Source organism: Streptococcus mitis, from assembly GCF_023109105.1.
Classification (GTDB): Bacteria; Bacillota; Bacilli; order Lactobacillales; family Streptococcaceae; genus Streptococcus; species Streptococcus mitis_BW.
On sequence record NZ_JALDTZ010000006.1, the window covers coordinates 1 to 101,631 of the forward strand.

Here is a 101,631-nt window from a genome sequence, read left to right on the forward strand (position 1 = left end):
TTGCCACTGGTTTTTAGGGTTTTTATCAGACTAACTTCCACTTGAATTAGCGATGGAACTTAGTTTGGGAATTTAGCGTTTTCAGAAAACAAATTAAAGATCCGCATCCAAACTGATGACCTGCTCAAGGAACGAAAAAGGAGATCTTACGATCTCCTCTGTGAAGTCTTTTACTCTTCTTCACTCGTTTCAGCGTCATCGTCAGAAAACTCGTCGTCTTCTTCGTTAAGATCCACGTCTTCACCCAAGTCATCAGGAGCGATTTCGTTGATTTCTGCATCGTAAGCTTCCACTTCATTTTTCTCATCATCAGGATTTTCATCATCATATGAAAGAGCTGGATCTGCTTCGTATGCATCTTCGTCTTCTGGATCATCTGCATTGTAGTCAATCGCATCTGAGTCGCCATCCATAAAGGCATTGACGCGTTTTTTCTTAGCTTTTGGTGCTACTTCATCGTCGTCACTTTCTTCAAGAGCGATGATTTCTTCGTCGATTTCGTCCACACCATACCATGAACGAAGCCCCCATTTGTTGTCTCCAAGAGAGATGAAGCTACCGTCAAAGTTCAACTCTGTGTAGAACAAAGGCAAAGCTTCGCGGATATCGCTGTTTGATGTTCCAAGGTAGTTTTGAATTTCGTTTACAAGATCACTAAAATGCATCTCATGATCGCGACCACGAAGTTCCAAGATAGCACGCGCTACCTCAATCATAGATAGTTCACTTTTTTCTTGCCCAGCAAATACTTCTAATTCCAAAGCGTTTCTCCTCATTTTTACTACTATCGCCAGAGCGAATAGACTCTGACCTCATTTTATCATGTACTCTTTATTGTACGATAATTTTGCGGAATAGTCAAAGGTTAAAATAGATTTATCTATGATTTATTAAGTAAAAATCAATTGATTTTATCACATGGTAAATTTAAAAATATTTGTTAAAATATTACTTGGAGGTAGCTTATGTCAAAAAAAATAATAAATGTTATTGCAGCGGCAATCACCGTGTTGTCAAACTACTATTATGAATCCAATACAAAATAGATTTGAATCAAAATGAATGACCAGTATTAAAGATATTTTACTTTTAAAATATGATATACTATATTTAACAAAATATTAAACACAGGAGTCCGATATGTCTGAAGAATTTACACTTAACTACCATGCTGCAACGATTCAACATCTAGGTATTGGATTATATAAACAGTTACCACAGGCAATTGCCGAACTCATCAGCAATTCTTGGGATGCTGATAGCCATAATGTTAAAATTCATATTAATTATCGAGAAAAAATAATAACCGTATCAGACGACGGCAATGGTATGTCAGCACAAGAGCTAAATGAAAATTTTTTGACCATTGCTAGAAATAGACGATTGACAGATAAAATAAATGATGAAAAAAATGAAACCGGACTATCGAAAAACGGCAGAAAAGTTACAGGAAAAAAAGGACTTGGAAAACTAGCTTTATTTGGTATCGCTAATACAATTATTATTGATAGCATTCAAAATAAGAAACTAAACTCTTTTGAATTGAATTATAATGACATACAGGGCTCATCAAATAATACCTATCATCCAAAAACAATCCATTATAATGTTCAAACCGACGAACCAAATGGTACAAAAATAACCATTAAAGACATTACTTTAAAAAATCTGACTAAAATCGATACATTATATGATAGTCTTTCTAAAAGATTTAACAAGTATTCCCGTACAGATTTTTTAGTAACTTTAGCAAGCGATGACGGTGCCATTAAGGAATTAGATGAAGAGGTATTTATCAATAGTATACGACCCAAGGAAGTTGAAACTGAGTTTACTTTTTCTTTTCCAGATGATTTTGAAACTCTTACAAATAAACAATCTCAGATAGTCATTCATAAACTTAAAGAGTTTCATATAAACGGGATTATTTATACCAAGAAAACACCTTTACAAGCAAACCAACGTGGATTTTCAGTACTGTCTAGAGGGAAGCTAGCAAGTGAACAATCTGTTACACAATTTCAAGATAGAGCAAATGATAATTTCTATAGCTATGCAGCTGGGTATTTTAATATTGATTTTCTTGATGATGATAATAAAAAAGATTTTATTTCAACAGATAGACAATCGATTAGGTGGGAAGCTGATGAGGAGTTAATAGAAATCAAAGAAAATCTTAACAAACTAATTGGGATTATTCAAAGAGAATGGAGAAAGCGACGTTCTGAAGCAAAAGAAAAAAAAGCGCAAGAAAATATACAAAAAAATTCCTCCTTAGTAGAAACTACATTATCAACCGAAGATAAAGAAAGCATCAATGAAATCAGTAAAGCATTAGAAAATGATAATGTTGATATACCTGAACAAACAAAACAATCTATTTTAAAAACTGCAATAAAATCAACTACCTCATATAAAAAAGACCACAGTGTGTATAAAGAATTAGTCCCGACTAATTTTATTGTTCCAAAAACGATTGGTCCAAAAATTAGAATGCTCAGGGAAGAGATGTTAGAAGCGGCAGAAGATAAAAATATCGATCGTTTCATTTTAACCCAAGGCTTACTATTGCGTGCTATGATTGAAAGTACAACAACAACATTATTGAAAAGCTACTGGGTGGAAGCAAGTACTCATAATCTAATAATAGAAAATAACCGTCCAAAAACACTAACTGCCGAAAATGAAGTTGACAAACTTTCGTTTAAAGTTAAGTATGAAACCATGGTTCGACTGCTTTCTAGAAAAGGAAAAATAGCTTCAAATAGAGTTCAAAGCCTAATTGCCGAATTTTCAAGTATAAGAGCAACGGAGCATTTAAATACATTAATGCATGATGCTCATAATTTTCCTCAATTTGATACCTTAAAAACAATATGGAATGCTGTAGCTCCTCAACTTCTTGCTGCGTTCGATCTTTTGTAACTAAAAAATCAACATATGTTCAATTTCTAAATAATGATGAACATATGTTGATTTTTATTTAAATTCCAATGTTAAAATCGCATCAGCCATCTTTTTACTAAAAATTGGAGGAACTGCATTACCAATTTGAGTAAAAGCACTGGTTCTAGAATCTAAAAAATAGTAATTGTCTGGAAATCCCTGTAATCTAGCTGCTTCTCTCACAGTAATTGATCTATTTTGTTTTGTATCTGGATGAATATAATGATGACCATCTTTTGAAATATGTGCAACTACTGTATGTGATGGAGAATTCCATGAAAGAGCTTTGAATCTGTCCAAAAATTTATCCGTATGTTTATGGGTTTTTAGCTTTGAGTCAAGTTCACTATATTTAATATTTTTACCATTTTTCTTAGCTTCTGCTACAATTTTATAAATTGCTAAGTCGTTGCTATTATTTGGTCTTGCAATATTTTGAGTTAATGGCGTTTTAGAATCCTGTAAAAAATTTTGTTCAACATAATCATTTGATAAATTTGTATAAGAATTGTTTACTTCTCCCGCCTTCAAACTAGGTAATCCCTGAAAAGCTGTTTTAACATCCACCTCATTTTCTTCATATTTTTTAAGATTTTTAAAGAAGTCTTGAATGAGTTCTTTTTTCTCATTCATCACTCCAAAAATAATAAGTCTTTCTCTTGATTGTGGGACACCATAGTTTTTAGTATTTAAAACTTCATAACCTAAAGAATAGCCAGCCTCTTCAAATTCTTTTTTCATTCTAGGTAATAAAAACTCATCATCAGCATCTCTAAAGCTCAATAATCCTTTTACATTTTCAAAAATAAAAAATTTGGGTTGATACTTGTTTAAAAAATGTATATAAAATTTATATAAATAAATTCTTTCATCTGAAGACTTTTTACTTGCATTTCTAGCTCTTCCAATGGTTGAATAAGCTTGACATGGAGGACCACCTATAATTCCATCAACGTTTTCCCCTAAATCATCAAAAAAACTAAAAATACTGTGAATATTTTCTTGACTAATTTCAAAGTTAAGAATTTTATTCAATTTTTCTTGAGGTACATGTTTCAACAAATCCTCTATACTAGTCTTACTATTTAGAAAATCATTATAAAGTCCTAATTTATTTTTTTTCTTTAAATAATAATATACTTCCCTAAGTTTTAAAGTTTCACAAGCCGCTTTTTCTTTCTCTACATGTCCCAATATTTTATATTGCTGATTTCTGAATCCCTCAGTTAATCCGCCTGCACCACTAAATAAATCTATTATATTAATCATAATTAAGCCTTTTAAATAAATAAAATATATTACATCAAATACACACTATTATTCATTATACCAAAAACCCCAGCAAATTGCCGAGGTTTATAACTTATTTCACCAACTTCTTCATCTCATCAATACGTGCGACGGTCGCATCATATTTCGCTTGGTAGTCGGCTTGTTTGTCGCGTTCTTTTTGGACAACTTCTGGTTTGGCGTTGGCTACGAAGCGTTCGTTAGAGAGCTTCCTGCCGACCATATCCAGTTCTTTTTGCCATTTAGCCAGTTCCTTGTCGAGACGAGCCAGTTCTTCTTCGACATTGAGGAGGTCTGCAAGTGGCAGGTAGATTTCTGCTCCTGTGATGACGCTTGACATAGCAAGTTCAGGCGCAGGAATATTTGATGCGATTTCCAAATGCTCTGGATTTGTGAAGCGTTTGATGTAGTTCACATTGCTGTTAAAGAAGGCTTCTAAATCGCTATCGCTAGTCTTAACAAGAATGGTGATTGGCTTACTTGGAGCAACGTTTACTTCCGCACGCGCATTACGAACGGCACGGATCAAGTCTTTGAGACTTTCTACACCAGTGTGAGCTGCAAGGTCTTCAAAGGCTGGGTTGACAGTTGGGTATTCCGCTGTGACGATAGAGCCTTCTGAGATTTGTCCAAAGATTTCCTCTGTCACAAATGGCATGATTGGGTGGAGGAGACGAAGGATCTTGTCCAAAGTATAAAGGAGAACAGAACGTGTGATGACCTTCTCTTCTTCGTTATCGCTATAAAGGACTTCCTTGGTCAACTCAACGTACCAGTCCGCAAATTCATCCCAGATAAAGTTGTAGAGGATGTGTCCAGCCACACCAAACTCAAACTTGTCAAAGTTTTCAGTGACCTTGCCAATCGTTTCATTGAGGTTGTGGAGAATCCAGCGGTCTGTGACATTTCCAGCTTCCTTGTTAACAACTTTTTCCACATTAGTAGTTGCTTGCTCAAGGGTCAAGCCTTCATTGTTCATGAGGATGTAGCGAGAGATGTTCCAAATCTTGTTAATGAAGTTCCATGAAGCGTCCATTTTCTCGTAAGAGAAGCGGACGTCTTGCCCTGGTGCAGAACCATTTGAAAGGAACCAACGAAGGGCATCGGCACCGTATTTCTCGATAACATCCATTGGGTCAATCCCGTTACCGAGTGACTTAGACATCTTGCGTCCTTGCTCGTCACGAATGAGACCGTGGATAAGAACGTTTTGAAATGGTTGACGGCCAGTGAATTCCAATGATTGGAAAATCATACGAGACACCCAGAAGAAGATGATGTCGTAACCTGTTACCAAGGTTGACGTTGGGAAGTAACGTTTGAAGTCTTCTGAGTCGACATCAGGCCAGCCCATAGTTGAGAATGGCCAAAGGGCAGAACTGAACCACGTATCCAAGACGTCTTCGTCCTGAGTCCATCCGTCACCTTCTGGAGCTTCTTCGCCGACGTACATTTCACCCTCAGCATTGTACCAAGCAGGGATTTGGTGACCCCACCAGAGCTGACGAGAGATTACCCAGTCGTGGACATTTTCCATCCATTGGAGGAAGGTATCGTTGAAACGAGGCGGGTAAAATTCTACCTTGTCGTCTGTGTCTTGGTTGGCAATGGCATTCTTAGCCAATTGGTCCATCTTGACGAACCATTGTGTAGACAAGCGTGGCTCAACCACAACACCTGTACGCTCTGAGTGACCAACACTGTGGACACGTTTTTCGATTTTAACGAGGGCACCGATTTCTTCCAACTTAGCAACGACTGCCTTACGAGCTTCGAAACGGTCCATGCCAGCAAATTCGAAGGCCAAGTCATTCATGGTTCCGTCGTCGTTCATGACGTTGACTTGTGGTAAGTTGTGGCGTTGTCCAACCAAGAAGTCGTTTGGATCATGGGCAGGCGTGATTTTCACGACACCAGTACCAAACTCTGGATCTGCGTGCTCATCTCCAACGATTGGGATCAATTTATTCGCGATAGGAAGAACGACGTTTTTACCGATCAAGTCCTTGTAGCGTGGGTCTTCTGGATTGACCGCAACAGCAACGTCCCCAAACATAGTCTCAGGACGAGTAGTCGCCACTTCAAGGGCGCGTGAGCCATCTTCTAACATATAGTTCATGTGGTAGAAGGCGCCTTCGACGTCCTTGTGGATCACCTCGATATCAGAAAGAGCTGTACGAGCTGCTGGGTCCCAGTTGATGATAAACTCACCACGGTAGATCCATCCTTTCTTGTATAGGTCCACAAAGACCTTGCGAACCGCTTTTGACAAACCTTCGTCAAGGGTGAAACGCTCACGAGAATAGTCTACAGAGAGCCCCATCTTGCCCCATTGTTCCTTGATAGTAGTGGCATATTCGTCTTTCCATTCCCAGACTTTCTCAAGGAATTTCTCACGACCAAGGTCATAACGCGTAATGCCCTCACCACGCAAGCGCTCCTCAACCTTAGCCTGAGTTGCAATCCCAGCGTGGTCCATCCCTGGAAGCCAAAGCGTATCAAAGCCTTGCATGCGTTTTTGACGGATGATGATATCTTGCAAAGTCGTATCCCAAGCGTGACCAAGGTGGAGTTTCCCAGTTACGTTTGGTGGTGGAATGACGATTGAATAAGGCTTAGCCTTTTTATCGCCTGAAGGCTTGAAAACATCTTCGTCAAGCCATTTTTGGTAACGACCAGCCTCAACCTCGGCTGGATTGTATTTAGGTGAAAGTTCTTTAGACATGTGTGTGTCCTTTCTCTATTGTTTTCATTTTTTCTTGAATCTGCTTTGCAACTTTTTCTGCGGACAGATTCGTATTATCAATTTTAAGGTAGTGGTGAAGACCACTCGGTTGCTTTTGAGAATTAAGTTGATTCGTTTTATCAGTCTCTAAAATTTCTCTTTCAGATACTTCAAAATACCGTTTCAAGGGTTTGTATTTCAACCGATTCTCCGTCCGATTTCTACGTAAGCGCTCCTCAAGAGACGTTTCTAATTCGACAAAAAGAATCTCTTGATGATACTCATTTAACAAATCTTGAATATCCTTCAAATACATCAGATGGTATTGATTTGAAAAATCAGTTACACCTGTTAAAATCACCGACCGATGATATCTAGCACTCGTTTCAAGAAAAGAAAAGTTAATTCTACGAACAAGTTCCCACATTTCCTCTGAAAAATCTTGATAGATTTCGAGTGCAAAATCAATGGGTTGATGGTTGAAAAAGAGAGTCGCACCGGTGAGTTTCGAAAGTTCCTGACCAATGGTCATTTTCCCTGAGGCTGGTGCTCCAATAATGAAAACATACATCAATCCGCCTCCCACTCACTCTTCAGCAAACCATATATCAGACTGTCACAGCGGTTACCTTGAGCATCTTTACGGTCTCTTATACGAGCTTCAAGAGTGAAACCAAGTTTTTCAGCGACGCGTTGACTTTGGACATTGTATCCAAAACAGACCAGTTCTATCTTGTGAAGACCAAGTTCTTTAAAAGCTAGGTCAATCAAGGCACACGCTGCTTCTGGAACATAACCTAGACCCCAATAGTCTGGGTGCAAGGTGTAGCCAAGCTCTAGCACATCATCCGAATGGCGATGGTTGAAGTCAACAGAACCAATGACTTTATCGGTTCCTTTAACGACAATCCCATAGCCAGCTGGCAGATTTTCCTTTTGATTGCGCTCGGGAAGAATATGCTCTAGATAATAAATCTCATCTTCCACGGTCTTGACGGGTGGAAATCCTGCTGGGTAGGTAACCTCCGGCAAACTAGCGTAGGCATGGATATTCTCTGCATCAGCCACTGTACGAACTCGCAAGATGAGCCGTTCCGTTTCTAATCGTTCTGGTAACTCAGCTCTTCTCATTCTTCTTCCTCGCTTTCTTGATAAAGCTTCCCATGGAATCAACTCGGTCATCTAGATAACGATAAACACGTTGATGGCCGTCCCCCATAAAGTAAGTCGGCGCAAAACGGTCATTTTTAAAATGTCCCTTATCATCCAAAAGTTCAGGATTAGCTAGTCGGTTAAGAATCTTAGCAAAGATATGGCAAATACCATCTTCCTCAATAATCCTATCTACCTGACAATCTAAAACAAGTGGACAGGAATCTAAAATGGGAGATTGAGTTTGTTCAGAAATCTCGTAGTCTAGTCTCAGGTGTTTCAGTTTTTCCCGATGACTGATGAAGCCGGCCTGCTCCATCGCAAGCATAGAAGTTTCATCAGGAATGTTCACGGTGAATTGTTGATAATGCTTAATCTGATCTGCTGCATTTTCCTCAGAACCAACACCGATAACTAGCCAATCTCCCAGACTATAAGAGGAACTGCAGGTCGTTATATTGTGTCCAAAATTCTGGTCCTGATACCCCAAAATGAAGATAGGAAAGCCATAATATAGTTTACTTGTGTTAAAAGATTGCTTCATGACAACCTCCTTTGACCAAAACTCAAAAGAAAAGCCCTGCCATCTACATGACAGGGACGAATGTGTTATCCGCGGTACCACCCAAATTCGGGCAACGCCCGCAACTCTCGTCTTCTTGTTTCTCCTCTATGACGTCGTTAGCTCGCTTTGGTGTAATTGAATACAGCCTGCAACTCGCTACCTAGTCCTAAACAGAAACAAAAAGACATAAATTTATTTCATTTTCATCCATCAGCAACCAGTTTTGACACATTTGTGGACTTCTCAGCACCGCCACTTTCTGTAAAATGTGGGATTCAAAACACCTCTAATGGCTCTATTGTAGCAAGATTCTGACGGAAATGCAAGGCTCAAGAAAGATTACTTGAACTTGATGCCATTTTCTTTTAATTTCTTGATGGTAGCTGGGCCGATTCCTTTCAAGGCAAGGAGTTCTTTTTCAGTCCAATTTTTGAAATCTGACGCAGACTTGATTCCTTCATCATAGAAAGTTTTGGCACGGTCAAGTGGAAGTCCACCCAAGTTTGCTGCAAAATCTTCAACAGAATTGGCTACTTTTTGAGCTTGCTCTTTGGTAGCTTCTACTGCTTGCTCAATTTTTTTAGAAACAGCCTTACCAGCTTCGCTTGCTGACTTCTCGGCACGTTTCACGACTTTCTTTGTCTCTTCTACAACCTTAGTCACAGTGCTTGAAAAAGCACCTGCACGACGGAGGCTATTTCGTAATTGTTTTTTACGATTGAGTTTCTTTGACATGATAAAATCCTTTCAATAAAAAATCCCTGTTCTGACAAGGATTTAATATAAATATTCTATCAAGATTTTAGTAAAAAATCAAGAATCTATCTCGTTTAATAATTTCTCTCACCAAACAAGCCTTCTGGCAAGTCATGGAAGCCCTTGCCTGCCTTGAAGTTTTCAAACTTACCAAGCAAGAACTGATAAGCATCCAAGCGACTTTCGTAGCGAATCATGGCATCTTTGGCACGCTCGTCTTGGTCTTCTTCGTAGACCTTTTGACTTTCCTTGTGCGCCATGTCGTTAATCATAATCTGGGTATTGACCCAAGCTTCAAATTCCTTCATAAATTCTTGTTCGTAACTCATTTTTTCTCCTTATTCTAATCCACGGAAATAGTCCGTGTCAATCTCTCGGTAGGGCTGGATATCCTGAACATACTCCAACACTCCTTGGAATTCTCCATCTTCATCGTGTACTGCGGCATAGGTGATGTGGACAAACTTGCCTCGCGACTCAGACTTGAACCACATTTCATACTTGTCCTTGACTCCCTCACGAAGACCCTTCATGATAGTCTTGACCTTGTCCAAGTACTTAGGTGGATGGCAAAGTTCAACATTGCGCCCGACTTGAGATGGTGTCCGTTTGAAAATCATCTCATCAGCTGGCGTATTGTCATTGTAGTACTGAAAAATATCGTCTTTATTGACAAAGGTAATCTCCATAGGGAGGTGATTGAGGATGAGATTGGCCTGCTCGACTGAGAGATAGCCATTGCCAAAAGCCTGTTGACTATGGCGGTCCAGTACTGCTTCCTTTTCCTTAGGGGTAAAGGTAATGGTGAACTGGCCTTCGGGGGTATCGATAACTTGCTGAACTTGACCTTCTGCCGTATCTAGTTGCACGGGCTCCTCTGCAATCTTTTCCTCAACAAAACTCTGACGTTCTGGCACCCATTTCTCAGAAGGACGGATGATGGCATAGCCATAGGCATCGCTCTCCTCTGCAATCTGAAGCCAATCATCCTGGGTGAAAGACTCGAGGAGAATCATGAGAAGGATGGACTCTTCCTTGAAAATCATACTTTCAAACTCTGTCGCAAAGGCTTCAAAAGCTTCTTTTACACTGCTAATCGACACTTCTGGTAGTGACTTGGCTGTCGCTAGAGCTGTTTGAAAGAGTTCCCTAATCTGGTCATCCACTCCCCACATAACTTTGGGAGGTGAATCGTGTCCATAGCGCTCCATGATAGGAAAAAAGAGTTCTTCCTTACGCTGGTAGTGAATATCAAATTGACCCACAAGTCCCATCTGACGAACCAAGCCCTTGCGCATCTCTGCCAGCATTTCTTCATCTTCCATAGACTCATAGGTATCTAACAATCTCCGAATGCGAATCAAGGCCGCACGGAGGGCTAGATTTTCTTCCTTAAAGACACGAACTGGGTGACCTGGGTGCTCGGTATCTGCAACTTCGACACCTTTAATAGCATTTTTAAAAAGATTAGCATGAACATCGCAGAGTTCCATGACATCTTCAAAGGTGACACCTGAGTCTGAGTTCATCAGCTCATGCTCCATGAGGGAAATCTCGATGGCTGAAACACCTGTGAAGGTCGCATCAAAGCGCTCTTGAACCGATTCAGGAGAGGCGCCATTGTGCAATTCTAACAAAATATCCCGTAGGACATGAATCCGTTCATCTGCCATTAGTCTAATCCAATCACTTCGTAGCCATTTGCTTCCAGCGTGCGGACAATCTTGTCCATAGGAGTTCCTTCAAGCTTAGAACCCTGTTTGAGTGATACTTTACGCCCGACGGTGTTGCGCATCAAGGGATTGGCAAGAGGTTTAAACCCCAACTCCACTAGAATTTCCAAGACTTCTGGATGCTTATCCACCACTTCTGCAACAGGAATTGACACATCGATGATATTGTCCATGACGACCTCCATTGAATGTTCTAAAATGATTTTACTGCTTATATTATACCATAAGGAGGACTAGCAAATACCAAAAAAGAGGGCAACCCCTCTTCTTTAGTTCTTATCCAGATTGCGTAGCATCTCGTCAATCTTGTTTCCATATTCGATGGATTCGTCTTTGACGAAGGTCAAATCTGGGATTTTGTACAATTTCAAATTACGACCAAGTTCACGTTTGATGGTACCAGTTGCTTTTTCAAGCCCGATTTGGGCTTTTTGATTATCCGAAGCAAGGTTACTCAAAATGGTATAGTAAACCTTGGCAACAGACAAGTCACCTAGCATCTGAACATCTGTGATGGTCACGCCTTGGACACGCGGATCACGGACTTTCTTTTGCAAAATCTCATTGACTTCGCGCTTAATTTCCATGCCCACACGATCCGTACGGAAATGATTTGCCATGATATTCCTTTCTCTAATTTGAACCAAAAGCTAGGCCAGCAGACCTAGCTATTTTCTAATAGTATAGAGGAACTAGAGCCATTTGAATCTAGGAAACAAGCCTTTGATAGAACTGAAGTTCATCAAGGCGCTGTTGACAACGAGTCAAATGAGCTATCGTTTCTCTATTATCGTTTGATTTCTTCCATGACGTAAGCCTCAATCACATCATCAGTCTTGATATCATTGTAGCCATCGATCATCAATCCACCTTCGCGACCGTTTGTAACTTCTTTGACGTCGTCTTTGTAGTGTTTCAAGCTTGCAAGTTCGCCGTCATAGATAACGACACCGTCACGGATAACACGGACTTTAGAGTCACGGGTAACCTTACCGTTGATAACCATGAATCCACCGATAGTTCCCACTTTAGAGACTTTAAAGGTTTCACGGATAATCGCTTCACCGATAATTTTTTCTTCGAATTCTGGATCAAGCATACCCTTCATGGCTTCTTCCATCTCTTCGATAACCTTGTAGATAATGCTGTGAAGACGGATTTCTACATCGTCTGCTTCTGCTTGTTGACGAGCTTGTGGTGTAGGGCGTACGTTGAAACCAACGATAAAGGCATTTGAAGCTTCGGCAAGTGTCACGTCTGATTCGTTGATGGCACCGACCGCTGAGTGGACGATGGTAACTTTAACACCTTCCACATCGATTTTTTGAAGTGAGGCAGAAAGGGCTTCAACAGAACCTTGTACGTCGGCCTTGATGATAACGTTAACTGATTTGAGTTCACCAGCTTTAAGCGTATCAAATAGGTTTTCAAGGCTGACACGTTGGGTAGCTTGACGTTGTTTCATAAGGGCACGTTTGGCACGTTCTTCACCTGCTGCACGCGCAGATTTTTCATCTTCATAAACGGCAAAGTGGTCACCCGCCATCGGTGCTTCGTTCAAACCTGTGATTGACACTGGGGTTGATGGGCCTGCTACCTTCACACGACGTCCAAGGTCATTAGTCATAGCACGGACACGACCGAAGGTATTTCCAACAACGATTGGGTCTTGGACATTCAAGGTACCTTGTTGAACAAGAAGGGTTGCAACCGCACCTTTTCCTTTATCCAAGCGCGCTTCGATAACTGTACCGATAGCACGAACTGTTGGGTCTGCCTTGAGTTCTTGGATTTCAGCCACAAGAAGGACTGTTTCCAGCAATTCTTCGATATTTTGGTTGAATTTAGCCGAGATTTCAACAAATTCAGAATCTCCACCCCAGGCGGTTGACATAACCCCATGCTCTGCCAATTCACCAATAACGCGTTCTGGGTTGGCACCTGGTTTATCAATCTTGTTGATGGCTACGATGATTGGAACGTTGGCTGCTTTTGAGTGGTTGATGGCTTCAATTGTCTGAGGCATAACCCCGTCATCTGCCGCTACGACCAAGATAGTAATATCGGTAACAGAAGCACCACGCGCACGCATTGATGTAAAGGCCGCGTGTCCTGGTGTATCAAGGAAGGTAATCTTCTTGCCATTTTCAACGATTTGGTAGGCACCAATATGCTGGGTGATACCACCTGCTTCTCCTGTAGCGACACGAGAATTACGTAGGGTATCCAAAAGGGTTGTTTTACCATGGTCAACGTGTCCCATGATAGTTACAACTGGTGGACGTTCAACTAACTTGTCTTCATTCAGATATCCATCTTCTACGAAGAAACGTTCAATGTCCGCATTATCCACTTCAACCTTTTGTTTGGCTTCGATACCATAATCCACCATGAGGAGTTCGATTGTTTCCCCATCCAAGGATTGGTTTTGTGTGGCCATGACACCCATCATGAAAAGTTTCTTAACGATTTCAGCTGGTTCACGTTTGATACGTTTTGCGATTTCCGCAACAGTCATACCATCTGTATATTCAAATTCTGTTGGCAATTCATGGAATTTACGCTCTGTAACAGGTTTTGGAGCCTGATTACGGTTGTTCTTGTTATTGCCTTTTTTGTTCTTTTTGTTGTTATTCCAATTACTATTTTTTTGATTTCTCACTTGATTTTGACTACTTCGATTCTTTTGTTGTTTTCTAGGACCATCTTCTTCGTGATCGTAATCGTCACGATTTTTGTCTGGTCGAGCTTGTTTTTTACGACGTGTATCCACTGCAGCTTCTTTTTGCACAGGAGCTGTTTCAACCACTGCTTGAACTTGCTGTGCTTGTTGCGCTTGTTCAGCTAATTTAGCAGCTTCTTCAAAGATTTCCTCTGGTTCCTTGCGTTTGTTAGCTTGTGCCAAGGCTTCTTTAGCAGCCTGATACTGCTTGAAGCGTTCCTCACTTGAACGAGCGTACTCTGCATTTTGCTCTGCTTTTAGGGCTGCTGCACGGGCTTTAAAGTCAATACGTGGAGCCGCTTGATTTGGACGTTTGTCCTCTTGTTGACGGCGATCGTTTCCTCGATTTTGCTGACCTTGCTGTTTCTTAGCTTGGTCATTAAAGCGACGATTGTCGCGGTTGCCTTGACCTTGTTTTCCACCATTACGGCCATCGTTTTTCTGACGGTTTCCGTTTTGTTGTTGATCACGGTTATTGCCCTTATTTTGCTTGCGTCGTTCTGCCTGCTCTTTAGCACGGGCTTCACGCTCAGCCTTGAAATTACGGCTTTGCGGTTTAGCTACTACTTTTTCTGTTTTAGGAGCAACTGGCTCAGCTGGTTTTGCCTCTTCCTTAGGCACAGCTGGTTTTGCTGGCTCAGATTTCTCGGCTTTCTTTTCTGCACTTGCTTTTGGTACTGCAGGTTTTGCTTCTGCTTTCGGAGCAGCTGCAGACTTAAAGCTGGCAGCGATTTTTGCAGCGACAGCTTCTTCCACACTTGATGAGTGGCTTTTCACATCCAAGCCCAACTCTTTTGCACGCGCTACAACTTCTTTACTTTCTTTTCCAAGTTCTTTTGCGATTTCGTACAATCTTTTCTTAGACAAATCATGTCCTCCTCTTCTATTCCATAAGAGACCTCATTTTCTTTGTAAATCCAGCATCTGTTACAGCCAAAACCTTTCTTGATTTTCCGACTGCTATGCTTAATTCCAGTGTTGAAAACACGGTTACAATTTCTACTTGATAATACTGACTTTTATCTTGAATCTTCTTGGTCAAATTGGGGCCAGCATCATGGGCTAGAAAGACTAACTTGGCCTTGCCATCTTGAATGGCTTTGACCACTAATTCTTCACCCGATATAATCCGCCCTGCTCGCTGAGCGAGTCCCAAGAGATTGCTTATCTTTTGCTTATTCAAGTCCTAACTCTCTTCTTTTCACTTTGTGATCCACATAAGCGATCAACTCATCATAAAAGCTTTCTTCAACTTCCATATTAAAGCTGCGGTTAAAGACTTTCTTCTTTTTGGCCTCTAGGGCTTCTGCATTGTCTAGCTTGATATAAGCGCCACGGCCATTGGCCTTGCCTGTCGGATCAATAAAGACTTGTCCTTCCTTGTTTTTGACAATGCGGAGCAAATCACGCTTATCAATCACTTCGTTAGATACAACAGACTTGCGCAAAGGGATTTTTCTTGTTTTCATCTTTCCCTCCTCTAGCAACTTTTATTCTTCGATAGTATCGTTTTCTGCTTCCAACTCTACTGAAGCAGCTTCTTCCATGGCTTCAAATTCGCTAGCAGACTTGATATCAATACGGTAACCAGTCAAGTGAGCTGCCAAACGAACGTTTTGCCCACGACGACCGATGGCAAGAGAAAGCTTGTTATCAGGTACAACAACCAAGGCACGTTTGCTGTCGTTTTCGTCAAAGATAACTTGGTCAACCTCAGCAGGAGCGATGGCATTGTAGATAAATTCAGCTGGATCTGCTACCCACTCGATAACATCGATATTTTCTTCGATTGGCACCATACGGTCGCTCTTTGCATCATAGCGAGCGGGGTGGAATTTACTAGTAATCTTCTTGATATTAGCACCACCGCGTCCAACAATTGTACCGATAGCATCCACGTTTGGATTATGACTGCGAACGGCAACCTTAGTACGGTCACCTGCTTCACGAGCCACGCTCATGATTTCAACAGTTCCATCATAAACTTCTGGAATTTCTTGTTCCATCAAACGTTTGATCATTTCTGGATGGCTACGGCTAACAAAGACGTTGACACCACGAGGGTTGTCTTCAACCTTGTAGACATAAACTTCAATACGATCATGAGAAGCAAAGACTTCTCCAGGGATTTGGTCTTGTTTTGACAATTGGGCTTCGATGCTACCAAGGTTGACATAGATAAAGCGGTTGTCAAAGCGTTCTACTGTACCAGACATGATTTCTTGCTCATGCTCTTTGTAAGTATTGTAAGTGATGGCACGTGTTTGCTTGCGCATTTTTTCCATGATGGTTTGTTTGGCAGATTGGGCTGCTACACGACCAAACTCAGCAGGTGCTTCTTCAAACTTGATTTTATCACCAAGTTCATAGGCTGAATTGATGGCAAGAGCATCTTTCAAGCTGATTTCTAAACGGCTATCAAATACTTCATCAACCACTTCACGGACAGTATAAACTGTAAAATCACCTGTTTTTTCGTTAAAGTCAATAGCTACGCTATCAGATTGACCATAGCGTCTGCGATAAGCGGAACGAAGCGATTCTACGACTGCGTCGATGATGTCTTCTTTTTTGATTCCCTTGTCTTCTTCCAAAATGCGGAAGGCCTCTAGCATTTCTTTACTCATGTTTTCTTCACTTTTGAATCCTCAAAAGCTATCCTTTCTTTTTCTATAATTTAACTGCTAAACGTGCTTTTGATACTAAACTGTATGGAATTTGGACGGTTTTCTTACGTGTCTTGTCCATATATTCCATGGTCAACTCATCCTCTTCGAAGGCCAACAAGGTTCCTTCAAAGACCTTTTGCTTATCGATGGCTTGGTAGAGCCCGACATGGATGTATTTCCCAACCGCCCCAGCAACAGCATCCTTGGTTTTCAAAGGACGCTCCAAGCCTGGACTGGTGATTTCTAGGAAATATTGTTCTGGGAAGGGATCTGGCTTGATAGTGTCTAGGACAGGGCTGATAATTTCTGTCAAGTCTGCCGTGTCATTCAAGGTAATTCCTTCAGGTTTATCTACAAAAATACTGAGAATCATGTCACTGCCAATCTTTCCATACTCGATATCCACGAGTTCGAAAGGTGCTTGGATGACAGGTTCTACAACTTCTCTGACTAATTCTACGATTGTTGCGATTATATCCACCTCCTCATAAGCAAGAGGCGAAGATATTTCCCCGCCTCTCTTTCTCATATTCTTACTATTAGTATAGCACGTTTGCCAACTTATGTAAAGCAAAAGCACTTATACAGCCTGATTTCAGGCTATTTCTTAAAATTCTGCCTCAACTCGGTAGATAACTTGCCCCTTATTGGAAAATTTTTGCTCGTATTCTGTCATGACATTGCCTTCAAAATCACTGGCATGTAAGTCTAACCAGACACCATTGAGCTTCATGCCATACTGAGAAAAGCTCACTAGGCTGTACTCAAACAAGCCACGGTTATCCGTCTTGAAATGAATTTCTCCATTTTCAGGCAAGATACGCTTGAAGGTATCCAAGAAGGTCTTGTAGGTCAAACGACGCTTTTCATGGCGTTTTTTTGGCCATGGATCTGAAAAGTTCAGATACAAGCGATCAATCTCACCATCTTCAAAATAGTCAGTCAAGTCAGAACCATCTACCCACAAGAGCTTGATGTTAGGCACTCCAACTTCAAGCACCTTGTCCAAAGCGTAGCTCAAAACAGACTTTTGAATATCAATCCCGATATAGTTGATGTCAGGATTTTGTTTGGCCATACCTGAAACAAAGGCACCCTTTCCACTTCCAACTTCTACATGAATGGGATTGTCGTTTCCGAACAAGTTCCGCCATTTCCCCTTGGCTTCCAAGGGATTGAGGACCACATACTGGGGATTTGCCTCTAGTAATTCTGTCGCCCCTTTACGATTTCTAACTCTCATCTTCTCTTTCCATACTTGTCTCGGAAGTGACGCAGGCCATGAATCTCCCGATTAACATTTTCTAAATCTTGGTTCATATAATACTTGGAAATCTGGCTCAAGTAAGACAATTGACCGTACCAATACAATTTATTTAATACCGTTTGATTGTACTTGTAACCGTAGTAGGTCAACCATTCCTTCCACTGATGTTCTGGAATATAATGGCAGAGCATGTGAGCCACGTCAAACATGCGGTCGGTCAAGCGAACCGAATCCCAATCTACCAAATAAATCAAGCCACTATCTGTCTCAATCCAATTACTATGTCGTACATCTCCATGGACAATGGTCGCATAGTCCTCTCTAAATCCTGGAATAGTCTGACGTAAATCAGCCATCACTTCACTGATAAAATGATTTTTACGCAAAGCATCTGGAGCCGTTTCTTGCCAAGACTGCAGTAAATCTACAGGTGTTTCCATGGCATAGCCCAAGCGACTCAACTGTGTCATCAAAGGACGTGAGCGATGAAGACGGGTTAAAATATTGACGATTTGCTTACGATTCATATCATAGGGGGTCAATATCTTGCCTGTCAACCATTCTTGAGCACACATATCACGCCCATCTGCCAAACGGCGACTCCATAATAATTGTGGAGCAATTTGTTCTCTAGCTAGACCAGGTAGGATTGGAGAGGTGTTCATTTTTACAAAGATTCGCTTCCCATCAGGATAGCTACCCATATAAGCCTTGCCACTTTTCCCAGGTATGGGAGTCAGTGTTAGCTCATTATCACCCAAATCCATTTCTTTCCTCCGTATAAAGTTTCCTTACTATTCTACTAGTTTTTGGCCTATTCGTCAACCGGTCCACACCCGATTCTCAAAGAAAAGCATCTGGATTAGCTCGGGCTATCATTATAGCTTGAAAAAGGCAAGCACCGTCTTCTGCCCACCTTTTCATAATGTTTATAAATAAGCTAATAGTGGCAAACTGTTGTAAAACATATGGACTAGAGTAGAAACCCATAGGTTTTGACTCTTTTTATAAGCAAAACCCAACAACAAGCCCCCAAGTAGATAAAAAATAAACGAAGACACATTAGAAGGTCCATGCATGAAAGAAAAGAGAGAGGAAGTCAGTACAAGCCCTAACCAAGAATTTTCAAATATAGCCCCCTGAAGAAGTCCTCTGAAAATGAGTTCCTCCTGGATGGGGCCAAAAACTGAGGAAGTCAAAATCAAAGACAGGGAAATTCCTCTGCTGACTTCCGTCAAGTGTTGAACCCCTGCGCCAGAAGAAATAGCGAAGAAATGAATATAAACCAGCGTTTCAAGCACACTTAGAAGAAAGATTGCAATGAAAAGTAAAAGTTGTTTCCTGCTTAACATCCCAAAAGAAATCATTTCAAACTTTCTAGCATAAGCAACACTCAGCGAGGTTACTAGAAGACTTACAATAATCAATGCAGTTTCATTTTGAAAAAAATCCCCATGGTTAATCGTATAAGGAACTGTAATGACGATTATTAGTACTAAAAATCCAAAACAAAAGGCATGAAATTTATCAAAAAACTCCATAAAACAATCCTCCTCAACAAACAGACTTCCCTATAAGTCATCCTTTAACTCTAGCCTTTCCAAAACAAACCATTTTATACTCTTCGAAAATCTCTTCAAACCACGTCAACATCGCCTTACCGTAGGTATGGTTACTGACTTCGTCAGTTCTATCCACAACCTCAAAACACTGTTTTGAGCAACCTGCGGCTAGTTTCCTAGTTTGCTCTTTGATTTTCATTGAGTATTAGCATCCAAAATCCGACAACATAACCAGCTCCTAAGAAGATAGCCATAAAAGATAGCATAGGATTTAGGAAAGAAAAGACCACAAAGATACAAAGGTTTGCACAAAAACATTAAAAGCAATGGTGTCAGAAGCCAAGACTAGAATATAGGGTGTCAACCAGTCTATGGTTTTGGAATCTGATAATTTACAAATCCTCTTATCAAGAACTTTTCATGATGTTTATAAATAAGCTAATAGTGGCAAACTGTTGTAAAACATATGGACTAGAGTAGAAACCCATAGGTTTTGGCTCTTTTTATAAGCAAAACCCAGCAACAAGCCCCCAAGTAGATAATAGAAAAACGAAGGCACATCATAAGGATCATGCATGAACGAAAAGAGAGAGGAAGTCAACACAAGTCCTAACCACGAATTGTCAAAAACTGCACCCTGAAGAAGGCCTCTAAACAGGAGTTCCTCCTGGACAGGTGCCAAAATTGTGACACTGACAATAAAGGAAAGCGAGAGTCCTTTACTCGCTTCCTCAAGGTGTTGAACCGAAGCACCAGAAGCAACTGAGAAAAAGGCATGATAGCCTATATTTACAAGCACCATGAGAAGGAAGATTCCAATGATGAGCAAGACTTGTTTCTTACTTAAAATCTCAAAAGAAATCATATCAAACCATTTTGCATAACCAAAACTAAGGAAAAGCAAGAGACTCTTTATCATAATGAATGTGTACTGGTGTTGAAAATAATCTCCTTGATTGATGGAATAACCCGCTGCACCAATGATTGCAAATACTAAAAATCCCAAAAATAAGGCATGACACTTATTAAAAATAGCCATAAAATTATCCTCCTCACCAAACAAACCTCCCTACAAGTCATCCTTCAACTCTAGTCTTTCCAAAACAAACCATTTTAGTAACCAAAATCCGACAACATAACCAGCCCCTAAGAATATAGCCATAAGAGCTAGCATGGGATTTAGAAAAGAAAAGACCACAACAGATACAAAAGTTAGCACAAAAACATTAAAGGCAATGGTGTCAGAAGCCAAGACTAGAATATAGGGTGTCAACCAGTCTAATGTTTTAGAATCTAGAAAAAATAAGTGTTTATACATGATAACCTCCTCTATGACTGAAAAGATAGCCTTTTGATTTTTTACCCCAAGACCCTGTGTAAAAAAGTGAGCAAAAATGGTAAAGTCGCTACAATATTATTAATCACATGCACCGCATAGGATGGATAAATGCTCTTGGTATAGCGGGTCAAACCAGCAAAAATGATTCCAAATGTTGTAAAAACGAAAATATCTAACAGACTAGGCAGACTTAAAAAATGAGGAAGAGCAAACAGAATGGAAGGAAGAAGTAAATCAAGGCCAAATCGCGAATGTTTAAAGAAAGCATGTTGCAACAACCCCCTATAGATCAATTCTTCCATCAGTGGCACTAGAAAGAACAAGGTTATATAGATACCTAGCTCGGCAAAGTTGGTCCCACTATAACCAATAAATACGGCCCAACCTTCAGCAGTTGACTGAGCATGTTTAGCTGTCTGAACGTTAAAAGAGATAACGTTAAAAGAGATATGGAGCACTACTACTAATACTGTCAAAATCGAATACCAAAGCCATTTTTTTCTTGGAATTTGAAAGAGATAGCCATGGCCTGTCTTAACCAGAATCCAAATCATGACCCCGCTAAATAGCAAACTCAAGATATTTCGAATCCAGAAGAAATTGCCTATCTGAGAAGAAAATTGCCAATAATTTTGGACTATAAGCGTTAGCTGAGAAAGGCCAAATACGAAAAATAAGTAAGACAAGACTGCACTTATTTTGAAGATAAGCTGATACTTTTTCATAGAAATTCTTCCCACTATCTACAAGACAGTGACTAGCCTAATACCTCCTCTTGCTAGACCATAGACTAGTCGCATATAAAGCAACCTACTTTTTATAATACTTCAAACCCCAAATGAGCAGAAGCATAATAAGCAAGCAGAGAATGGCACCAATATAGGCTATTAATTGTTGATAGGATTCTCCTGCTGTGATACCTCTATACAAACAGATAATAGACATAAAGCCTGTCAAGCCGATGAACATGAGTTGATTGGTTCTAGGACTAACCAAATCATCATTTACGTATATTTAAGAGCATCTCTTTTATGTTAGTGTATATTAACACTAAAAAACAAGTTAGGCCAATAATATTTAAAATGAACAATAACGGGGTTAAGTCTCTAAAAAAATTATCCACTGACTCTACAAGAAATACTATACATACTATGGTCGAAACTATTTTTTTCTTATCCATAATAGCTAAATCAATCATTTTTTCTTCTTTTGTATTTCTTATAATTAACATGACACGATATAATGGAAGTAATAATTAACACACCTCCAATAATAAAGTTTAATAAATCCTGATGCTCTACAACTATGTACAAACCAAATAAACATAGGCCAAATTGCGAAATACAGTTTTGAAATTTCATCAAGCCCCCACCCCCATTTTACAAAATTGATATACACTCTAACTTGGTCCATACAATATACCTTATAAGTATTTACTATTAATAAAATCTATAAGATTAATACATTTCTTTTTTGTCTTGTTGCAACTTTGACAAGTTTGGTATATCATTGTTTTTTAAAATTTTTCATCCAAATCTTGAATAGTCATCGAAACGTCTTAAATTGCAAAATCTTCATTGGTCCCTACTTTTTATAATACTTCAAGCCCCAAATGAGCAAAAGCATGATAAGTAAGCAGAGAATAGCGCCAATATAGGCTATTAGTTGTTGGTAGGATTCTCCTGCTGTGATACCCCTATACAAACATATAATAGACATAAAACCTGTCAAGCCGATATACATAAGTTGATTGGTTCTAGGACTAACCAAATCATCATCTTCAAACTCTCTTATCCTCATCTCCCTAGTGAGGTAAACAGTGACCAAAATAGAAGCCAAGTTAATAACTACTAAAAGAAATTGGAAAACCAAGGAAAAATTTAAAAACTGACGAGATAAAAATAGATAAGTAGAGACAAGCAAGGGCAACTGACCTAGGAACAATCTTGCAAGGAAGATATTCCGTTTTTTAGCAAGAAAAGCTTTCATTTCTTTACTCCTTTCTTTTTAGTTAAAGCAACATAGATCATAACCGCAATCAAATAGGCTATGGTATAAAATAACTGATACCAAATACTCTCCCTAAGCGGATAAAGAAAGATGGACATAATCAGATACAAGATGAAAATGATAAGTATTTTTCTCTTCATAAGATTCCCTCCTAAATGTATGCTTTATCTTAGTTGAGCAAGAACCTCTACACTGCTAGTATAGCACTCATTTTGACCTTGGAACACTCAAATCATAAATGGTCATCAAAACATCTTGAATTGTAAAAAATTTAAAAAGCAAGTATGAAAAACATACTTGCCCTAAGGGAATTTAACAATAATCGAAAACTATTCACCCTCACTTTCGTCTGTTCTGATAGATTCTCATGATCGCAACAAGGATACAGGCTGTCCCACTTGCCAAAACGAGAAGGGTAATGATAATGTTGAGGATTTCAGGCGTACTCTCTATTCTGTTGACAAGACGGAGTAGAGATATAACTGCCAACTGAATCAGGAGTATTGATTCTACATTTACCAATGAAGTCTGTCGGTTCTTAACTGCATATAAAAAGGCTGGTAGCAAAACACAGGCTATAGCAATCACAAACAGGTTACTCCCTGTTTCTTCTCCCTTGTTCACCACGGAAATCATGAGAAGATTCGATGCTATAATCAACGTAGAACAGATGATAAAAAAGGATTTCTTATTCATATAGGATACCTCACAAACTAGAGTATATATTATTTTTGGTTTCTGAATGATATTCATTATTTTGGTAAGGAGAAAGTTCTTTGTTCAATTCAAGATGTTTCAATAACCATTCAAGATTTGGATGAAAATTTTTTAAAAATAGTACTATACTAAACTTGTCACATTTGCAACATAGCAAGAATCTATATTCGGAGGCAAGTAATCATGAAGAGTAAGATTTATTATATATCCAATATTTTTTATGGAATATTACTATTTTCTATTGGATTAACATCAAAAGTATTTATTTTTAGCAGTTTAATGTCCATAACTTTAATAACTCTATCTATAATAGGATTATTAAAAACTAAAAATAAAAAGTAGATATAGCAGAATTAGATTTCAAAAATTAGAACCCCCTCCCGATAGTTGATGATAGAGAAAATTATTTCATACAAGCAATTTACTGTAACTCAAAACTACTTTGATTAACTATTCAGCCATACAGACCGAGAAACAAGCACTCTCGGTCTTATTTTTTATCATTCTGTATGTATTATAGTAAACACCTGACGAAAGACTTGATCTTGACAGGTGGTATTGAGACTGGCATTGGGATAACTTTCCACAATCTTCATGACGGTATAGAGACCAACACCTCGGTCCTCCCCCTTAGAACTAACTCCAAAAGAGAAGATTTCAGAAACATCTATACTCTCTTCTTTGATGGAGTTTTCAATGATAAAGGTTTCCTGTACTCCATTTTTTATAAAGGCGATTGAGACATGAGGTTGACTAGCCTCTGCACTGGCTTCAATAGCATTGTCACAAAGGATAGACACAATGGTTAGAAAATCAAGTAGGCTCATCTCCTCGACCTGAATCTCCTCTGGAACTTCGACATTAAAGACAATGTTCTTATCTCTGGCTTTTAAAAATTTCCCTGCTAGGAGACTTTTGAGGGCTTTATCACGAATATTCACCAATCGGCCCAGGTCATATTTATTGTCCTGCAATTTTTCACTAGAATCCTTTAAGACCGAGTCATAGACCTCTTTTATCTGCTCCATATCCTCCTCTTCAATGCCCAGACGTAAGCTGGTCAAGAGGTTGGTGTAGTCATGGCGAAAACTCCGGACTTCCTTGTAAAGTTCCTCTATATGCCGACTATAGCGTTCCATATCTCTGTAGCGCAAGGCCTGCTCTTGGTCCAGTCTCTCATGGAGTTTGTTCTTCAAATAGGTATCCAATTTCTTGATAATCCCCATAAAAAAGAGTAGGTAAAAGACTAGGATGAGATGGCGAACAGTCTTTGATTGGATATTGTATGCATATTCAAAGTAAGACAGATTTTCCATGACTAGAAAGTAAGCCCCCATTATCCAGTTAATCTTAGTCAGGGACTGTTGAAAACCTTTATCTAGAATCTCCCTTCTCAAGTTAGTGAAATCATAGTCCAACCATTTCAAAAAGGCTAATACTATGGAGTAAACGAATATCATAATCAACAAAAAGAGAGGATTTCCATCTCCATCTACAATCCCTTGCCCCAAAAACGGAAACACAAAATAGGAAACACTTCTGTAAAAGATATCCATCAATACAATTGGAAAGAGACCATAAAAGAAAAGGAGTTTTTTAGGAAGCTCTCTTAACAATAAGAGAGATAAGCTGATGCCGAACAAGGGTTCTATAAAGTATGACAGATAGTCAGTCAAGACTAAAAATTTAAAAGTTGTAACAATTGCTGCTAGAAGAAATTTTAGAAGAAAGGCCTTAAAAATTCTATCGAAAGTGAGACTAATTCCATCTACCTTAAAGAACATGATAATTTCTAGCCCAATAATAGCTAGTGAATACAATATCATCCAAAAAATATACATAAATTCTCCTCACTCAGTGTAAGTTATTGATAGCCTCAGACACTTCCCTGACCTTATAACGCGCTATCATACAGCTTCCACCATTGGGAAAGAAAAGCAGTTTTTCTTTCTTATCCAAACGAACCACATTGGCAGGATTGATGAGAAAAGAGCGGTGGCACTGCAAGAGACGAGGCTCCTGCTTGAAAACCTCCTCTAGACTCGCTGTAAATTCCAACCTGTCTGTCTTGGTATAGAGGATAACACGATGGGCTCTGGGCGACGTTTCGAGATAGTAAACCTCTTTAAAAGGATATTGGAATTGGGCAAATTTTGATTTAAAATAAAAGCAATCTTCCGCCAGACTTTTACTGTCTTGACTATTTGCATAGAGGAGGGCTGTCTCGATACGAGATTCAAACTCCTCTGCTGACAAGGCCTTATCAATGTAGTCCAAAGCAGACACTTGGTAGCGAAAGGACAGGGGCATAAACTCCGAGTGAGTCGTCACAAAGACGATCAAGGCATAAGGATCCCGATCCCGAATCTTTCTAGCCACCTCTAGACCCTTCATCTCCTCATTTCGAATCTCAATATCCAAAAAGAATAGCTGATGGACTCCCTTCTCATGCACCTCTGCCAGCAGTTGATCTGACTTGCCAAAGACTTCAAAAGAGCTGGGAGTGATATGATGTACTTTCAAAAGTTTCTCAATCGTCGTTTCAATCCTAGCCTGTTGGGAAAAATCATCCTCTAAAACAAATATTCTCATCTTCTTACTCTCCTTGTTTCAATTTCTTCCTAAAAAGAGAATAGCAAAAATACTATGATACAAGCCCACCAAATCCTAAACAGGCCTTTAACGCTCCTGAAGGGTATCTTGTTCCTCAAATAAGCATGATAATCTTACAACTATTTTATCATAAAATCTTAACAGTACCATTCAGGAAATTTCAAGTACAATTAAAGATTTGAGGCTGAAAAAGGATATAAAAGTGATAGACTGACAGTATCAAAACACAGTTGCTAGAATCAAGACTGGCACCCAGATTAAAGGAGGAATTCTCATGACAGATACAGACCCCATCAAAAGAGCTCAGACTTTGATTACTGACTTAAACAAAGCCTATCAAGCATGCAAACAGGCAACCGCTGACGACGTCCGCTTTCAGGAGCAATTAAACTCTATTCTTGGCTTTCTAGCCAAGGCTGAGACAGTGGATAATCGAGTCTTGATTGAACTGGAAAAATTTTACCAGACTTCCAGCCTTCTCATGGGACTCAGTGCTCTCAATCCAGATGCTCCAACTCGCGCCGCTTGGCGGGCCTATGACCGCTTCCACTTTGACCAAGTCAAGACAAAGTTGAGTCTCTACGGACCAACCATTATCCTGTAGAAAATAAAAGAAGTTGAGACAAACTGCACTCAACTTCTTTTTTAGTTTCATATAGGCAATGTTAGTCCTGCATCTGACGTTTTACCTGATAAGGCAAATACAAGACTAGTAAAACCAAACCAGCGCCCAGCAAGGCTAGAAGGGGCAGTTTGTCTTGGAAGGTAATCAATCCGACAACTAATTCCACAAGTAAAACAAAACTGGTCAATCCTCGGACCACCGCCTGCAAGCCTTTTTCCTTTTGCCCCTTGTCCAGTGGAAAAAGTTGGGTCAAATACTGGTAGTCAAAGGCGTGATAGAGGGCCAGCAGCTGGAAGAGCAAGAGGTAGTTAAAGAGAACCACCACTGCTGTCGCAATCCAAGCTTGCTCGATAAAGACCTGCGCCAGTATGGAAAGCAAGAGCAGACGGAGACTGAGGGCAAAAAGGTCTCCATTTCGCAGATAAGAACGCAGATAGAGATTTTGCCAAATCTTTCCAGGCACCTTCTGAACAGACTTTAGGATAAAGTCTAGATAGGCACGACGCTTGACGCTGTTTGAAATTCCCTTGACCTGCGTAAAGAGGGCAAAGAAACGAAGTAAGACTTGCTTGCGCTTGCTTTCTTGGGAAATGACATAATCCCAGTCCAGTCCAGTTTCAGTAAAAAATTTGCTGGCCTTTTGACGAAAGAGGAAATATTTACCTACTCCCAATAAAAGCACATAAACCAGAAAAACTGGCAAGCCATACCCCATAGCTAAAAATAAGGGTGCAAATAACAGCAAGAAAAGTGTTTGGACAAAGAGCCAAAAGACTAGGGAAATGACCGTTTGACGCTTGAGATGGAGCTTGATTTCCTCTTCTCCAACCAAGAGAAAGAGCTTGTCTGGAGCCTCCATATAGGTGGCAATTCCACCCCAAAGCAAAAGTAAAACAGACGTAATTCCTACAAACAAAAGGATAGGCCAATGATTTTCAGGAAAATCTTGCAAGAGTTGACTGTACTGATAGGCTAGAAAGCCCAGCAGGACAAGCAGGAACAAGACAAAGTGGTCATTGAGAACATAGCGCAGATAACCAAGACACTCCTTACGAAAGGCCTGCTTTCTCTTTAAAAACAAGTCTTTCATAGCTCCTCCTCTTTGGTCAGAGCCAAGTAAATATCATTCAAACTAGCCTCAGGCATATCAAAGGCTTCACGCAGTTGCGAGAGATTTCCTTTGGCACGCACCTCACCCTTGTGGAGAATGACAAAGGCATCACACATCTTCTCCGCCGAATCCAGTACGTGGGTACTCATAAGAATGGACTTGCCCTTTTGCTTTTCCACTTCCAAAAGCTGAATCAAGTCCGCAATAGCCAGCGGATCGAGACCAAGGAAAGGCTCATCCACGATAAAGAGACTTGGATCCACCACAAAGGCACAGATAATCATGACCTTCTGCTTCATCCCTTTTGAAAAATGAACAGGGAACCAATCTAACTTCTGATCCAAACGAAACATTTTTAACAGAGGTTCTACACGTTCAAAAGCTAGATTTTGCTCAATACCATAAGCCATAGCGACTGTCTCGATATGTTCTCTGAGAGTCAATTCCTCGTACAAACTGGGAGTTTCAGGAATGTAGCCAATTTGCTTGCGGTAGCTAGTCGCATCTTCTTGCAGGGTCAGGCCATTGATATTGATGGAGCCACTATAAGGTGTCAACAGACCGATAATCTCATTGATCGTCGTCGATTTACCAGCACCATTGAGACCAATCAAACCGACCAACTGCCCACTTTCAACGGTAAAAGACACATCTTTCAAAACAGGGACATGGGCATAGCCACCTGTCAGGTTTTTAATTTCTAACATATTTTCTCCAAATCTGGTATAATGTAGCTATATTATATCAAAATTCAATACAGTAGAGGTAGATTTTATGTCAGATTGCATTTTTTGTAAAATCATCGCAGGAGAAATTCCTGCTTCAAAAGTATACGAAGATGAGCAGGTTCTTGCCTTCCTTGATATCTCTCAAGTGACACCAGGCCACACCTTGGTCGTACCTAAAGAACACTATCGCAATCTTTTGGAAATGGACGCTACTAGCGCCAGCCAACTCTTTGCCCAAGTACCAAAAGTGGCTCAAAAAGTCATGAAAGCTACCAAGGCTGCTGGTATGAATATCATTGCCAACTGTGAAGAAGTCGCTGGTCAAACAGTCTTTCATACCCACGTTCACCTTGTACCTCGCTACAGTGCGGACGATGACCTCAAGATTGATTTTATCGCCCACGAACCTGACTTTGACAAACTTGCCCAAGTCGCTGAAACCATCAAAAACGCCTAAGGAGTTGCCATGAAATTATCCAACCTACTGCTATTTGCAGGAGCTTCAGCCGGAAGTTATCTGGTCACAAAAAATCGTCAAGTCATCACAGATGAGGTCTTGAATACCACTGACCGCGTTCAAGCTATCAAAGACGATGTGGCCATTATCCAAAACAGCCTGCAAATCATCGAACAACAAAAAGAACTCATCAAGGAATACCAAGAAGACCTGACTTACAAGTTTAAGGTCTTAGAAAAAGATATCCATACTAGACTAGCTGTGATCAAAGAAACACAGGAAACTGAAGATAAGTAAAAAGAGCCCGACGGCTCTTTTTACTTTTATTCTCCTTCAAAGGCATCTTTAATATGGTCAAAGAATCCCTTTTTCTTTGGATTAACTTTTAAATCACCAGCAGCTGCGAATTCTTTAAGCGCTGCTTTTTGGCGGTCGTTCAAGCCTGTCGGTGTTACGACATTAACGGTAACATATTGGTCACCAACTGCACCACCACGAAGGCTCGGAGCTCCTTTTCCACGTAGACGGAACTTCTTACCAGTCTGAGTTCCCTCTGGGATTACCAATTCAACATCACCGTGAACCGTTGGGATATCAACTGTATCACCAAGAGCTGCTTGGACAAAGTTGAGGTTGAGATTGTAGAAGATAGTGGTTCCTTCACGTTCAAACTTGTCGCTAGCTTCCACAGAAACCACTACATACAAGTCACCATAAGGTCCACCATTAAAGCCAGCTTCACCTTGACCTGCTAAGCGAATTTGTTGACCGGTTTCCACACCAGCAGGGATTTTTACATGTACACTATGGGCTTGTTTTTCATGACCTGTTCCGTGACAAGTTGTACATGGATCTTTGATTTCTTTTCCGCGACCATGACAGACATCACAGGTTACTTGGCGACGCATCATACCAAGCGGAGTCTGCGTATCGACGTTAATGACACCAGCGCCATGACAGCGTCCACAAGTAACTGGACTTGTTCCTGGCTTAGCACCAGAGCCATTACATGTACTACAGCTAGCTTCGCGATTGTACTTAACCTCTTTTTCAGCTCCAAAAATAGCTTCTTCAAAGGTCAAATTCACACGATACTGGAGGTCATCCCCTTGACGAGGAGCATTTGGATTGCGTGAAGCACCGCCTCCGCCAAAGAAACTTGAGAAAATATCCTCAAAACCACCGAAGCCACCTGCCCCGTCGAAACCGCCGAAACCGCCAGCACCACCAAAACCGCCATTGGCACCCGCAGCACCATATTGGTCATAGGCCGCACGTTTTTGGTCGTCACTCAAAGTCTCATAGGCTTCCTGAACTTCCTTGTACTTTTCCTCAGCACCAGGCTCCTTGTTGATATCTGGGTGATATTTTTTCGAAAGCTTACGATAAGCCTTTTTGATCTCGTCTGCTGAAGCGTTTTTTGACACCCCCAGACGATCATAAAATTCAGTATTGTTCATACAAGATACCAAGACCGTAAAATTCGACTGAAAAATAGGAAATCTGACGCTGGAGCGATGCTCCTAGGCAGATTTATCTTTTTTCCGAGAATTTAGGTCGGGTTCAATTCCTTTCTTTTATATTGAGTAAGAAATTTGGGAACCCGTGTTCAATTCCCTGAACACTCTTTGTTCCTCTCTATAATTTTTATGTAAATCTTTAGAGGCTGTTTTCTATACTCTGCTTCACTTGATCAAACTCTTCATCTGATAGAGTAAATATCAAATCCTCTTCAGCATACTCGTTCTGTTCTTTAAAATAGTTGTCCGTATTCTCTGCCAACCCTAAACCGAAAATCACTTTTCTTGCAAACTCTTGATGTGCAAAACCGATAGCCGTAATGATTTGTTTATCTTGGACAAGAACTTTCGGTCGGAAATTCTCACGTGGAAGAAATTCAAAATAGTCAAAGAAGTTTTGCCAAATTCCACCTGTAAATTTCGTATCGTTCAACAAGCCTGCTTTCGCCAATAAAAGGGGCGCTGAAGAAATAGCTGCAATTAGGATATCTTGCTCATTAAGACTTCTCAAAAACGAGATCAATTTCTCATCTTGTAGAGCAGGACCTATATTTACCATTCCTGGCAAAATCACACAAGAATAATCTTCTATACGGATTTGATCCAATGTTTTCGTCGGTTGACAGGGCAAACCATCCTCAGAGACCACCATCAAATGATCTGAAGCTACATAATCAATCGTGATATCAAAAGACAGAGCTAAAGTACTCGTTAAAGCGGTTATTTCATAAAGAGAAAAATTAGGATAAATGATACAAAGTACTTTTTTCATACGCAACATCCTCTATTTTACCGAAAAACAGAGGCTGGGTTGCAACCTCTGGATTTCTTCTTATCATTGTTAACATTCTTAACGAGTTAGGCTTAACTGAGTTTCGGCTAAAAACTTCGGAAAAAAGATAAGCCATCTTTTGTGCATCGCACAAGGCGATGGCTTCCTATTTTTCTTTCGTTTTCTTAACGCCTCAACATCTTATTTTTCCGTAAACTCACCATCTACGACGTCATCGCCTGCGTTTCCTGTTGCTTGTGCGCCTTCTGCTCCTGCTTGAGCTTGTTGAGCTGCTGCGGCTTGTTCGTAGAGTTTGACAGCAAGTCCTTGAGCTTTTTCGTTCAATGCTTCAAGTTTCGCTTTCATTTCGTCCAAGTTGTTGTCTTCTTGGGCTTTCTTAAGCTCATCAAGGGCAGCTTGGGCAGCGTCACGTTCTGCATCGAAACCTTTACCTTCAGTTTCCTTGATTGTCTTTTCAGTCGCAAAGATAGCTTGGTCTACTTCGTTACGAAGGTCTACTTCTTCTTTACGTTTCTTATCTGCTTCAGCGTTTGCTTCTGCATCTTTCATCATGCGGTCGATTTCTTCGTCAGTCAAACCTGAGTTCGATTGGATAACGATTGTTTGTTCTTTTTGAGTTCCAAGGTCTTTGGCCTTAACAGACACGATACCGTTCTTGTCGATGTCAAATGTTACTTCGATTTGAGGAATTCCACGAGGTGCAGCTGGAATATCAGTCAATTGGAAACGTCCAAGAGTCTTGTTATCTGCTGCCATTGGGCGTTCACCTTGAAGAACGTGGATATCAACAGCTGGTTGGTTGTCTGCTGCTGTTGAGAAGACTTGTGATTTAGATGTTGGAATAGTTGTGTTACGGTCGATGAGTTTTGTGAAGACACCACCCATTGTTTCGATACCAAGTGACAATGGTGTTACGTCAAGAAGGACAACGTCTTTGACATCACCAGTAATGACACCACCTTGGATAGCAGCACCCATAGCAACAACTTCATCAGGATTTACTGATTTGTTTGGTTCTTTACCAGTTTCAGCCTTAACAGCTTCCACGACGGCAGGGATACGAGTTGAACCACCGACAAGGATCACTTCGTCGATATCTGACAAGCTCAAACCAGCATCTGAAAGGGCTTGACGAACTGGAACTTTTGTACGTTCTACAAGGTCACGAGTCAAATCATCGAATTTCGCACGAGTCAAAGTCACTTCCAAGTGAAGAGGTCCAGCCTCACCAGCAGTGATGAATGGCAAGCTGATTTGAGTTGAAGTTACACCAGAAAGATCTTTCTTAGCTTTTTCAGCTGCGTCTTTCAAACGTTGAAGAGCCATCTTGTCATTTGACAAGTCGATGCCGTTTTCTTTCTTGAATTCTGCTACTAAGTAGTCGATGATTTTTTGGTCAAAGTCGTCACCACCGAGTTTGTTATCCCCTGCAGTTGCCAATACATCAAAGACACCATCACCCAATTCAAGGATAGATACGTCAAATGTACCACCACCAAGGTCAAATACCAAGATTTTTTCTTCTTTGTCAGTCTTGTCCAAACCGTAAGCAAGAGCGGCTGCAGTTGGTTCGTTGACGATACGTTCTACTTCAAGACCAGCGATTTTACCAGCGTCTTTTGTTGCTTGACGTTGAGCATCGTTGAAGTAAGCTGGAACTGTGATAACTGCTTTAGTTACTTTTTCGCCAAGGTAGTCTTCAGCATAACCTTTCAAATATTGAAGAATCATAGCTGAGATTTCTTGTGGAGTGTATTCTTTTCCGATTGCAGAAACTTTTTCAGAAGTACCCATCTTAGATTTGATAGAGATAACTGTATCTGGATTTGTTACTGCTTGACGTTTTGCAGCATCACCAACGATGATTTCTCCGTTTTTGAATGAGACTACAGATGGAGTTGTACGGTTACCTTCTGGGTTTGCGATGATTTTGCTTTCAGTTCCTTCAAGAACTGCAACTGCTGAGTTTGTTGTACCTAAGTCAATACCGATAATTTTAGACATAATAATGATACCAAGAACGCCGAAAATGCGACTGAAAATTAGGAAACCAACGAAGCATTCGATGAATGCTAGGCGGTTTATCTATTTTCCGAGCATTTCGTTCGGGTTCAAATCCTTTCTTAATTCCTCTTTAATATTTTTTTCTATTTTTTATATTTCCCTTAAGTGGTGGGGACGTGAGCAACTCCCTTCGGGATTTCATCACTTATTTTTGAGCCTATTGTCTCAAAAATCCCCTGTTTCAGTAGATTTTGCTACTGAAACTTTCACCACGATGGGAAATATCTTCCTTGCAAGCCTCCGGCTTGCCTCTTATCTTTCTTCATAGTTTATTGTCGTTTCGGACAAGTTTTCTATTATGTAAATTGCGACACGAGGAGTCGAAATCGATTTTATTTCGACGACGAGTTAGTAAGGAGGCTAGGCAAACGCCATAGCGATTGCCGTTTTCTGACGAGTTGCTTTAGCCACCGTCAGAATTGCCTAATTATACACCACTACCATTGCTGGGCGTAGGATACGATCATGGAGTTTGTAGCCTTTTTGGAAGACTTGGGCGATGGTATCTGCTGGGTGTTCATCGTCTGCTGGGAGAGTTTGGATGGCCATATGGTAGTTATGGTCAAATTCTCCGTCCGCTACGATTTCTTCGATTCCTTCTTCTTTCAAAGCATGAATCAAACTTTCTTGCACCATTTCCAAGCCCTTTTTCACATCATCTGTCAATCCTTCAACTGCAAGGGCACGCTCAAGGTTATCCAAAGAAGGGAGAATCGCTTTTGCCAAGTCTTGGCTACGATAACGTTGCAAGTTTTGACGCTCTTCATTGGCACGGCGTTGGATATTTTGCATTTCCGCATGAGCGCGAAGGTATTTGTTTTCGAACTCATCTGCACGTTCATTTGCCAAGTTCAATTCAGATTTCTCAGGAGTTGTTTCTTCTACCGTTTCCACAACTTCCTCTTCTTGAACTTCTTCTACTTCTTCATTTTTTATATCTTGGGCCATTTTCGCCTCCTTTAATGATTTCAATCTTAATGTACTTCGTAATGATTACTGCTGAGGTAGCGGTAAAAATCTGTCAACTTCATCGTCAAAACACGGTTGACTACATTGACTTGGTTGATTAGCTGTTGGTAATCCAGATTGACCGGACCGATAATGGCTAGAATTCCAACTCCCCGATAAGGAATAAGAAACTTGCTACTAATCACAGCTAAGTCAGCCAGACAGGACTCTTGACTGTCTGCAACACGGACATTTTGCATCTGATCCTCATGCAGCCCCTCACGAATTTCCAAGGCCACCTTTTGCGGTTGGTCAAAGAACTGATAGGCTGCTAGATTAGCAAAATTCAAGAGATTGACCTTGCCCGCCACCACAATGTTTTCGTTAAACATTTCCTTAAAAATGTGTTCAAAGAGATCGATGACATTGTCCGTTGTTGTAAAGTAACGCTGGATAATCTGCGGAATCTCCGTCCGAATCTTGTAGTGAATATCTAGAACGGTGTGGCCGAGGAAACGTTCCTGAATGATGCTCTTCAGTTTCAGCAAATCCTCCTGCAAGAAGTTCCTTGGGATCAGAAACTGACTAGTAACCGTTCGCGACTCGTCTAGGGTGAATACTGCCAAGGCTGTATGTTGCCCCAAAACAACGATATCAAAGGCTGTCAGGCGTTGCCTGCTCGGCTCAACATCCAGTGCTACTACCGTACAGCCACTCAGATCTGTCAGTAGATTGGCAGCCTCTTGAAGAATATCCTCAAGCTTGAAGAACTCTTGATCAAAGGCTTTTACAATCTCATAAACTTGATTCTCAGCCAAACGGTCAAAATCCAGTGAATGTTTCACATAGTACTGAAAACCAGCAACACTTGGCATCCGACCACTTGAAGTATGAGCCTTCTCAAGCAAACCTTGCTTTTCTAGAGCTGCCATTTCATTACGAATAGTTGCACTGCTAGAGTTAATAGACTCTTGCAAGGCTTTGGATCCGACAGGTTCGTGCGTTTTGGTAAAGATGTCAATAATCAGATTTAAAATATCCTGCTGACGCTCTGTGACCATCCCATCACTCCTCTCTGTCTGATCAATTAGCACTCGATACACCCAAGTGCTAACTTATGATTCTATTATACACCCTTAAAAGAGAATGTCAAGACAAAAACTCAAAAAATTAGCACTCTTTTATCAAGAGTGCTAAAAATCAGTCTAAAGACCTAGAAGCTTACTGCTCATCTACTCGGTATTTCTTTTTTAGTCTGAAATAACCATAGATTAGATAAGAAAACAGTAAAGCATATAAAACAAAAATAATGAAGAAAGACATAGAAAGATCTTCTTTAAATAAACTCATACAAACAACGAGACCACCTAAGAAAGCCGCTGTACATAAACGAAGTCTATATTGTATAACTGCCCATCTGAACCCCTTACTTATATAGACTTGATCCTCCGGAAGTAAATCAGAAGATGATTTACGCAAAAGTGAACAGAAACCTATCTCTATCAATTCCCAACCTCTATTTCGAAAATCATGCAGTTCATGCTTATACTTTTTAAGAAATCTAGAATCATAGATACGGTAGATGATATCGTCCGGTTGACATTGGTCAAAATAGAAAAAACCAAAACGATTTCTACTATATTTCCAACCTTTTAAATGCATCTCATGTAAATATTCTTCTTTCTTGTCCAAATCAAGAATAGTGAAGATCCGAAATTGTAGTTTGCTTTTCATTGTTTGACCTCCAAACTAGAAAACATTCATGCTTTTATTTATCAGATAATTCTTTCCACTTTTGAAACAATCTCCAAAGAATATAAGAAATCTGAATCGCATGAATTATCAATAAAACAAAATCTATTAAGACAAGCAAAAACAATTCCCAACTGAAAGAACTACCTCCACTGACAAACTGTGAGAAAACCGGTAGCAGAGCCGAAAAGATAAGCAAAAAGAGAAGCAAAATAGGAAGCATCCGCGTTGTTAAAATCCGTTTGACCATATCCAACTTGCCGGTCGCATCATTATAAATTTCAAACTCTGCATCCGACTCAATTCCAGAATGAAGCTTTCTAAAGTAGGAAAACCCATTAAAGTCTGTAATATGCTCCCAGCCACAGTCTTTAAATAGTTGTAAATAGGAGGCCCTCTCTGATTTTTTCATGGGATAAATGTCCAACTGATAAGACACCTGCTCCGGTTTGCACTTTTCAAAAGTATACTTAACCGCAATTACTAAGCTAGAGTAGCTTGCTTTCTTAAGTTTCCATCCCTCGGCATGCATTTTTCTAAGATATAAAGCTTCTCTATCATAATCCGCAATTGTAAAAATTCGATAAACAATTTTCTTTTCCATCATCCTTCCTCCCGACTGTTTCTATAGAGCCGTTCAATACGTTTCAATTCAATATCTAATACTTTGCGTCCCAAGTCTGTAATCTGATAGATTTTCCGTTTTTCCTCCTCTCGGACAAAGGAAATCAAACCATCCTTTTCCATTTTTGACAAGGTTCCATACATAGTTCCAGGACTAATCAAGACTTGCGAATCTGTCATTTCCTTGACCTTTTGTGTAATACTATAACCATGACGTTCCTTTTGCAGACAGAACAAGATATAAAAGCCCGTTTCCGTCATCGGAAGATAAACTCGACGAATCTTATCCGTTAATTCCATTTATAACCATCTCCTATCTTAGTTCGATATATCGCACTTCGTTATATAGAATATATCACACCTCGATATAAAATGCAATAAAAAAGACCGCCCTCAGGCAATCTTTCTTCTATATTAGTAAAGATCTAAATAATTATCAATTTCCCATTGTGAAACAAAGGTTGCGTAGCTTGCCCATTCGATTCGTTTAGCTTCAAGGAAGCTTGTGTAGATGTGATCTCCTAGGGCAGCCTTAACCACCTCATCCTCAGTCAAAGCCTTCAAAGCGTTGTGAAGAGTTGATGGAAGGTCCGTAATACCAGCTTCCTTACGCTCTTCTGCTGTCATGATGTAGATATTTTCTTCGATAGGAGCTGGTGCTTCGATTTTGTTTTCAATACCATGCAAACCAACTTCCAAAAGAACTGCCATAGCGATGTACGGGTTAGCCATTGGATCCACTGAACGCAACTCAAGACGAGTTCCCATACCACGTGAAGCAGGCACGCGCACAAGTGGCGAACGGTTACGACCAGCCCATGCAATGTAAACAGGCGCTTCATAGCCTGGAACCAAACGTTTGTATGAGTTAACTGTTGGGTTGGTAATAGCTGTAAAGTTGTAAGCGTGCTTGATCAAACCGCCAAGGAAATGGTAAGCTGTTTCTGACAACTGCATTCCTTTTGGATCATTTGGATCAAAGAAGGCGTTATTGCCTTCTGCATCAAACAAGGACATATTACAGTGCATACCTGATCCAGCAATACCAAATTTTGGTTTGGCCATAAAGGTTGCGTAAAGCCCATGTTTGCGAGCAATGGTTTTAACAACAAGTTTAAAAATTTGAATCTTATCACAAGCACGGAGGACTTCATCGTACTTAAAGTCAATCTCATGTTGTCCAACCGCAACCTCGTGGTGACTCGCTTCTACTTCAAATCCCATTTTGGTCAAGACATTCACGATTTCACGACGTGTATTGTCCGCAAGGTCCGTAGGTGCCAAATCAAAGTAGCCACCCTTGTCATTCACTTCAAGTGTTGGGTCTCCATTTTCATCCAATTTAAATAGGAAGAATTCTGGCTCTGGTCCAAGGTTAAAGGATTTGAATCCTACTTCTTCCATGTGACGAAGAGCACGTTTGAGATTACCACGAGGGTCACCTGCAAATGGTTCACCTTCTGTTGTATAGACATCACAGATCAAACCTGCAACACTTCCATTTTCATCTCCCCAAGGGAAGACTGTCCATGTATCTAAGTCAGGGTACAAGTACATATCTGATTCATTGATACGTACAAAACCTTCAATGGAAGATCCATCAAACATAGCCTTATTTGACAAGACCTTATCTAACTGTTCATCTGTAGCAGGAATTTCGACGTTTTTCATGGTTCCCAAAATATCTGAGAACATGAGACGGATAAAGGTAACATTTTTTTCCTTGACTTCACGACGAATATCTGCAGCTGTGATTGGCATGAGTTTTCTCCTTAATGTATGACTACTTGCGGTTGCCTAACCGCGACCAAAAGGTGACCGTACTGAAGCAAAGCGACCTTGTTGGAGGAGTTCATTGTGAAGTGCACGACGCACCTCAGTCTGACTCACCGCTTTCTTGGATTTCGCTTCACGTTCAGCATATTTTTTCTTAATGGCAGCGATATTATAACCTTCAGAGATATAATCTTTGATTTCAAGTAGACGATCCATGTCATTCAAAGAATACATGCGACGGTTCCCTTCGTTTCGATCAGGCTTGATTAACTCTTGATCTTCATAATAACGAATCTGACGCGCCGATAGGTCGGTCAACTTCATAACACTGCCGATAGGAAAAACAGCCATATTTCGGCGAAATTCTTTTTCCTTCATTTACAATTTCCTTCTTTCTGTCTATTATAGTCTAAAAAAAGACAAACGTCAATTGATAATGTTATAAAATGTAACATTATTTTTCTTTTTTCTCTAAAAAGAGACGAATACGATCAATATCGTAATTTACGAGAATTGCGACAAAAACTCCCATGAAAGTTTCTGATACACGCGCAAACACGTACAAAATCGTTTCTCCACTCGGAATTGACAGGGTAATGATTAACATAGCCGCTACACCGCCAATAACACCTGCTTTGTTATTCATGGCTACATTTGTCATAATGGTTAACATGGTGCAGATTGGGACAACTACCAAGGTCACCCAAAAAGCCTCGTGGAAAAAGGTATTTAATAGGAAGAAGAGGAGGGCATAAAAGCCACCAATACTATTTCCTAGAATACGCGAAGTCCCAAAATGGACACTCTTATCAAAACTCTCCCTCAGGCTAAAAACAGCTGTCAAAGCACCTATTTGAAGACCTTTCCAGCCAAAAAAACCAAAAATCAAGAGAACTAGAAAAACAGCAATACCTGTTTTAAAGGTTCGCATACCAAGTTTGAACTGGGATTTATCGAATTTATATTTTTTAAAATAACTCATAATCTCAACTTTCTATTTCCATTTTATCATAAATTGGCTGATTTTATGATGAATAGTTGAGAGGAAACGTTTTTATTTCAAGCAAAAGAAAAGAGGAACTGTCGTCCCTCTCTCCTTTGATTCATTTATAATACTCTTCGAAAATCAAATTCAAACCACGTCAACATCGCCTTGCCGTACTCAAGTACAGCCTGCGGCTAGTTTCCTAGTTTTCTCTTTGATTTTCATTGAGTATAAAATCTTATTTTTCTGTCAAAGCTGCAAGTCCTAGAAGAACTTCACCTTCAAGAAGTTCCATTGATGCTCCACCACCGCGTCACAAATACCTACACTAACACAAAAAGGTGACATAGCCACCTTTTTGTTAACGTTTCAGTTTTGTTCCTTTTTCTACAAAATCAGGATTTTGTAGAGACTAACGGGCTGAATTTATTTTTCTGTAAGTGCAGCCAAACCTGGCAATACTTTACCTTCGAGAAGCTCCATTGAAGCGCCTCCGCCCGTACTGATCCATGAGAATTTGTCTGCACGTCCAAGGTTGATAGCTGCGGCAGCTGAGTCACCACCACCGATGATTGATTTAACGCCTGGTTGTTTCACGATAGCGTCCATCACACCGATTGTACCAGCTTGGAAGTCTGGGTTTTCAAATACACCCATAGGTCCGTTCCATACAACTGTTTTAGCACCAGTCAAAGCTTCGTCAAATTTAGCGATAGATTTTGGACCGATATCAAGACCAAGGAAGCCTTCAGAAACTGCTTCACCTTCAGTGTCACGCACTTCAGTGTAACCAGCAAATGCGTTTGCTTCTTTTGAGTCAACTGGCAAGATCAATTTACCGTTTGCTTTTTCAAGAAGAGCTTTCGCAACATCCAATTTGTCTTCTTCTACAAGTGAGTTACCGATTTCGATACCTTGTGCTTTGTAGAATGTGTAAGTCATACCACCACCGATAAGGACTTTGTCAGCTTTTTCAAGCAAGTTTTCGATAACACCGATCTTGTCTGAAACTTTTGAACCACCAAGGATCGCTACGAATGGACGTTCTGGAGTTTCAACTGCTTCTTGGATGTAGGCAATTTCGTTTTCAAGAAGGAAACCAGCAACTGCTTTTTCAACGTTTGCTGAGATACCAACGTTAGATGCGTGAGCACGGTGAGCTGTACCGAATGCATCGTTTACGAAGATACCATCTCCAAGTGATGCCCAGTATTTACCAAGTTCAGGATCGTTTTTAGATTCTTTCTTGCCGTCAACATCTTCGTAACGAGTGTTTTCAACCAAGAGAACTTGTCCATCTTCAAGAGCGTTGATAGCTGCTTCCAATTCAGCACCACGAGTGACACCTGGGAAAACAACGTCTTGACCAAGTTTTGCTGCCAAGTCTGCTGCTACAGGAGCAAGTGATTTACCAGCTTTATCAGCTTCTTCTTTCACACGTCCAAGGTGAGAGAAAAGAATTGCACGTCCACCTTGTTCGATGATGTACTTAATAGTTGGAAGAGCTGCTGTGATACGGTTGTCGTTAGTGATTACGCCATCTTTCAATGGTACGTTGAAGTCAACACGAACGAGGACTTTTTTACCTTTCAAGTCAACGTCTTTAACAGTAAGTTTTGCCATGTTACAAAAACCCCTTTATTTATTTTATTCGAAACTATTATATCACACTTTTGAAATATAAGGAAAGATTTCACAAGATTTTTCGATATTTAATCTTCATGTCATTTTAGAGTCTATTATTTTTGATTTTTATCACAAATTTTCTTTCTAAAATTTCATCTTAACACTTGTTAGATTTACTTTTATCCTTTAAAATAGAATAGGAGAAATTCCGTTATTATTTTTCGGAGGAAAAAGAAATGTCCATTAATTGGCAGGAAATTTTATTTCACTTTTTAGGTGGTCTGGGACTATTCTTATATAGTATCAAGACCATGGGAGACGGTTTGCAACAAGCTGCTGGAGATCGCCTTCGTTTTTACATTGACAAGTACACTAGCAATCCCTTTTTAGGCGTTCTAGTCGGAATCGTCGTGACTGCCCTGATTCAGTCAAGTACGGGGGTTACAGTTATCACGGTCGGACTGGTCAGCGCTAGTCTTCTCACTCTTAGACAGGCTATCGGAATTATCATGGGAGCCAACATCGGAACCACTGTTACTTCCTTTATCATCGGTTTCAAACTAGGAGAGTATGCTTTACCCTTGATTTTCCTTGGAACTATGTTCCTCTTCTTCACAAAAAACAGAACAGCAAACAATATCGGGCGCATCCTGTTTGGTGTCGGGGGAATCTTCTACGCCCTCAACCTCATCAGTGCCGGCATGAGCCCTCTTAAAGATTTACCACAATTCAAGGAATATATGGTAACCTTGGGACAAAATCCTATTTTAGGAGTTTTTGCCGGTGCAGTGATCACCGTTCTCATCCAGGCCTCTTCTGCGACAATCGGGATTTTGCAAGGTCTCTATGCAGGTGGATTTCTTGACCTTCAAGGTTCTCTACCAGTTCTCTTCGGGGATAATATCGGGACAACCCTAACAGTTATCATCGCGGCAGCTGGAGCCAATGTCTCTGCGAAACGCGTTGCTGCAACCCACGTCACCTTTAACGTGTTAGGAACTATCCTTTGCTTAATCTTATTAGGCCCCTTCACTGCTATGATTGAGTACTTCCAAGCACTCCTTCACCTCTCACCTGAGATGACTATTGCCTTCTCTCACGGTGCCTTTAACGTAAGTAACACCATTGTACAATTTCCATTCATCGGAGCCTTGGCTTTCTTTGTAACCAAACTCATCCCTGGTGAAGACGAAGTTGTCAAGTACGAGCCGCTTTACCTTGATGAGCATTTAATTAAACAAGCTCCATCAATCGCTCTCGGAAATGCGAAGAAAGAACTCCTTCACTTAGGAAATTATGCTTCTAAAGCCTTTGACCTTTCATACAACTACATCATTGACCTCAATGAAAAGGTTGCTGAAAAAGGTCACAAGACAGAAGAAGCCATCAATACCATCGATGAAAAATTGACTCGTTACCTTATTACTCTTTCAAGTGAAGCCCTTAGCCAGAAAGAAAGTGAAGTGCTGACCAACATCCTTGATTCATCCCGTGATTTGGAACGGATCGGGGATCATGCAGAAGCCCTAATCAACCTGACTGACTATCTTCAACGTAAAAATGTTGAGTTCTCTGAAGCTGCTTTGCAGGAATTGGCTGATATTTATCAAAAAACTACTGGCTTTATCAAGGATGCCCTTGATAGCGTGGAAAACAATGATATCGAAAAAGCTCAAAGTCTGATTGAACGCCATAAAGAAATCAACAATATGGAACGTGTTCTCAGAAAGACCCACATCAAACGCCTTAACAAGGGTGAGTGTTCAACACAAGCTGGGGTCAACTTTATCGACATTATTTCCCACTATACTCGTGTATCTGACCATGCCATGAACCTTGCTGAAAAGGTCATCGCTGAACAAATCTAAGAGACAAGAAGCTATCCTGATACTCAATGAAAATTAAAGAGCAAACTAGGAAGCTAGCCGCAGGTTGCTCAAAGCACTGCTTTGAGGTTGTAGATGAAACTGACGAAGTCAGTAACCATATATACGGCAAGGCGAAGCTGACGTAGTTTGAATTTGATTTTCTAAGAGTATGAACAGGATGGCTTTTTCTTCTCCAAACCAAGAATTACTTTTCTACCCTATAGAAAAATGCTTTGATTCACAATGGAATCAAAGCATTTTAAATAGCTCCCCATACATAATCGCAGAAGCTGCAGTTCCTCTGTACTTGGCTTCTTCTCTTTTGATAAAGCGAGCCAAGTTGAGCAACTCAGGTGCCGGATGTTTGGGGTTTAGGAGCAATTCACGATTGACCAGGCCTGAGAGACGAACTGCCAGCAATTGCTCATTTGTAGTAGGCAGTTTTTTAGCAGTCTCTAGGAGAGCAGCAACTAAATCTTCACTCAAATCATGTCGAGCATGATTATAAAGATCTTTTATAAGGCTTTCTAGGTTTGGTTCTACCATCCCTACCACCTCCCTTATGTTTAATAATTTTTAATCAAATCAACCGTTGAACGATCCAATTTCTTCACCAAGGCTTGTAAGAAAGCTTGCGCTTCTAAGAAGTCATCCATAGCGTAGAGGGTTTGGTGAGAATGGATATAACGAGCGCAGACACCGATAGTTGTAGAAGGAACACCTCCATTTTTCAGATGGGCTGCGCCAGCGTCCGTTCCGCCTTTACCACAGTAGTATTGGTACTTGATACCAGCTTCCTCAGCCGTTGTCAAAAGAAAATCCTTCATCCCTGGGAGAAGCAAATGACCTGGATCATAGAAGCGAATCAAAGTTCCATCCCCAATCTTGCCTTGACCACCATAAACGTCACCTGCTGGTGAACAGTCAACTGCCAGAAAGACCTCTGGGTCAAACTTAGTTGTAGAAGTATGAGCACCACGAAGACCAACTTCTTCTTGGACGTTAGAACCAAGATAGAGTTCATTGCCAAGTTTTTGACCTGACAGAGCTTCAGCTAGCTCGCTAACCATAAGAACCCCGTAGCGGTTGTCCCAAGCTTTTGAGATGATATTTTTTTCATTGGCTGTAAGGATTGCGCTACTATCAGGTACGATGGTATCGCCAGGACGGATGCCAAAACTTTCTGCCTCAGCCTTGTCCACAAACCCACCATCAAAGACAATATCCGCAACAGCAGGCATGGTTGGTCCACCCTTTCCACGAGTCAAATGTGGAGGGACAGAGCCTGAAATCACAGGAATTTCACGACCATTACGTGTTAAGAGTTTGAAACGTTGGCTACTGACCACCATAGGATTCCAGCCACCGATTTCTACAACACGGAAGGTACCATCTGGCTTGATTTCGCTGACCATAAAACCAACTTCATCCATGTGAGAAGCGACCAAGACGCGCGGTGCATCTGCAGCTTCTGAATGTTTAATTCCGAAAATACCACCCAAGCCATCTGTCACCACTTCATCCACATGCGGTGTCAACTTTTCACGAAGATAAGCACGAACAGGTGCTTCATGACCTGAGATTGCAGCAAGTTCTGTTACTTCTTTGATTTTTGAAAATAATGTTGTCATTTCAGTTCCTTCTTTCTTTCATCCATTTTACCACTTTTTATAGGAGAAGGACAGCGGAAAGGTGGATTTCTGAGTTAGGATCTTCGTCTTTCTCTATCTTAGAAAAAGATAGCATTCTCTTACATGTGGGGTGAAATCTAAGAAACTTTCCAAGATTAACTAAATCATTCATTCCCAAACAAAAAAACAATTTAATAATATATTCGTTCATTTTTTTCACGAAATTCGCAGAAAATAGTTGACTCTGCCTTCTTATTTCTTTAAAATAGTACAAAAATAGGAAAAGGAAAAAATCATGACCAAAACAATTCTTGTTACAGGTGGGGCTGGCTACATTGGCTCCCATACTGTTAAAGCTCTTTTAAATGCTGGCTATCAGGTTCATGTTCTAGATAACCTCTCTACAGGAAATCGTTCAGCTGTAGATAGTCGTGCTAGCTTTAAACAACTGGACGTTTATGATGCTAGTGCCTTAAAAACCTACTTGGAAGAAAACAAGATTGACGCTGTTCTCCATTGTGCAGGTGAGATTGTTGTGAGCGAAAGTATTGAAAATCCAAGTAAATACTTCACTGCCAATGTTGCTGGTATGAATCAAGTTCTCAAAGTTTTATCTGAAGTTGGTATTCAAAAAATCATGTTCTCTTCGACTGCTTCTCTTTATGGTAATAACTGTATTGACAAGCCAGCCACTGAAGATACTCTGCTCGACCCTGTCAACCCTTATGCAGAGACAAAACTGATGGGTGAACGAATGATTTACTGGATGGCTAATCGCTACGACTGGAAATATGTCATTTTCCGTTACTTTAATGTAGCTGGGGCTGAAATGGATGCTTCAAACGGTCTGCGCGTAAAAAATCCAACTCACATCATTCCAAATATCAACAAGACCGCATTGGGACAAAATGATAGCCTAAAAATATTTGGAGATGACTACGATACACGTGATGGTTCATGTATTCGAGATTACATTCATGTCTTGGACCTTGCACAGGCTCATGTTAAAGGATTGAACTACCTATTTCAAGAAGACAGTTCTTCTCAAATCTTTAACTTAGGAACTGAAAAAGGCTATACTGTCAAAGAAATCTTTAAAACTGCTGAAGAATTACTGGATCAAAAAATCCCACACGAAATTGTTGCTCGTCGTGCTGGTGACCCAGCTAGCGTCCTAGCAGACGCATCAAAAGCTAAACAATATCTTGACTGGCAGGCCAGCTACTCCCTCGAAGATATTATTTTATCAGATTATCGTTGGCGTGTTAAAGAAGGCAAAAACATTTTGGAATAAATAACAGAAACATCAATCATAAATAAAAACACAGATAGATGACACTTAGTAAATACCAAGTATCATCTATCTGTGTTTTATACATTAGAATACAATCTTACTTTGAATTTCTTTTCAAAGTAAAGTGGTCTGAGACGGGGTCCTTACCTGTTTTCGACCAGGGATGGCAACGTAATATCCTAGCCAAGCCCATCAAGACACCTTTGAAGCCATGTTTTTCAATAGCCTGAATCATATAGTTTGAACAGGTAGGCTCAAATCGACAAGAGGGTGGAAAGGCTGGTGAGATAAAACGTTGGTAAAAGCGCACAGATGCAATTAAAATTCTTTTCATTATTTCTTGGTTACAGCCATGGTGTGTAGTTGGCTGATTTCTTTTTTATTGAGACGGCGTGATTCCCCTGGACGAAGGCCTGTCAAATCTAGATGTCCAAAATGTGTCCGAGACAACTTATCAACTTGGAGTCCAACTGCTTCAAACATCTTTTTAACCTGATGGTTACGTCCTTCATGAATAGTCAGCTGTACTACAGAGCGGTTTTTAACAGGATCTACTTTGAGAATTTCGTAGACGGCTGGCTTCGTCTTCTTGCCATCAATCTCAAGACCACAAGTCAAGGGACGGAGGTTTTCTTTGTTAGCAATCCCTTTTACACGCGCCACATAGACCTTGTCGATTTCATTACGAGGGTGAATCATCTCATCGGTAAAGTCACCATCATTGGTCAAAATCAAGACACCTGATGTATCCCAGTCCAAACGTCCTACAGGATAGATACGCTCTTTCACATTAGGCAAAAGATCGACAACCGTCTTGCGACCCTTGTCATCTGTCACGCTTGAAATCACACCACGTGGTTTGTTGAGCAGATAGTAGACTTTTTCTTCGTTATAGATGGGTTGGCCTTCAACTTCGACCTTATCACCAGACTTGATAGTTGTCGCAAGTTCATGCACTACTTGACCGTTGACAGTCACCAAGCCCTGCTTGATCAACTCTTCTGCTTTTCTCCTACTGGCCACACCTGCGTGGGCAATATATTTATTGATTCTCATCTTCTTCTATCCTTTCACCAAATAATTGGCTTTCTTGTGCTTGAATTTCAAGCTCATCAATCACAGGCAATTCTTCCAAATGGTTAATACCCATGTAATCTAGAAAATAATCCGTCGTTACATAGAGATTAGGTCGTCCAAGAACTTCTTTCTTCCCATCTTCTCGTATCAAGTCAAAGGCCTGTAACTTTGCCAAAGCTCCACTCGAATTAACCCCACGAATAGCGTCGATTTCTATACGTGTGATAGGTTGCTTATAAGCAATGATGGACAAGGTTTCAAGCGCAGCCCGAGATAGACTCTGGTTGATTGGCGCCTTAGAATATTCTTTTAAAATATCAGCAAATTGAGGCTTGGTTACCAATCTGTAGGCACCTCCTGTCTCAATCAGGACCAAACTGGAATCTGGGTCGTTATTATACTTCTGGACTAATTTTTCTAAACTCTGTTGGATGCCTGTCGGTGGCAAAGAGAGGAGTTCAGCTAACTGGCGGACTCTAATCCCATCTTCACCCGCTACAAACAGGAGCGCTTCTATTTTTGCTAAAGTACTCATACTTCCTCTCTATCAAGCCTGACTTTGTTCTACTTGATTTTCCTCATTCTTTTTTATGAGATAAATATCTCCAAAACTCTCTTTTTGAATCAAGAGAATTTCTTGGGTTTTAATCAACTCCAAGGTTGCTAAAAAAAGTGTAATGACCTCTTGTAAATCCTTGGTTTCTTTAAACAAATCCTGCAGGCATAGTTGTTGCCCTTCTACCAAGGATTCCCGAACGATGACCATCATATCCTCAATCTTATACTCATCCCGTAAAATAGTTGTATGGTTTTTCGAGAATTCTTCCTTTTTCTTGGTCAGTAAGGTTGAAAAGGCTAAGAAAAGATCGATCGTGGTCTTATCATGCACAAGTTCAGCATCCTCATAAATCAACTCTGTCGGTGCTTTTGAGTAATATTGAGCTCGTTCTTGGTGCTTCACTTCCAACTGCTCTCCCAAAAGTTTAAACTTGCGGTATTCTTCAATCTGAGAAAGGAGATCCTGCTCTAGGTCATCCTCTAAATCTGACACTGCCGCAACCTTTGGCAAGAGCTTACGACTTTTGATCAGCATCAGTTGGCTAGCCATCACCATATATTCACCTGCCACTTCTAAACGCATGGCTTGTAAGGTTGATATGTAGGCTAGATACTGCTCAATAACTTCTGTAATCGGTACATCATAGATATCCATCTGATACTTTGAAACCAAGTGTAAGAGCAAGTCCAAAGGCCCTTCAAAATCTTTTAATTTAATATCCATTATCTATATTTTTCTAAGGTCATGACTGTTTTTAATCCCAATTTTTTGGCGATTTCATACAAGTCAACCTTTTCTTCAATTTGTCTCAGTATAAACTGTTCTCTCAATCCTTGAGCCGATAAATCTGCAAAACCTTTTTCCTTTAGAAAAGCTTCTAACTGACGAAAGGCCCATTGACGAGAATATGGCTTACCGGTTTTTTCAAAGAGGTAGGTCTGCCCCATCAAGGGGGCTAACTCTGCAAGTAATTTTGTGGGAAGACTCAAGATTCTTTGTTGAGAGGCTTTATTAATTCTCAATACTTGGAAATCTAGATTCACATCACTTATTTTTATGGCTAGAATTTCACTAGGTAAGAGGCCCAATTCAACTATCAATAAGGCTATTAAACGCCCTTCTGGATAGGTACTTTCTTGCCAGAAAGAACTCAAGTCTAAAAGCTCTGACTTGACTTGTTTTTTCTCAGCCTGTTTCGGTAATTCCAAACGATAAAAGGTACCAATCTTTCCTTTTTGGTACAAAAAGAAGAGAAATTGATTACAAGCAGAAAGTTTACGCTTTTGGGCACTAATTTTAAAATTTGACAGTTGAGCTTGGTAGATTTTTAAACTTGTCTCAGAAATTCGTTCTCCAATAAGATCTAAAAACTGCTCCAAGTCATATTTATAAGACTGTTTAGAATTACTAGATAGATTTTGCTTTTCTTCTAAAAATGTTAAAATCCATTCTCTCATTTGCTTTGAATCTCATATTCCTTACTAAAGTCATGTAAGAGGGCATTAACAGCCTTTAGTATAGACTTACGTGTGATAATTCCCTGGAAGACACCATCCTTATCTACGACAGGGAGGAAGGACTCATCCACTAGCTTGTGCAATACATCCGTTAGATGATAATCTGGCTCCACAACTGCAACATTCTTTTTAGTCATATGAACAATGTCTGTATCCGCCATGGCCTCTTGACTCAAGCCATTCTCCATTTGGTAGGCTAAAATATCTCTTAGGCCAATTGTTCCGACAAATTTTCTCTTATCTGTTACTACTGGAACCCTACTATAGGTCATCTGACTAAGTAAGAGGATTGCATGATCTGCATTGTGAGTATCAATGAGCACAGCCAAATTTTCAGCAGGAGTCAAAAAGGTTTCCTCTTGCTCCAGCAAAAAGAGTTCAAATTCTTTGGCAATCATCGAGCAAACTCCTTGGATAAGCCAAGATAAACCTCATGATCACGTGTCAAAAAGTCCACTTTGAAATAACTGTCATCAATCTCCACACGAGCATAGAGACATTCTCTGATAGACCCACGTGGTTGACTGATAGAACCTGGATTTAGAAAGAGGGTCTTGCCTTCCATCCAAGCGCTTGGCACATGTAAGTGACCATAAAGGCAGATAGCGGCCTCTTCCTCCTGAGCCCAGTAGTCCAACTTTTGAAAGTTGAAATTGATGTCAAACAAGTGACCATGGGTTTGGATAATCTTGGTCGAACCAAGCTCAGTCACCAAACGTTCTGGATAGCCGGCATAGAAGTCCATGTTCCCTTTAACAACGCGGATGCCCTCCCAAAGGGGAGAATCAGGACGCAGTTCAGAATCGCCATTATGAAAAACGGCATCAACTTTGCCCACATAGCGATCACGGATTTCTTCCACAATCAAGCTATCGCCATGAGAATCGCTCATTACAATGATGGTTTGCTTTGCCATGATGGAAATACCTCCAAAAGTTTCTTAACGGCTAAGGCACGGTGAGATTGACTATTTTTTTCTTCAAGGGTTAATTCAGCTGAGGACTTGCCTGTCTCTCCTACAAGGAAGAGAGGGTCATAGCCAAAGCCATTTTCACCCTTAGGTTCAAAGTTAATGTAACCTGGCCAGTCTGCTTCAACAACCAAGCTTTCCTTGTTTGGACTGGCTACGACTAGGGTTGTATGGAATTGAGCCGAGCGGTCCTTGAGTTCAAAGACCATGGCTAATTCGTGCAAGAGTTTAGCATTGTTTTCTTGGTCAGTGGCTCCCACTCCTGCAAATCGAGCTGACCAAACGCCTGGCAATCCACCGAGGACATCGACTTTAAGACCAGAATCATCTGCTAGAACCATCTTGCCTGTCAATTTGGAGATGGTTTCAGCCTTAAGGCGAGCATTTTCTTCAAAGGTCATACCAGTTTCAGCAACTTCAGGCAGATCTGGGTAATCATTGAGATTCTCCACATCATATCCAAGTTTGTCAAAGATAGCACGAAATTCCTTGGTCTTCCCTTCATTACGAGTCGCTATCAACAAGGTTTCTCTGACTTTGCTAGTTTCAAAGAAGGCTTCTACATCTACACCTTCTTTAGGTAATTCTACATGCAAGAGTTGCCCATTTTCAACCAAAAGCAAAGCTCCCTGACGTTGAATAACTTCCAAGTTACGTCCCATTTCTTGGTTAAGGATATCTACCACAAAGGACAATAAACGGTATAGAGAACCATAGCGTAAAACAGTAACAGAAATAGGAAAACCTCGATCCTCATCTCGAAATCTTTGGGCAAACTCTAATAGAGGAAAATCCAAGTCATCATCAGTCAACGTCCGGACGCCACCAAAAATACCATAGGACCCGACATACCAGTCCTGGTCATCCTTATATTCATAAATGTTATTTGTCATAATTCTACATGCTCCACATGAATCTCTTTTTCCAGCCATTCTTCACCAATTTGTGCAAAACTTTGGCTGCTGGCTGTTGTGTAAAAACGGTGATGGAGTGGTCCAGCATCGCGACCACGATTGATTTCAAAATAATTGAGTAAGACGGAAATATCTCGCACACATTCCGCACCACTATCGATGAGTTGAACCTTGGGCCCCATGACATTTTGAATAATAGGTCTGAGAAGCGGATAATGGGTACACCCCAAAATCAAGCTATCCACCTTTCCAACCAAGGGACGCAGAGTTTCATAGACCACTTTCTTGGTGACACTGGTTGACAGGGCCCCAGACTCCACCAAGGGGGCAAACTTGGGACAGGCCAAACTCTCTACCTGTAAGTCCGGATCCAGATCATGGATTTTCTGGCGGTAGATATCTGATTGTACCGTCATAGGCGTTCCAATGACTCCGATTTTCCCACCTTGGCTGGACTTGATGGCTGCCGAAGCTCCTGGCAAAATTACACCCAAGACAGGAATGTCTAGTTGAGACTTGATTTCTTCCCAGACGACCGCAGTCGCAGTATTACAAGCAATAACAATCATTTTGACATCCTTGGTCAAGAGAAAGTTGACCAACTGCCAAGTATATTCACGAATTTGCTCAGCAGGACGAGGCCCGTAAGGTGCCCGTGCCGAATCTCCAATATAGACGATTTCTTCATGAGGAAGCTGGCGCATGAGCTCACGTACAACGGTCAAGCCTCCAACGCCCGAATCCAAAAAACCAATTGGTCGATTATCCATACAGTCTTCTTTCTAGTCTTATTTTTCTGATTGATAGTTCATTATCATTATATTTCTCGCTGAAATTTCTGACAGACTGGTAAACTCCAGACTATCTCCCTCTTAATCATAATCAAATATCAATAGAATGCAAGGAAAAAGTCTTATCCTTAAATATCAGTTGAACATAGTGAGAAGTCTGGAATTTTCATCCCAGACTTTTCCTATTTATTTCTTTTTATTGTTAGCAAGGGCTGCTTTTTGTTGGCGAATGATTTGGTGGTACACTTGTTGCACCTTAGCTTCGCTTGGTTTTTGACCATTTGCACTCAACAGAGTACGAACTGCTTCTGCATTCAAACGTGGGTTATCAGCAAATTCTTTTTCAATTTGCTTGCGCACCAAGTACATTCCTCCAAGAGCTCCACCAAGAAAAGCTAAAACAATCAAGACAATTGGTAAAATAAGGTCCATAATATTTCTCCTGTTTCTTTTTGAGTCTTCTATATTATACCATAAAGTCCCCCGCCTGACTAGTTTGATTTACGCTTTCAAGGATGGAATAGACAGCAAAAAGAACCCTGCTTTTCTGCAAAAGAGGGCTCCTTACTGAGTTTAATTTAAACTGTTTTCTTCATAGGATCTCTCCTTTTATATTGGTTTATCACTTTTATTATACACTCTTTCTAGATTTTTGTTTGAAGTCAGGATGAGTGAGGCTATAAAACGTATTACTCTTGTGCTTTCAAATAGTCTTCTTCAGACACAGGTTCGTTCCATTCCGTACTAGTATTTTCACCAGGAATTTCAAAAGCTAAATGAGAGAACCAAGAATCCTTGCTAGCACCATGCCAGTGCTTTGTATTAGCTGGGATGGTAACGGTGTCGCCAGGTTGGAGTTTCACAGCATCTTTTCCCCATTCTTGGTAATATCCTTGACCACCCACACAGATGAGGACTTGTCCCCCACCTTTAGTAGCTCTATGGTTATGCCAATGATTGCGACAGCCTGGTTCGAAAGTAACATTAAAGATTGGGAAAGCTCCATCCGAGATTGGAGCTAGATAGGATTGACCCACAAAGTATTGTTCATAAGCACTATTGTCTTGTCCAATTGGAAAAAATATTGAAGCTTGATAAGCTTCTTTTGCACTAGCGTCTGACGGGACATCCTCCGTCCAGATTGTTTTAGCTAGATTGAAAACGGCCCATGCTTTTGGCCAGCCTGCATAAAAAGCCACATGAGTAATGATGGCAGCAATTTCTTTTTTGCTCACTCCATGCTTCTTGGCATTTGCAAGATGGTAAGACAAGGATTGATCTGTGATACCAGACGACATCAGTGCTACAACCGTGATAATACATCTTGTTTTCAGGTCAATATCTTGGTTATTCCAATTTTCTCCAAAGAGAATATCATCATTAAAATGGGCAAATTCTGGTGCAAAATCACCTAGGGCATCTCTCCCTGCTGTTTGTTTGATTTTTGACATAATTTTTCCTCCGTTGCTTAGATTTTAACTTCCCTAAAATTCAGTTCTACTTTTTTACCAATGTCATGAAAAATTCTGCTATTTCTGGAGCTTGGTGATCAAAGAAGAGGGATTTCCCCTGGTCTAAATCTTGAATGGTTGCCATCTCTTCTGCCGTCAATTCAAAGTCAAAGATATTGAAGTTTTCCTGCATGCGTTCTTTGCGAACAGACTTAGGAATCACCACAACGTCGCTTTGGAGGAGGAATCGCAATGCTACCTGAGCAACGGATTTCCCATATTTTTCCCCAATTTCTTTAAGAGTTGGCGTATTGAAGAAATCATTGCGCCCTTCTGCAAAAGGTCCCCAAGATTCGATTTGGCAGTTGTATTTATCTAAATAAGTCTTGGCTACTTTTTGTTGCTGGAAGATATGCGTTTCAATCTGATTCACAGCTGGCTTGATTTCTACAAAATGCTGCAAATCAATAAAACGATCTGGTGAGAAGTTTGAAACCCCAATAGCACGGAGCTTACCAGCCCTGTAGGCTTCCTCCATAGCTCTGTAAGTTCCATAGTAATCACCGAAAGGTTGGTGAATCAGCAAAAGATCGATATAATCTGTTTGCAATTTTTGCAAGGATTCTTCAATGGATGCCTTAGCCTTCTCATAACCGGCATTGCTAATCCAAATCTTGGTGGTGATAAAAAATTCTTCCCGCGGAAGGCCAGATTCCTTGATAGCTTCCCCCACACCTGCTTCATTGCCATAAGCTTGAGCGGTATCAAAGGCACGATAACCGACTTCGATAGCATCAAGGACTGCACGCTTGGTTTCATCTACCGGTGTTTGGTAAACTCCAAATCCTAATTGTGGCATTTTAACCTTGTTATTTAAAGTTTTGTAAAACATATTCTGTATCTCCTTATTTCTTTTGATGCTTCTAGTTTTCACCCACTTGAAAATTTTGTACACTATTAATAAAGCAAACTAGTTTTCATAAAACGAAAAGTAAAAAGGAGGTAAACATGCTTAACCTAGAAGAACTCGAACAACTCGTCGCTTTTAAAGAATTAGGGACACTCTCTAAAGTTGCAGAGAAATTACTCATTTCGACACCTTCCTTATCACGTTCCTGCAAGCACTTGGAAGAGGATTTTGGTGTTCCCCTTTTTGACCGCAGTGCTAATCGGATTTCGTTAAATAAAACAGGAGAACGTGCTGTCGAAGTTGCACGCAGAATTTTAAGTACTAGTCAGCAAGGCATCAAAGAAGTCAGACAGTTTGAGCAAAGCCTCAAGACCATTACGATTGCTTCAGTCGCTCCTGCACCACTTTGGTCTTTGCTACCGCAACTAGCATCCCTCTACCCTAACAAACAAATTAGCCATCAAATTTGCTCTATCCACAAGGTAATGGAAGCTATTGAGGAAGAAACCATTGATCTAGCTGTTCTCCCATTTGCATATGACCAGAATCAAACGACCTGTCTGCCCTATCTACAGGAGGAACTTGCCATTGCAGTCACTACGGGTCATGATTTGGCTCGTCTAGATGCCGTTAGCTTCGAGGCAATCAATGGTTATAACTTTCTCCTAATGCATCAAATTGGATTTTGGAATGAATTGGTTCAAGAAAAAATGCCAGCTTCAAAATTTCTCATTCAGTCCAACCGTTTTGAGTTTGAAGAATTAGCCTACAATTCTACACTTCCTCGGTTTGCGACCAATCTCAGCCAAGAAAGGGAAAAGATTCAGGACGACCGAGTAATGATACCTATTTCCGACCCTGAAGCACATGTCCACTATCATTTAGTGTCTCTTAATCCCGAAATCAACTTGACTGACTTAATAAATGTTTAAAATCGCCAGTAAAAGGAGTTTGGGACAAAAAGATTTCAATTTTTAAAAACCTTAATTATTAACCCCTTCAAATCTATAATTAAATGTGAAAAGCGAACAAATTAGAATTCTGATTACCAGAAAACTAGTTTTGTTCGCTTTTTATATTTTAGGTCGGACTTTTGTCCCAGCCTCCTCTTTTATATTTACATAAATAGCCAGTGTTTGAGAAGGTTTGAGTAGAATTTTTTCAGACACTTCTACATCTTCATAGTTTGAAAGCAAAATCTGTCCATTTTGGTAGACTAGAGGTAAATCGATTTCCACTTCTGTGGCATAAAAGTTATTGAGCACTATCTCAGCCTTTTTCTTTATCCCAAAACCAATTCATCACTAACTAGACTTTGCCCACTATTTTTCTGGAAGAGATGCATGAGATCTTCAACCGTCAAATGCTTTTTCTCCTCTCCTTTGACATCCACCACTATCTTGCCTTGATAGAGCATAATGAGACGATTTCCGTACTCAATCGCATGGTTCATATCATGGGTAATCATCAAAGTCGTCAACTGGTGCTCTTCCACAATCTTTTGTGTCAAGTCCATCACCATTTGACTGGTTTTTGGATCAAGTGCCGCAGTATGTTCATCCAAAAGCAAGAGTTTAGGTTTCACTAGAGCTGCCATTACTAGGGTCAAGGCCTGTCTTTGTCCTCCTGAGAGGTATTGGGTATCCACTTTCAAGCGGTTTTCAAGACCAATATTCAACTCTTTCAAGGCCTCTTGGAACCTGATTCTATCCTTCTCCTTCACGCCCCAACCAAGCCCTCTCTTCTGCCCGCGTCTCAAGGCAATAGCCATATTCTCCTTAATCGTCAAACGAGAAGCTGTTCCCATCTTAGGATCTTGAAAAACACGGGAGATATCCTTAGCCCTCTTTCTTACACTCAGATTTTTAATGGATTTCCCTTCCAATAAAAGGTCCCCTTCGTCCACCGATAGATTGCCAGCCAAGATATTCATCAAAGTGGATTTACCTGCTCCATTTCCACCAATCACAGAGATAAAATCTCCCTCATCAACCTCTAAATCTAATCCTTTGAGGACATGGTTCTCATTGACCGTCCCTGCTTCAAAAGTCTTGTGAATATTTTCAAGTGTTAACAAACTTACCATAACTTTCTCCTTCCTATTCATTTCTCAATTTCAGACCACGAATCTTTAATCTCTTTTGCAATTCTGGTGCAAATAAAACCAAGGCGAGCAAGATTGCATTAAAGAGACGAACCAGATTTTGATCTAGATTTGGAATTTCATAGATATTTAAAATAATCAAACGGTAAACAATAGCACCGATTCCGATGGATAATAAGCGGCCTCCAATGGTCAAGTCGTGAATCAAGACTTCCGCAATAATCACCGCACTCAAACCAACAACAATAGTTCCTGTCCCAGAAGTCACATCTGAAAATCCATCATTTTGAGCGAATAAAGAACCACATAGGGCAATCAAACCGTTTGAAATCATGTAACCAACAATCTTCATGGTGTCTACATTGACCCCGTTAGCCTCACTCATCGGAATATTGTCCCCAGTCGAACGCAAGACCAAACCAATCTCCGTTTTCATCAAAAGGGTCAAGACCAAACAAACAAGTAAGAGGCAGGCTAAACTGAGTGAGAAAACAGCTTCTTCATTTGTCATCCCTAAGCTCGCCAACTGTTTAAAGACCGTTGCAGAATCTCCTAAGGAAAGATTGGGTACGCTACCCATGATTTTAATATTGATCGAATAGAGCCCTGTCAAGGTCACAATCCCTGTCAAGAGAGCTGGAATTTTCATCTTAGTATGGAGCATTCCTGATACAAGACCTGCTACCATACCTGCCAGCAAAGCAAGTAAGGTTGCAATCCAAGGATTTGTCCCTGCCTGTATCTGTGATACGACGACAGCTGCGCCCAGAGGAAAGGCTCCTTCAGCAGTCATATCCGCAATATCCAAAATACGGAAAGTCAAGTAGACTCCAATGGCCATAATCGACCACAACAAACCTTCTGATAAACTAGATAATACAAAACTCATCTTAAACCTCCTATTCCTTGCCCTCTAACTTACTGATATCAATTCCTAGTGCATCTGCCATTTCTTTATTGGTATGCAATTCCAATTTTTCAGGCAACTCAACTGCTATATTTTCTGGCTTCTCACCTTTTAAAACCCTAATCAACATGCGGGCTGTCTGCCGTCCTAATTCTTCATAATTGGTTCCGTAGTTATACAAGCCACCAACAGCAATCATTTCTGTCGAACCACCAAATACTGGAACCTTGTGTTTAATAGAAACCTGCTTGACTGTTTCCATGGTTGACGAAATGATATTATCTGTTGGTACAAAAACCATATCCACTTCTGCCATCAAACTCTCTGCTGCCGCCTTGACATTGTTACTGTCCAAGATTGTTTTTTCAACAACGGTAAAGCCTTTTTCTTCCAGAAGTCGCTTAGCTTCATCCTTTTGGACAACTGAGTTTGGCTCGCTCTGAGTATAGAGAATTCCAATTGTTTTAGCCTTTGGCAACACTTTCTTTATCAAATTGATTTGGGTTGAAATGGCATCTGATGACTGGTCGCTTGTCCCCGTCACATTTCCCCCAGGATGTTCTCTTGACTCAACCAACTTGGCACTGACAGGGTCTGTTACAGCTGAAAAGATAACCGGTGTCGTTTGTGTTGTATTAGCCAAGCTCTGAGCAGAAGGCGTTGCAATGGCTAGAACGACATCACTAGATTCTGCTAGCTGCTGGGAAATGGTTTTTAGATTTCTTTGTTCTCCTTGTGCATTTTGCAAATCAATCTCAATATTTTCCCCCTCAACATAGCCTTGTTTGACCAGCTCATCCACAAATCCTTCTCTAGTAGCGTCCAAAGACTGGTGGGTAATAAACTGCGAAATACCGATACGAAATACATCTTTTTTCTTATCTGCCTTCAACTGATGCAAACTAATCAGAGAAGTCAAGAGAATCCCTACAACCAAGAGAGGTGCTAGTAATTTTCGAACAACTTTCATAATGAAACTCCTTCTCAGAAAAGATAATACTCAATGAAAATCAAAGAGCAAACTAGGAAACTAGCCGCAGGCTGTACTTGAGTACGGCAAGGCGACGTTGACGTGGTTTGAATTTGATTTTCGAAGAGTATAAAACAAAAAACCGCCTAGATAATACCTAAACGGATGCTTGAAATAATCTAACAAGTTATAACTTTGCTAGTCCATTTAGATATTCATCTATATGGACCACAATCAAAAATCTTAGCCACATAGATACAAACAAATTGCTTGAACTGTTTGCATCCATGGTGACATGTCTACAAACACTATCTAAAGTAGCTAAAGTAAAAGTTTTGATTCATAGTTACGGCTTGTCTCTTATTCATTTCTTTTTCTGCTTTCTTTTTTGATGTTTCCTATCTTACCACCTTTTTCATTAGCTGTCAAGAATATTTCAGAATTTTTTGAAATTTTTCGAAAATTCTTTCAGAAGGCTTTCAAAACATTTTCAAATCAGTCCAACAAAAAAAGGTTTATAATTTCCATAAAAATTGACATGGAAATTATAAAACCATTATTAGTTTAGTCCTTGTTGATAACGTGCCAATTCGGCTTGGTTCGCCCAAACATAGTGACCTGGACGGATTTCTACCATGGATGGCTTATCAGTCTCATAGTCGTGTTGACTTGGGTCGTAAACCTTCAAGACCTTCTTACGTTCCAAGATTGGATCTGGGATTGGTACCGCTGAAAGTAAAGCTTGAGTATATGGGTGAATTGGATTGTTAAACAATTCTTCTGTTTCTGCAACCTCTACAATAACACCCTTGTAAATAACTGCGATACGATCTGAAATAAAGCGAACGACCGACAAGTCATGGGCGATGAAGAGATAGGTCAAACCAAGTTCTTTTTGGAATTTTTTGAGCAAGTTCAAGACTTGGGCACGTACAGAAACGTCCAAGGCTGAAATTGGCTCATCTGCAATAACAAAATCTGGTTGCATGACCAAGGCACGGGCAATACCGATACGTTGACGTTGACCACCTGAAAATTCATGAGGATAACGAGTCAAGTGCTCAGCAAGAAGGCCCACTTCACGGATGATATTTTTAACTTTCTCTTTACGTTCTTCTTCATCCTTAAACAGACGGTGATTGTAAAGACCTTCAGAAATAATATAATCAACAGTCGCACGTTCATTTAAACTTGCTGCAGGGTCTTGGAAAATCATCTGGATACGACGAATCAATTCCGCAGCCTGTTCACGCGATTTCTTACCATTAATCTTTTGACCATCAAAAATGATATCCCCATTACTTGTATCATTTAAACCGATGATGGCACGACCAATAGTTGTTTTCCCACTTCCTGACTCACCTACAAGCGAGAAAGTTTCTCCCTTGTTGATAAAGAAGTTAGCATTTTTAACCGCGACAAACTTCTTACTTCCTTCACCGAAGGAAATTTCTAAATCTTTGATTTCTACTAATTTTTCAGACATTTCCTTCCTCCTAGTCTTCCAGATGGGCAAATCCCATTTTTTCACGGATCTTATCGTGGAGATTTGCAATCACAGCTGGTTTTTCTACTTTTGGAGCATCCTCATGAAGAAGCCAAGTTTTAGCCCAATGCGTCTCTGATACTGAGAATTGAGGAGCTTTTTGTTCGAAGTCAATCTGCATTGCGTAGTCTGAACGCAAGGCAAAGGCATCCCCTTTCAATTCAGTATAAAGTGACGGAGGTGTTCCTGGAATTGAGTAAAGATCCCCTTTATCATCAGCAAGCTGAGGCAAGCTTGACAAGAGACTCCATGTATATGGATGGCGAGGGTCATAGAAGACTTCCTCGACAGTTCCATACTCAACGATTTCTCCTGCATACATAACCGCTACCTTATCCGCAATACTTGCTACCACACCAAGGTCGTGGGTGATAAAGATTGTTGTGAAATGGTACTCGTTTTGTAAAGATTTTAGCAAATCAATAATCTGTGCTTGGATGGTTACATCCAAGGCAGTCGTTGGCTCATCACAGATCAAGACATCAGGTCGGCAGGCAAGGGCAATCGCAATAACGATACGTTGACGCATTCCTCCAGAATATTGGAATGGGTATTCATCAAAACGTCTATCTGCATCTGGAATCCCAACCTTATTCATGTAGTCAATTGCCAATTCTTTCGCTTCTTTAGCTGTTTTTCCTTGGTGTTTTACAATAACTTCTGTAATCTGACTACCAATTGTTTTAATTGGGTCCAAACTAGTCATTGGGTCCTGGAAGATAGTCGCAATCTTAGCACCACGAATTTGTTCCCAATCCTTGTGAGACGATAGAGCTGTCAAATCCTGACCACGGTAGTCAATACTTCCTTGGGCAATGCGACCATTTTCTTCAAGCATACCTGTGAAAGTCTTAGTCAATACAGATTTCCCTGATCCTGACTCACCTACCAAGGCTAATACTTCTCCCTCAACTAGTTCAAGAGAAACACCGCGAATGGCTGTCAATACTTTGTCACGAACGTCAAATTCCACGACAATATCGCGAGCAGTCAAAATTACATTTTTTTCTTTTGTCATTTCTACTCCTATCTATGTGTACGTGGATCACTAGCATCCGCTAAGTTTTGACCAACTACGAAAAGGGACAAGGATACCAAGACAAGAGTTGTCAATGGAATCCAGAACAAGTAAGCATTGGTTGTTACGTTTTGTGAATAATCTGAAATCAAACGCCCCAAACTTGGCACTGTAATCGGTAATCCAAGACCGAAGAAAGACAAGAAGGCTTCGTATGAGATAAAGCTTGGAAGCATTTGAGTCATGGTTGTCACAATAACAGATACCAATTGAGGCATGATATTTTTGGCAACAATCTTCAAGGTTGGTGTTCCCAAAGTACGTGACGCCAAGTTGTATTCCAAGTCACGATAACGTAAGATTTGCACACGGATCATAAAGGCAATCCCAATCCATGTCGTCACACTCATGGCAAAAATCAGATTCCAGAATCCAGCTCCAATTGAGTAAGTCAATACAATGACAATCAAAAGAGAGGGGATGTTTGAGATGACGTTATAAACTTCCATCATCACACGGTCGACTGATTTTGAAATCCCCCAAATACCACCGACAAAGACACCGATAACTAAGTTAATCGCTGTCGCAATCACAGAAATGAGGATAGAGTTACGAGCTCCGAACCAAACACCGTCAAAGAGAGATTTACCGTTACTGTCTGTACCGAACCAATGCTCAGCATTTGGTTTGATATAACGAGCACTAAAGTCGTTTACCTTGCTGACATCATTGAAATCAAACTTAGAAAACATTGGGTAGATGAAACTCATCAAAATGATGGCTACCAGGATTCCCAACATAACTACAGTTGATTTTTTCTTCATAAATTGTCTGAACACTGAACCCCAGTATGAATAAGCTGGTGTATCAATGGCTTCAGAGGCAAAATCGTCACGTTTTACGAACTGAAATTTTTCTTTATCGATTGTAGACATTATTTGCCTCCTTTCTCAGTCAATTTAATACGTGGGTCAATAATTGTCATCCAAATATCTCCCAAAAGAAGTGAGAAGATAGAAATACATGTAAAGATGAAGACAAGACCAACGACCATAGAGTTATTAGATGCTTTTACAGAGTCAATCAACATTTTACCCATACCTGGGAAGGCGAAGACTGTTTCAGTAAGGGTTGCACCACCGATAACCCCGATAACGGCACCAGGAATTCCTGAAACCAGCGGAACCATGGCATTTTTAAAGATGTGTTTGTTTGAAATTTCTTTTTCAGACAAACCTTTTGCACGAGCAAAACGAACAAAGTCTTGTGATTGCAAGTCAATCATGTAACGACGAATCCAAATCGCTGTACCAGGAGCACCCAACAAACCAAGGATAACTGCTGGTAAAACATACGAACGCCAATCACCAGCACCCAATATAGGGAATGAATCTGGCAAGCCGATTGAAGAACCAGCCAAACGGATGATATAAACCAAGGCAATGGTTGGGAGAGCCATCAAGAAGGTCAAAGCCCCTGTTGAGAAACTATCAATCCAAGTGTTCTTGAAGCGAGCCATAGCTGAACCAAGTGGCACGGCAATCGCATAAGAAATCACCAAACCAATCAATCCAACGACAGCAGAGCTGGCAATCATAGAAGGATATTGGTAGTTACTTTCAGTAGCTGTATAAGGATCATCTTTTCCGTAGTTGGCTACTTCACGAGAATCAGCCTGACTAGGTGATTTATAAGTTCTTGAGTAAATATTTACAGAAGAAGTTTTCTTACCTGTTGGGAACTGAACTTGAGAGGTTTTTGTTTGACCTTGTCCCTGAGTAATAACCTGTAAAACAGGGCTATTAGCATAGGTTGGATAAGAATCACCTAAATTAATGTTCACAAAGTTTTGATGTACAAACGGAAACTGACTGTTGAAGTACAAGAGATATTTGTGTTTTGTTCCTGAACCGACCAATGACCATCCGATAGCTGGATCGTTTTCGAAACGAAGGTAACGTTTCAAGTCTGGGTTTTCAGGGTCTTGAATTTTATTTGTATGGTCAATGTCAATCAAGTTAGCATAGAATTTGAAAACACGTTCAAAAATTGGGATTTCACGAGTCGCATAGAATTGGCCACTTTCAGTAAATTCTCCCAAGGTCCAACCATGACCGATTTGTTTGATGTATTTTTCATAGATAGCCTTGTTGGTATCATTAGCTTCAACGGTTACAGAGGCGTCCATCTGGCTAGCTTTTTCTTGCAACTCTTTGGTATCGTAGTACTCGATATAACCCATACGCTCATAAACAGTATTCTCATAGTTATCACGTTTATCAGCAGTTGTCGCAATCTTGTTATAGTTGGTATCCTGTTTGAAAATCAATTTTCGAGGAACCATTGTATAGATAATCGTGTAAGTCAAGGTTGTTACTAAGAAGATAGAAACCAATGACCGCAAAACACGCATAAAAATATATTTTTTCATATCATTTCCTTTAAAAATCCCAAAAGAACCTTCTCCTCATGGAGAGAAAGTTCTATTGAAAATTATTTACTTCACATGACTTGCCAATTCTTTTTGAGCTTTCTCGTTTGATTCAGCCTTTTCTTTCAACCATTTTTCACGAGCTTTTTCATACTCTTCTTTGGTGATTGCTTTTTCACCAACTTCAGTGTACTTCAAGTATCCTGAAGTTTCACCTTTAAGGCCGGCTACAGAATATGAAGAGCTAAATGGTAGAACTTTTGAAACATATGAAACGGCTGTTTCTTTAGGAGAAGCCATTACTGGAATTGTCAAAGCATTGTCAGTCAACCAAGCTTGTGCTACCGCATATTTTTCATAACGTTTTTGAACATCTTGGTTTTCGCTGTTTGCGTCATCAAGTAATTTTCCATAATCAGCTAAACCAAGTTTGCTTACTACTGATGCATCTGTATTTTTGTCAATACCAAGGTAAAGGCGAGTATTTCCTCCCTTAATGACGAACTGATCCAAGAAAGTAGACGGATCTTGATAATCAGGGTTCCATCCTGACAAGGTATGGATATCCCAGTCTTGCTCTTTAGCTGTCGGAGCACTAAATGAAATTGGTAAAGCTTCTGCTTGAGTCATTTGTTGCAAGTCTACAACAACATTATCTGAACCCAATACTTTTTCAATTGATTGTTTCAATGATTGAACACGGTTTACAACCGCTGTTGATTCTTGAATGACCAAGGCATCCAAGTGGATTGGGAATTCAACACCTTCAGCTTGCAAGCTTGATTTAGCTTTAGCAAAGACTTCTTTAGCTTTTTCTTCATTGTAAAGTCCATTTTGAGAATCTGCTAGAGACACGTTTGACCAAGTAGAAGAATTTGTCTTAGCCAAGCTATCTTGTACCAATTCACCAAATGTTTTCTTACCAACTTGAAGATTATAAGGTGCAAACGTATTACGGATGGCTACTGCAGCTCCATCAGTACCATTTGTTTGAGCTGAATAAGAATTGCGATCGACCGCAAAGTTCAAGGCTTGACGGAATTCCTTGTTTAGCAATGCTTTCTGAGTAGATGTCTTTTGAGCATCACTTGTTTTGGCAGTGTGGTTATAGGTTGTACGGCCATAGTTCAAGCTGACAGTTGCAACACCCGCACCTGGTTCATTAAAGTAAATGTTATCTTTGAAGTCAGCTGCATATTTTTCATATGTAGAACTTGTAGGGAAGATACGCGCCTTGCTATATTGACCATCGGCAAAACCTTTGGCAATCACATCTTGGTCCTTACCATCCCAGAAAGTGAACTTAACGTTCTCAATTTTTACATTTTCTTTATCCCAGTAAGCGTCATTTTTAGCCATCTCGATAGATGATTTAGGGGTTACAGCTTTCAAGACAAATGGACCGTTATAAAGAATAGAGTTAGCATCTGTTGGAGCACCAAACCCTTCACCTTTTGAAGCTAAAAACTCTTCATTAACTGGCATCATGACACCGCTAGTTGTCTTATCATTCCAAAAAGTTTCTGGTTGATTCAAGGTATATTCTAAAGTTTGATCATCAAGTGCTTTTACACCAACCGTTGAAAAGTCTTTTGTTTCACCCTTGATATATGCATCCAATCCCTTGATAGAAGAGCTAACGATTGAAAGTCCTTTTGATTTTCCATCTACAGCATGTTTCAAACCAGTAACGAAGTCTTTAGCAGTTACAGGAGCATATTCTTCTCCCTCTGCTGTCACCCATTTAGCATCCTGACGGATTTTATAGGTATACGTCAAACCATCTTTTGAAACTGTCCATGATTCGGCAATAGAAGGAACTAGATTACCATATTTATCATTAGCTAATAAACCATCTACAGCATTTGTTGTAATAAATGATGTAGAATCAATATTGCTAACAATATAATCCAAGGTTTCTGGATCTATTTGATAAACATATTGGTAATCTTTTGCTAATTTCGCATTATTTGAACTAGTGTTTGAACACGCAGCTAGAACTCCTGATACTAATAAGGTAGCTCCCGCTACAGCAAGCACTTGACTTTTTTTCATTTTTTACTCCTCTTATAAAATATAGGTTGTTATCAATTATATCATAGATTTCAAGAAAAGTAAACGAATTTTCAGAATATTTAGGCTTATTCATACAAAAAATCTGAAAAAACTATTGACTGAGAATGATTTTCAAGGTATAATAATAAACGTTAAGGCGGTATAGCCAAGTGGTAAGGCACGGCTCTGCAAAAGCTTGATCGTCGGTTCAAATCCGTCTACCGCCTTCTATAACTTGATTTATCAGGTTCCGTTTGAACAGAAAGCCCAATTTAAAGGGCTTTTTTCTTTTTTCTTCGGATAAATACGGATAGATTTAGAAAAGTTTTGGGGCGGATTGGGGCTGAGTTTTTCGAGGGTACAATTCTCTTTTGAAATCAACTGAAAAAAGCTTTGCCACACATTGTGACAAAAGCCTCTAGTTTACTCTGTTTCTTCTTCTATTTCGACTTCTGTGATTTGGACTTTTACCTTAGTAACACGTCCATTTTTCACTTTATCATTGGTTAGGATAAGCTGTTTGTTTTGACTGACCAATTCATAGCTGAGTTTCTCAGTCGTTGGAATGGTCCCAACTCCTGTCAAATAATAACCAGCGATGGTATCAACGTCATCACTTTCCAGTTCAACATCAAAGTAGTCATTAAAATCATTGAGATTCATGGTACCTTGAACAATATAAGTATCTTCTCCGATTTGATGAACTTCGATTTCTGCCTTATCTGTTTCGTCATCGATTTCCCCAACGATTTCCTCTAAGAGGTCTTCAAGGGTTACCAAACCAGCCATCCCACCGTATTCATCTAGCAAAATTGCCATTTGTCTTTGGGTATTGCGCAATTCTTTTAACAAGTCGTCCACAAAAATAGTTTCAGGAACAAAAAGTGGATCTTGTAAAATTCTCTTCCATACAATGTTATCAAAACCGTCTACAAAGGCTGCCTTAAGAAGACTCTTGGTGTGAATGATCCCAATCACGTTATCCTTGTCTCCATCATAGACAGGGATACGAGAATAATTTTGTTTTAAAATACTTTGGATAATGGTTTGACTATCATCCTGAATATCGACCATAAAGGCATCCGTTCGAGGAACCATGACTTCTCTGGCCATCAATTCGTCCAGTGAAAAAATCCCCTGTAACATCTCAATTTCGTCAGCATCAAGTGTTTCTTCACTATTTGTCAGCATGTACTCAATTTCATCACGGGTCATTTTTTCGTCAGCATCATCAAAGGTCATGGGAGTCAAACGACTCAAAAGATTGGTGGACGCAGACAAGAGCCAGACAAAAGGACTAACGAGTTTTCCTAACCCAATGATAATCGGTGCCGTTCGAATCGCCAAGGCATCTTTTAGATTAAGAGCGATTCTCTTAGGGTACAATTCCCCAAAAACGATGGAAATATAAGTCAAAAATGCTAAAGATAGAAAACTTGCAACGGCATAAGCTGTTTCGCCATTTCCAAGCCAAGATGCAATCACACGTCCTAGAGTATCAGCTAGACTCGCCCCTGATAAGATCGTAATCAGGGTAATCCCTACTTGAATGGTTGATAAAAAATGGTTAGGATTCTCTAATACCTTAAGCAAACGGATATAGCGTCTATCTCCTTCTTCTGCCTTTTGTTCAACCCGCGCTCGGTTAAGTGACACCATGGCCATTTCTGTAGCTGAGAAAAAGGCATTCAACACCGTCAAGATAAACAATAAAACAAATTGTAGCAACAAATTCTGACTACTTGGGTCTTCCATAGTTCTTCTCCTAAAATAGTATCTTATCCTTTATTATATCACAAAATCTAATCCAGTACATATTATTTTTTTCTCAGTGTCTATTGTAGTCCTGCTTATACTCAATGAAAATCAAAAAGCAAACTAGGAAGCTAGCCGCAGGCTGTACTTGAGTACGGCAAGGTGAAGCTGACGTGGTTTGAAGAGATTTTCGAAGAGTATTAAACTAGTAAAAAGAACTCCTACATCCACAAGTGACATAGGAGTTTATGTTATCTTTTACTGAGTAACAGTGACTTCTCCAGTTCGGTAATCCAGTTGAATCCCTTTTTGAACATTGGGAACTAGGACATTAAATTCCAATTCTCCGTCTGAAGACTTGGCTTCAATCTGTGAAGCTGAAGGAACTAAGTCCTCGTTTGAAGCGTAGTATAGGGTTACACGGTAACGGACACGCTTGTTTTGGTCCAAAGCTTTACGCACCATGCTTTCATAGTAGTTTTGACCAGTCGAATCCTCGGCCTGTGCCTGATTTGCCCAGGCTGTCTGAACAGCAATGTTTTTAGGATTACTTGTCGAGGCATCAAAACCATCCAAGCCGCCGATTAAGGCATAGCCTAACAAGTGACCTCTATCAACCGCATGAGTATAGGAACCCTTTAGATTCTTGACCTGATGCCAGCCTGGAGGAGTCCACGAAGTCGAACCATTCCCAGTTTCTTCACGATTCTTGTACTGGCGAGTAGCCTTAGACAAGAGGGCATTAGCCACGGTTGGCACTGTTTCCTTGCCCACTGTCTTTGTTTTGTTATCAGCGTAGGGCTTACTTGAAACCTTGGCATCTAGATTTGTTTTATTACCATTGACGATAAAAGCACCTGAGCCATTCCACTCCAGACTCCCTTTCATTTGACTCTTGACTGCATCTGTTAAGACACTTTCTGCCAATTCTTGACTAGGAGCTTCAGAAGCCTGTTTTTTCTGACTAAGCTTGGTTTTGGGACTATTAGCTGTCGACTGCAGCTGCTTGATATAATAGCTTCCCGCAGATAAGAGTAATAACACTAGCAGTCCGATCAGTGTCTGTCTTGTTTTTTTGTTCATATTTCTCCTTATCTTTAGAAAAAGGCTGGTTCTCCAGCCTAATTTCCTGTAAATTTATGAATCAATTCCTGCCATTTGGCTGGAGACAAGATAGCCCATGGATCTTGACCCTTGCCCAAGATTCCATAACCTACCATTAAGCCAATACCTAGGGCTAAAGCACCTAAAAATAGTACCAAAATGACTAGAAGTAAACGCTTGATTACGTAGCTTGATTTCCTATTCATCTTCATCATTTGCCTCAATCCGCTGAATCTTAGCACCTAGCTGCGCCAACTTCTCATGGAAGCGGTAGTAACCTCTATCTAAGTGAACCAATTTACCAACCACAGTTTCTCCTTGTGCTACCAAACCTGTCAAAATCAAGGCTGCACTGGCACGAAGGTCAGTTGAAAGAACTTCTGCCCCCTGCAAAGGTTGACCACCAACAATACGAGCTGTATCACGAATAATCTCAGAATGCAAGCCCATGCGACGCATTTCTTCTAAGTGTTGGAAACGATTTTCGAAAACTGTCTCCACCATAGTTGATTCCCCTTTTGCGACGGTCATCAAGGCTGTAAATTGAGCCTGCATATCTGTTGGAAATCCTGGGTGGGGCAAGGTTTTCACATGAACAGCTTTTAAATTTTCTAGTTGAGAGCGAACTCGAATTCCTTCAGTCTCCTCTGTCACTTCCACTCCCATTTCAAGCAATTTGGCAATCAAGGGACGGTTGTGCTCCCAAACAGCGTCTTTAATCAAGACATCACCACCAGTCATGGCAGCAGCTACCATAAAGGTTCCTGCTTCGATACGGTCTTGGACTACATTGTGAGTCGTACCATGAAGTTTCTCAACACCAGTAATGGTAATGGTCTCTGTACCAGCACCCTTAACCTTAGCTCCCATTTCATTGAGGAGAATGGCTAGGTCAACAATCTCAGGCTCACGCGCAGCATTTTCAATCACTGTTGCCCCATCAGCTAGAGTCGCTGCCATCATCAAGTTCTGCGTAGCACCAACACTTGGGAAGTCCATGTAGATATGAGCGCCATGCAAGCGATCAGCCTTGGCTTCGATGTAACCAGCTGTCTGACTAATCTTAGCTCCCATGGCTTCCAGACCTTTCAAATGAAGATCAATAGGGCGGCTACCAATCGTACAACCACCTGGCATGGATACCTTGGCATGACCTACACGAGCAAGAATTGGTCCCAAGACAACGATAGATGCACGCATCTTGCTGACATACTTGTAAGGAGCTTCCTCAGTGATATCGCCAGTCGCGTCCACCTCAACAAGATGAGCTTCTTCATTAAAATCCACCTTGGCATTCAAACCACGAACCACCTGATTCATAGTGAAAACATCTGACAAGATAGGAACATTCTGCAAGACTGTCTTTCCTTCACTTGCTAGAATAGTAGCTGCCAACAAAGGCAAGACTGCATTCTTTGCTCCTTCGATCGTAACACTTCCTACCAGACGATTATCGCCACCTTGAACCACAATTTTTTCCATACTTATTTCCTTTACTCTTGATTTTATAATAATCCTCTAAGCGCTTCTTGCCACAACTGATATAGGCTGATAAAGAAAGAACTCATGATGTAGCCCATTACAATGCTGAAAAAGGCTACTAGTAAACGAACTTTTCCTGTATTCTCAGCTGTCACTTTTAAAACCTTTTCCCATCTAACAAGATTCTTTAAAAGGTAAAAACTCACATAAATAAAGAGCATGTGACTGCTTAGAGTGAATAATAATTGAACCATTTGACTATTATACCATCTTCTCTGTCTGTACGCTAGTTTGGAAACTTCACTTAAAACTAGGGATTGTTTTTCAAGTAATCAATTGCATCTTGTAGGGTTTTAACAGGCACGATTTTCATATCTGTCTTGATTGTTTTAGCTGCTTCCAGGGCTGTTCGGTAGTTATTTTTCGCATCAGGATGTGCTTTTTGTTCTTCTTCGCTAATAGGGTTATCAGGGGCAAAGAAAATAGCAGCACCTTCTCTAGCCGAAGCTACAACTTTCTTATCGATACCTCCAATGTCTCCCACATTACCATCTCGGTCAATGGTCCCTGTACCGGCAACAATACGGCCATTACGAAGACCTGGGTCAGCTATTTGGGTATAGATGGCCAGACTAAACATGAGACCTGCACTTGGACCGCCGATACCAGCTGTTGAAAAGCGAATTGGGACATCACTGGTCACTTCTGTACGGTCAATCAAGCCGATTCCAATTCCATTTTTGCCATTTTCCAAGGTGATAATCTTACCTTCTGCAGACTTGGTTTGCCCATCCTCTTCATAAGTTACCTTGACTGAGTCCCCTAATTTTTGAGAATTGACGTAATCAATCAAGTCTTTGGAACTATCAAAGGTCTGATCATTGACTGCTGTGACCGTATCAGAGATGTTAAGAATCCCTTTAAAAGTCGAATCATCTGTCACAGTCAAAACATAAACCCCAAGATATTTGAGTTCGATATCTTTACCAGCTGTTTTTAGCCCTTGATATTTGGCCATATTTTGCGATGTTTGCATGTAGAATTGATTAATCCGCATAAATTCAACATCGGAAGAACCACCTGTAGTCTCTTGAGCACTACGAATATCTGTAAAAGGCGTCAACCATGCATAAATCATATGGGCTAAAGTAGCGTGCTGTACACCAACCGTAACGAATTGATAGGCCCCAGCTTCCTTATCTTCTGTGTCATTTACTTTAAGGACTTGGCGAATATCTTCCGAACCACCTGGAACTTCTATATAGTAGGGTAAGGGCACTACAAATGCCAAGAAAGTCACAATTAAGGCTGCAATGACATATAAGGGCCATCTAATCTTTTTTTTCATTTTTTATTTCCTCCAAAATACTCTCAGGAACATAGCAGGTAATATCCTGACCAAACTTCAAAAGTTCTCTAACACCTGATGAACTGATATAGAGATGTTCAGGTCGACTATGTAAATAAATGGTCTCCATATCAGGAGACAGCTGATGGTTGTAGTAATCAAAACTGGCTTCATATTGCAAATCCGCTGCATTCCTCAAACCACGCACTAGACAAGTAGCCCCCAGTCTTTTTGCGACATCAACCACCAATTCATCATGAGAAGACACAACTTCAACACTTTCCAAATGTTTCAAAGCCTTTTCTAGCCCTCGTTTACGATTTTCGATAGGGAGAAATCCCTGTTTGTGGGGATTGAAAAAAATACCGACATAGAGCTTATCAAAAAGTCTGCTAGCCCGTTCAATGATATCCAGATGCCCATTTGTCATCGGATCAAATGAGCCTGTGAATAAGCCAATCTTATCTGACATAGACTGTCACCTTACTAATTCCATAAATTTTTTCCTTCCAGATGCCTAGACAGGCAATTTCTTCTGGAAGCTCAACGGCCTTATCCGTCTCGCACACGACCATAACATCTTCAGAAAAAAGCTCCCTCTCAGCCATTTTTTCAATATCTGCTACGATTTGTTCCTTAGCATAAGGAGGGTCTAAGAAAATGAGGTCAAATTCCCCAGATACCTGTTCCAATGCCCTTTCTGCATCCATCTTGAGGAGTTGAAATTTTCCAACTTCCTTGGTCATCTGAATATTTTCAGCAATAATAGTCTGCGCCTTACGGTCTCGCTCCACCAAAACAGCGCTGGACATGCCACGCGATACTGCCTCGATAGATAAACCACCACTACCTGCATACAGGTCCAAGACTCGTCCACCTTCAAAGTAGGGACCAATCATGTTAAAAATGGCTCCCCTAACCTTATCCGAAGTAGGTCTTGTCGTCTTGCCTTCTAGTGTCTTGAGGGGGCGTCCCCCATAGATTCCTGATACGATTTTCATACCGTTTATTATACCAAATTATGGGCGAAAAGAGAAAGAAAACCGAACCTTGCGGTTCGATTCTCTATAAAATATTTTCGTAAGTATCGCGGACTTCTTGAGGCCAAACACTTGTTTGCACTTCTCCGATATGTTTCTTACGAAGTAGGAACATGGCCATACGAGATTGTCCAATTCCTCCACCGATTGTCAATGGGAATAGGCCATTCAACAAAGCCTTGTGCCATTCCAATTCTAAGCGGTCTTCATCACCTGTGATGGCAACCTGACGGCGAAGCGTTTCTTCATCTACACGAATCCCCATAGAAGACAACTCAAAGGCTCCACCTAAAGACTCATTCCAAACAAGAATATCACCATTTAGACCCTTGTAGCCATTTTCAGACTCGCTTGTCCAGTCATCGTAGTCTGGTGCACGTCCATCGTGCGGTTTACCGTCTGGTAATTCACCACCGATACCGATCAAGAAGACTGCTCCAAATTCTTTACAGATAGCATTTTCACGCTCTTTTGGTGTCAAGTCTGGGTAACGCTCGACCAACTCCTCTGTATGGATAAAAGTGATTTGTTTTGGCAAGATTGATTCGATGTCATAGCGGGCTTCAACAGCTAACTCAGTAAGACGAATAGCCTTGTAAATCTTCTCAACTGTTTCTTTTAGATAAGCGATATTCCGTTTACCATTTGGGATAACTTTCTCCCAGTCCCACTGGTCAACATAAACAGAGTGGGTCGCATCCAGCGAATCTTCGTCTGGACGAAGGGCCTTCATGTGGACAAAAAGGCCTTCTCCCTCACCGAAACCAAAACGGGCCAAGGTATGGCGTTTCCATTTGGCAAGTGAGTGCACAACTTCATAAGTAGCATCAGGGATTTGGAGAACCTTGACCGATACGGCATTCTCCACACCTGATAAATTATCCTGCATCCCGTCACCGACCCTACTCAAGATAGGGCCTTGAACTTCGACAACTTCTAGCTTGTCTTTCAAATACTGAGTAAAAGTGTTTTTAACAAAGGAAATTTCTTCTTGTTGGTGGATAAAACTTTTCTTCATAAGCTACTCCTCAAAAATTTAATTAAAAGCATTATACACCTATTTCCAAGAAAAGAAAAGAGAAATTTTAAAAAAATCAGTGTCACTCAAAACACTGATTTCATAGACCTTTTAGTCATTACGACCGAAGATACGTAGAATACTTAGGAAGAGATTGATAAAATCAAGATAGATACTGAGAGCCATTGACACAACCCAACCTGTCGCTACACGGCCTTGTGATTGTTCATAGGCAAGGCGAATTCTTTGGTTGTCCCAAGCAATCAGCCCAGAAAAGACCAAGACCATGGCTACACTGATCATATAGTCAAAGAAGCCACTAGCCAAGAAAACATTGACTATCATAGCAATAATCAAACCGATAAGAGCTGCCATCATAGCCCGACCAATCCCACTCAAGTCTTTCTTGGTGAATATTCCAACTGCCGCCATGACAAAGAAGAGAAGGGCGCTCGATACAAAGGCAGATAAAACTGTCCCTGGAGTATAGAAGGCCACCACAAAACTGAGGGTAAAGCCGTTTAAAACTGAGTAAAGTAAAAATACTGGAAGAGCCGCTGGACTATTTCTTGAAGCCATGCTACTAGCAACGAAAACCAAGGCCAACTCCGCAACAGTAGCAATGGTCAACCAGAGACGACCTTGCATCAAAAAGTAAACCAACTGTTGCTGAAATACAGTTAACATAAGACCTGATACCAAAGCGGATAGTCCGATCCCCAGACCAACAAAGGCATAGACCTTAGCGTAAAATTGATTGAGACCTGCGCGGTCGTGAATAATAGTATGATTCATCTTTTCTCCTTTTCTATGAATGTCTTTCCTTGATTATAACAAAGAAAGTTAAAATTAGCTTAAATGGAAAATCAAAATACCAGCTGCGACTGCAACATTTAGACTCTCTGCCTGTCCCTTCATACTGATATGAACTAGTCTATCTGCACTTTCAGTCATAAGGTGACTAATTCCTTGACCTTCATTCCCCATGACTAGTACAAAATTTTCCATAGGAAGCAGTTCTCTGTAATCAACAGAATCTTTAGATAGAGTTGTTGCTAGCACTGGGATACCTGCTTCTTTAGCTTCCTCAAGCAGTGTTTGACTAGTCATCTGATAAATAGGTAAATGAAAATGACTGCCTTGCATAGAACGTAAGGTCTTGAGACTGTAGATGTCTGCCGATTTATCTGAAACAATCACTCCAGTAAAGCCTGCTGCATCCGCAGTCCGAATGATAGTTCCCACATTACCGGGATCTTGCACATCTTCCAAAAACAAGAACTTGCCCTGACTAAAGTCAGCTTGCCCTACTTCTTCTTTTTGAACAACGGCAACAATTCCCTGTGGAGTCTGAGAATCCGCCAAATCTAGCAAAATATCCTCTGAAACCCAGACAGTTTGCGGAAACGAGGCTAACCGTTCTCGGTAATTTTCCAGGGCAAAGATTTTCTCAATCGTCACTCCAGCTTGAACAGCTTCTTCAAACAAGTGCCAGCCTTCAATCAGATAAGCAGATTTGCGGTATTTTTTTTGGTGTAATTTCTTAGCATTTTTTACCACAGAATTGGCTTTTGAGGTTATAATAGTCATAGAAATATTATAACACAATCAAAGGGGTTTGGTATGCAAAAGGTTAGAATGATTGCCCAAGGTAGGGTGCAGGGAGTCGGCTTTCGTTGGGGCGTTTACAGCTTGGCGCTTGAAATTGGTGGTATCACAGGTCGGGTATGGAATAACGACGATGGTACAGTGGAAATCTTAGCCCAAGCAGACTCATCTGCTATCATGGCAAAATTTATCCAAGAAATCCGAAAAGGACCGACACCTTTTTCAAAAGTCAGCTACTTAGATGTCAAACTAAGCAATTTTCCTCCTTACCCTGACTTCAAAATCGCAAATTAGGTCTCTAGAACTATTGTATATTTTGTAAAAAAACAGTAGAATAGAAAGGTATAATTTTTAAAGAAGGAATAAACACAGTGAAATCTATTAAACGTTTTGCACTCTCAGCTATGGGAGTGGCTATGTTGCTAGTCTTAACTGGCTGTGTCAATGTCGATAAAGCCACAGGCCAGCCAACAGGATTTATTTGGAATACTATCGGAGCTCCTATGGCTGAGGCTATCAAGTACTTCGCTAATGACAAGGGACTTGGTTTTGGGGTTGGTATCATCATCGTAACTATTATCGTGCGCTTGATTATCTTGCCACTTGGTATCTACCAATCATGGAAGGCAACGCTTCACTCTGAAAAGATGAACGCCCTCAAGCACGTCCTTGAGCCACATCAGACTCGTCTCAAAGAAGCAACAACTCAAGAAGAAAAACTCGAAGCCCAACAAGCTCTCTTTGCTGCTCAAAAAGAGCACGGTATCAGCATGTTTGGTGGTGTAGGATGTTTCCCTGTCCTCCTTCAAATGCCTTTCTTCTCTGCTATCTACTTTGCTGCCCAACACACTGAAGGGGTCGCTCAAGCAAGCTACCTAGGAATTCCTCTAGGTTCTCCAAGTATGATTTTAGTTGCCTGCGCCGGTATTCTTTACTATCTCCAATCGCTCCTTTCACTTCACGGAGTAGAAGATGAAATGCAACGTGAACAACTTAAGAAAATGATTTACATGAGCCCACTCATGATTGTCGTCTTCTCCCTCTTCTCACCAGCCAGTGTTACTCTTTACTGGGTTGTCGGTGGTTTCATGATGATTCTCCAACAGTTTATCGTCAACTATATCGTTCGTCCAAAACTTCGCAAAAAAGTCCGTGAAGAATTGGCTAAGAATCCACCAAAAGCAAGTGCTTTCTCAACACCAAATGGACGAAAAGACGTTACCCCTGAACAACCAACTGCTATCACAAGCAAGAAAAAACATAAAAATCGCAACGCTGGAAAACAACATTCTAGATAAAGCTACGTATATTATCCAATAATTAAAAAAACGAATGAATGATAAATAGTTTTCATCAACTAGATATCATCATTCGTTTTTATTATCTACTGTTACATCTTATACTAATCGAAAAAGTTAAATATTCTAAAAGCTCACATCTAATACTCAATGAAAATCAGAGAGCAAACTAGGAAGCTAGCCGCAGGCTGCTCAAAACACTGTTTTGAGGTTGCAGATACGACTAACGAAGTCAGCTCAAAACACTGTTTTGAGGTTGTGGATAGAACTGACGAAGTCAGTAACATATATACGGTAAGGCGACGCTGACGTGGTTTGAAGAGATTTTCGAAGAGTATAAAATTATTAAATCATAAATTAACAAGTAAATCACTATGATTTAATACAATTTACAGTTATTAAAACTTCTGCTCCCTCGTCTCTATTTCTAAGCTCAACTCGGCCTTTGTGTAGTTTTGCAACTCTACATACAAAACTAAGTCCAATACCATAATGTTGCTCTTTAACCGATCTAGCTTTATCCATACGATAAAAGAGCTTTCCAAAATTATTTAAAACTTCCTCTGGAAATTCAGAACCATTATTCCATATACCTATTTTTAATTCTTTCCCCTCTTGCTCTACCCTAATTTTAATTTTAGGATTCTGTTTATCTGCATAGTCCAAAGCATTTGTTAAAATATTTTGTATTGCACGAATCAGAAGGGATGGATTTATATAATAGTTTTCAGTTCCTTTCACATTTTGTTCAAAAGAAAACTTCATCTGATTTTTTATCAAAAAAGAGACTTCTTTCTCTAATTCATTGATAAAATCTGAAGAGGCACACTCCGTCCAACCCGCCTCATCATCATAATATGTTTTAGAATAGTGAATCAATTGATTGAAATAATCTAGTAACTGTTGACTAGCTCTTTCTATATCTGCTAAGCATTCTTGAGATTGGTCGTTTTCAGTTATCGCCTGCAAAAATTCCACATTCCCCCTAATAATGGTTAAGGGAGTCTTTAAATCATGAGAAGCTGCTGAAACCTGAAACATCAAATCTTCTTTCTGCTGTTTCTCATCAACTATTAATTGTCGAATTCTATCTTGCATCACAATAATCCGATTTCCTGTCTCACGAAATTCTTTAACCGTTAAACTTTCTGTACATTCCCTCTCCAACCACATACTATTTTCATAAATCAAAGTCATTTCATAACTCAGTTTTTTCAACAATTTTCCAATGTGATAACTTATTAGAACAATCAATAAAATACAAATATATATCCATGATGACACATTGAAAAAAATTGATAGAACACCACTATTTTTTAGAGGTTGCCCATCTTCATTTATTTGTATAGATACTGAAGCTAAGGGAATAAGATAGGCCATTAGTAAGCCAAGACTAAACTGCCAAATAATTCTCCAACAGGTTTCTCGAATTAATTGTCTAAAACTTTTGATTCTACCCATTGATATCCTCCACCGTACAAGGTTTTAATTGGATTTAATTGATAAGGTTTCAGCTTTTGACGAATTTGATAAATATACTCTGAAACCGAACGTAAAAGAGCTTCTGAACTTTGTGGATATAGATAATTATAAATTTCCTCTATAGAGTATATTCTATTTGGGGTGCTTGCCAAAAGATTCACTATATCAAATTCCCTTCTTGTCAAGGCAATCTTATCATCGTTTACAAATAGTTCCTTACTATCCGTATATAGTATAAGCTTCCCAATCTTTATTTGATGAACATTTCCTTTAGTCCGTTCTTCACGACGTAAGTGCATTTTAACACGTGCTAAAAGTTCTTGCATACTAAAGGGCTTCATAATATAATCATCAGCTCCTGCATTGATTCCAGCTACTAAATCTTCATCCATATCCTTGGCAGTTATAAAACAGATAGGAACAGTTATCTGCTCGCGAATCGTCTGACAGATTTCTAAACCACTAACAGGCATCATAATATCTAATAAAATCAAGTCAAATCCTGTAAAATCACAAAGATCAATCTCTTCTATCTTATTTCGTATGACTACTTCATATTTTTCATATTCTAGTACTTTTTTTATTAGGCGAAGAATAGCAAGATCATCATCTACCACCAAAATTTTATAAGCCATAACCCACCCTCCTGAATATATTATAGCACTAACTGAGAAAAAGACAGGATATCCCCTGTCTTTATACTCAATGAAAATCAAAGAGCAAACTAGGAAACTAGCCGCAGGCTGTACTTGAGTACGGCAAGGCGACGTTGACGTGGTTTGAAGAGATTTTCGAAGAGTATTAGCCTACATTTCTTCCTATAAGTGTCAATGTAGCAAATAGAAAAACAATTAATAACCAAACTATTTGTATCCCTAAGCCTTGCCACACTGGATAATAAAGAGACAATGGATAGGTATAAAAACAATTCATGCTAGCTAGTAATGGCAAATTTCTAAAAAAAGAACTGAATTGTAGTAACATTTGTCCCAACCCCAATAAAAGGGATAAACTTATTCCCAAAACTAAGATAAAAGACTGGGAAATAAATACAAAAATACCACTTAAAAGAGAGAAGGTTAGAATAGAAATACAGGCTGGAAATAGAATTGTTAGAACATGTTTAATATTGCTCAGAAGATTGATATTGTAGTATCCTTGGGCGATTAGTATGCATAATGATATTACAGCAACCAATAATACAATTTCCATACATAATACAATAGCTAGTTTACATATTATAAATTTCAAACGATTTGGACATGTAAGAAAACTGGTACGAAGGCTAGAACCTGTAAATTCTTGTCCTATAAATAGAACCGCTAGACTAATGAAGCCTACCTGTCCTAAATAGAGACTTTGCAGTAGCTGTTCCAAAACAAACTCTAGAGTCAACTGGTCTGGCTTACTATTTAAAAAAACAACCATCGCCGGAACACACAGTAATAGAGCCCCTATAATCAACCAGTGCCAGGGATTCATCATAAACTTGAGATACTCACTTTTAAGTTGTTCTTTCAACTTATTCACCTCCTCCGATATCTGACTTAAGTAAGCGGTAAATTGCTAAAACCAAGAATGAGAAGTTCCAACAAAGTAAACATAAAATATTTTGTAAACTATTATGTTCTAAAATTTGAGGAGATATAGCAATCAATCCTTGTCCCAATGCAACTGGAAGAAATTTTGCAGCCGATATATAGTTTGCTAAGAATGTTCCTAAATTGTAGACTTGAGGAAGCAAAAATAATAGAGGAACAATGGCTGTTTTAAATGTCAAAGCCATAATATAGGCCAACAGTCCCAACAAAGTCCAAGCTATACTGGCTAAAAATATATAGAACCAAACTGTCCCATTTAGTGAAAAAAGAAGTAAGCCATCTTGTCCTAAAACATAATGTGTCATGTTAATCGTTAGGAATATTGATAGAAAGGAAATGAAAAAAGAAAATACAAGCCAAACTAATGTTTTTGAAACTAGGAAAATACCTCGATTTGTAATAGAGAGGAGGCTTGTACGAATAGCAGAGCATTTATACTCCTCGGCTCCATAAATTGAGCCTAGGATAATCATAATAAAAACACCAAATAAAGTGACATCAAAACCTAAAAATTCAATAGGAGGTATAGCTTCTGCTAATTCTGGATTTGTCTCTGGTGTAGCATGAATACCAACTGAGACAATTTGAGAAGCACCAATATTTGCTAAAAACGTTTGAAATACCAGTATCAAGAATAGTACAACATAAGTAGCTCTCTTATAAAGTAATTTCAATATTTCAGAATGAAGAGAGGAAATAAGTGCCATGTCACTTTCCTCCCTCTGTTAAACTAAAGAAGACTTCTTCTAGTGAGGAAAGATTTTTCATCACTTCTTGTAAAGTCCCTTTTATGAGAACTTTTCCTTTATTTATGATAACTACATCATCCGTTACTGCTTCCACTTCCGATAATATATGAGATGATAGCAAGACTGTCTTTCCTTCTTGAGCTTGTTTTTTTATAAACTCTCTAAACCACCGAATTCCTCTTGGATCCAAACCATTTGTCGGTTCATCCAATATCAGATACTGAGGATTCCCTAATAGAGCTGTTGCAATTCCCAAGCGTTGTCCTTCTCCTAATGATAATTTTCCAATTTTAGATTTTTTCTTATGGCTAATATCCACCATATCCAACACTTGCTCAATTCGCTGACTGGATATCCCATTACTAGCAGCAACAATTTTCAAATGCTGATAAACAGTCCGATCATCAGGAGCACCTACACTGTCAAATGAAGCTCCTACAGTCTTTAGAGGAAATTTTAATTCCTTATAAGTTTGATTGCCAATTTTGGTAAGACCAGATGTTGCTTTGTCTAATCCTAATAAAATACGTAAGGTTGAACTTTTGCCAGCTCCATTTGGACCTAGGAAAGCAGTCACTCTACCTGCTTTTGCTTCAAAAGAAATATCTTTTAAAATTTGAGTTTGGCCATATGACTTACATAGATTTTTAATGGTAATACTTTGTTCCATCATGTTCTCCTATTCTATTTAATATTTCTAAAAGTAACTATATCTTACACATTCATTTTCGGATTTTTTTCAGAATTTAAAGAGAAAAAAAGATTTAAAATTTTGTTTCATTTAATTATCTAGATTTGTGCAAACTTAAAAGCCCGATGTTTCCATCAGGCTTCTTTTTTATCCATGTACACGTTTCATATAGTCTTGGTAACTTTCAGTATCCATGAGTTTTTTAGCATTCTTGACGCGGTCTGCTGTTGGAGGTTTGACCCCTTCGAGTGAATATGGAATTCCCAATTCACGCCATTTGAACTCACCCATAGTGTGATAAGGCAGAATTTCAAACTTATCCACATTTTTGAGGGTCTTGACGAACTTCCCAAGTTCAATCAGATCATCATCTCTGTCTGTCAAACCAGGAACTAGCACGTGACGAATCCATACAGGTTTACCGATATCTGACAAGTATTGAGCACAGGCCAAGATGTTTTTGTTGGTTTGACTGGTCACAATCTTGTGCTGTGCTTCGTTGATTTCCTTGATATCAAGGAGAACCAAGTCTGTCACAGCCATGAGCTTGTTGAATTTCTCTAGATAGCGTGGTTTGTTACGGAATGGAAGGGCACAAGTATCCAAAGTACAGTGAATACCTTTTTCTTTAGCCTTGGTGAAGAGGGCAATCAAGAAATCAATCTGCAAGAGGGCTTCTCCCCCACTGACAGTGATTCCTCCCTTGTCACCCCAGAAACCGCGGTAGCGCAAGGCTTCTGTCAAGACATCATCTACCGTCCGTTCACGTGATTTATTGGACTCCATAGCCCAAGTATCTGGGTTATGGCAATATTGGCAACGCATCTGACAGCCCTGCAAAAAGACAATAAAGCGAATACCAGGGCCATCTACCGCCCCAAAACTTTCTGTCGAATGCACCATTCCTGTCACTTGTCCATAATCAATTGTTTCTTCAGACATATCGTTACCTTCCTTGAAAACGTTTTATAGTTTTATTATATCACGACTTGAAGGAAAAACAAGATTTTTGCCTATTTTTTAGAAAGCAATCTGTTTTTCAATTTCATTTTCAATTACTTATCAGATTCTTTTTCAAAATCAAAGCCATACAAGGTTGCAAAATAGTCCTCAGGGCGCTCTGCACGGCGGATTTGGCGGGCTTTACCTTCTTCGGTATAGAGGATTTCCGCAGAACGAAGTTTGGCATTGTACTGGTAGCCCATTGAAAAACCGTGGGCACCTGTATCATGAATGACCAGCAAATCACCGATTTCTGTATGAGGCAGTTCGCGATTCACTGCAAATTTATCATTATTTTCGCAGAGCGAACCAACCACATCTACCACTTCAGCTGGTCCTTCTGGATGAGTCAGATTGGTAATATGGTGGTAGGCTCCATACATAGCTGGACGCATAAGGTTGACTGCTGATGCATCCACACCTAGATAGGTACGGTAGGTTTTCTTCTTATGAGTGACTCTTGTGACTAGAGCCCCATGAGGAGCTAACATAAAGCGACCCAATTCGGTAAAAATCTTGACCTGACCAAGACCTGCTGGGGTAAGAACCTCTTCATAAACCTTACGAACACCCTCACCAATCAAGGCAATATCATTTGGCTCCTGGTCTGGACGATAATTGACACCAATACCGCCAGAAAGATTGATAAAGTCTAGCGAAATGCCCAACTTTTCCTTGATTTCAACAGCCAATTCAAAGAGCTGACGCGCTAATTCAGGATAATAGAGATGGGTCACGGTATTAGACGCTAGGAAAGAGTGAATCCCAAAGGTCTTAGCTCCTTTTTCCTTCAAAATAGCAAAGGCTTTAAAGAGCTGGTCCTTGGTCATGCCAAACTTAGCCTCCCCAGGATTGTCCATAATGTCTGTCCCAAGTTCAAAAACACCGCCAGGATTATAACGACATGAGATGATTTCTGGAATGCCTACTGCTCTCTCCAGATGTTCAATATCTTCAAAGGCATCCAAGTTAATGGTCGCCCCCAATTCACGCGCATAGGCATATTCCTTGTCTGGAGTGTTGTTTGAAGAGAACATGATTTCATAACCTGGAAAATCCAGTTTATGACTCATCAAAAGCTCTACATAACTAGAGCAATCCACACCACACCCTTCCTCTTGAAGGATTTTCAAGATAGCTGGGGTTGGAGTAGCTTTAACCGCAAAATATTCCTTAAAGCCTTTGTTCCACGAAAAAGCTTGGTTAACCGCTCTTGCCTTCTCACGAATCCCCTTCTCATCATACAAGTGAAAAGGAGTCGGGAACTCTGCAACAATCGCTTCTAAGTCTTCTCTATTGATAAATGGTGTTTTCATATACTTCCTTCTATTCTGTTTGCAAAGAAAGGCTGGGACAATCGTTCCAACCTTTAGTTCTATCTCTTATTTATCTTCGTCAAAGATATTACCAACCTCAACATCGATGGCTTGGTTCTTGACATCAATATTGGTTACCTTCAAGAGTGACTTGTAGTCAAACTGCCTTTCACGTTCTTCTTGAGCATTATCCGCAAAGACCGCTACACCTGCCAATTCTGAATCAAACTCACGCAAGAGACTAATCATCCCGTTGACAGTTCCTCCACCTTTCAAGAAGTCATCTACAATCAGGACACGGCTGCCTGCCTTGAGACTACGTTTTGAAAGGAACATTTTCTCAATGCGGTCACCACTTGAACCTGATACATAGTTGACACTGACAGTTGAACCTTCGGTAATTTTCAGGTCACGGCGCACAATAACAAAGGGAACATTGAGGACATTGGCAACTGCATTTGCAAGTGGCACACCCTTAGTCGCTACAGTCATAACTGCATCAATTTTTTGGTCCATAAAGCTCTTGGCAATAATGCGACCAATATTTTTCAAGATGGCTGGTGTGCTAAGTAAATCGGACAGGTAGATGTAACCACCTGGCAAGATACGGTCACTTTCTGACAACTTGGCACGCAAGTCTTCAACCATTTCCTTAGCATCCTGACTCGAAATAGACGGTGTAAAGATAACACCTCCACCAGCCCCAGTTACAGTCTGGATGTGTCCGATTTCGATTTCCTCAAAGGCTCGTTTGATAATGACGATATCTTCTGAGATGGATGATTTAGCAGATTCATACTTTTCAGCAAAAGTATTGAGACTAGTTAGTTTATAAGGATTATTAATCAAATAGTTGGAAATGACAACCATCCGATCACTTCTTCTTAATTTCATTTCTATTTCCCATTTCATTTAATTTTGATATTTTATCCATTATACCATATTCACATAAAAAAACGAACATTCTTATCCTAAAAAATGTTCATTTTTCTTAAATTATTAATCTAAATCTGGTTTATAGAAGGAACGATTGTCCATAGCAAAGATTTTATTGGTCATCTCTCCTTTATCTACCAAAGCAAGAGCTGTTGACATCATCATCATGCTAGCATCCAGATTGTCAATCATATGGATAATCTCTGCTTCCATAATGCGTGGACGGACTGGACTTCCATACTCAAGTAAGCCGTGGTGACTGAGGATGACGTGACGGAGCAAAACGACTTCTTCCTTGGTATCATCGATACCGAGGTCCATCACTGTCTTAGTAATTTCACTATCAATCAAAGCAATATGCCCAAGAAGATTGCCTCTGACTGTGTACTCGGTCTGGTCTGGCCCAGTCAGCTCGATGACCTTAGCTAAGTCATGCAACATAATCCCCGCATAGAGCAGGCTCTTATTAAGCTGAGGATAGACCTCGCTAATAGCATCTGCCAAGCGCACCATGGTTGCCGTATGATAGGCCAAGCCCGTTTCAAAGGCATGATGGTTGGTCTTGGCAGCTGGATAGGAGTAAAATTCCTTGTCATACTTGGTGTAGAGCTTTCGGACAATTCTTTGCCAGACAGGATTTTCAATTTTGAAAATCATTTGCGACATGTAGTCACGAATTTCCTTGACATCAACTGGTGACTTGACCTTGAAATCAGCTGGATCATTGGGTTCACCAGGTTGAGGCAGGCGGAGAGTAATTTGGTTGACTTGAGGGGTATTGTTATAAACTTCTCGGCGCCCTTTCATGTGGACAACCTTACCTGCGGTAAAAGCCTCAACGTTATGAGGTTGGGCATCCCAGAGCTTCCCTTCAATCTCGCCACTATCATCTTGGAAGGTAAAGGCTAGGTAATTTTTGCCAGCCCGCGTCTGTCTCAGGTCAGCTGCTTTGATTAGGTAAAAGCCTTCAAACAGCTCATCTTTTTTCATGTGACTAATCTTCATATTCTTCCTCATTTTCTTGGAAATGGAGTAGATCAAGCGCAGGCTCACCTTCTGACAACTCAATGTGACGGAGCGTCCGCTCGATAGCTGTGGTACGACGGTTTAATAATTCATCAATATTGCCAGAGGCATGTTGGAGGTGTTTTTGTGCCTTAACCAGAATACCACCAAACTTGCCAAACTCAGTCTTGACACTGGCAAGAGTCTTGCTGATATGGTCGGCACTCTTTTGGATATTGAGGGTTTTAAAGCCAACTGATAGGGAGTTGAGCAGAGCTGACAGGGTACTTGGACCTGCGACAATAATCTGCTCCTCCCGTCTCAAATCATCAAAGAAGACAGGATTGCGGACGATTTCTGAGTAGAGACCTTCTGTCGGAACAAATAAAACTCCAAAATTGGTCGTCCGAGGCGGTGCTATGTACTTGCTCTTGATATCCTTGGCAAAGCGCTTGACGCTTGCTAGGAGGGACTTGCGACAGCGTTCGATTTCATCCTTGTCACCCACTTCATAGGCTTCTTCTAGGCGGTAATAATCTGCCAGTGGAAACTTAGAGTCAATTGGCAGATAGACGTATTCTTGGTCGCCTTGTCCGGGTAACTTGATGGCATACTCCACTCGTTCACTAGAGTTTTCAACCGTTGCGTATTCTCGTTCATACTGGGCAGGGGTCATGATATCTTCAATAATTTGCCCCAGTTGCAATTCTCCCAAAATTCCTCGCGTCTTGGTTCCGGAGAGAACCTTGTTAAGAGCACCGACATCGCGGGCAACAGTCTGCATTTCTCCAAGGCCACGATTGACAGACTCTAATTGCTTGGAAACTGTCTCAAAGGAAGCCTGTAAGCGTGTCTGTAAGGTCTTTTCTAGTTTTTCCTCGACCGTTTGGCGCATTTGTTCCAAGCGTTGCTCATTTGATTCCTGTAAGGCTTGGAGACGTTGGTCGGTCTTGTCTCTAGTTTGTAAGAGATTATCCGTCATTTCTTGACGGACTTGAGTTAGACCTTGGTGCAATTCAATTCGCACCTCTTGCAAACGGTCGCTGACAGCCACTTCCAAGTCTTTCTGGTCTAACTGGCTGGCTTGTCTGGCTTGCTCAAATCGATAATCCAACTGGTCTGACAAGTGATCTGCCTGATCCTCCAAGCTCTTGCTTAAATGTTCCTCCTGTTTATCCTGCCTTTGCCAAATCAGAAAGAGTCCAGCTAGGTTGGCAATTAATAAGAGAACAAGTAAACTTTCCATCCTACCTCCTGTCCTTGCTATGCAGTACGACCACATAGCCATCTGGGCAAGTCACCGAAACTTCCCTATCTATATATTCGTTAGAAGCGTACACTTTTTTAAAGAAAAAATTCTCCTCTGTCAACTCATACTTGGCACCGAGAATGGTCAACTGGCTATCCCGAACCGGCATAAAGGCTAGATAGTCGTAGTCTGAACGGGGATGTAGCTGACTGGTCCCTTCTGGACAATAGGCAATCAAGTTTTGCCCATCCTCAATCTCTATTTGGCGCATATAGGGTGCCAATTTGGGATTGCTAGGCAGAAAGACATTAGCCAGCATATGGTCGATGCGACCACCCAAAGCACCGAAAATAGTGACCTCAGCCTGATGGTTTTGTTCAAAGATTGTCAAAAGAGCCAATTCCAAATCGGTATCATCTTTTTCTGGTCGGGCTTGGACAAAATGCTGGGCACATTTTTGAATTACCTGTCGCTCTTCTTCCGTCACAGAATCAAAATCCCCAACTGCTAGAGCGAGAGGAAGGTTTTCTTCCAAGACCCAGAGCGAGCCTCGATCCACACCAACAAAGCAATCAAAATCAGTCCGATAATGACCACGGTCTCCACCAGCAAAAACAGCAACCCTAGTCCAGTTGTTTTCTGAGAGTTTGTACTCGCTCATTGACATCTCCCTTAAAGACATAGGAACCTGCTACAAAAACAGTCGCACCAGCTTCTTTGGCTTGAGCAATAGTTTGGTCATCAATTCCACCATCCACTTCGATTTCAAAGTTCAAACCTTTTTCCTGACGAAGAGCAACCAACTCACGAATCTTATCCATGGTTTCTGGCAGAAAAGCTTGTCCGCCAAAGCCAGGGTTAACCGTCATGACTAAGACTTGGTCAACAAGGTGAAGGACGTGCTTGATGGCTTCAACTGGTGTACCAGGATTGATAACAACCGATGGTTTGACACCTAAGGAACGAATTTTTTGAAGAGCGCCATGGATATGAGGTGTTGCCTCTACATGGATACTAATGATGTCTGCACCTGCACGCGCAAAGTCTTCTAGATGGTGTTCAGGATTAGAGACCATCAAGTGGCAATCAAAAACCATCTTGCTATGAGGTCGAAGGCTTTCGACTACACCTGCACCAAAGCTGATTTGTGGTACAAAGTGACCATCCATGATATCGATATGGGCGTATTCTGCCCCAGTTGCTTCTAGGCGTTTAATTTCACGTTCAAAGTTGGCATAATCTGCTGCCAGAATTGACGGAGCAATCTTGTATTGAGACATAGGTTTCTCCTTATTTTGGAATTTTTTTGCTGACTTTTTTATAGGTTTCTCTGCGATTTTCAATCTCACTGAGGAATTGCAGATAATTGTCAAAACGGAAGCTGGCAATGGTACCTTCTTCCACTGCTGGCTTGACTGCACAGGACGGCTCATGGGTATGGGTACAAGTGCGAAATTTGCAGTCTCGGCTGACATTGGCAATCTCTGGGAAGGCCTGATTGAGGTCTTCAGCCGTTGATACTTCATAGTCCAAGGATGAAAATCCTGGTGTGTCTGCGATTTTACCCCCATTGAGATTATAAAAACTAACTGCCCGAGTAGTATGGCGACCACGACCCAGACTGTCTGAGATTTCTCCCGTTTCAAGATTAAGGTCAGGCGCAATTTTATTGAGAAGGGTTGATTTTCCAACACCTGTCTGTCCCATAAAGACTGTCACCTTGTTTGTTAATAGTGGCAAAAGCTCCTCTTTACTGGTTACAAAGTCATAGCCAATGTCACCATAAGTCTGTTCATAAAAATCCAGTTCTCCCCTATCTTCCAACAAATCCATTTTAGAAATATAGATGATGGGATGGATGCCCTTGTGCTCCAAAAGAACCAAGAAACGATCCAGCAAATTGCTGTTAAAATCAGGCTCTTTAACGGACATAATTACTACAGCTTGGTCAATATTGACAATAGGTGGACGGACCAGACTATTTTTCCGTTCGTGAATCTTGAGAATATAGCCTTCTGAATTTTCCTCGGCAGAAAAATCTACCCAGTCCCCAACATAGGGTGTGTGACCTTTTTTACGAAAATTCCCACGCGCTCGTGTCTGATAAACCTGGCCCTCACTCTCTACATAGTAGAAGCCTGCCAAGGCTTTAATGATTTGTCCCTGCATCTTAGAGTCCTTGCCCTTTAAGCGCGTCTGCTAGACTGGCGAATTCTTCCAAGCTGAGAGCTTCTCCCCGAACACTTGGTGACAAGCCTGCTTGGTCCAAAGCTTTGGTCAGCTTGTCCTTGACTTCTTCAGTCTTGCCAAAGTAACCTGTCAAGTTATTCCACAAAGTCTTGCGACGGTGAGTGAAACTTGCCTTGGAAACCTTAAAGAAGAAGTTCTCGTCTTCTACCGCAACAGCTGGCTCTGGACGGCGAACCATTTTCAAAATAGCAGAGTCCACATTTGGCGCTGGCACAAAGACCGTACGAGGCACGATAAAGGCAACCTTGGCAGTCATGTAATACTGCACTGCAATCGACAAGCTACCGTAGGCCTTGGTGTTAGGCTGGGCTGAAATGCGGTCCGCCACCTCTTTTTGCATCATGACCACAAACTCACTAAATGGAATCCCACTTTCAATCAAGTGCATGAGAATAGGTGTCGTGATATAGTAAGGCAAATTAGCCACTACCTTGATTGGCAAATCAGGATTTTTGAAATTCTGGATATGTTGCGCCAAATCGACCTTAAGAATATCCTCGTTTACTACAGTCACATTGTCAAAATCACGCAAGGTATCTGCCAAAATCGGTACCAAACGGTGGTCAATCTCAAAGGCCATGACTTCAGCTGCACGCTCTGCCAGAAACTCGGTCAAGGCACCAATACCTGGCCCGATTTCAATGACATTGACCTGGTCATCAATCTCAGCCGTATCCACAATCTTTTGAAGGATATTGGTATCGGTCAAGAAATTTTGTCCGAATGATTTTTTAAAGGTAAAACCGTGACGCTCCAGCACTGCCTTGGTCACGCTATAATCTGCAATTCTCATTTATTCTCTTTTCTATTATCTGTTACTACTATTGTAACACATTCCCCTTACATTTGGGGGCCGCTTAGCTATTCTCATAAGATTTCATAACTTCTTCCACTTCTGCCAAGCTAATCCCAAATAATTCCAAACGTTTGAGGAGTTGTTTGCCGTTGGAATAACCGATACGAAGGTTTTCTCCTAGATATTCTCTGCGTTTTCGGCTATCTGATCCTGCTAGAAAACCAAGACGAATCAAGTCACTACGGCTAATATCAAAGTCACTTTCTGCTTCAAACTGCTCAGTGACTTGTTCTAGTGCTGTTTTCAAGTCTTCGTAACTAGCATGCTCGATTCCCAGTGAACGCCCCTTGGTCTTGGACTTGGGAACAGCTTCATCTCGTTTGAGGAAGGCGTGTTGAACTGTCGGAATGGCCGTCATAATCATGCGCCGAATCCGCTCCCCATTAAAATCTGGGTCTGTAAAGACAATGACTCCATGACGCTGGTGCAAGCGCTGAATCCGCTCTAGATCCTGCTCATTGATGGCGGAACCTCGGGTTTCATAGGTCTCTACATCGAAATAACGTTTGAGATTGGCCGTATCATCGCGCCCTTCAACCACGATGACTTGGGAAATTTTTTCTTTCATTACTTGCTGTCCAATCCAAAAATTCGTTCTGTATTTGCGGTAGTTGCTGCCGCCAGTTCCTCGGTCGTCATCCCACGCAAGTCCGCAATAAAGTCTACTACATAGCGCGTGTAAGCTGTCTTATTTTCACGTCCGCGCTTAGGTACTGGGGCTAAATAAGGCGCATCTGTCTCTACCAAAATCTTATCCAAAGGTAACTCTTTAGCTGCTTCCTGAATATCTGTCGCCTTCTTGAAAGTCACTACTCCAGAAAAGGAAATCGTCATACCAAGCTCGACAAACTTCTCTGCCCACTCAAGCGTCCCTGAAAATGAATGCATAATCCCACCACGTGGACCAACGCCCTCACTCTTGATAATCTCATAGGTATCTTCCAGCGCATCGCGGGTATGGACAACAAAAGGCAAATCCAAGTCCTTAGATAGCTGAATCTGACGGCGAAAAACCTGCTCCTGCACCTCTTTTGGCGCTGTCATCCAGTGATAGTCCAAACCAATCTCACCCAAGGCAATAACTTTTGGATGTTTTAGTTTTTCTAGCAGGTAATTCTCAACTTCCTCTGTGTAGGTTCCTGCCTCTGTCGGATGCCAACCAATAGTCGCGTAAAGTTGGTCATACTCATCTACCAACTCCAAGGCACGCTCAATGGTCGGTTTATCAAAACCAACAATATTCATCTGTGTCACACCCATCTCAGCAGCTAAGGCAACTTCTTCTGCCTCACGACCTGCAAATTCTTCTACATTCAAGTGTGTATGTGTATCAAATATCATCTCTTCTAACCTCGTTTTCTATCTTCTATTATACCAAAAAACTGCACTCTCTCCTCATCTGTACAAAATATTCGAAAATCCATTGTCGTCTCTTGACGCTATTTTTCCAAAGCAGTATAATAACCCTTGTTGAAATTTTCAGAAAAGGAAAGAAAATGCTTACAAAATTAAAATATACCTTTATCGGTCGTCCTCTTAAGTCCTTAACTGAAGGCGAAGGGGGATTACTGGGAAAAATGCAGGCACTAGCCATGTTGTCAAGCGACGCTCTGTCCTCCATCGCCTATGGGCCTGAGCAAGTAGTCCTCGTCTTGGCTAGTCTCTCTCCTCTAGCTATATGGTGGAGCCTTCCTATCGGCCTCTTTGTCCTCCTGCTTCTAGCTAGCCTGACCGTTTCCTACCGTCAAATCATCCATGCCTATCCTCAAGGGGGAGGGGCATATATGGTTACTCGAGAAAATCTATCTCCCGAACTTGGCTTAATAGCTGGAGGTAGTCTTCTGGTTGACTATATGTTGACCGTAGCGGTATCCGTTGCATCTGGAGCTGACGCTATCACAGCAGCTCTTCCTGCTCTTCACCCTTACAACCTCCACATCTCCATTTTTCTGGTTTGCTTGCTCATGCTCTTGAACTTACGAGGCTTAAAAGAATCTGCCAGTTCACTGATGATTCCTGTCTATCTCTTTATCATCAGCACTGTCTTTCTCTTGCTCTATGGAATCTTTCAACTAGTAACTGGTTCTCTCAGCTATCAGGCAACTTCACCTATTGGGCATGCTGTTCCGAGTCTGTCTATCGTTCTCATCCTAAGAGCTTTTACCAGCGGATCTGCCTCTCTGACAGGGGTTGAAGCTATTTCAAATGCTGTTCCCTTTTTCAAGGCTCCAAAAGAAAAGAATGCCGCTCAAACCTTGACCATTATGTCACTGATTTTAGGTTTTCTTTTTGCTGGTATCACCTTCCTAAACTACTGGATGGGGATTATGCCTCAACACGGAGAAACTATTCTTTCACAGATGGCTCAAGGCATCCTTGGCACTTCCTTCTTAGGTCACCTTGGGTATTATATCTTCCAATTCTCCACAGCCTTGATTTTGGCCGTAGCTGCAAATACTGGCTTTTCGGCCTTCCCTATGCTGGCTTACAATATGGCTAAAAACAAATACATGCCCCATCTCTTTATGGAAAAAGGAGACCGCCTAGGCTACTCCAATGGAATTTTAACTCTGGCTTTTGGGGCTATGATTCTTCTTCTCATTTTTAATGGCAATACCGAACGCTTGATTCCTCTTTATACTATCGGGGTCTTCGTTCCCTTCGCCCTATCTCAGACTGGGATGATTCGTCATTGGAAAAAGGAAAAAGGGGCCAACTTCTTAAAACCTGCTCTTGCTAATATCATTGGGGCAATCATTTGCTATGCGATTGTACTAATCCTGCTCTTTTTCCGTCTCAGTGATATCTGGCCTTTCTTCCCGATTATTCTCGTACTCACCCTACTCTTCTTGGCAATTCACAGTCACTACCAAAAAGTAGCCCAACAACTGCGACTCTATGAAGGAATCGAAAAACGTACTTACGACGGCAATCTGGTTCTGGTCCTAGTAGGAAATGTCACCCGAGTCAGCGTCGGAGCCATTAACTACGCTCAAAGTATCGGTGACGAAGTCCTAGCTATGCATATTTCTACCAAGGAGACAGCAGAAAAAGATCAAGAAATTCTCCAAGAATTTGCCGATTACTTCCCAACCATTACTCTAAAAAACATCAAGACCAGCTACCGCGACATCATCACCCCTACTGTCAAGTATGTCAAACGGATTTCCGAGGAAGCTCAGAAAAAGAACTATACAGTCACTGTCCTCGTCCCTCAGTTTATCCCTAATAAACCTTGGCAAAATATCCTACACAATCAGATGAGTCTCAAACTCAAATACGCCCTTCGTTGGCACCAAGACGTCGTTGTCGCTAGCTACTCTTATCACTTAAAAGAATAAAGAAAAGGCCCTACCAGAACCGATAATCGTCTGGTAAGGCTTTTTTTCTGAATCCAGTCACTATGCTTATACTCAATGAAAATCAAAGAGCAAACTAGGAAACTAGCCGCAGGTTGCTCAAAGCACTGCTTTGAGGTTGTAGATAGAACTGACGAAGTCAGTAACCATACCTACGGCAAGGCGACGTTGACGTGGTTTGAAGAGATTTTCGAAGAGTATTAACTGAAAAGCATGACTAGGAACATTATTGAATGTGGTTAGCTAAATCTTCCTGAGCTTTTTTATTTGACTCAGCTTTTTCTTTTAGCCATTTTTCGTAGAGTTCTTGGTACTGTTTAGCAGTTACTGGCTCTTTTTGCAATTCAACATATTTATAGTTGTCCGCATTTCCCTTATGACCAACGAATGAGAATGGACCTGTAAACGGTACAGTCTTACGGAAAATTGGGTTGGCTCCGCCACTTTGAACTGGTAGGAAGAGGGCGCTGTCTGTCAACCAAGCTTGGGCTTCAGCGTATTTTTCATAGCGAGCTTGAGTATCTGTGATTTCAGCGTCAGCCTGATCCAAGAGTTTCTTGTAGTCAGAAAGACCAATCTTGTCCTTAATTTCCTTGTCTTTTCCTTCAGTCAAACCCATGTTTTTCAACTGAGAACCTGTCTCTGGATCAAGGATAGCTAGGTAAGTCTTCGGATCCGAGTAGTCTCCACCCCATCCTGAGACGTCAATATCGTAGTCTTTTTGTTCTGCTGTATCTGCAAAGTAGGTTGCCTGATCTTTTTCATCTGGAGAAAGTTGGATAACATCGATGACAACATTATCCTTACCAAGAGTGGCTTCTACTGTTTGCTTGAGAGAACCAGCCTGTTGCACATCTAGCTTAGCGGTCTGGTCAACTGGCATATCCAAATGAATTGGGAAGGTTACTCCCTGTGCTTGCAGACTTTCTTTGGCCTTAGCAAATCTTTCTTTAGCCTTTTCAGGATTCAAGAAGGCTTGCTTACCATCGTTTAGGTTAATGTTTGCCCAATCTTTACCGTAGTTGACAATTTTCTCATTGACAATATCACCGAAGTTCTTATCACCAACTTGAACAAAGTTACTTGGTATAACCGTGTTACGCAAAATACGGTCTGCTCCATCTTCACCATTTGTCTGCGCTGCATAGGCATGGCGGTCAAAGGCAAAGTTGATAGCCTGACGGAAATCCTTATTTTGCATAGCTGCACGCGAATCTGTCTTTTCCTTATCAGACTGTTTCATAGTCTGCTTGTAGCTTTGACGATTAACGTTGAAAAGATAGTAGAAAGTAACTGAGTTTTGTGGTGTATAGGTAATCTTGTCCTCATTTCCCTTCTTGAGTTCAGCAAATACTGAACTTGTTGGGAAGATACGTCCGTCTGTGTAGTTGCCTTCCAAAAATCCTCTTGTAAGACTATCTTGGTCAGAACCGTCAAAGAACGAGAGCTTCACTTTCTCGATTTTGACATTGTCCTTATCCCAATAGTTAGGATTTTTATCAAATTCAATCAAAGATTTTGATGTGTAGGACTTAAACAAGTAAGGACCATTTGACAAGATACTTGATGGCGTCACACTTCCAAAGTCATCTCCCTTAGACTTCAAGAAAGCTTCGTTTACCGGACTAAGGATACTTGCTGTTGTTTTAGAGTTCCAATAAGTCTCAGGTTGATTAAGGGTGTACTGTAGTGTGTAATCATCCACCGCCTTAACACCAACAGTTGCAAAATCAGATGATTTCCCTTCAACATAGTCTGCTAGCCCTTTGATAGAGTCTTGTACCAAGTACAAGTTTTCAGCCTTTTTATCAGCCGCATACTTGAGACCAGTAACAAAGTCATGAGCTGTTACGTCCGCATACTCTTCTCCTTCAGAAGTGTACCATTTAGCTCCCTGACGGATCTTATAAGTGTAGGTCAAACCATCTTTTGACACTGTCCATGACTCAGCCATAGATGGGATGAGATTGCCATACTGGTCATTTTCCAACAAACCATCAATCAAGTTGGTTGTGATACTAGATGTAGAGTCTCGTGTAGAGGTAATATAATCCAAGGTATCTGGGTTATTGACAAAGATATAAGAGTAAGTCTTGTCTGCATTACTTGATTGAGATGATCCACACGCTGCTAAAGCTAGACCTGCTGTCAAAGCCATAGCTCCAAAAAGCATAACTTTTGATTTCTTCATGATTATTCTCCAATTTTACAGTATGTGAAATATTATACACTATTCAAGCAAAAACATAAAGCTTTTTGTACTTTTTTACAAAAATAAAAATCAGTAGACTCGAGTTCCTACTGATTTTTGATAGAATTCGTTTGGATTATGCAGCCAAAACTTTGCGTCCTTTACGACGACGAGCTGCCAATACGCGACGACCGTTTTTAGTTGACATACGGTTACGGAATCCGTGTTTGCGCGCACGACGAAGTTTACTTGGTTGATAAGTACGTTTCACGATGAATACCTCCTCATAGATTTTGTATTCGTTTAGCCGGCTATAAAGTGATCAGTTACTAAACATACTTTACTATTCTATCTGATTCTTTCGCTTTTGTCAATAGCTCTAGGCAAATGTTTCCAGCTTTTTCGAATGTAAGCCCTATCTACGATACTGTTTCAAGAAACGAGTCATCTTTTCTTGGATTTGGGCTAGTTCATCAACACGAGGAAGGTAAACGATACGGAAGTGGTCTGGCTCCTGCCAGTTGAAGCCTCGACCATGAACCAAGAGAACCTTTTCCTGCTTCAAGAAATTAAGGACAAACTGCTCATCATCATCGATACGGTACATATTGCGGTCGATTTTAGGGAAGATATAAAGCCCAGCCTTTGGTTTAACGGCAGACAAACCTGGAATATCTTGAATGGCATTGTAAATGAAATTTCTTTGCTCGTAAATTCGTCCACCTGGAAGGAGCAATTCATCGACTGATTGGTGACCACCCAAGGAAGTTTGTACGACTTGTTGGGCCAAAACGTTAGAGCAAAGGCGCATATTGGACAGCATATTTAGCCCTTCGATATAGCCTTTAACATGTGTCTTAGGACCAGACAAGACCATCCAACCCACACGGAAACCAGCGATACGATGCGATTTTGACAGACCATTCATGCTGACACAGAAAACATCTGGTGCCAAGCTCGCCACAGGTGTGTGCACATGTCCATCCATGACCATGCGGTCATAGATTTCATCCGCAAAAATAATCAAATCGTTTTGACGGGCAATCTCAATAATCTCCAGCAAGAGTTCCTTAGGATAAAGGGCTCCAGTTGGGTTGTTTGGATTGATAAGGACGATTGCCTTGGTATTAGAAGTGATTTTTGACTTGATATCGTCAATATCTGGATACCATTCTGCAGCTTCATCACAGATATAGTGAACGGCATTTCCTCCAGCTAGGCTAACAGCTGCTGTCCAGAGAGGATAGTCTGGCATAGGTACTAAGACCTCATCCCCATTGTCCAAAAGCCCCTGCATAGACATAACAATCAACTCACTGACTCCATTTCCAAGGTAAATATCATCAATATCTACGTTTGGGAATTTCTTCAATTGGCAATACTGCATGATGGCCTTACGGGCTGAGAAAATCCCTTTGGAGTCAGAATATCCTTCACTATCACGCGCATTCATAATCAAGTCATGAATGACCTCGTCTGGCGCTGTAAATCCAAATTCTGCTGGATTTCCTGTATTCAGACGTAAAATCTTTTCGCCGTTTGCTCGCATCCGCATAGCTTCTTCCAAAACAGGACCACGGATATCATAAGCAACATGCTCTAACTTACTAGACTTGTTATATTCTTTCATCTTGTTTCCTCAATTCATCAGGATAGTAACATTATACCACTAGAAAGAGAATGCGACAAGTTTACTGAAATGTGTTACTAGGTTTGTATAGAAGAAAAACCTCACTAAAAGCGAGGTCAAGACAAGTGAGATAGCAGGAATTCTGCCAAAGACATATCACATACCAAAAGATAAACCTAGAAAAAGCAAGCCTAAAAAGGAATCATAAAGAAGATTGAACATGAGGAAAAGCCCCCATATCATCAAGTAATCTAAGCGTCCACTTCTTTTTGCAACTAGAAATAATAGCAGATGGTAGAGTAGATGAAAGACTAAAAAACCGATAAAACCTGGATAAAGAAGGGGTACCAGTCTCTCTAATTGCCAGAGTATGATAACTTCTACCAAGACCGACACTAGGATAATTCCATAATAAAGGAAATTTGATTTTTTTGATTCTTGAAAAGATTTTTTCATCATTATCCCTCCCCTCACTTCTTTCCTACTATCCTTTCTTTTATTTTATCATATATTTATATAGTTTTTAATCGCTAACATTCTTTTAAAAAATACTTTTTTTGCTTTACTTCTATAGTGAAAAGGTTTACAATTATAGTAAGAAAATTTCAGGAGGTTTCATTATGGCACAACGTTACCAAAATATCATGGTCGCAATCGATGGTTCTAAAGAAGCGGACTTGGCTTTTGTCAAGGGAGTTCATTCTGCTCTACGAAACGACGCTAAACTCACCATCGCACATGTCATTGACACACGCGCTCTCCAAAGTGTATCCACCTTTGATGCTGAAGTTTACGAAGAACTCCAAGTCGATGCTGAAAGTCTGATGAAAGAGTACGAAAAACGTGCTAAAGATGCTGGTGTGGCGGATATTCACATCGTCATTGAAATGGGAAATCCAAAGACCCTCTTGGCACGTACTATTCCAGACGCTGAGGAAGTGGACCTCATCCTCGTTGGCGCAACTGGTCTCAACGCCTTTGAACGCCTCTTGGTCGGCTCTTCATCTGAATACATTCTCCGCCATGCTAAGGTCGATTTGCTGGTGGTGAGAGAACAAGAAAAAACATTATAATCACCAAGAAAAGGAGCTTAGAGCTCCTTTTCTTATTTTTGTCTTTCTTTATGGCGTTCATAAGCCTTGAGCTGACGCTGCAGTTCCTTTTTGATAGCAGGTTCTGGAGCATACTTTTCTTCCCAATCATCTGGCTTTAAGATTTTGTGGGTCACTGGATCAAAATGAGCCTTGCCATCTGGGAAAATTTTCCCCATATTAGCCTGATGGACAATATCAAAAATACGTTCTGGGTCCACCCCCATCAAGACAAAACTACCATAGGTGAAATAAAGTGTATCAATCAAGGCATCCACCTGGCCTATCAAATCTTGCTGGGCAGGCGTCTTCTTAGCTACTTTATCTGCTGCCTTATCAAGAGCTTGATGAAGTTGCGATACAGCTTGACCAAAATCCTCTTCAGAAGAGCTGGCAGCTCTAACAAACTCCACCAATTCTTCTATTTTAAAGCCAGCCCTGTGGGTTGCACCTTCTAAATCCCAAGCTCGAGGTTCTTCTTGGGTCCGTTCATCCATCATGTGATGGAAGGTCTTGACCTTATTGAAATGATAGTCACGGCTGACAAAGACTTTTTCTGAAGCCAGAACACCAAAATGTTCCAAGGCCTTGTGAATTCCGTCTTGCTGATTGCTGGTAGTGATGTGCTTGGCAACTTCCTTGACACTGCTACTACCATTTCCCATAGCGACCGACATACCGACACCTGCCAGCATTTCTAGGTCGTTATCTGAGTCACCAAAGGCCATCACTTGGTTGAGGTCAAAGCCATATTCCTTCCCAACTCGGCGAATGCCTTCCAATTTAGAGTTTCCTTGATTGATGACATCCGCTGCAAAAGGATTGCTACGTGTCAATTTCAAGTCTTGAAAATCAGTTGCTGCCTTCTCAGACTCTTCGGGCGTCATCAGCATCAAAACTTGGTAGATAGGCTGATTCATCAGGTGAAGCAGGTCTTCCTCCTTTTGGGGAACAACCTTGCTGACCATACGATTAAAGGAATGACTCACCGTCCGAGTTAAAACAGAGGGAACGAAGCGACTGATTCGTTGGGAAAAAGAACCCAGACCAAAAGACATGATTTTGGAACCCAGCATGGCATCCTTGGTCCCTAGGGCAATCTCCTTGCCCTCTTTTTTAGCATACGAAATGAGATGGCGCAAATGTAACTTGGAAATAGGGCTCGTGAACAAGACTCTTTCTTTATTAAAGATATACTGGCCATTGTAGGTTACCGCAAAATCCAGATCCAAATCGTCCATCAATTCCTTAACAAAAAAAGGTCCTCGTCCTGTCGCTACACCAACTAGCACCCCTTGCTCTTTGACAATCTTAATCGCGTCCTTAGTGGATTTCAAAACACTCTTGCGATCGTTTACCAAGGTTCCATCGATATCAAAAAAAACAGCTTTGACTTCCATCCTATCCCAATCTCCCCTTTTGTGATACAATGATTATACCACATTTCAGAAAGAGTGAGTAAATCATGCCTAAGAAAATCCTTGTTTTACATACGGGTGGGACTATTTCCATGCAGGCCGATGCTTCTGGCGCTGTTGTGACGAGTTCAGATAATCCCATGAACCATGTGTCCAATCCTCTGGAGGGAATCCAAGTTCACGCCTTAGACTTTTTTAACCTGCCAAGCCCCCATATCAAACCCAAGCATATGCTGGCCCTCTACCAAAAAATCAAAGAGGAAGCTGCTAACTACGATGGGGTGGTGATTACACACGGGACCGATACATTAGAGGAAACTGCCTATTTCCTTGATACCATGGAAGTTCCCCACATGCCTATCGTTCTAACAGGTGCCATGCGTAGCTCCAACGAACTCGGCAGTGACGGTGTTTATAATTATCTGAGTGCTTTGCGGGTGGCTAGCGATGACAAGGCTGCTGACAAAGGGGTTTTAGTCGTTATGAACGATGAAATCCACGCCGCCAAGTATGTTACCAAAACACATACGACCAATGTTAGTACTTTTCAGACTCCTACCCACGGCCCCCTTGGTCTCATCATGAAACAGGAAATACTCTACTTCAAAACAGCTGAACCTCGTGTTCGCTTTGACCTTGATCACATACAAGGCTTAGTACCTATCATCTCAGCTTATGCTGGTATGACAGATGAGCTGATTGATATGCTGGATTTGGAACAATTGGACGGTTTGATTATCCAAGCCTTCGGAGCGGGCAATATTCCCAAGGAAACGGCTCAAAAATTAGAAAACCTTCTGCAAAAAGGAATCCCAGTCGCCCTGGTTTCACGATGCTTTAACGGTATTGCTGAACCTGTTTATGCCTACCAAGGTGGGGGCGTGCAGTTGCAAAAGGCAGGCGTCTTCTTTGTTAAAGAACTCAACGCCCAAAAAGCCCGCTTGAAACTCCTCATTGCCCTCAATGCTGGACTAACAGGGCAGGCTTTGAAAGACTATATGGAAGGCTAATACTCTTCGAAAATCTCTTCAAACCACGTCAGCTTCACCTTGCCGTACTCAAGTATATCCTGCAGCTAGCTTCTAGTTTGCACTTTGATTTTCATTGAGTATAATTCTCTTCTCTAAAAACAAATCAGGAAATCTTCACGATTCCCTGATTTTTTTCTATTTACGTTTTCGTGTTGAGCGACGTTCTGTCAAACCATGAGGTAAGAGAACTTCACGTTCTTCCAACTCTTCCTTGTGCATAATCTTAGTCAGCATACGCATACTAATAGCGCCAAGGTCATAAAGAGGTTGGGCAATAGTTGTCAAGTTTGGACGGGTAAAGCGAGAGACTTGCGAATCATCACTAGTAATGATTTCAAACTCTTCTGGCACAGACACACCGTGATCAGCCAAACCATTCAAGACACCTGCTGCCAATTCATCACCTGTTACAACCGCTGCAGTTGCGTTTGATGAAATCAAGCGTTCTGCCAAGGCATAGCCATCTTCATAAGTGTATTTAGACTCAAATACCAATCCTTCGCTATAAGAAATACCTGCTTTTTTCAAGGCTTCCTTGTAGCCAACCAAACGAACCTTACCATTGATATCATCCACTAGCGGACCGCTTACGAAAGCAATGCGCTCATTTTCTTTAGCAAGGTAGCTCACTGCATCAATCGTAGCTTGTTTGTAGTCAATATTGACACTTGGAAGTTGATGTTCTACATCCACAGTTCCTGCAAGAACAACTGGTGTCCGAGAACGAGAAAACTCTGAACGAATTTTTTCAGTCAAGTGGTAGCCCATAAAAATGATACCATCCACTTGCTTAGAAAACAGGGTATTGACAACTGAAACTTCCTTGTCATCATCCTCATCACTATTAGCAAGGACGATATTGTACTTGTACATTTCAGCGATATCATCAATCCCTTTAGCAAGCGTTGAGAAATAGCCATTAGTAATATTTGGGATTACGACACCGACAGTGGTTGTCTTTTTACTTGCAAGACCACGCGCCACTGCATTTGGACGGTAATCCAAACGGTCAATCACCTCAAGCACTTTTTTACGAGTATTCTCTTTTACATTCTTATTGCCATTGACTACACGGCTAACCGTCGCCATTGAAACTCCTGCTTCACGGGCGACATCATAAATCGTTACTGTATCGTCTGTATTCATTCCATTTCCTTTCTATTTCATACCTCACGAGACCTCTAAAAAAGAGACGGTATGAAAATTTCGTTTTCATGATTCTACTTATTCCATTTTATCACTAATTGTAAACACTTTCAAGTATTTTTTGAAGATTGTTTGAAAAAAATTTCATAGGGTAACTTCTCAAAGTAACTTCCACTTGTCTGACCAAAGTGGAAGTTAGTCTAAAACGAATTTTTATGGTGGAATTAAGTATGAGACGTTTGAGTTAGAAATGAGGTCTACTATGACAAAACATAAACATCTTACCCTTTCAGACCGTAATGATATCCAACTAGGTTTAGAGCGCGGTGAAACCTTCAAAGTTATTGGCCAACTTATTCTAAAAGACCCGATCACTGTTTCTAAAGAAGTCAAACGAAACAGACAAATTAGAGACTCTACCTCTAGCAACCTTCCTTGCCCTCTACTCGATAAGGCTCCCTTTGTCTGTAATGGGTGCCCTAAAAGAAGGCAAAATTGTGGCTATCAGAAAATCTTCTACCTCGCTAAACAAGCTCAAAAACAATACGAACAAACTCTTATCGAAGCTCGTGAAGGAACTCCCCTTAATTCTCAGACTTTCTGGGACATGGATAAAATCATTTCTGATGGCGTTAAAAAGGGACAACACATCTATCATATCCTCAAAACTCATAACCTTGATGTTATTCCTCAACTGTCTATCGACACATCCGAAAAGGTTACCTGTCTATCGCTCCGATTGATTTAGCCAGAGCCGTTAAATTTAAAGAGAGAAGAAAAAGTAAGCTACCTTCCATCCCTAAAGAATTGAAAAAAGGGCGTTCCTATGAGGATTTCCAAAATTATTTGGCCCTTAAGCAACTGAATTACTGGCTGGAAATGGACAC

The 101,631-nt window shown here is 40.6% G+C and carries 110 protein-coding genes, 1 tRNA gene and 4 pseudogenes; 16 read left to right on the plus strand and 99 right to left on the minus strand.

Annotated features, from left to right (window positions below; all coding sequences use genetic code 11):
- Positions 1-170: 170 nt before the first annotated feature.
- Complete coding sequence (gene rpoE / locus M1F37_RS04785) at positions 171-761, minus strand: DNA-directed RNA polymerase subunit delta (RefSeq protein WP_000418415.1); 591 nt, start codon at positions 759-761, stop codon at positions 171-173.
- Positions 762-1,140: 379 nt separating this feature from the next.
- On the opposite strand from rpoE, the gene M1F37_RS04790 reads away from it, so the two are divergent.
- Positions 1,141-2,925 carry an ATP-binding protein gene (locus M1F37_RS04790; protein WP_247934941.1) on the plus strand — a complete coding sequence of 595 codons (1,785 nt, stop codon included), beginning with the start codon at positions 1,141-1,143 and terminating at the stop codon, positions 2,923-2,925.
- A gap of 54 nt (positions 2,926-2,979) precedes the next feature.
- On the opposite strand, the gene M1F37_RS04795 is transcribed toward M1F37_RS04790, so the two are convergent.
- The 28 genes and pseudogenes from M1F37_RS04795 to M1F37_RS04925 form a co-directional block, all read right to left on the minus strand.
- A complete protein-coding gene (locus M1F37_RS04795; RefSeq protein WP_247934942.1) occupies positions 2,980-4,215 on the minus strand; it encodes a DNA cytosine methyltransferase in 1,236 nt (411 codons plus the stop codon).
- 94 nt (positions 4,216-4,309) lie between these two features.
- Positions 4,310-6,961, minus strand: coding sequence for a valine--tRNA ligase (locus tag M1F37_RS04800; RefSeq protein ID WP_247934943.1), 2,652 nt, complete (start codon positions 6,959-6,961; stop codon positions 4,310-4,312).
- Complete coding sequence (locus M1F37_RS04805; protein ID WP_247934944.1) at positions 6,954-7,532, minus strand: AAA family ATPase; 579 nt, start codon at positions 7,530-7,532, stop codon at positions 6,954-6,956. The genes M1F37_RS04800 and M1F37_RS04805 overlap by 8 nt, the downstream gene beginning before the upstream one ends.
- Positions 7,532-8,092 carry a GNAT family N-acetyltransferase gene (locus M1F37_RS04810; RefSeq protein WP_247934945.1) on the minus strand — a complete coding sequence of 187 codons (561 nt, stop codon included), beginning with the start codon at positions 8,090-8,092 and terminating at the stop codon, positions 7,532-7,534. The genes M1F37_RS04805 and M1F37_RS04810 overlap by 1 nt, the downstream gene beginning before the upstream one ends.
- Positions 8,079-8,657 (minus strand): flavin reductase family protein, encoded by a 579-nt coding sequence (locus M1F37_RS04815; protein WP_247934946.1) that lies wholly within the window; start codon positions 8,655-8,657, stop codon positions 8,079-8,081. Before M1F37_RS04815 ends, M1F37_RS04810 begins: the two co-directional genes overlap by 14 nt.
- Positions 8,658-9,017: 360 nt before the next feature.
- A complete protein-coding gene (locus M1F37_RS04820) occupies positions 9,018-9,413 on the minus strand; it encodes a helicase (RefSeq protein ID WP_247934947.1) in 396 nt (131 codons plus the stop codon).
- Positions 9,414-9,508: 95 nt separating this feature from the next.
- The gene (locus M1F37_RS04825) at positions 9,509-9,763 is read right to left on the minus strand and encodes a DUF1912 family protein (protein WP_000119707.1); all 255 of its coding nucleotides are present in this window, start codon (positions 9,761-9,763) and stop codon (positions 9,509-9,511) included.
- 9 nt (positions 9,764-9,772) lie between these two features.
- Positions 9,773-11,107, minus strand: a complete 1,335-nt coding sequence (locus M1F37_RS04830) for a DUF438 domain-containing protein (protein WP_247934948.1) — start codon at positions 11,105-11,107, stop codon at positions 9,773-9,775.
- Complete coding sequence (locus M1F37_RS04835) at positions 11,107-11,340, minus strand: DUF1858 domain-containing protein (protein WP_000368739.1); 234 nt, start codon at positions 11,338-11,340, stop codon at positions 11,107-11,109. The genes M1F37_RS04830 and M1F37_RS04835 overlap by 1 nt, the downstream gene beginning before the upstream one ends.
- Before the next feature lie 96 nt (positions 11,341-11,436).
- Positions 11,437-11,787, minus strand: a complete 351-nt coding sequence (rbfA, locus tag M1F37_RS04840; protein WP_001273601.1) for a 30S ribosome-binding factor RbfA — start codon at positions 11,785-11,787, stop codon at positions 11,437-11,439.
- 167 nt (positions 11,788-11,954) lie between these two features.
- Positions 11,955-14,756, minus strand: a complete 2,802-nt coding sequence (gene infB, locus M1F37_RS04845) for a translation initiation factor IF-2 (protein WP_247934949.1) — start codon at positions 14,754-14,756, stop codon at positions 11,955-11,957.
- A 16-nt stretch (positions 14,757-14,772) separates the two neighbouring features.
- A complete protein-coding gene (locus tag M1F37_RS04850; RefSeq protein ID WP_033684789.1) occupies positions 14,773-15,072 on the minus strand; it encodes a YlxQ-related RNA-binding protein in 300 nt (99 codons plus the stop codon).
- Positions 15,065-15,358, minus strand: a complete 294-nt coding sequence (gene rnpM / locus M1F37_RS04855; RefSeq protein ID WP_000857560.1) for an RNase P modulator RnpM — start codon at positions 15,356-15,358, stop codon at positions 15,065-15,067. The genes M1F37_RS04850 and rnpM overlap by 8 nt, the downstream gene beginning before the upstream one ends.
- A 21-nt stretch (positions 15,359-15,379) precedes the next feature.
- On the minus strand, positions 15,380-16,516 hold the full coding sequence (gene nusA, locus M1F37_RS04860) for a transcription termination factor NusA (protein ID WP_247934950.1): 1,137 nt from the start codon (positions 16,514-16,516) through the stop codon (positions 15,380-15,382).
- A gap of 43 nt (positions 16,517-16,559) precedes the next feature.
- Positions 16,560-17,039 carry a ribosome maturation factor RimP gene (rimP, locus tag M1F37_RS04865; RefSeq protein WP_247935023.1) on the minus strand — a complete coding sequence of 160 codons (480 nt, stop codon included), beginning with the start codon at positions 17,037-17,039 and terminating at the stop codon, positions 16,560-16,562.
- A 126-nt stretch (positions 17,040-17,165) separates the two neighbouring features.
- On the minus strand, positions 17,166-17,801 hold the full coding sequence (gene trmB / locus M1F37_RS04870) for a tRNA (guanosine(46)-N7)-methyltransferase TrmB (protein ID WP_001266103.1): 636 nt from the start codon (positions 17,799-17,801) through the stop codon (positions 17,166-17,168).
- Positions 17,798-18,592 carry a cell cycle regulator CcrZ gene (gene ccrZ / locus M1F37_RS04875; RefSeq protein WP_000363005.1) on the minus strand — a complete coding sequence of 265 codons (795 nt, stop codon included), beginning with the start codon at positions 18,590-18,592 and terminating at the stop codon, positions 17,798-17,800. The genes trmB and ccrZ overlap by 4 nt, the downstream gene beginning before the upstream one ends.
- A 162-nt stretch (positions 18,593-18,754) precedes the next feature.
- Entirely contained in the window at positions 18,755-19,366 is a 612-nt protein-coding gene (locus M1F37_RS04880; protein ID WP_247934951.1) for a CPBP family intramembrane glutamic endopeptidase, read from the minus strand.
- A 37-nt stretch (positions 19,367-19,403) separates the two neighbouring features.
- Positions 19,404-19,586 (minus strand): hypothetical protein, encoded by a 183-nt coding sequence (locus M1F37_RS04885; protein WP_247934952.1) that lies wholly within the window; start codon positions 19,584-19,586, stop codon positions 19,404-19,406.
- Positions 19,564-19,787: pseudogene (blpZ, locus tag M1F37_RS04890) on the minus strand (immunity protein BlpZ). Before blpZ (M1F37_RS04890) ends, M1F37_RS04885 begins: the two are co-directional and overlap by 23 nt.
- A 27-nt stretch (positions 19,788-19,814) precedes the next feature.
- Positions 19,815-20,426 carry a CPBP family intramembrane glutamic endopeptidase gene (locus tag M1F37_RS04895; RefSeq protein WP_247934953.1) on the minus strand — a complete coding sequence of 204 codons (612 nt, stop codon included), beginning with the start codon at positions 20,424-20,426 and terminating at the stop codon, positions 19,815-19,817.
- A 30-nt stretch (positions 20,427-20,456) separates the two neighbouring features.
- Positions 20,457-20,705 (minus strand): immunity protein BlpZ, encoded by a 249-nt coding sequence (blpZ, locus tag M1F37_RS04900; protein WP_247934954.1) that lies wholly within the window; start codon positions 20,703-20,705, stop codon positions 20,457-20,459.
- 41 nt (positions 20,706-20,746) lie between these two features.
- Entirely contained in the window at positions 20,747-21,451 is a 705-nt protein-coding gene (locus tag M1F37_RS04905; protein WP_247934955.1) for a CPBP family intramembrane glutamic endopeptidase, read from the minus strand.
- 85 nt (positions 21,452-21,536) lie between these two features.
- A pseudogene (locus M1F37_RS10120) lies at positions 21,537-21,909 on the minus strand (hypothetical protein).
- Between the two features lie 401 nt (positions 21,910-22,310).
- Positions 22,311-22,715, minus strand: coding sequence for an immunity protein (locus tag M1F37_RS04910; protein WP_247934956.1), 405 nt, complete (start codon positions 22,713-22,715; stop codon positions 22,311-22,313).
- Entirely contained in the window at positions 22,712-22,876 is a 165-nt protein-coding gene (locus tag M1F37_RS04915; RefSeq protein ID WP_247934957.1) for a hypothetical protein, read from the minus strand. Before M1F37_RS04915 ends, M1F37_RS04910 begins: the two co-directional genes overlap by 4 nt.
- A 1,077-nt stretch (positions 22,877-23,953) precedes the next feature.
- Positions 23,954-25,294 (minus strand): sensor histidine kinase, encoded by a 1,341-nt coding sequence (locus tag M1F37_RS04920; RefSeq protein WP_247934958.1) that lies wholly within the window; start codon positions 25,292-25,294, stop codon positions 23,954-23,956.
- Positions 25,295-25,307: 13 nt separating this feature from the next.
- Positions 25,308-26,045, minus strand: coding sequence for a response regulator transcription factor (locus M1F37_RS04925; protein ID WP_247934959.1), 738 nt, complete (start codon positions 26,043-26,045; stop codon positions 25,308-25,310).
- Between the two features lie 295 nt (positions 26,046-26,340).
- On the opposite strand from M1F37_RS04925, the gene M1F37_RS04930 reads away from it, so the two are divergent.
- Complete coding sequence (locus M1F37_RS04930; protein ID WP_004257513.1) at positions 26,341-26,670, plus strand: hypothetical protein; 330 nt, start codon at positions 26,341-26,343, stop codon at positions 26,668-26,670.
- 61 nt (positions 26,671-26,731) lie between these two features.
- Here M1F37_RS04930 and M1F37_RS04935 read toward each other — a convergent pair whose 3' ends face one another.
- Both M1F37_RS04935 and M1F37_RS04940 read right to left on the minus strand, forming a co-directional pair.
- Positions 26,732-27,781, minus strand: a complete 1,050-nt coding sequence (locus tag M1F37_RS04935; RefSeq protein ID WP_247934960.1) for an ABC transporter permease — start codon at positions 27,779-27,781, stop codon at positions 26,732-26,734.
- Entirely contained in the window at positions 27,778-28,509 is a 732-nt protein-coding gene (locus M1F37_RS04940) for an ABC transporter ATP-binding protein (protein WP_247934961.1), read from the minus strand. Before M1F37_RS04940 ends, M1F37_RS04935 begins: the two co-directional genes overlap by 4 nt.
- A gap of 67 nt (positions 28,510-28,576) precedes the next feature.
- Here M1F37_RS04940 and M1F37_RS04945 point away from each other — a divergent pair, with 67 nt between their 5' ends.
- Complete coding sequence (locus tag M1F37_RS04945; RefSeq protein WP_001278320.1) at positions 28,577-28,987, plus strand: HIT family protein; 411 nt, start codon at positions 28,577-28,579, stop codon at positions 28,985-28,987.
- Between the two features lie 9 nt (positions 28,988-28,996).
- Positions 28,997-29,284: a hypothetical protein gene (locus M1F37_RS04950; RefSeq protein ID WP_247934962.1), complete on the plus strand. Its 288-nt coding sequence runs from the start codon at positions 28,997-28,999 to the stop codon at positions 29,282-29,284.
- Positions 29,285-29,310: 26 nt separating this feature from the next.
- Here the strand turns inward: M1F37_RS04950 and dnaJ are convergent, their stop codons facing one another.
- The 12 genes from dnaJ to M1F37_RS05010 all read right to left on the minus strand — a co-directional run bounded on the left by dnaJ (position 29,311) and on the right by M1F37_RS05010 (position 41,072).
- On the minus strand, positions 29,311-30,447 hold the full coding sequence (gene dnaJ, locus M1F37_RS04955; RefSeq protein WP_001066308.1) for a molecular chaperone DnaJ: 1,137 nt from the start codon (positions 30,445-30,447) through the stop codon (positions 29,311-29,313).
- Positions 30,448-30,646: 199 nt separating this feature from the next.
- Positions 30,647-31,279 (minus strand): DJ-1/PfpI family protein, encoded by a 633-nt coding sequence (locus tag M1F37_RS04960; RefSeq protein WP_247934963.1) that lies wholly within the window; start codon positions 31,277-31,279, stop codon positions 30,647-30,649.
- A gap of 201 nt (positions 31,280-31,480) precedes the next feature.
- On the minus strand, positions 31,481-33,304 hold the full coding sequence (gene dnaK, locus M1F37_RS04965; RefSeq protein ID WP_247934964.1) for a molecular chaperone DnaK: 1,824 nt from the start codon (positions 33,302-33,304) through the stop codon (positions 31,481-31,483).
- Between the two features lie 483 nt (positions 33,305-33,787).
- The gene (gene grpE / locus M1F37_RS04970; RefSeq protein ID WP_247934965.1) at positions 33,788-34,312 is read right to left on the minus strand and encodes a nucleotide exchange factor GrpE; all 525 of its coding nucleotides are present in this window, start codon (positions 34,310-34,312) and stop codon (positions 33,788-33,790) included.
- A 26-nt stretch (positions 34,313-34,338) separates the two neighbouring features.
- Positions 34,339-35,373, minus strand: coding sequence for a heat-inducible transcriptional repressor HrcA (hrcA, locus tag M1F37_RS04975; protein WP_247934966.1), 1,035 nt, complete (start codon positions 35,371-35,373; stop codon positions 34,339-34,341).
- Positions 35,374-35,533: 160 nt separating this feature from the next.
- Positions 35,534-36,046: a DUF2812 domain-containing protein gene (locus tag M1F37_RS04980; protein WP_247934967.1), complete on the minus strand. Its 513-nt coding sequence runs from the start codon at positions 36,044-36,046 to the stop codon at positions 35,534-35,536.
- Between the two features lie 34 nt (positions 36,047-36,080).
- Positions 36,081-36,668, minus strand: a complete 588-nt coding sequence (locus M1F37_RS10075; protein WP_348771860.1) for a DUF2812 domain-containing protein — start codon at positions 36,666-36,668, stop codon at positions 36,081-36,083.
- A complete protein-coding gene (locus M1F37_RS04990) occupies positions 36,668-36,988 on the minus strand; it encodes a PadR family transcriptional regulator (protein ID WP_247934968.1) in 321 nt (106 codons plus the stop codon). The genes M1F37_RS10075 and M1F37_RS04990 overlap by 1 nt, the downstream gene beginning before the upstream one ends.
- 114 nt (positions 36,989-37,102) lie before the next feature.
- Entirely contained in the window at positions 37,103-38,449 is a 1,347-nt protein-coding gene (gene glnA, locus M1F37_RS04995; protein WP_247934969.1) for a type I glutamate--ammonia ligase, read from the minus strand.
- 36 nt (positions 38,450-38,485) lie between these two features.
- Complete coding sequence (gene glnR, locus M1F37_RS05000; protein ID WP_000659548.1) at positions 38,486-38,842, minus strand: transcriptional repressor GlnR; 357 nt, start codon at positions 38,840-38,842, stop codon at positions 38,486-38,488.
- Between the two features lie 76 nt (positions 38,843-38,918).
- Positions 38,919-39,446, minus strand: coding sequence for an FUSC family protein (locus M1F37_RS05005; RefSeq protein WP_247934970.1), 528 nt, complete (start codon positions 39,444-39,446; stop codon positions 38,919-38,921).
- 429 nt (positions 39,447-39,875) lie between these two features.
- Positions 39,876-41,072, minus strand: coding sequence for a phosphoglycerate kinase (locus M1F37_RS05010; RefSeq protein ID WP_001096743.1), 1,197 nt, complete (start codon positions 41,070-41,072; stop codon positions 39,876-39,878).
- Between the two features lie 239 nt (positions 41,073-41,311).
- Here M1F37_RS05010 and M1F37_RS05015 point away from each other — a divergent pair, with 239 nt between their 5' ends.
- Positions 41,312-42,943: a Na/Pi cotransporter family protein gene (locus M1F37_RS05015; protein ID WP_247934971.1), complete on the plus strand. Its 1,632-nt coding sequence runs from the start codon at positions 41,312-41,314 to the stop codon at positions 42,941-42,943.
- Positions 42,944-43,192: 249 nt separating this feature from the next.
- Here the strand turns inward: M1F37_RS05015 and M1F37_RS05020 are convergent, their stop codons facing one another.
- Positions 43,193-43,489 carry a bacteriocin immunity protein gene (locus tag M1F37_RS05020; RefSeq protein ID WP_084954033.1) on the minus strand — a complete coding sequence of 99 codons (297 nt, stop codon included), beginning with the start codon at positions 43,487-43,489 and terminating at the stop codon, positions 43,193-43,195.
- Between the two features lie 20 nt (positions 43,490-43,509).
- The gene (pepA, locus tag M1F37_RS05025; protein WP_247934972.1) at positions 43,510-44,574 is read right to left on the minus strand and encodes a glutamyl aminopeptidase; all 1,065 of its coding nucleotides are present in this window, start codon (positions 44,572-44,574) and stop codon (positions 43,510-43,512) included.
- Positions 44,575-44,869: 295 nt separating this feature from the next.
- Here pepA and galE point away from each other — a divergent pair, with 295 nt between their 5' ends.
- The gene (gene galE / locus M1F37_RS05030) at positions 44,870-45,868 is read left to right on the plus strand and encodes a UDP-glucose 4-epimerase GalE (protein ID WP_247934973.1); all 999 of its coding nucleotides are present in this window, start codon (positions 44,870-44,872) and stop codon (positions 45,866-45,868) included.
- A 97-nt stretch (positions 45,869-45,965) separates the two neighbouring features.
- Here galE and yidD read toward each other — a convergent pair whose 3' ends face one another.
- The 12 genes from yidD to M1F37_RS05090 all read right to left on the minus strand — a co-directional run bounded on the left by yidD (position 45,966) and on the right by M1F37_RS05090 (position 54,039).
- A complete protein-coding gene (gene yidD, locus M1F37_RS05035; protein WP_247934974.1) occupies positions 45,966-46,202 on the minus strand; it encodes a membrane protein insertion efficiency factor YidD in 237 nt (78 codons plus the stop codon).
- Positions 46,202-46,924, minus strand: coding sequence for a pseudouridine synthase (locus M1F37_RS05040; RefSeq protein ID WP_247934975.1), 723 nt, complete (start codon positions 46,922-46,924; stop codon positions 46,202-46,204). Before M1F37_RS05040 ends, yidD begins: the two co-directional genes overlap by 1 nt.
- A complete protein-coding gene (scpB, locus tag M1F37_RS05045; protein WP_247934976.1) occupies positions 46,911-47,480 on the minus strand; it encodes an SMC-Scp complex subunit ScpB in 570 nt (189 codons plus the stop codon). Before scpB ends, M1F37_RS05040 begins: the two co-directional genes overlap by 14 nt.
- Positions 47,481-47,492: 12 nt before the next feature.
- Complete coding sequence (locus tag M1F37_RS05050) at positions 47,493-48,227, minus strand: segregation/condensation protein A (RefSeq protein WP_247934977.1); 735 nt, start codon at positions 48,225-48,227, stop codon at positions 47,493-47,495.
- Entirely contained in the window at positions 48,227-48,961 is a 735-nt protein-coding gene (gene xerD, locus M1F37_RS05055) for a site-specific tyrosine recombinase XerD (RefSeq protein WP_247934978.1), read from the minus strand. The genes M1F37_RS05050 and xerD overlap by 1 nt, the downstream gene beginning before the upstream one ends.
- A complete protein-coding gene (gene cbpB, locus M1F37_RS05060; protein WP_247934979.1) occupies positions 48,958-49,419 on the minus strand; it encodes a cyclic-di-AMP-binding protein CbpB in 462 nt (153 codons plus the stop codon). Before cbpB ends, xerD begins: the two co-directional genes overlap by 4 nt.
- Entirely contained in the window at positions 49,416-49,937 is a 522-nt protein-coding gene (locus tag M1F37_RS05065) for a metallophosphoesterase (RefSeq protein WP_247934980.1), read from the minus strand. Before M1F37_RS05065 ends, cbpB begins: the two co-directional genes overlap by 4 nt.
- Positions 49,913-50,923 (minus strand): nucleoside-triphosphate diphosphatase, encoded by a 1,011-nt coding sequence (locus M1F37_RS05070; protein WP_419991949.1) that lies wholly within the window; start codon positions 50,921-50,923, stop codon positions 49,913-49,915. The genes M1F37_RS05065 and M1F37_RS05070 overlap by 25 nt, the downstream gene beginning before the upstream one ends.
- Positions 50,881-51,675, minus strand: a complete 795-nt coding sequence (racE, locus tag M1F37_RS05075; RefSeq protein ID WP_033687328.1) for a glutamate racemase — start codon at positions 51,673-51,675, stop codon at positions 50,881-50,883. Before racE ends, M1F37_RS05070 begins: the two co-directional genes overlap by 43 nt.
- Before the next feature lie 207 nt (positions 51,676-51,882).
- Positions 51,883-52,128, minus strand: coding sequence for a YneF family protein (locus tag M1F37_RS05080; RefSeq protein WP_024053837.1), 246 nt, complete (start codon positions 52,126-52,128; stop codon positions 51,883-51,885).
- Between the two features lie 257 nt (positions 52,129-52,385).
- Entirely contained in the window at positions 52,386-53,147 is a 762-nt protein-coding gene (locus tag M1F37_RS05085) for a carboxymuconolactone decarboxylase family protein (protein ID WP_247934982.1), read from the minus strand.
- Between the two features lie 46 nt (positions 53,148-53,193).
- On the minus strand, positions 53,194-54,039 hold the full coding sequence (locus tag M1F37_RS05090; RefSeq protein WP_247934983.1) for an aldo/keto reductase: 846 nt from the start codon (positions 54,037-54,039) through the stop codon (positions 53,194-53,196).
- A gap of 116 nt (positions 54,040-54,155) precedes the next feature.
- On the opposite strand from M1F37_RS05090, the gene M1F37_RS05095 reads away from it, so the two are divergent.
- Complete coding sequence (locus M1F37_RS05095) at positions 54,156-54,989, plus strand: LysR family transcriptional regulator (protein WP_247934984.1); 834 nt, start codon at positions 54,156-54,158, stop codon at positions 54,987-54,989.
- A 141-nt stretch (positions 54,990-55,130) separates the two neighbouring features.
- On the opposite strand, the pseudogene M1F37_RS05100 reads toward M1F37_RS05095, so the two are convergent.
- The 9 genes and pseudogenes from M1F37_RS05100 to M1F37_RS05140 all read right to left on the minus strand — a co-directional run.
- Positions 55,131-55,325 (minus strand): annotated as a pseudogene (locus M1F37_RS05100) (hypothetical protein); the annotation flags it as partial.
- A 14-nt stretch (positions 55,326-55,339) separates the two neighbouring features.
- The gene (locus tag M1F37_RS05105) at positions 55,340-56,143 is read right to left on the minus strand and encodes an ABC transporter ATP-binding protein (RefSeq protein ID WP_247934985.1); all 804 of its coding nucleotides are present in this window, start codon (positions 56,141-56,143) and stop codon (positions 55,340-55,342) included.
- Positions 56,144-56,156: 13 nt separating this feature from the next.
- Positions 56,157-57,050: an ABC transporter permease gene (locus tag M1F37_RS05110; RefSeq protein WP_247934986.1), complete on the minus strand. Its 894-nt coding sequence runs from the start codon at positions 57,048-57,050 to the stop codon at positions 56,157-56,159.
- A gap of 10 nt (positions 57,051-57,060) precedes the next feature.
- On the minus strand, positions 57,061-58,038 hold the full coding sequence (locus M1F37_RS05115) for an ABC transporter substrate-binding protein (protein WP_247934987.1): 978 nt from the start codon (positions 58,036-58,038) through the stop codon (positions 57,061-57,063).
- Between the two features lie 559 nt (positions 58,039-58,597).
- The gene (locus M1F37_RS05120; protein ID WP_001291288.1) at positions 58,598-59,524 is read right to left on the minus strand and encodes an ATP-binding cassette domain-containing protein; all 927 of its coding nucleotides are present in this window, start codon (positions 59,522-59,524) and stop codon (positions 58,598-58,600) included.
- A 10-nt stretch (positions 59,525-59,534) separates the two neighbouring features.
- The gene (locus tag M1F37_RS05125; RefSeq protein WP_247934988.1) at positions 59,535-60,602 is read right to left on the minus strand and encodes an ABC transporter ATP-binding protein; all 1,068 of its coding nucleotides are present in this window, start codon (positions 60,600-60,602) and stop codon (positions 59,535-59,537) included.
- Positions 60,603-60,610: 8 nt separating this feature from the next.
- Complete coding sequence (gene oppC, locus M1F37_RS05130) at positions 60,611-61,537, minus strand: oligopeptide ABC transporter permease OppC (protein ID WP_247934989.1); 927 nt, start codon at positions 61,535-61,537, stop codon at positions 60,611-60,613.
- Positions 61,537-63,033 (minus strand): ABC transporter permease, encoded by a 1,497-nt coding sequence (locus tag M1F37_RS05135; protein WP_004260571.1) that lies wholly within the window; start codon positions 63,031-63,033, stop codon positions 61,537-61,539. The genes oppC and M1F37_RS05135 overlap by 1 nt, the downstream gene beginning before the upstream one ends.
- 66 nt (positions 63,034-63,099) lie before the next feature.
- Complete coding sequence (locus tag M1F37_RS05140) at positions 63,100-65,088, minus strand: peptide ABC transporter substrate-binding protein (protein ID WP_247934990.1); 1,989 nt, start codon at positions 65,086-65,088, stop codon at positions 63,100-63,102.
- A gap of 156 nt (positions 65,089-65,244) precedes the next feature.
- Between M1F37_RS05140 and M1F37_RS05145 the strand changes: the two genes are divergently transcribed.
- Positions 65,245-65,315, plus strand: a tRNA-Cys gene (locus M1F37_RS05145).
- Positions 65,316-65,511: 196 nt separating this feature from the next.
- Here the strand turns inward: M1F37_RS05145 and M1F37_RS05150 are convergent.
- The 11 genes from M1F37_RS05150 to M1F37_RS05200 all read right to left on the minus strand — a co-directional run bounded on the left by M1F37_RS05150 (position 65,512) and on the right by M1F37_RS05200 (position 74,425).
- Positions 65,512-66,843 (minus strand): hemolysin family protein, encoded by a 1,332-nt coding sequence (locus M1F37_RS05150; RefSeq protein WP_247934991.1) that lies wholly within the window; start codon positions 66,841-66,843, stop codon positions 65,512-65,514.
- A gap of 258 nt (positions 66,844-67,101) precedes the next feature.
- Positions 67,102-67,926 (minus strand): DNA/RNA non-specific endonuclease, encoded by an 825-nt coding sequence (endA, locus tag M1F37_RS05155; RefSeq protein ID WP_247934992.1) that lies wholly within the window; start codon positions 67,924-67,926, stop codon positions 67,102-67,104.
- Between the two features lie 38 nt (positions 67,927-67,964).
- On the minus strand, positions 67,965-68,153 hold the full coding sequence (locus M1F37_RS05160; protein WP_247934993.1) for a DNA-directed RNA polymerase subunit beta: 189 nt from the start codon (positions 68,151-68,153) through the stop codon (positions 67,965-67,967).
- A complete protein-coding gene (gene murA / locus M1F37_RS05165; RefSeq protein ID WP_247934994.1) occupies positions 68,146-69,429 on the minus strand; it encodes a UDP-N-acetylglucosamine 1-carboxyvinyltransferase in 1,284 nt (427 codons plus the stop codon). Before murA ends, M1F37_RS05160 begins: the two co-directional genes overlap by 8 nt.
- 23 nt (positions 69,430-69,452) lie before the next feature.
- Entirely contained in the window at positions 69,453-69,683 is a 231-nt protein-coding gene (locus tag M1F37_RS05170; RefSeq protein ID WP_000250399.1) for a DUF1146 family protein, read from the minus strand.
- 56 nt (positions 69,684-69,739) lie between these two features.
- Complete coding sequence (locus tag M1F37_RS05175) at positions 69,740-70,777, minus strand: SepM family pheromone-processing serine protease (protein ID WP_247934995.1); 1,038 nt, start codon at positions 70,775-70,777, stop codon at positions 69,740-69,742.
- Positions 70,761-71,249, minus strand: coding sequence for a pantetheine-phosphate adenylyltransferase (coaD, locus tag M1F37_RS05180; RefSeq protein ID WP_247934996.1), 489 nt, complete (start codon positions 71,247-71,249; stop codon positions 70,761-70,763). The genes M1F37_RS05175 and coaD overlap by 17 nt, the downstream gene beginning before the upstream one ends.
- On the minus strand, positions 71,239-71,778 hold the full coding sequence (rsmD, locus tag M1F37_RS05185; RefSeq protein WP_247934997.1) for a 16S rRNA (guanine(966)-N(2))-methyltransferase RsmD: 540 nt from the start codon (positions 71,776-71,778) through the stop codon (positions 71,239-71,241). The genes coaD and rsmD overlap by 11 nt, the downstream gene beginning before the upstream one ends.
- A 64-nt stretch (positions 71,779-71,842) precedes the next feature.
- Positions 71,843-72,835, minus strand: coding sequence for an aspartate--ammonia ligase (gene asnA / locus M1F37_RS05190; RefSeq protein WP_000748003.1), 993 nt, complete (start codon positions 72,833-72,835; stop codon positions 71,843-71,845).
- Positions 72,836-72,946: 111 nt separating this feature from the next.
- Positions 72,947-73,630 (minus strand): Bax inhibitor-1 family protein, encoded by a 684-nt coding sequence (locus M1F37_RS05195; protein ID WP_247934998.1) that lies wholly within the window; start codon positions 73,628-73,630, stop codon positions 72,947-72,949.
- A gap of 54 nt (positions 73,631-73,684) precedes the next feature.
- Complete coding sequence (locus M1F37_RS05200; RefSeq protein WP_247934999.1) at positions 73,685-74,425, minus strand: TrmH family RNA methyltransferase; 741 nt, start codon at positions 74,423-74,425, stop codon at positions 73,685-73,687.
- A 33-nt stretch (positions 74,426-74,458) separates the two neighbouring features.
- Between M1F37_RS05200 and M1F37_RS05205 the strand changes: the two genes are divergently transcribed.
- The 3 genes from M1F37_RS05205 (at position 74,459) to M1F37_RS05215 (ending at position 76,050) form a co-directional block, all read left to right on the plus strand.
- A complete protein-coding gene (locus M1F37_RS05205) occupies positions 74,459-74,737 on the plus strand; it encodes an acylphosphatase (protein WP_001174612.1) in 279 nt (92 codons plus the stop codon).
- A gap of 77 nt (positions 74,738-74,814) precedes the next feature.
- On the plus strand, positions 74,815-75,741 hold the full coding sequence (gene yidC, locus M1F37_RS05210) for a membrane protein insertase YidC (protein WP_247935000.1): 927 nt from the start codon (positions 74,815-74,817) through the stop codon (positions 75,739-75,741).
- A gap of 150 nt (positions 75,742-75,891) precedes the next feature.
- Entirely contained in the window at positions 75,892-76,050 is a 159-nt protein-coding gene (locus tag M1F37_RS05215) for a hypothetical protein (protein ID WP_247935001.1), read from the plus strand.
- A gap of 63 nt (positions 76,051-76,113) precedes the next feature.
- On the opposite strand, the gene M1F37_RS05220 is transcribed toward M1F37_RS05215, so the two are convergent.
- The 16 genes from M1F37_RS05220 to M1F37_RS05295 form a co-directional block, all read right to left on the minus strand.
- Positions 76,114-77,202: a sensor histidine kinase gene (locus M1F37_RS05220; protein ID WP_247935002.1), complete on the minus strand. Its 1,089-nt coding sequence runs from the start codon at positions 77,200-77,202 to the stop codon at positions 76,114-76,116.
- A complete protein-coding gene (locus M1F37_RS05225; protein ID WP_247935003.1) occupies positions 77,172-77,858 on the minus strand; it encodes a response regulator transcription factor in 687 nt (228 codons plus the stop codon). The genes M1F37_RS05220 and M1F37_RS05225 overlap by 31 nt, the downstream gene beginning before the upstream one ends.
- Positions 77,859-78,024: 166 nt before the next feature.
- Positions 78,025-78,744, minus strand: coding sequence for an ABC transporter permease (locus M1F37_RS05230; protein WP_247935004.1), 720 nt, complete (start codon positions 78,742-78,744; stop codon positions 78,025-78,027).
- A 1-nt stretch (position 78,745) separates the two neighbouring features.
- Complete coding sequence (locus M1F37_RS05235; protein WP_247935005.1) at positions 78,746-79,531, minus strand: ABC transporter permease; 786 nt, start codon at positions 79,529-79,531, stop codon at positions 78,746-78,748.
- A 1-nt stretch (position 79,532) separates the two neighbouring features.
- Positions 79,533-80,243, minus strand: a complete 711-nt coding sequence (locus M1F37_RS05240; protein ID WP_247935006.1) for an ABC transporter ATP-binding protein — start codon at positions 80,241-80,243, stop codon at positions 79,533-79,535.
- Between the two features lie 168 nt (positions 80,244-80,411).
- Positions 80,412-81,206: a pyruvate formate-lyase-activating protein gene (pflA, locus tag M1F37_RS05245; RefSeq protein WP_247935007.1), complete on the minus strand. Its 795-nt coding sequence runs from the start codon at positions 81,204-81,206 to the stop codon at positions 80,412-80,414.
- Between the two features lie 113 nt (positions 81,207-81,319).
- The gene (locus tag M1F37_RS05250) at positions 81,320-82,582 is read right to left on the minus strand and encodes a diaminopimelate decarboxylase (RefSeq protein ID WP_247935008.1); all 1,263 of its coding nucleotides are present in this window, start codon (positions 82,580-82,582) and stop codon (positions 81,320-81,322) included.
- A gap of 66 nt (positions 82,583-82,648) precedes the next feature.
- The gene (gene purR / locus M1F37_RS05255) at positions 82,649-83,476 is read right to left on the minus strand and encodes a pur operon repressor (protein ID WP_247935009.1); all 828 of its coding nucleotides are present in this window, start codon (positions 83,474-83,476) and stop codon (positions 82,649-82,651) included.
- A 105-nt stretch (positions 83,477-83,581) separates the two neighbouring features.
- Complete coding sequence (locus M1F37_RS05260; RefSeq protein ID WP_247935010.1) at positions 83,582-84,523, minus strand: 3'-5' exoribonuclease YhaM family protein; 942 nt, start codon at positions 84,521-84,523, stop codon at positions 83,582-83,584.
- Positions 84,513-85,769: a DNA recombination protein RmuC gene (gene rmuC / locus M1F37_RS05265; protein WP_247935011.1), complete on the minus strand. Its 1,257-nt coding sequence runs from the start codon at positions 85,767-85,769 to the stop codon at positions 84,513-84,515. Before rmuC ends, M1F37_RS05260 begins: the two co-directional genes overlap by 11 nt.
- 1 nt (position 85,770) lies before the next feature.
- Positions 85,771-86,433: a thiamine diphosphokinase gene (locus M1F37_RS05270; protein ID WP_247935012.1), complete on the minus strand. Its 663-nt coding sequence runs from the start codon at positions 86,431-86,433 to the stop codon at positions 85,771-85,773.
- Entirely contained in the window at positions 86,396-87,052 is a 657-nt protein-coding gene (gene rpe, locus M1F37_RS05275) for a ribulose-phosphate 3-epimerase (RefSeq protein ID WP_247935013.1), read from the minus strand. Before rpe ends, M1F37_RS05270 begins: the two co-directional genes overlap by 38 nt.
- A gap of 10 nt (positions 87,053-87,062) precedes the next feature.
- Positions 87,063-87,941, minus strand: coding sequence for a ribosome small subunit-dependent GTPase A (gene rsgA, locus M1F37_RS05280; protein ID WP_247935014.1), 879 nt, complete (start codon positions 87,939-87,941; stop codon positions 87,063-87,065).
- A gap of 1 nt (position 87,942) precedes the next feature.
- Positions 87,943-88,815, minus strand: a complete 873-nt coding sequence (gene rsmA / locus M1F37_RS05285) for a 16S rRNA (adenine(1518)-N(6)/adenine(1519)-N(6))-dimethyltransferase RsmA (RefSeq protein WP_001216839.1) — start codon at positions 88,813-88,815, stop codon at positions 87,943-87,945.
- A 64-nt stretch (positions 88,816-88,879) separates the two neighbouring features.
- A complete protein-coding gene (rnmV, locus tag M1F37_RS05290) occupies positions 88,880-89,446 on the minus strand; it encodes a ribonuclease M5 (RefSeq protein ID WP_247935015.1) in 567 nt (188 codons plus the stop codon).
- The gene (locus M1F37_RS05295; RefSeq protein WP_247935016.1) at positions 89,446-90,219 is read right to left on the minus strand and encodes a TatD family hydrolase; all 774 of its coding nucleotides are present in this window, start codon (positions 90,217-90,219) and stop codon (positions 89,446-89,448) included. Before M1F37_RS05295 ends, rnmV begins: the two co-directional genes overlap by 1 nt.
- 155 nt (positions 90,220-90,374) lie before the next feature.
- On the opposite strand from M1F37_RS05295, the gene M1F37_RS05300 reads away from it, so the two are divergent.
- Together M1F37_RS05300 and M1F37_RS05305 are read left to right on the plus strand one after the other, a co-directional pair.
- Positions 90,375-92,219, plus strand: coding sequence for an APC family permease (locus tag M1F37_RS05300; RefSeq protein ID WP_247935017.1), 1,845 nt, complete (start codon positions 90,375-90,377; stop codon positions 92,217-92,219).
- Positions 92,220-92,294: 75 nt separating this feature from the next.
- On the plus strand, positions 92,295-92,441 hold the full coding sequence (locus tag M1F37_RS05305; protein ID WP_023941542.1) for a hypothetical protein: 147 nt from the start codon (positions 92,295-92,297) through the stop codon (positions 92,439-92,441).
- A 22-nt stretch (positions 92,442-92,463) separates the two neighbouring features.
- On the opposite strand, the gene M1F37_RS05310 is transcribed toward M1F37_RS05305, so the two are convergent.
- The 4 genes from M1F37_RS05310 to M1F37_RS05325 all read right to left on the minus strand — a co-directional run bounded on the left by M1F37_RS05310 (position 92,464) and on the right by M1F37_RS05325 (position 96,517).
- Entirely contained in the window at positions 92,464-94,428 is a 1,965-nt protein-coding gene (locus tag M1F37_RS05310; RefSeq protein ID WP_247935018.1) for a peptide ABC transporter substrate-binding protein, read from the minus strand.
- A 136-nt stretch (positions 94,429-94,564) separates the two neighbouring features.
- Positions 94,565-94,699 carry a 50S ribosomal protein L34 gene (gene rpmH / locus M1F37_RS05315; protein ID WP_000831905.1) on the minus strand — a complete coding sequence of 45 codons (135 nt, stop codon included), beginning with the start codon at positions 94,697-94,699 and terminating at the stop codon, positions 94,565-94,567.
- A gap of 144 nt (positions 94,700-94,843) precedes the next feature.
- Entirely contained in the window at positions 94,844-96,058 is a 1,215-nt protein-coding gene (locus tag M1F37_RS05320) for a pyridoxal phosphate-dependent aminotransferase (protein WP_000666457.1), read from the minus strand.
- A 156-nt stretch (positions 96,059-96,214) separates the two neighbouring features.
- Positions 96,215-96,517 carry a hypothetical protein gene (locus M1F37_RS05325; protein WP_247935019.1) on the minus strand — a complete coding sequence of 101 codons (303 nt, stop codon included), beginning with the start codon at positions 96,515-96,517 and terminating at the stop codon, positions 96,215-96,217.
- A 161-nt stretch (positions 96,518-96,678) separates the two neighbouring features.
- On the opposite strand from M1F37_RS05325, the gene M1F37_RS05330 reads away from it, so the two are divergent.
- Positions 96,679-97,131, plus strand: a complete 453-nt coding sequence (locus M1F37_RS05330; protein ID WP_049541063.1) for a universal stress protein — start codon at positions 96,679-96,681, stop codon at positions 97,129-97,131.
- Between the two features lie 32 nt (positions 97,132-97,163).
- On the opposite strand, the gene M1F37_RS05335 is transcribed toward M1F37_RS05330, so the two are convergent.
- The gene (locus M1F37_RS05335; protein ID WP_247935020.1) at positions 97,164-98,549 is read right to left on the minus strand and encodes a Cof-type HAD-IIB family hydrolase; all 1,386 of its coding nucleotides are present in this window, start codon (positions 98,547-98,549) and stop codon (positions 97,164-97,166) included.
- A gap of 65 nt (positions 98,550-98,614) precedes the next feature.
- Between M1F37_RS05335 and M1F37_RS05340 the strand changes: the two genes are divergently transcribed.
- Positions 98,615-99,577, plus strand: coding sequence for an asparaginase (locus M1F37_RS05340; protein ID WP_247935021.1), 963 nt, complete (start codon positions 98,615-98,617; stop codon positions 99,575-99,577).
- Between the two features lie 156 nt (positions 99,578-99,733).
- Here M1F37_RS05340 and ccpA read toward each other — a convergent pair whose 3' ends face one another.
- Positions 99,734-100,744, minus strand: a complete 1,011-nt coding sequence (gene ccpA / locus M1F37_RS05345) for a catabolite control protein A (protein ID WP_247935022.1) — start codon at positions 100,742-100,744, stop codon at positions 99,734-99,736.
- Positions 100,745-101,006: 262 nt separating this feature from the next.
- On the opposite strand from ccpA, the pseudogene M1F37_RS05350 reads away from it, so the two are divergent.
- Positions 101,007-101,631: pseudogene (locus M1F37_RS05350) on the plus strand (helix-turn-helix domain-containing protein); the annotation flags it as partial.

What these genes read in the sequence shown, in the direction of transcription:
- rnpM (WP_000857560.1), bottom strand. Translation starts at nt 15,358, where the DNA reads ATGAAAACAAGAAAAATCCCTTTGCGCAAGTCTGTTGTATCTAACGAA.
- M1F37_RS05240 (WP_247935006.1), bottom strand. Translation starts at nt 80,243, where the DNA reads ATGGAACAAAGTATTACCATTAAAAATCTATGTAAGTCATATGGCCAA.
- M1F37_RS04980 (WP_247934967.1), bottom strand. Translation starts at nt 36,046, where the DNA reads ATGAAAAGCAAACTACAATTTCGGATCTTCACTATTCTTGATTTGGAC.
- M1F37_RS04790 (WP_247934941.1), top strand. Translation starts at nt 1,141, where the DNA reads ATGTCTGAAGAATTTACACTTAACTACCATGCTGCAACGATTCAACAT.
- M1F37_RS05115 (WP_247934987.1), bottom strand. Translation starts at nt 58,038, where the DNA reads ATGAAAGTTGTTCGAAAATTACTAGCACCTCTCTTGGTTGTAGGGATT.
- racE (WP_033687328.1), bottom strand. Translation starts at nt 51,675, where the DNA reads ATGGATAATCGACCAATTGGTTTTTTGGATTCGGGCGTTGGAGGCTTG.
- M1F37_RS05200 (WP_247934999.1), bottom strand. Translation starts at nt 74,425, where the DNA reads ATGACTATTATAACCTCAAAAGCCAATTCTGTGGTAAAAAATGCTAAG.
- M1F37_RS04945 (WP_001278320.1), top strand. Translation starts at nt 28,577, where the DNA reads ATGTCAGATTGCATTTTTTGTAAAATCATCGCAGGAGAAATTCCTGCT.
- M1F37_RS05120 (WP_001291288.1), bottom strand. Translation starts at nt 59,524, where the DNA reads ATGTCTGAAAAATTAGTAGAAATCAAAGATTTAGAAATTTCCTTCGGT.
- pepA (WP_247934972.1), bottom strand. Translation starts at nt 44,574, where the DNA reads ATGACAACATTATTTTCAAAAATCAAAGAAGTAACAGAACTTGCTGCA.
- rnmV (WP_247935015.1), bottom strand. Translation starts at nt 89,446, where the DNA reads ATGAAAGAAAAAATTTCCCAAGTCATCGTGGTTGAAGGGCGCGATGAT.
- M1F37_RS04910 (WP_247934956.1), bottom strand. Translation starts at nt 22,715, where the DNA reads ATGAAAGCTTTTCTTGCTAAAAAACGGAATATCTTCCTTGCAAGATTG.
- rsgA (WP_247935014.1), bottom strand. Translation starts at nt 87,941, where the DNA reads ATGCAGGGACAAATCATTAAAGCCTTGGCAGGCTTCTACTATGTAGAG.
- scpB (WP_247934976.1), bottom strand. Translation starts at nt 47,480, where the DNA reads ATGAGTACTTTAGCAAAAATAGAAGCGCTCCTGTTTGTAGCGGGTGAA.
- M1F37_RS05310 (WP_247935018.1), bottom strand. Translation starts at nt 94,428, where the DNA reads ATGAAGAAATCAAAAGTTATGCTTTTTGGAGCTATGGCTTTGACAGCA.
- M1F37_RS04930 (WP_004257513.1), top strand. Translation starts at nt 26,341, where the DNA reads ATGACAGATACAGACCCCATCAAAAGAGCTCAGACTTTGATTACTGAC.
- M1F37_RS05080 (WP_024053837.1), bottom strand. Translation starts at nt 52,128, where the DNA reads ATGGACCTTATTTTACCAATTGTCTTGATTGTTTTAGCTTTTCTTGGT.
- M1F37_RS05020 (WP_084954033.1), bottom strand. Translation starts at nt 43,489, where the DNA reads ATGGTAGAACCAAACCTAGAAAGCCTTATAAAAGATCTTTATAATCAT.
- blpZ (WP_247934954.1), bottom strand. Translation starts at nt 20,705, where the DNA reads ATGTATAAACACTTATTTTTTCTAGATTCTAAAACATTAGACTGGTTG.
- dnaK (WP_247934964.1), bottom strand. Translation starts at nt 33,304, where the DNA reads ATGTCTAAAATTATCGGTATTGACTTAGGTACAACAAACTCAGCAGTT.
- yidD (WP_247934974.1), bottom strand. Translation starts at nt 46,202, where the DNA reads ATGAAAAGAATTTTAATTGCATCTGTGCGCTTTTACCAACGTTTTATC.
- M1F37_RS05320 (WP_000666457.1), bottom strand. Translation starts at nt 96,058, where the DNA reads ATGAAAGAATATAACAAGTCTAGTAAGTTAGAGCATGTTGCTTATGAT.
- murA (WP_247934994.1), bottom strand. Translation starts at nt 69,429, where the DNA reads ATGGAAAAAATTGTGGTTCAAGGTGGCGATAATCGTCTGGTAGGAAGT.
- M1F37_RS05220 (WP_247935002.1), bottom strand. Translation starts at nt 77,202, where the DNA reads ATGGGTAGAATCAAAAGTTTTAGACAATTAATTCGAGAAACCTGTTGG.
- xerD (WP_247934978.1), bottom strand. Translation starts at nt 48,961, where the DNA reads ATGAGAGAATGGATTTTAACATTTTTAGAAGAAAAGCAAAATCTATCT.
- M1F37_RS05175 (WP_247934995.1), bottom strand. Translation starts at nt 70,777, where the DNA reads ATGAAAAAAAAGATTAGATGGCCCTTATATGTCATTGCAGCCTTAATT.
- M1F37_RS04940 (WP_247934961.1), bottom strand. Translation starts at nt 28,509, where the DNA reads ATGTTAGAAATTAAAAACCTGACAGGTGGCTATGCCCATGTCCCTGTT.
- M1F37_RS05065 (WP_247934980.1), bottom strand. Translation starts at nt 49,937, where the DNA reads ATGGCAAAGCAAACCATCATTGTAATGAGCGATTCTCATGGCGATAGC.
- M1F37_RS04820 (WP_247934947.1), bottom strand. Translation starts at nt 9,413, where the DNA reads ATGTCAAAGAAACTCAATCGTAAAAAACAATTACGAAATAGCCTCCGT.
- M1F37_RS05010 (WP_001096743.1), bottom strand. Translation starts at nt 41,072, where the DNA reads ATGGCAAAACTTACTGTTAAAGACGTTGACTTGAAAGGTAAAAAAGTC.
- M1F37_RS04915 (WP_247934957.1), bottom strand. Translation starts at nt 22,876, where the DNA reads ATGAAGAGAAAAATACTTATCATTTTCATCTTGTATCTGATTATGTCC.
- glnA (WP_247934969.1), bottom strand. Translation starts at nt 38,449, where the DNA reads ATGCCAATCACAGCTGCAGATATTCGTCGTGAAGTCAAGGAAAAAAAT.
- M1F37_RS04800 (WP_247934943.1), bottom strand. Translation starts at nt 6,961, where the DNA reads ATGTCTAAAGAACTTTCACCTAAATACAATCCAGCCGAGGTTGAGGCT.
- rbfA (WP_001273601.1), bottom strand. Translation starts at nt 11,787, where the DNA reads ATGGCAAATCATTTCCGTACGGATCGTGTGGGCATGGAAATTAAGCGC.
- M1F37_RS04810 (WP_247934945.1), bottom strand. Translation starts at nt 8,092, where the DNA reads ATGAGAAGAGCTGAGTTACCAGAACGATTAGAAACGGAACGGCTCATC.
- M1F37_RS05305 (WP_023941542.1), top strand. Translation starts at nt 92,295, where the DNA reads ATGAAAATCAAAGAGCAAACTAGGAAACTAGCCGCAGGTTGCTCAAAG.
- cbpB (WP_247934979.1), bottom strand. Translation starts at nt 49,419, where the DNA reads ATGATTGCCAAAGAATTTGAACTCTTTTTGCTGGAGCAAGAGGAAACC.
- M1F37_RS05215 (WP_247935001.1), top strand. Translation starts at nt 75,892, where the DNA reads ATGAAAATCAGAGAGCAAACTAGGAAGCTAGCCGCAGGCTGCTCAAAA.
- M1F37_RS05140 (WP_247934990.1), bottom strand. Translation starts at nt 65,088, where the DNA reads ATGAAAAAAAGTCAAGTGCTTGCTGTAGCGGGAGCTACCTTATTAGTA.
- M1F37_RS05270 (WP_247935012.1), bottom strand. Translation starts at nt 86,433, where the DNA reads ATGAGCGAGTACAAACTCTCAGAAAACAACTGGACTAGGGTTGCTGTT.
- M1F37_RS04885 (WP_247934952.1), bottom strand. Translation starts at nt 19,586, where the DNA reads ATGAAAATCAAAGAGCAAACTAGGAAACTAGCCGCAGGTTGCTCAAAA.
- M1F37_RS04830 (WP_247934948.1), bottom strand. Translation starts at nt 11,107, where the DNA reads ATGGCAGATGAACGGATTCATGTCCTACGGGATATTTTGTTAGAATTG.
- purR (WP_247935009.1), bottom strand. Translation starts at nt 83,476, where the DNA reads ATGAAATTAAGAAGAAGTGATCGGATGGTTGTCATTTCCAACTATTTG.
- M1F37_RS05015 (WP_247934971.1), top strand. Translation starts at nt 41,312, where the DNA reads ATGTCCATTAATTGGCAGGAAATTTTATTTCACTTTTTAGGTGGTCTG.
- M1F37_RS05195 (WP_247934998.1), bottom strand. Translation starts at nt 73,630, where the DNA reads ATGAATCATACTATTATTCACGACCGCGCAGGTCTCAATCAATTTTAC.
- M1F37_RS05295 (WP_247935016.1), bottom strand. Translation starts at nt 90,219, where the DNA reads ATGATATTTGATACACATACACACTTGAATGTAGAAGAATTTGCAGGT.
- M1F37_RS05260 (WP_247935010.1), bottom strand. Translation starts at nt 84,523, where the DNA reads ATGAAGATTAGTCACATGAAAAAAGATGAGCTGTTTGAAGGCTTTTAC.
- rmuC (WP_247935011.1), bottom strand. Translation starts at nt 85,769, where the DNA reads ATGGAAAGTTTACTTGTTCTCTTATTAATTGCCAACCTAGCTGGACTC.
- rsmD (WP_247934997.1), bottom strand. Translation starts at nt 71,778, where the DNA reads ATGAAAATCGTATCAGGAATCTATGGGGGACGCCCCCTCAAGACACTA.
- endA (WP_247934992.1), bottom strand. Translation starts at nt 67,926, where the DNA reads ATGAACAAAAAAACAAGACAGACACTGATCGGACTGCTAGTGTTATTA.
- M1F37_RS05040 (WP_247934975.1), bottom strand. Translation starts at nt 46,924, where the DNA reads ATGAGAATCAATAAATATATTGCCCACGCAGGTGTGGCCAGTAGGAGA.
- asnA (WP_000748003.1), bottom strand. Translation starts at nt 72,835, where the DNA reads ATGAAGAAAAGTTTTATCCACCAACAAGAAGAAATTTCCTTTGTTAAA.
- M1F37_RS05160 (WP_247934993.1), bottom strand. Translation starts at nt 68,153, where the DNA reads ATGAATAGGAAATCAAGCTACGTAATCAAGCGTTTACTTCTAGTCATT.
- M1F37_RS05095 (WP_247934984.1), top strand. Translation starts at nt 54,156, where the DNA reads ATGCTTAACCTAGAAGAACTCGAACAACTCGTCGCTTTTAAAGAATTA.
- ccpA (WP_247935022.1), bottom strand. Translation starts at nt 100,744, where the DNA reads ATGAATACAGACGATACAGTAACGATTTATGATGTCGCCCGTGAAGCA.
- M1F37_RS04815 (WP_247934946.1), bottom strand. Translation starts at nt 8,657, where the DNA reads ATGAAGCAATCTTTTAACACAAGTAAACTATATTATGGCTTTCCTATC.
- M1F37_RS05330 (WP_049541063.1), top strand. Translation starts at nt 96,679, where the DNA reads ATGGCACAACGTTACCAAAATATCATGGTCGCAATCGATGGTTCTAAA.
- M1F37_RS05300 (WP_247935017.1), top strand. Translation starts at nt 90,375, where the DNA reads ATGCTTACAAAATTAAAATATACCTTTATCGGTCGTCCTCTTAAGTCC.
- M1F37_RS05050 (WP_247934977.1), bottom strand. Translation starts at nt 48,227, where the DNA reads ATGGATATTAAATTAAAAGATTTTGAAGGGCCTTTGGACTTGCTCTTA.
- nusA (WP_247934950.1), bottom strand. Translation starts at nt 16,516, where the DNA reads ATGAGTAAAGAAATGCTAGAGGCCTTCCGCATTTTGGAAGAAGACAAG.
- galE (WP_247934973.1), top strand. Translation starts at nt 44,870, where the DNA reads ATGACCAAAACAATTCTTGTTACAGGTGGGGCTGGCTACATTGGCTCC.
- coaD (WP_247934996.1), bottom strand. Translation starts at nt 71,249, where the DNA reads ATGTCAGATAAGATTGGCTTATTCACAGGCTCATTTGATCCGATGACA.
- M1F37_RS04950 (WP_247934962.1), top strand. Translation starts at nt 28,997, where the DNA reads ATGAAATTATCCAACCTACTGCTATTTGCAGGAGCTTCAGCCGGAAGT.
- M1F37_RS05150 (WP_247934991.1), bottom strand. Translation starts at nt 66,843, where the DNA reads ATGGAAGACCCAAGTAGTCAGAATTTGTTGCTACAATTTGTTTTATTG.
- M1F37_RS04805 (WP_247934944.1), bottom strand. Translation starts at nt 7,532, where the DNA reads ATGTATGTTTTCATTATTGGAGCACCAGCCTCAGGGAAAATGACCATT.
- M1F37_RS05085 (WP_247934982.1), bottom strand. Translation starts at nt 53,147, where the DNA reads ATGTCAAAAATCAAACAAACAGCAGGGAGAGATGCCCTAGGTGATTTT.
- M1F37_RS04935 (WP_247934960.1), bottom strand. Translation starts at nt 27,781, where the DNA reads ATGAAAGACTTGTTTTTAAAGAGAAAGCAGGCCTTTCGTAAGGAGTGT.
- M1F37_RS05250 (WP_247935008.1), bottom strand. Translation starts at nt 82,582, where the DNA reads ATGAAAACACCATTTATCAATAGAGAAGACTTAGAAGCGATTGTTGCA.
- trmB (WP_001266103.1), bottom strand. Translation starts at nt 17,801, where the DNA reads ATGAGAGTTAGAAATCGTAAAGGGGCGACAGAATTACTAGAGGCAAAT.
- M1F37_RS05005 (WP_247934970.1), bottom strand. Translation starts at nt 39,446, where the DNA reads ATGAGTTATTTTAAAAAATATAAATTCGATAAATCCCAGTTCAAACTT.
- hrcA (WP_247934966.1), bottom strand. Translation starts at nt 35,373, where the DNA reads ATGGTCACAGAGCGTCAGCAGGATATTTTAAATCTGATTATTGACATC.
- glnR (WP_000659548.1), bottom strand. Translation starts at nt 38,842, where the DNA reads ATGAAGGAAAAAGAATTTCGCCGAAATATGGCTGTTTTTCCTATCGGC.
- M1F37_RS05235 (WP_247935005.1), bottom strand. Translation starts at nt 79,531, where the DNA reads ATGGCACTTATTTCCTCTCTTCATTCTGAAATATTGAAATTACTTTAT.
- oppC (WP_247934989.1), bottom strand. Translation starts at nt 61,537, where the DNA reads ATGTCTACAATCGATAAAGAAAAATTTCAGTTCGTAAAACGTGACGAT.
- M1F37_RS04960 (WP_247934963.1), bottom strand. Translation starts at nt 31,279, where the DNA reads ATGAAAAAAGTACTTTGTATCATTTATCCTAATTTTTCTCTTTATGAA.
- M1F37_RS05225 (WP_247935003.1), bottom strand. Translation starts at nt 77,858, where the DNA reads ATGGCTTATAAAATTTTGGTGGTAGATGATGATCTTGCTATTCTTCGC.
- M1F37_RS10075 (WP_348771860.1), bottom strand. Translation starts at nt 36,668, where the DNA reads ATGGAAAAGAAAATTGTTTATCGAATTTTTACAATTGCGGATTATGAT.
- M1F37_RS04825 (WP_000119707.1), bottom strand. Translation starts at nt 9,763, where the DNA reads ATGAGTTACGAACAAGAATTTATGAAGGAATTTGAAGCTTGGGTCAAT.
- M1F37_RS04925 (WP_247934959.1), bottom strand. Translation starts at nt 26,045, where the DNA reads ATGAGAATATTTGTTTTAGAGGATGATTTTTCCCAACAGGCTAGGATT.
- M1F37_RS05110 (WP_247934986.1), bottom strand. Translation starts at nt 57,050, where the DNA reads ATGAGTTTTGTATTATCTAGTTTATCAGAAGGTTTGTTGTGGTCGATT.
- M1F37_RS05205 (WP_001174612.1), top strand. Translation starts at nt 74,459, where the DNA reads ATGCAAAAGGTTAGAATGATTGCCCAAGGTAGGGTGCAGGGAGTCGGC.
- M1F37_RS04835 (WP_000368739.1), bottom strand. Translation starts at nt 11,340, where the DNA reads ATGGACAATATCATCGATGTGTCAATTCCTGTTGCAGAAGTGGTGGAT.
- M1F37_RS05135 (WP_004260571.1), bottom strand. Translation starts at nt 63,033, where the DNA reads ATGAAAAAATATATTTTTATGCGTGTTTTGCGGTCATTGGTTTCTATC.
- M1F37_RS05170 (WP_000250399.1), bottom strand. Translation starts at nt 69,683, where the DNA reads ATGGTTCAATTATTATTCACTCTAAGCAGTCACATGCTCTTTATTTAT.
- rsmA (WP_001216839.1), bottom strand. Translation starts at nt 88,815, where the DNA reads ATGAGAATTGCAGATTATAGCGTGACCAAGGCAGTGCTGGAGCGTCAC.
- grpE (WP_247934965.1), bottom strand. Translation starts at nt 34,312, where the DNA reads ATGGCCCAAGATATAAAAAATGAAGAAGTAGAAGAAGTTCAAGAAGAG.
- pflA (WP_247935007.1), bottom strand. Translation starts at nt 81,206, where the DNA reads ATGTCTGAAGAAACAATTGATTATGGACAAGTGACAGGAATGGTGCAT.
- M1F37_RS05070 (WP_419991949.1), bottom strand. Translation starts at nt 50,923, where the DNA reads ATGGCTGGAAAAAGAGATTCATGTGGAGCATGTAGAATTATGACAAAT.
- M1F37_RS04920 (WP_247934958.1), bottom strand. Translation starts at nt 25,294, where the DNA reads ATGTATATTTTTTGGATGATATTGTATTCACTAGCTATTATTGGGCTA.
- M1F37_RS04880 (WP_247934951.1), bottom strand. Translation starts at nt 19,366, where the DNA reads ATGGAGTTTTTTGATAAATTTCATGCCTTTTGTTTTGGATTTTTAGTA.
- M1F37_RS05335 (WP_247935020.1), bottom strand. Translation starts at nt 98,549, where the DNA reads ATGGAAGTCAAAGCTGTTTTTTTTGATATCGATGGAACCTTGGTAAAC.
- M1F37_RS04905 (WP_247934955.1), bottom strand. Translation starts at nt 21,451, where the DNA reads ATGAAAAAGTATCAGCTTATCTTCAAAATAAGTGCAGTCTTGTCTTAC.
- M1F37_RS05090 (WP_247934983.1), bottom strand. Translation starts at nt 54,039, where the DNA reads ATGTTTTACAAAACTTTAAATAACAAGGTTAAAATGCCACAATTAGGA.
- M1F37_RS04990 (WP_247934968.1), bottom strand. Translation starts at nt 36,988, where the DNA reads ATGGAATTAACGGATAAGATTCGTCGAGTTTATCTTCCGATGACGGAA.
- dnaJ (WP_001066308.1), bottom strand. Translation starts at nt 30,447, where the DNA reads ATGAACAATACTGAATTTTATGATCGTCTGGGGGTGTCAAAAAACGCT.
- M1F37_RS05105 (WP_247934985.1), bottom strand. Translation starts at nt 56,143, where the DNA reads ATGGTAAGTTTGTTAACACTTGAAAATATTCACAAGACTTTTGAAGCA.
- M1F37_RS05125 (WP_247934988.1), bottom strand. Translation starts at nt 60,602, where the DNA reads ATGACAAAAGAAAAAAATGTAATTTTGACTGCTCGCGATATTGTCGTG.
- M1F37_RS04795 (WP_247934942.1), bottom strand. Translation starts at nt 4,215, where the DNA reads ATGATTAATATAATAGATTTATTTAGTGGTGCAGGCGGATTAACTGAG.
- M1F37_RS05325 (WP_247935019.1), bottom strand. Translation starts at nt 96,517, where the DNA reads ATGATGAAAAAATCTTTTCAAGAATCAAAAAAATCAAATTTCCTTTAT.
- ccrZ (WP_000363005.1), bottom strand. Translation starts at nt 18,592, where the DNA reads ATGGATTTGGGTGATAATGAGCTAACACTGACTCCCATACCTGGGAAA.
- rpe (WP_247935013.1), bottom strand. Translation starts at nt 87,052, where the DNA reads ATGTCTCAATACAAGATTGCTCCGTCAATTCTGGCAGCAGATTATGCC.
- M1F37_RS05340 (WP_247935021.1), top strand. Translation starts at nt 98,615, where the DNA reads ATGCCTAAGAAAATCCTTGTTTTACATACGGGTGGGACTATTTCCATG.
- M1F37_RS04895 (WP_247934953.1), bottom strand. Translation starts at nt 20,426, where the DNA reads ATGGCTATTTTTAATAAGTGTCATGCCTTATTTTTGGGATTTTTAGTA.